At 71.3% G+C, this 114692-nt stretch carries 103 protein-coding genes and 1 tRNA gene (1 of these 104 running past the window's edge); 49 read left to right on the top strand and 55 right to left on the bottom strand.

Annotation, left to right across the window (positions count from 1 at the left end):
- Positions 1 to 466 precede the first annotated feature (466 nt).
- Positions 467 to 1939, bottom strand: coding sequence for an MFS transporter (locus tag F1721_RS28945; RefSeq protein WP_211840678.1), 1473 nt, complete (start codon positions 1937 to 1939; stop codon positions 467 to 469).
- A 219-nt stretch (positions 1940 to 2158) separates the two neighbouring features.
- Here F1721_RS28945 and F1721_RS28950 point away from each other — a divergent pair, with 219 nt between their 5' ends.
- Positions 2159 to 2722 (top strand): TetR/AcrR family transcriptional regulator, encoded by a 564-nt coding sequence (locus F1721_RS28950; RefSeq protein WP_211840679.1) that lies wholly within the window; start codon positions 2159 to 2161, stop codon positions 2720 to 2722.
- 118 nt (positions 2723 to 2840) lie between these two features.
- Here F1721_RS28950 and F1721_RS28955 read toward each other — a convergent pair whose 3' ends face one another.
- The 14 genes from F1721_RS28955 to mftA form a co-directional block, all read right to left on the bottom strand.
- Positions 2841 to 3722, bottom strand: a complete 882-nt coding sequence (locus tag F1721_RS28955) for an LLM class flavin-dependent oxidoreductase (RefSeq protein WP_170301645.1) — start codon at positions 3720 to 3722, stop codon at positions 2841 to 2843.
- A gap of 60 nt (positions 3723 to 3782) precedes the next feature.
- Positions 3783 to 3856, bottom strand: a tRNA-Pro gene (locus tag F1721_RS28960).
- A gap of 54 nt (positions 3857 to 3910) precedes the next feature.
- A complete protein-coding gene (mftE, locus tag F1721_RS28965; protein ID WP_150069994.1) occupies positions 3911 to 4597 on the bottom strand; it encodes a mycofactocin biosynthesis peptidyl-dipeptidase MftE in 687 nt (228 codons plus the stop codon).
- Positions 4594 to 5937, bottom strand: coding sequence for a mycofactocin biosynthesis glycosyltransferase MftF (gene mftF, locus F1721_RS28970; protein WP_150069995.1), 1344 nt, complete (start codon positions 5935 to 5937; stop codon positions 4594 to 4596). The genes mftE and mftF overlap by 4 nt, the downstream gene beginning before the upstream one ends.
- A complete protein-coding gene (locus F1721_RS28975) occupies positions 5934 to 6716 on the bottom strand; it encodes a mycofactocin-coupled SDR family oxidoreductase (protein ID WP_150069996.1) in 783 nt (260 codons plus the stop codon). Before F1721_RS28975 ends, mftF begins: the two co-directional genes overlap by 4 nt.
- A complete protein-coding gene (locus F1721_RS28980; RefSeq protein WP_150069997.1) occupies positions 6713 to 7552 on the bottom strand; it encodes a mycofactocin-associated electron transfer flavoprotein beta subunit in 840 nt (279 codons plus the stop codon). The genes F1721_RS28975 and F1721_RS28980 overlap by 4 nt, the downstream gene beginning before the upstream one ends.
- Position 7553: 1 nt before the next feature.
- Positions 7554 to 7838, bottom strand: a complete 285-nt coding sequence (locus tag F1721_RS28985) for a ferredoxin family protein (protein WP_150069998.1) — start codon at positions 7836 to 7838, stop codon at positions 7554 to 7556.
- A 9-nt stretch (positions 7839 to 7847) separates the two neighbouring features.
- Positions 7848 to 9143 (bottom strand): FAD-dependent oxidoreductase, encoded by a 1296-nt coding sequence (locus F1721_RS28990; RefSeq protein ID WP_150069999.1) that lies wholly within the window; start codon positions 9141 to 9143, stop codon positions 7848 to 7850.
- Positions 9133 to 10074, bottom strand: coding sequence for a mycofactocin-associated electron transfer flavoprotein alpha subunit (locus tag F1721_RS28995; RefSeq protein ID WP_150070000.1), 942 nt, complete (start codon positions 10072 to 10074; stop codon positions 9133 to 9135). Before F1721_RS28995 ends, F1721_RS28990 begins: the two co-directional genes overlap by 11 nt.
- Positions 10071 to 12020, bottom strand: a complete 1950-nt coding sequence (locus tag F1721_RS29000) for a mycofactocin system FadH/OYE family oxidoreductase 2 (RefSeq protein WP_150070001.1) — start codon at positions 12018 to 12020, stop codon at positions 10071 to 10073. Before F1721_RS29000 ends, F1721_RS28995 begins: the two co-directional genes overlap by 4 nt.
- On the bottom strand, positions 12017 to 13924 hold the full coding sequence (locus F1721_RS29005; RefSeq protein WP_150070002.1) for a mycofactocin system FadH/OYE family oxidoreductase 1: 1908 nt from the start codon (positions 13922 to 13924) through the stop codon (positions 12017 to 12019). Before F1721_RS29005 ends, F1721_RS29000 begins: the two co-directional genes overlap by 4 nt.
- Positions 13921 to 15108: a mycofactocin radical SAM maturase gene (gene mftC, locus F1721_RS29010; RefSeq protein WP_150070003.1), complete on the bottom strand. Its 1188-nt coding sequence runs from the start codon at positions 15106 to 15108 to the stop codon at positions 13921 to 13923. Before mftC ends, F1721_RS29005 begins: the two co-directional genes overlap by 4 nt.
- Before the next feature lie 15 nt (positions 15109 to 15123).
- Positions 15124 to 15396, bottom strand: a complete 273-nt coding sequence (mftB, locus tag F1721_RS29015) for a mycofactocin biosynthesis chaperone MftB (RefSeq protein ID WP_150070004.1) — start codon at positions 15394 to 15396, stop codon at positions 15124 to 15126.
- Positions 15396 to 15497 (bottom strand): mycofactocin precursor MftA, encoded by a 102-nt coding sequence (gene mftA / locus F1721_RS29020; protein ID WP_093149417.1) that lies wholly within the window; start codon positions 15495 to 15497, stop codon positions 15396 to 15398. Before mftA ends, mftB begins: the two co-directional genes overlap by 1 nt.
- 85 nt (positions 15498 to 15582) lie before the next feature.
- Here mftA and mftR point away from each other — a divergent pair, with 85 nt between their 5' ends.
- Entirely contained in the window at positions 15583 to 16449 is an 867-nt protein-coding gene (gene mftR, locus F1721_RS29025) for a mycofactocin system transcriptional regulator (protein WP_342782951.1), read from the top strand.
- 47 nt (positions 16450 to 16496) lie between these two features.
- Here the strand turns inward: mftR and F1721_RS29030 are convergent, their stop codons facing one another.
- The 4 genes from F1721_RS29030 to F1721_RS29045 all read right to left on the bottom strand — a co-directional run bounded on the left by F1721_RS29030 (position 16497) and on the right by F1721_RS29045 (position 22015).
- Positions 16497 to 17624 (bottom strand): NDMA-dependent alcohol dehydrogenase, encoded by a 1128-nt coding sequence (locus tag F1721_RS29030; protein ID WP_150070005.1) that lies wholly within the window; start codon positions 17622 to 17624, stop codon positions 16497 to 16499.
- Between the two features lie 652 nt (positions 17625 to 18276).
- A complete protein-coding gene (locus tag F1721_RS29035) occupies positions 18277 to 19173 on the bottom strand; it encodes a universal stress protein (protein WP_150070006.1) in 897 nt (298 codons plus the stop codon).
- A gap of 75 nt (positions 19174 to 19248) precedes the next feature.
- Complete coding sequence (locus tag F1721_RS29040; protein WP_150070007.1) at positions 19249 to 20970, bottom strand: TIGR03767 family metallophosphoesterase; 1722 nt, start codon at positions 20968 to 20970, stop codon at positions 19249 to 19251.
- Between the two features lie 220 nt (positions 20971 to 21190).
- Positions 21191 to 22015, bottom strand: coding sequence for an oxygenase MpaB family protein (locus tag F1721_RS29045; protein WP_246155377.1), 825 nt, complete (start codon positions 22013 to 22015; stop codon positions 21191 to 21193).
- Between the two features lie 91 nt (positions 22016 to 22106).
- On the opposite strand from F1721_RS29045, the gene F1721_RS29050 reads away from it, so the two are divergent.
- A complete protein-coding gene (locus F1721_RS29050) occupies positions 22107 to 22748 on the top strand; it encodes a TetR/AcrR family transcriptional regulator (RefSeq protein ID WP_150070008.1) in 642 nt (213 codons plus the stop codon).
- Here the strand turns inward: F1721_RS29050 and F1721_RS29055 are convergent.
- Complete coding sequence (locus F1721_RS29055) at positions 22745 to 23776, bottom strand: DNA polymerase IV (protein ID WP_170301646.1); 1032 nt, start codon at positions 23774 to 23776, stop codon at positions 22745 to 22747. The two genes, F1721_RS29050 and F1721_RS29055, sit on opposite strands and share 4 nt — an antisense overlap.
- Before the next feature lie 61 nt (positions 23777 to 23837).
- On the opposite strand from F1721_RS29055, the gene F1721_RS29060 reads away from it, so the two are divergent.
- Both F1721_RS29060 and F1721_RS29065 read left to right on the top strand, forming a co-directional pair.
- Positions 23838 to 24317, top strand: a complete 480-nt coding sequence (locus F1721_RS29060) for an NUDIX hydrolase (RefSeq protein ID WP_150070010.1) — start codon at positions 23838 to 23840, stop codon at positions 24315 to 24317.
- 111 nt (positions 24318 to 24428) lie between these two features.
- Positions 24429 to 25589, top strand: coding sequence for a MalY/PatB family protein (locus F1721_RS29065; protein ID WP_150070011.1), 1161 nt, complete (start codon positions 24429 to 24431; stop codon positions 25587 to 25589).
- Here the strand turns inward: F1721_RS29065 and F1721_RS29070 are convergent.
- Positions 25575 to 26912: an MFS transporter gene (locus F1721_RS29070; protein WP_150070012.1), complete on the bottom strand. Its 1338-nt coding sequence runs from the start codon at positions 26910 to 26912 to the stop codon at positions 25575 to 25577. The genes F1721_RS29065 and F1721_RS29070 overlap by 15 nt on opposite strands.
- Positions 26913 to 27236: 324 nt before the next feature.
- On the opposite strand from F1721_RS29070, the gene F1721_RS29075 reads away from it, so the two are divergent.
- Both F1721_RS29075 and F1721_RS29080 read left to right on the top strand, forming a co-directional pair.
- Positions 27237 to 30203 carry a GH116 family glycosyl hydrolase gene (locus tag F1721_RS29075; protein ID WP_150070013.1) on the top strand — a complete coding sequence of 989 codons (2967 nt, stop codon included), beginning with the start codon at positions 27237 to 27239 and terminating at the stop codon, positions 30201 to 30203.
- Positions 30204 to 30284: 81 nt separating this feature from the next.
- A complete protein-coding gene (locus tag F1721_RS29080) occupies positions 30285 to 30773 on the top strand; it encodes a GNAT family N-acetyltransferase (protein ID WP_342782952.1) in 489 nt (162 codons plus the stop codon).
- A gap of 3 nt (positions 30774 to 30776) precedes the next feature.
- On the opposite strand, the gene F1721_RS29085 is transcribed toward F1721_RS29080, so the two are convergent.
- On the bottom strand, positions 30777 to 31595 hold the full coding sequence (locus tag F1721_RS29085) for an alpha/beta fold hydrolase (protein ID WP_150070014.1): 819 nt from the start codon (positions 31593 to 31595) through the stop codon (positions 30777 to 30779).
- Positions 31596 to 31672: 77 nt separating this feature from the next.
- Between F1721_RS29085 and F1721_RS29090 the strand changes: the two genes are divergently transcribed.
- Entirely contained in the window at positions 31673 to 32203 is a 531-nt protein-coding gene (locus F1721_RS29090; protein WP_150070015.1) for a CGNR zinc finger domain-containing protein, read from the top strand.
- Between the two features lie 594 nt (positions 32204 to 32797).
- On the opposite strand, the gene F1721_RS29095 is transcribed toward F1721_RS29090, so the two are convergent.
- On the bottom strand, positions 32798 to 35161 hold the full coding sequence (locus F1721_RS29095) for a xanthine dehydrogenase family protein molybdopterin-binding subunit (protein ID WP_150070016.1): 2364 nt from the start codon (positions 35159 to 35161) through the stop codon (positions 32798 to 32800).
- A 134-nt stretch (positions 35162 to 35295) separates the two neighbouring features.
- Here F1721_RS29095 and F1721_RS29100 point away from each other — a divergent pair, with 134 nt between their 5' ends.
- Complete coding sequence (locus F1721_RS29100) at positions 35296 to 35955, top strand: GntR family transcriptional regulator (RefSeq protein ID WP_150070017.1); 660 nt, start codon at positions 35296 to 35298, stop codon at positions 35953 to 35955.
- Positions 35956 to 35966: 11 nt separating this feature from the next.
- Here the strand turns inward: F1721_RS29100 and F1721_RS29105 are convergent, their stop codons facing one another.
- The 5 genes from F1721_RS29105 to F1721_RS29125 all read right to left on the bottom strand — a co-directional run bounded on the left by F1721_RS29105 (position 35967) and on the right by F1721_RS29125 (position 41239).
- Positions 35967 to 36671, bottom strand: coding sequence for an aspartate/glutamate racemase family protein (locus F1721_RS29105; RefSeq protein WP_150070018.1), 705 nt, complete (start codon positions 36669 to 36671; stop codon positions 35967 to 35969).
- Positions 36672 to 36753: 82 nt separating this feature from the next.
- Positions 36754 to 37773, bottom strand: coding sequence for a DUF6282 family protein (locus F1721_RS29110; RefSeq protein ID WP_150070019.1), 1020 nt, complete (start codon positions 37771 to 37773; stop codon positions 36754 to 36756).
- Between the two features lie 30 nt (positions 37774 to 37803).
- Complete coding sequence (locus F1721_RS29115; RefSeq protein ID WP_211840681.1) at positions 37804 to 39132, bottom strand: MFS transporter; 1329 nt, start codon at positions 39130 to 39132, stop codon at positions 37804 to 37806.
- 230 nt (positions 39133 to 39362) lie between these two features.
- Complete coding sequence (locus tag F1721_RS29120; protein ID WP_150070021.1) at positions 39363 to 40742, bottom strand: hypothetical protein; 1380 nt, start codon at positions 40740 to 40742, stop codon at positions 39363 to 39365.
- A gap of 56 nt (positions 40743 to 40798) precedes the next feature.
- Positions 40799 to 41239, bottom strand: coding sequence for a DUF4383 domain-containing protein (locus F1721_RS29125; RefSeq protein WP_170301647.1), 441 nt, complete (start codon positions 41237 to 41239; stop codon positions 40799 to 40801).
- Positions 41240 to 41403: 164 nt separating this feature from the next.
- Between F1721_RS29125 and F1721_RS29130 the strand changes: the two genes are divergently transcribed.
- The gene (locus F1721_RS29130; protein ID WP_150070023.1) at positions 41404 to 42792 is read left to right on the top strand and encodes an Nramp family divalent metal transporter; all 1389 of its coding nucleotides are present in this window, start codon (positions 41404 to 41406) and stop codon (positions 42790 to 42792) included.
- Between the two features lie 6 nt (positions 42793 to 42798).
- Here the strand turns inward: F1721_RS29130 and F1721_RS29135 are convergent, their stop codons facing one another.
- Entirely contained in the window at positions 42799 to 43056 is a 258-nt protein-coding gene (locus F1721_RS29135) for a hypothetical protein (protein ID WP_150070024.1), read from the bottom strand.
- 168 nt (positions 43057 to 43224) lie between these two features.
- The gene (locus F1721_RS29140; RefSeq protein WP_150070025.1) at positions 43225 to 43989 is read right to left on the bottom strand and encodes an SDR family NAD(P)-dependent oxidoreductase; all 765 of its coding nucleotides are present in this window, start codon (positions 43987 to 43989) and stop codon (positions 43225 to 43227) included.
- A gap of 133 nt (positions 43990 to 44122) precedes the next feature.
- On the opposite strand from F1721_RS29140, the gene F1721_RS29145 reads away from it, so the two are divergent.
- On the top strand, positions 44123 to 44605 hold the full coding sequence (locus F1721_RS29145; RefSeq protein WP_246155378.1) for a GNAT family N-acetyltransferase: 483 nt from the start codon (positions 44123 to 44125) through the stop codon (positions 44603 to 44605).
- Positions 44602 to 45123: a GNAT family N-acetyltransferase gene (locus F1721_RS29150; RefSeq protein ID WP_150070026.1), complete on the top strand. Its 522-nt coding sequence runs from the start codon at positions 44602 to 44604 to the stop codon at positions 45121 to 45123. The genes F1721_RS29145 and F1721_RS29150 overlap by 4 nt, the downstream gene beginning before the upstream one ends.
- A gap of 9 nt (positions 45124 to 45132) precedes the next feature.
- Here F1721_RS29150 and F1721_RS29155 read toward each other — a convergent pair whose 3' ends face one another.
- Positions 45133 to 45525, bottom strand: a complete 393-nt coding sequence (locus tag F1721_RS29155) for a hypothetical protein (protein ID WP_150070027.1) — start codon at positions 45523 to 45525, stop codon at positions 45133 to 45135.
- A gap of 45 nt (positions 45526 to 45570) precedes the next feature.
- Between F1721_RS29155 and F1721_RS29160 the strand changes: the two genes are divergently transcribed.
- Together F1721_RS29160 and F1721_RS29165 are read left to right on the top strand one after the other, a co-directional pair.
- A complete protein-coding gene (locus F1721_RS29160; RefSeq protein WP_150070028.1) occupies positions 45571 to 46182 on the top strand; it encodes a TetR/AcrR family transcriptional regulator in 612 nt (203 codons plus the stop codon).
- Positions 46183 to 46221: 39 nt separating this feature from the next.
- A complete protein-coding gene (locus F1721_RS29165; RefSeq protein ID WP_170301648.1) occupies positions 46222 to 48051 on the top strand; it encodes a P-loop NTPase fold protein in 1830 nt (609 codons plus the stop codon).
- Here F1721_RS29165 and F1721_RS29170 read toward each other — a convergent pair.
- Positions 48042 to 49721 carry an acyl-CoA dehydrogenase family protein gene (locus tag F1721_RS29170; protein WP_150070030.1) on the bottom strand — a complete coding sequence of 560 codons (1680 nt, stop codon included), beginning with the start codon at positions 49719 to 49721 and terminating at the stop codon, positions 48042 to 48044. The two genes, F1721_RS29165 and F1721_RS29170, sit on opposite strands and share 10 nt — an antisense overlap.
- 120 nt (positions 49722 to 49841) lie before the next feature.
- Between F1721_RS29170 and F1721_RS29175 the strand changes: the two genes are divergently transcribed.
- Entirely contained in the window at positions 49842 to 50360 is a 519-nt protein-coding gene (locus F1721_RS29175; protein WP_246155379.1) for a SixA phosphatase family protein, read from the top strand.
- A gap of 64 nt (positions 50361 to 50424) precedes the next feature.
- On the opposite strand, the gene F1721_RS29180 is transcribed toward F1721_RS29175, so the two are convergent.
- Positions 50425 to 51996: an alkaline phosphatase D family protein gene (locus tag F1721_RS29180; RefSeq protein WP_150070031.1), complete on the bottom strand. Its 1572-nt coding sequence runs from the start codon at positions 51994 to 51996 to the stop codon at positions 50425 to 50427.
- Between the two features lie 141 nt (positions 51997 to 52137).
- Entirely contained in the window at positions 52138 to 54633 is a 2496-nt protein-coding gene (locus F1721_RS29185) for a M14 family zinc carboxypeptidase (RefSeq protein ID WP_170301649.1), read from the bottom strand.
- Positions 54634 to 54831: 198 nt separating this feature from the next.
- On the opposite strand from F1721_RS29185, the gene F1721_RS29190 reads away from it, so the two are divergent.
- The 3 genes from F1721_RS29190 to F1721_RS29200 all read left to right on the top strand — a co-directional run bounded on the left by F1721_RS29190 (position 54832) and on the right by F1721_RS29200 (position 57069).
- Positions 54832 to 55647 carry an acyl-CoA thioesterase domain-containing protein gene (locus F1721_RS29190; protein WP_150070033.1) on the top strand — a complete coding sequence of 272 codons (816 nt, stop codon included), beginning with the start codon at positions 54832 to 54834 and terminating at the stop codon, positions 55645 to 55647.
- A gap of 69 nt (positions 55648 to 55716) precedes the next feature.
- Positions 55717 to 56307 carry a cysteine hydrolase family protein gene (locus F1721_RS29195; RefSeq protein ID WP_150070034.1) on the top strand — a complete coding sequence of 197 codons (591 nt, stop codon included), beginning with the start codon at positions 55717 to 55719 and terminating at the stop codon, positions 56305 to 56307.
- Positions 56308 to 56397: 90 nt separating this feature from the next.
- A complete protein-coding gene (locus tag F1721_RS29200) occupies positions 56398 to 57069 on the top strand; it encodes a DNA alkylation repair protein (protein ID WP_150070035.1) in 672 nt (223 codons plus the stop codon).
- Here the strand turns inward: F1721_RS29200 and F1721_RS29205 are convergent, their stop codons facing one another.
- From F1721_RS29205 to F1721_RS29220, 4 genes are all read right to left on the bottom strand, one after another.
- Complete coding sequence (locus F1721_RS29205) at positions 57070 to 57702, bottom strand: IclR family transcriptional regulator (RefSeq protein WP_150070036.1); 633 nt, start codon at positions 57700 to 57702, stop codon at positions 57070 to 57072.
- A gap of 3 nt (positions 57703 to 57705) precedes the next feature.
- Positions 57706 to 58599 carry a hydroxymethylglutaryl-CoA lyase gene (locus F1721_RS29210; protein WP_246155380.1) on the bottom strand — a complete coding sequence of 298 codons (894 nt, stop codon included), beginning with the start codon at positions 58597 to 58599 and terminating at the stop codon, positions 57706 to 57708.
- A gap of 4 nt (positions 58600 to 58603) precedes the next feature.
- Positions 58604 to 59818: a CaiB/BaiF CoA transferase family protein gene (locus F1721_RS29215; protein ID WP_150070038.1), complete on the bottom strand. Its 1215-nt coding sequence runs from the start codon at positions 59816 to 59818 to the stop codon at positions 58604 to 58606.
- Between the two features lie 244 nt (positions 59819 to 60062).
- Complete coding sequence (locus F1721_RS29220) at positions 60063 to 60404, bottom strand: MmcQ/YjbR family DNA-binding protein (RefSeq protein ID WP_150070039.1); 342 nt, start codon at positions 60402 to 60404, stop codon at positions 60063 to 60065.
- Between the two features lie 195 nt (positions 60405 to 60599).
- Here F1721_RS29220 and F1721_RS29225 point away from each other — a divergent pair, with 195 nt between their 5' ends.
- The 4 genes from F1721_RS29225 (at position 60600) to F1721_RS29240 (ending at position 65234) form a co-directional block, all read left to right on the top strand.
- Positions 60600 to 61931, top strand: a complete 1332-nt coding sequence (locus F1721_RS29225; protein ID WP_150070040.1) for a GntP family permease — start codon at positions 60600 to 60602, stop codon at positions 61929 to 61931.
- Positions 61932 to 62036: 105 nt separating this feature from the next.
- On the top strand, positions 62037 to 62945 hold the full coding sequence (locus tag F1721_RS29230; protein ID WP_150070041.1) for a GlxA family transcriptional regulator: 909 nt from the start codon (positions 62037 to 62039) through the stop codon (positions 62943 to 62945).
- A 98-nt stretch (positions 62946 to 63043) separates the two neighbouring features.
- Positions 63044 to 64579, top strand: a complete 1536-nt coding sequence (locus F1721_RS29235) for a UxaA family hydrolase (protein WP_150070155.1) — start codon at positions 63044 to 63046, stop codon at positions 64577 to 64579.
- A gap of 55 nt (positions 64580 to 64634) precedes the next feature.
- Entirely contained in the window at positions 64635 to 65234 is a 600-nt protein-coding gene (locus F1721_RS29240) for a TIGR03086 family metal-binding protein (protein WP_150070042.1), read from the top strand.
- 51 nt (positions 65235 to 65285) lie between these two features.
- Here F1721_RS29240 and F1721_RS29245 read toward each other — a convergent pair whose 3' ends face one another.
- Positions 65286 to 66608 (bottom strand): MFS transporter, encoded by a 1323-nt coding sequence (locus F1721_RS29245; RefSeq protein ID WP_150070043.1) that lies wholly within the window; start codon positions 66606 to 66608, stop codon positions 65286 to 65288.
- A gap of 232 nt (positions 66609 to 66840) precedes the next feature.
- Entirely contained in the window at positions 66841 to 67725 is an 885-nt protein-coding gene (locus tag F1721_RS29250) for a LysR substrate-binding domain-containing protein (protein WP_170301650.1), read from the bottom strand.
- Between the two features lie 270 nt (positions 67726 to 67995).
- On the opposite strand from F1721_RS29250, the gene F1721_RS29255 reads away from it, so the two are divergent.
- From F1721_RS29255 to fabG, 6 genes are all read left to right on the top strand, one after another.
- Positions 67996 to 69300, top strand: coding sequence for an MFS transporter (locus F1721_RS29255; protein WP_150070045.1), 1305 nt, complete (start codon positions 67996 to 67998; stop codon positions 69298 to 69300).
- A gap of 11 nt (positions 69301 to 69311) precedes the next feature.
- Positions 69312 to 70451, top strand: coding sequence for an acyl-CoA dehydrogenase family protein (locus F1721_RS29260; protein WP_150070046.1), 1140 nt, complete (start codon positions 69312 to 69314; stop codon positions 70449 to 70451).
- Between the two features lie 36 nt (positions 70452 to 70487).
- Entirely contained in the window at positions 70488 to 72617 is a 2130-nt protein-coding gene (locus F1721_RS29265) for an acetate--CoA ligase family protein (protein ID WP_150070047.1), read from the top strand.
- A gap of 174 nt (positions 72618 to 72791) precedes the next feature.
- Positions 72792 to 73166 (top strand): Zn-ribbon domain-containing OB-fold protein, encoded by a 375-nt coding sequence (locus F1721_RS29270; RefSeq protein WP_246155391.1) that lies wholly within the window; start codon positions 72792 to 72794, stop codon positions 73164 to 73166.
- A complete protein-coding gene (locus F1721_RS29275; RefSeq protein WP_150070049.1) occupies positions 73163 to 74311 on the top strand; it encodes a thiolase in 1149 nt (382 codons plus the stop codon). The genes F1721_RS29270 and F1721_RS29275 overlap by 4 nt, the downstream gene beginning before the upstream one ends.
- Positions 74312 to 74340: 29 nt before the next feature.
- Positions 74341 to 75069, top strand: coding sequence for a 3-oxoacyl-ACP reductase FabG (gene fabG / locus F1721_RS29280; protein ID WP_246155381.1), 729 nt, complete (start codon positions 74341 to 74343; stop codon positions 75067 to 75069).
- Between the two features lie 54 nt (positions 75070 to 75123).
- On the opposite strand, the gene F1721_RS29285 is transcribed toward fabG, so the two are convergent.
- Positions 75124 to 76278 carry a CaiB/BaiF CoA transferase family protein gene (locus F1721_RS29285; RefSeq protein WP_150070051.1) on the bottom strand — a complete coding sequence of 385 codons (1155 nt, stop codon included), beginning with the start codon at positions 76276 to 76278 and terminating at the stop codon, positions 75124 to 75126.
- Between the two features lie 189 nt (positions 76279 to 76467).
- On the opposite strand from F1721_RS29285, the gene F1721_RS29290 reads away from it, so the two are divergent.
- From F1721_RS29290 to F1721_RS29305, 4 genes are all read left to right on the top strand, one after another.
- Positions 76468 to 77190: a GntR family transcriptional regulator gene (locus F1721_RS29290; protein ID WP_150070052.1), complete on the top strand. Its 723-nt coding sequence runs from the start codon at positions 76468 to 76470 to the stop codon at positions 77188 to 77190.
- Between the two features lie 93 nt (positions 77191 to 77283).
- Positions 77284 to 78420 carry an N-methyl-L-tryptophan oxidase gene (gene solA, locus F1721_RS29295; protein ID WP_150070053.1) on the top strand — a complete coding sequence of 379 codons (1137 nt, stop codon included), beginning with the start codon at positions 77284 to 77286 and terminating at the stop codon, positions 78418 to 78420.
- A 16-nt stretch (positions 78421 to 78436) separates the two neighbouring features.
- Positions 78437 to 79879, top strand: a complete 1443-nt coding sequence (locus F1721_RS29300; RefSeq protein WP_150070054.1) for a sodium:solute symporter family protein — start codon at positions 78437 to 78439, stop codon at positions 79877 to 79879.
- Positions 79876 to 81036 (top strand): NAD(P)/FAD-dependent oxidoreductase, encoded by a 1161-nt coding sequence (locus F1721_RS29305; RefSeq protein ID WP_150070055.1) that lies wholly within the window; start codon positions 79876 to 79878, stop codon positions 81034 to 81036. The genes F1721_RS29300 and F1721_RS29305 overlap by 4 nt, the downstream gene beginning before the upstream one ends.
- Positions 81037 to 81078: 42 nt before the next feature.
- Here F1721_RS29305 and F1721_RS29310 read toward each other — a convergent pair whose 3' ends face one another.
- Complete coding sequence (locus tag F1721_RS29310) at positions 81079 to 81765, bottom strand: dienelactone hydrolase family protein (protein WP_211840682.1); 687 nt, start codon at positions 81763 to 81765, stop codon at positions 81079 to 81081.
- 255 nt (positions 81766 to 82020) lie between these two features.
- Between F1721_RS29310 and F1721_RS29315 the strand changes: the two genes are divergently transcribed.
- The 3 genes from F1721_RS29315 to F1721_RS29325 are packed head-to-tail and all read left to right on the top strand — an operon-like array spanning position 82021 to position 84997.
- Positions 82021 to 83175 carry a DUF418 domain-containing protein gene (locus F1721_RS29315; protein ID WP_150070056.1) on the top strand — a complete coding sequence of 385 codons (1155 nt, stop codon included), beginning with the start codon at positions 82021 to 82023 and terminating at the stop codon, positions 83173 to 83175.
- On the top strand, positions 83172 to 84365 hold the full coding sequence (locus F1721_RS29320) for a sensor histidine kinase (protein WP_150070057.1): 1194 nt from the start codon (positions 83172 to 83174) through the stop codon (positions 84363 to 84365). The genes F1721_RS29315 and F1721_RS29320 overlap by 4 nt, the downstream gene beginning before the upstream one ends.
- Entirely contained in the window at positions 84362 to 84997 is a 636-nt protein-coding gene (locus F1721_RS29325; protein WP_150070058.1) for a response regulator, read from the top strand. The genes F1721_RS29320 and F1721_RS29325 overlap by 4 nt, the downstream gene beginning before the upstream one ends.
- Here the strand turns inward: F1721_RS29325 and F1721_RS29330 are convergent, their stop codons facing one another.
- Together F1721_RS29330 and F1721_RS29335 are read right to left on the bottom strand one after the other, a co-directional pair.
- Complete coding sequence (locus tag F1721_RS29330; RefSeq protein ID WP_150070059.1) at positions 84998 to 86083, bottom strand: J domain-containing protein; 1086 nt, start codon at positions 86081 to 86083, stop codon at positions 84998 to 85000.
- A 57-nt stretch (positions 86084 to 86140) separates the two neighbouring features.
- Entirely contained in the window at positions 86141 to 86395 is a 255-nt protein-coding gene (locus F1721_RS29335) for a biotin/lipoyl-containing protein (RefSeq protein ID WP_150070060.1), read from the bottom strand.
- 541 nt (positions 86396 to 86936) lie between these two features.
- Between F1721_RS29335 and efeU the strand changes: the two genes are divergently transcribed.
- From efeU to F1721_RS29365, 6 genes are all read left to right on the top strand, one after another.
- Positions 86937 to 87782, top strand: coding sequence for an iron uptake transporter permease EfeU (gene efeU / locus F1721_RS29340; protein WP_150070061.1), 846 nt, complete (start codon positions 86937 to 86939; stop codon positions 87780 to 87782).
- Entirely contained in the window at positions 87779 to 88888 is a 1110-nt protein-coding gene (gene efeO, locus F1721_RS29345) for an iron uptake system protein EfeO (protein ID WP_150070062.1), read from the top strand. Before efeU ends, efeO begins: the two co-directional genes overlap by 4 nt.
- Positions 88885 to 90114: an iron uptake transporter deferrochelatase/peroxidase subunit gene (gene efeB, locus F1721_RS29350; RefSeq protein ID WP_150070063.1), complete on the top strand. Its 1230-nt coding sequence runs from the start codon at positions 88885 to 88887 to the stop codon at positions 90112 to 90114. The genes efeO and efeB overlap by 4 nt, the downstream gene beginning before the upstream one ends.
- 280 nt (positions 90115 to 90394) lie before the next feature.
- On the top strand, positions 90395 to 91846 hold the full coding sequence (locus F1721_RS29355) for an amino acid permease (protein ID WP_150070064.1): 1452 nt from the start codon (positions 90395 to 90397) through the stop codon (positions 91844 to 91846).
- A 198-nt stretch (positions 91847 to 92044) separates the two neighbouring features.
- Positions 92045 to 94222, top strand: a complete 2178-nt coding sequence (helR, locus tag F1721_RS29360) for an RNA polymerase recycling motor ATPase HelR (RefSeq protein WP_211840683.1) — start codon at positions 92045 to 92047, stop codon at positions 94220 to 94222.
- Between the two features lie 78 nt (positions 94223 to 94300).
- Positions 94301 to 95014: a Mut7-C RNAse domain-containing protein gene (locus F1721_RS29365; RefSeq protein ID WP_150070065.1), complete on the top strand. Its 714-nt coding sequence runs from the start codon at positions 94301 to 94303 to the stop codon at positions 95012 to 95014.
- Positions 95015 to 95098: 84 nt separating this feature from the next.
- Here F1721_RS29365 and F1721_RS29370 read toward each other — a convergent pair whose 3' ends face one another.
- Complete coding sequence (locus tag F1721_RS29370; protein ID WP_150070066.1) at positions 95099 to 95896, bottom strand: SGNH/GDSL hydrolase family protein; 798 nt, start codon at positions 95894 to 95896, stop codon at positions 95099 to 95101.
- A gap of 204 nt (positions 95897 to 96100) precedes the next feature.
- Positions 96101 to 96568 (bottom strand): Lrp/AsnC family transcriptional regulator, encoded by a 468-nt coding sequence (locus F1721_RS29375; RefSeq protein ID WP_150070067.1) that lies wholly within the window; start codon positions 96566 to 96568, stop codon positions 96101 to 96103.
- 113 nt (positions 96569 to 96681) lie between these two features.
- Between F1721_RS29375 and F1721_RS29380 the strand changes: the two genes are divergently transcribed.
- The gene (locus tag F1721_RS29380) at positions 96682 to 97701 is read left to right on the top strand and encodes a Glu/Leu/Phe/Val dehydrogenase dimerization domain-containing protein (RefSeq protein WP_246155382.1); all 1020 of its coding nucleotides are present in this window, start codon (positions 96682 to 96684) and stop codon (positions 97699 to 97701) included.
- Between the two features lie 66 nt (positions 97702 to 97767).
- On the opposite strand, the gene F1721_RS29385 is transcribed toward F1721_RS29380, so the two are convergent.
- From F1721_RS29385 to F1721_RS29395, 3 genes are read right to left on the bottom strand one after another with little or no spacing between them, the layout of a single operon-like run.
- Positions 97768 to 97941, bottom strand: a complete 174-nt coding sequence (locus F1721_RS29385) for a DUF397 domain-containing protein (protein WP_150070069.1) — start codon at positions 97939 to 97941, stop codon at positions 97768 to 97770.
- A gap of 26 nt (positions 97942 to 97967) precedes the next feature.
- Positions 97968 to 98144: a DUF397 domain-containing protein gene (locus F1721_RS29390; protein WP_150070070.1), complete on the bottom strand. Its 177-nt coding sequence runs from the start codon at positions 98142 to 98144 to the stop codon at positions 97968 to 97970.
- Positions 98141 to 99019: a helix-turn-helix domain-containing protein gene (locus tag F1721_RS29395; protein WP_246155392.1), complete on the bottom strand. Its 879-nt coding sequence runs from the start codon at positions 99017 to 99019 to the stop codon at positions 98141 to 98143. Before F1721_RS29395 ends, F1721_RS29390 begins: the two co-directional genes overlap by 4 nt.
- A gap of 432 nt (positions 99020 to 99451) precedes the next feature.
- Between F1721_RS29395 and F1721_RS29400 the strand changes: the two genes are divergently transcribed.
- Positions 99452 to 99691: a hypothetical protein gene (locus tag F1721_RS29400; RefSeq protein ID WP_150070072.1), complete on the top strand. Its 240-nt coding sequence runs from the start codon at positions 99452 to 99454 to the stop codon at positions 99689 to 99691.
- Positions 99692 to 100165: 474 nt separating this feature from the next.
- Here F1721_RS29400 and F1721_RS29405 read toward each other — a convergent pair whose 3' ends face one another.
- Genes F1721_RS29405 through F1721_RS29415 form a run of 3 tightly spaced genes read right to left on the bottom strand, consistent with a single transcriptional unit; the run spans position 100166 to position 103050 of the window.
- Positions 100166 to 101827 (bottom strand): ABC-F family ATP-binding cassette domain-containing protein, encoded by a 1662-nt coding sequence (locus F1721_RS29405; RefSeq protein WP_150070073.1) that lies wholly within the window; start codon positions 101825 to 101827, stop codon positions 100166 to 100168.
- A gap of 36 nt (positions 101828 to 101863) precedes the next feature.
- A complete protein-coding gene (locus tag F1721_RS29410; protein ID WP_150070074.1) occupies positions 101864 to 102454 on the bottom strand; it encodes a TetR/AcrR family transcriptional regulator in 591 nt (196 codons plus the stop codon).
- A gap of 56 nt (positions 102455 to 102510) precedes the next feature.
- Positions 102511 to 103050, bottom strand: a complete 540-nt coding sequence (locus tag F1721_RS29415) for a GNAT family N-acetyltransferase (RefSeq protein ID WP_150070075.1) — start codon at positions 103048 to 103050, stop codon at positions 102511 to 102513.
- A 243-nt stretch (positions 103051 to 103293) separates the two neighbouring features.
- Between F1721_RS29415 and F1721_RS29420 the strand changes: the two genes are divergently transcribed.
- On the top strand, positions 103294 to 104634 hold the full coding sequence (locus F1721_RS29420) for a cytosine permease (protein WP_150070076.1): 1341 nt from the start codon (positions 103294 to 103296) through the stop codon (positions 104632 to 104634).
- Positions 104631 to 105920 carry a M20/M25/M40 family metallo-hydrolase gene (locus tag F1721_RS29425; RefSeq protein ID WP_150070077.1) on the top strand — a complete coding sequence of 430 codons (1290 nt, stop codon included), beginning with the start codon at positions 104631 to 104633 and terminating at the stop codon, positions 105918 to 105920. The genes F1721_RS29420 and F1721_RS29425 overlap by 4 nt, the downstream gene beginning before the upstream one ends.
- A 56-nt stretch (positions 105921 to 105976) precedes the next feature.
- On the opposite strand, the gene F1721_RS29430 is transcribed toward F1721_RS29425, so the two are convergent.
- On the bottom strand, positions 105977 to 107629 hold the full coding sequence (locus F1721_RS29430; protein ID WP_150070078.1) for an amidohydrolase: 1653 nt from the start codon (positions 107627 to 107629) through the stop codon (positions 105977 to 105979).
- Between the two features lie 6 nt (positions 107630 to 107635).
- A complete protein-coding gene (locus F1721_RS29435) occupies positions 107636 to 108967 on the bottom strand; it encodes an MFS transporter (protein ID WP_150070079.1) in 1332 nt (443 codons plus the stop codon).
- 133 nt (positions 108968 to 109100) lie between these two features.
- Between F1721_RS29435 and F1721_RS29440 the strand changes: the two genes are divergently transcribed.
- The gene (locus tag F1721_RS29440; RefSeq protein WP_150070080.1) at positions 109101 to 110012 is read left to right on the top strand and encodes a LysR family transcriptional regulator; all 912 of its coding nucleotides are present in this window, start codon (positions 109101 to 109103) and stop codon (positions 110010 to 110012) included.
- Positions 110013 to 110045: 33 nt separating this feature from the next.
- Here F1721_RS29440 and F1721_RS29445 read toward each other — a convergent pair whose 3' ends face one another.
- On the bottom strand, positions 110046 to 111029 hold the full coding sequence (locus F1721_RS29445) for a M28 family metallopeptidase (protein ID WP_150070081.1): 984 nt from the start codon (positions 111027 to 111029) through the stop codon (positions 110046 to 110048).
- A 237-nt stretch (positions 111030 to 111266) separates the two neighbouring features.
- Here F1721_RS29445 and F1721_RS29450 point away from each other — a divergent pair, with 237 nt between their 5' ends.
- The 3 genes from F1721_RS29450 to F1721_RS29460 form a co-directional block, all read left to right on the top strand.
- On the top strand, positions 111267 to 112277 hold the full coding sequence (locus F1721_RS29450) for a DUF4073 domain-containing protein (RefSeq protein ID WP_150070082.1): 1011 nt from the start codon (positions 111267 to 111269) through the stop codon (positions 112275 to 112277).
- A gap of 166 nt (positions 112278 to 112443) precedes the next feature.
- The gene (locus F1721_RS29455) at positions 112444 to 113754 is read left to right on the top strand and encodes a NupC/NupG family nucleoside CNT transporter (protein ID WP_246155384.1); all 1311 of its coding nucleotides are present in this window, start codon (positions 112444 to 112446) and stop codon (positions 113752 to 113754) included.
- A gap of 97 nt (positions 113755 to 113851) precedes the next feature.
- On the top strand, positions 113852 to 114692 hold the 5' portion of the coding sequence (locus F1721_RS29460; protein ID WP_150070084.1) for a zinc-binding dehydrogenase. Its footprint extends 146 nt past the window's final position; the window shows 841 of its 987 coding nt (coding positions 1-841); its start codon is at positions 113852 to 113854; its stop codon lies beyond the right edge, outside the window.

A 114692-nucleotide genomic window follows, 5' to 3' on the forward strand; every position in this document is an offset into this window, starting at 1 on the left:
GAACGCGGCTTCGCCACCCTCAAAAACTGGCACGTCCTCGACCGCGTCCGCTGCTGCCCACACCAAGTCAGCACCCTCGCCCAAGCCATCCTCACCCTCCAACACGAAACAAGATGAAAAAGGCTCAGTGAAGTGGTAACGGGTTCGAGCGCCTCTCGGTGACCAACAGAAATTTCCTCCCCAGTATGCGGGCTTCGTTCTTGCCCTGATCGGCTGCTCCTTTCGGGATTCTCATACTACTGTTTCCGGGTGATGCTAGGTTCACATACTGGGACTGCCGGCGGTTTTCGGATCCGGTGGCGGTGAATGGCTGTTGCGGATTCCGCCATCCGGAGGATGCGCGGCCGCGATCTGGTCGAGTTTGCTGATGATACCGAGAAAATGGTTCCGATCGGGTGATCGTGTCACCATTTTCTCGGTATCGAATGAACGGCGTGTTGCGCGCAGTGTTCGGTTCGGGAACGCCTTACGCCCCGGCGGGTTCGCTCGGCTTGGTCCGGATCGTGACGAGCAGTACCACCAGGGCCGCCAACGAGAAGATCGCGCCTGCGGCGAAGGCGGCGTTGGTCCCTGCGGTCTGCACGTGGAGCTGCAGTTGCTCCGTGGCCAGGCCGGCAGGCGGTGCGTCCCGCGTCGCCTGCGCTGCGGCGGCGAAAATCGGGATCAGCACGGCAAGTCCGAGCGACCCGCCGACCTGCTGGAAGGCTTGCAGGGCGCCGGATGCCGCGCCGGTGTCCTCCGCGGGTACCTCGGACATGATGACCATGTTCAGCGGTACCACGGTGAAGCCGACGCCTGCGCCGAACAAGACCATCGGTCCGAACATCGCGGTGAGGTATGCGCTGTCGGGCGAGAGCAGGCTCAGCCAGCCGATCGCGAGCGCCACGGCGCTCATGCCGATCAGAGCGGTGATCTTGGGCCCGAGCGCGGGCAGCACCTTGCTGACCACCTGCGCGGCGATGAACAGCGAGGCCGCCATCGGCAGGAACGCCAGGCCGGACAGCAGCGGACTGAGTCCCTGCACCTGCTGCAGGAACTGGGTGAGGAAGAAGAACATGCCGAACAGCGTCGCGGGTACCAGGAGCATCGCCAGGTAGGAGCCCGTCCGGTTCCTGCTGGCGAACAACCGGAGCGGCATGATCGGCTGCTTCGCCTTGGCCTCGTTGAAGAGGAACACCGCGAGGAGAGCGATGCCGACGGCGAACGAGACCAGCGTGATGGGGTCGGTCCAGCTGTCCGCGGCGCGGATGAAACCGTAGACCAGCCCGGTCATCCCGAGGGTGGAGGTGAGCGCGCCGATGACGTCGAACCGGCCGCTCTGCTTCTCGGACTGCTCGAGGTAGCGCGGCGTGAGCAGGATTACGGCCAGGCCGATGGGGATGTTGACCAGCAGCACCCAGCGCCAGGACGCCGAGGCGGTGAGCACGCCGCCGAGCAGGAGGCCCAGCGCCATGCCGGATCCGGTCACGGTCGAGTAGACCCCCAGGGCGCGGTTGCGGCGAGGGCCCTCTTCGAAGTGGGTGACCAGCAGGGCGAGCGTGCTCGGGCCGGCCAGCGCCGCGCCGACGCCTTGCAGCACGCGGGCGGCGATCAACCACTCCGCCGACTGCGCCACTCCGCCGAGCAGCGATGCGGCGGTGAACACCGCGGTTCCCACCATGAAGGCGGACCGGCGGCCCATGATGTCACCGGCTCGTCCGCCCAGCAGCAGCAGCCCGCCGAAGGCCAGCGCGAAGGCGTTGACGACCCAGGCCAGTCCGGCCTCGGAGAATCCGAGCCCGGTCTTGATGCTGGGCAGGGCCACGTTGAGGATCGTGGTGTCCAGCATCAGCATCAGCTCGCAGGAAACGATGAGCGTCAGCGCGATCCCGAGTCGGCCGGATATGCGCTGTCCTGGTGGTTCCTGGCTGATCGTGTCGGATGTCGACGAGGTCGACATGGGTGCCTCCTGTTAGGCTGCAAGGAGAAGTTCGGGGTGGCGCCGTGGGCGACGGAAAGGCCTCCCCGAATAGTGGACGCGCCGTCCACTATAGGGCAGGGGGCTTCAGCGATGCAACGCGCCCCGTTGTCCTCCCGGGAAAAACGAGGTGAAGCGATGCCCGCGGCGGTGAGCAGAACGACGGACCCAGCCCCCCGCGCGACCCGCAGACGGGGCAAAGTGCTGGAGCAGGCCATTTTCGATGCGGTCCTGGAGCAGCTGCGCACGTCCGGGTACGCCGGCCTGACCCTGGAAGCCGTGGCGGCCGCTGCGCAGACCGGTAAGTCCGCCTTGTACCGGCGGTGGTCCGGCAAGGAAGAGCTGGTGGCCGACGCCCTGCGCGGAATCCTGCCGTCCCCGTGGGATATCGAGCTCACCGACGACCTGCGCGCCGACCTGCTGCGGTTCGTCGAGTTCCTTCGCGACGCCTTCGCCGCTTCCTACGGCACGGCGTTCCAGATCGTCTCCGCCGAGGTCGGCAGCGATTCCAGTCTCGTCCGCACGCTGGTGAACACCGAGGTGATCGACCCGTGCGTCGATCGGATCATGGAGGTCCTGCGGGCCGGGCGCGACCGCGGTGAGGTCCGCCCGGAGGCCGTCACCGATCTCGTCGCCCGCACCGGTGCCGCTCTGGTGACGCACCATTGCGTCACGGGGGGTGAGCCGTCCACTTCGGACGAGTTCCTCGTGGCGATCGTCGACGAGGTCCTGCTGCCGCTGGTCAGGACGAAGACCGCGGAGTGATCGAGGTGCCGGAGTCGTGCGGCGACCCGGACGGACGACCGGTCAGCGCGGGGCTGGCGGGCGAGGCGCGCTACGACGAAGCGGTGAGCGCGCTTCCGGTCCCGCCAGCCCGGCCTGCTCAGCCGGCGTCGACGCGCTCGCGGTCGCCGGAGCTCTGCCTGACCGCCTCGGCCAGCAGCTCGTAAGACCGCACTCGCTCTTCGTGGTCGTGGATCACGGTCAGCGCCATCAACTCGTCGGCGCCGGTGCGGGACACGAGGTCTCCCACCTGGTCGCGGACGGTCTCCGGGCTGCCGACGATCTGCGGGCCGAACTGCGCCTGCACGCGCAGCTCCTGCTCGGCGCTGAGGGAGTGCTTCGCGGCGTCCTCGGGGCTGTGGAACGGTTTCGGGTCCGCCGCGCCTAAGGCGAAGGCGAGCTTCATCGGTCCCAGAAGCCATTCAGCGCGCTCGTCGGTGTCGGCTGCGCTGACGACCGCGGCCACGATCGCGTAAGGCTCGGCCAGGTGCGCCGACGGCTGGAACGATTCCCGGTACGCCTGCAGCGATGCGGCAGTCGCGTCGGGGCGGAGATGATGGGCGAAGGCGAACGGAACACCCATCGCACCGGCCAGGGCCGCTGTGTTCGGGCTGGTGCCCAGCAACCACAGCGGCGGCCAGTTCTCCGGCGCCGGCACGGCGGCGATGTGGCCCGAGCTGTCCCGGTTCATGTAGTGCATGAGCTCGTCGAGCTGGTGCGGGAAGTCGTTCGCCCCGAAGTCCGCGGTCCGGCGCAGCGCCCGGGCCGTGATCGGGTCGGTGCCCGGAGCCCGGCCGATGCCCAGATCGATGCGGCCGGAGTGCAGCGCCCCGAGAGTGCCGAACTGCTCGGCCACCACCAGCGGCGGGTGGTTGGGCAGCATGACCCCACCGGAACCGACGCGGATCGTGGTGGAGGCGCTGGCGAGCCGGTCGATCAGGATCGCGGTCGCACCTCCGGAGTGATCACCGAAGATCCACACCGCAATGCGAAAAGCCCGTTGACCTGCACTTACGTGCTGATCAACGGGCTCTTCGCTCCGTCGGGATGGCGGGATTCGAACCCACGACCCCTTGACCCCCAGTCAAGTGCGCTACCAAGCTGCGCTACATCCCGACTCACCTCTTGGGGTGTGCCGATAGCTTACCGCACCTCTGAACGGGCGATCATCTACCCCCCTCGTTCGGTATTTTCGCAGGTCCAGGCGTCGACGGCCGTCTTCAGGGAGCGGGTCCAGGTCGTCAGGATCCGGTTGCCCTCCTCCGCCGTCGCCCCTCTGGGGTCGCCGAGGACTCCGGTGGGCGTCACCGCCGCCAGGCCTTGTGCTCGGAGGGTCGGCAGGAGGTCCGGCAGCGGGGTCGTGGTGCCCCGTTCGGCCCGGTCGAGGCGGACCGCTGTCGGACGCAGGGCCAGCATCACCGATGTTTCGGTGCGGCCCGCGTGGGTGTCGTCGGGGCTGGCCGACGGGGACCAGGCCAGGACTCGGCGGTTCTCCGCTCGGAGGGTTCGGAGGGCTCGGTTGAGGGGTTCGGCGTTGCCTCCGTGGGCCGAGACCAGGACCACTCCCGCGTATCCGTCCGCTGAGCGGACCAGTTCCAGGAGGAGCAGTTCCACCGCTCGTTGGCCGATCGACAGGGTTCCGGGGAAGTCCGCGTGCTCGCCGCTGGAGCCGTAGGCCACCGGTGGGGCCACCAGGACCGGGCGGTGCTGGGCCAGGCGTTCGCACAGGGCCACCGCGATCTCGGTGTCCACCGTGAAGGGCAGGTGGGGGCCGTGCTGCTCGGTCGCTCCCACCGGCACCGCCAGCACGGCCGGTTCGGCGAGGTCCGGCCAGGTGAGGTCCGCCAGGTTCGTCATGGCCGCTCCCCCGCCGTCGGGACGCTGCTGCGGCCCCCGACGTCGGTCAGGACCGGCAGCAGCGGAGTGGAGGTGCGCGCTCGGAGTGCTCCGCGGAGCACTCCGCAGCCGTAGGCCGCGTCGTCGGCGAGGCGGGCCAGGGTCCAGCGGGCCGGGTCCAGGGGCGGGCGTTCGCGGGCCCAGTCCAGCAGGTGTCTCAGCACCACCGCGGTCAGGATCCGGCGGCCCGTTCGGCTCGCGGCCAGCAAGGGCGCGGCGATCGGGGCCCAGGGGCGGCCGATGGCGTCAGCGAGGTAGCGGCCAGCGCCGAGGGTGCCCAGCGCCGTCAGGCGCACCGACTCCACCGCGGGGACTCCGGTCTTGCCGAGCTTGCGCGCCAGGAGGGCCGCCGCTGCACCGGTGACGGCGAGGGCCGGGCCGGTTCGGCGGGTGCTGATCAGGGCCCACGTGAGCGCGCTCCACAGCGAGGTGCGGAGCGGGGCCACTGCGGTGCCGTGGCGGGTGGCGAGCGGTCCGGCTGATGTTCCGTAGCTGAAGCGCTGGCGGAGCAGGGCGGGCCAGGTTCGGCGCGGCTGGTGGTGCACGGTGGCTGCGGGTTCGTAGCGGACCTGGTGGTTCCGGGCCAGGCGCCAGATCAGGTCGACGTCCTCGCCGAAGCGGAGGTCCTCGTCGAATCCGCCGAGCTCGCGGAGCACCTCGGTCCGGACCACCAGGGCTGCTGTGGGCACGTAGCTGATCCGGCTGCCCGGCTGCACCACGCCGGGTTGCTCGCCGAGGTCCAGCGGGGATCTCGCGCTCTCGTAGCGGGCCAGCGCGGAGTCACCGGGTGTGCTGCGGACACGAGGTGCCACGGCCGCCACGTCGGGGTCCTCGAAGTGGCCGAGCAGCGGTTCGAGCCAGCCTGGTTCGGCGTGGACGTCGGCGTCCAGGAACGCCACCAGCGGTGTGGTGACCAGCTGCAGGCCCGCATTGCGGGCTGCTGCGGGACCGCGGGGGACCTCGTGGCGGACCGCCGCTCCCGGTATCGGGTGCCGGGAGCCGTCGTCGACCACGATCGCCGAGTCCGGCGCGTGGTGGGGGTCGTCGCGCACCGGGAGAACCAGCGTCACGTCCTCGGGACGGAACTGCGACTGCTCGTGGCGCGGGTGCATCATGCCGGTTCGGACCAGGCGCTGCGCGAGCCCCGCGCCGGTGGTCACCGGCTCGCCGTCGAGCCAGCCGTCGACCAGCCGCGCTCCTGCTGCGCTCAGCCGGAGGACGCGGAACGGTGTGCCTCCGGCGAGGGTCCGGCCGTCGGCGAAGCGGCGCAGGCCGGGGTCTGGCTCCAGCCGGAGGGTCATGCGGTGAAACCTCCGTCGGCGTGCACCACGGTGCCGGTGATCGCCGAGGACTTCTCGCCGCACAGCCAGCACACCGCCGCTGCGACCTCCTCGGGTTCCAGGAGTCGTTCGACGAGCTGGTGCTGGCTGAACTCCTCGACGTCGGGCAGGTCGTAGTAGGCCGCGGTGGCGGTGAGCATGTCGGTGCGGGTCGACCCGGGCGAGACCGCGGTTGCGGTGATGCCGGTACCGCGCAGGTCGGTCGCCAGACCGCGGATCAGGCCGACCACTGCGTGCTTGGCGGCGTTGTACCCGGCGAGGTGGTACAGGCCGCGGTGCGCGGCCGACGAGGCCAGCGCGACGAAGCGGCCGGAGCGGGGTTGCGGCCGCTGCAGCATCTTCGGCACGGTGGCGCGGGCCAGGTTCGCCACGCCTCGGACTCCGACGTCGAACAACGCGTTCCACTGCTCGTCGGTGGTCTCCCAGAGCGGTTGGCCACCTGCCATCACCGCGGCCGCCGCGACTGCTGCGTCGACTCCCCCGAACTCGGCTTCGGCCACCTCGACGGCCTGCCGGACAGCAGCGTCGTCGCGGACGTCGGCCACGACGTCGCGCACCGAACCCGGCCACTGATCGGCCAGCTCCCGCAGCTGCTCACGGGCGCCGAGCGAGTACGAGGCACCGGGGAGGTCCGCGCAGACGTCGACTGCGACCACGCGCCAGCCCTCGGTGGCCAGCTGCCGGACCACGGCCGCGCCGATTCCGCGCGCCGCACCGGTGACGATCGCGACCCTGCTCATGACTGCTCCACATTGAGGTAGCCGTGGCGCTGCAGATATCCCAGGAGCGCGTCGGCTGCCTCTGGCGCCGAGAGCGGACCGACGATCGTCGGCGGGGTGCGCTCGACGAGCGCACCGGTGAGCTCCAGGATCCGGCGGTGCGCGGTCGGCGCGACCGGGGGTGGGAGTTCTCGCGGGCGCGGGCGGCGCGGGCGGGCCACGACCATAGGGCCCGGGCGAGTCTCGAACGGTACTGAGCGGATCGGAGTGCGTTGAGCGGCCAGCACGGCCGGGAGGCTCGCTCGGCGCAGACGGGTGCCGCCCTCGACGGAGACAACCGCGGGGGCGGGCAGGCGGAGCACTTCGCGGCTACCGCCGTCCAAGCGCCGGTGGGCCAGGATCGCGCGTCCGTCGGTTTCGAGCTTGACCACGCCGAGCGCCTGCGCGGCACCGAGGCGGGCTGCCAAGAACGCCGGTGTCGCACCGGTTGCGCCGTCGGACGACCGGTCGCCGCACAACACCAGGTCGGGGGTTGTGGTCAGCGCAGTTGTGATCGCCCGAGCGGTTTCGGCGCCGTTGGACGCCAACCAGCGGGCGTCGGGTGGGGTCTCGCGCTCGACTCGGATCGCCTCGTGCGCTCCTGCGGCCAAAGCCGTTCTCAGCACCTCATCCGCTTCTGGCGGCCCAACCGTCACCGCGAGCACACGGCCGTCCAGCTCCTCGGCGAGCCTGAGAGCGTGTTCCAGCGCTGCGAGTTCGGCGGCGTTGACGCCCCGGTGGTCGGCGTCGAGGGCTCCGGTCAGCGGGTCCACCTCGATCCGCTGCCAGGACCAGCTCAGCGCTGCGACGATCTGCATGTCAGCCCTTCCGGAACACGACGCCGTGCCCGCCGTCGGGGTAGGTCCAGGTGATGGCGCCCGCCGAGTTGCAGAGCTGGTAGCAGGTGCCGCACTCGAAGCACTGCTCGTAGTTGAACAGGATTCCGCCATCATCGGTCGGCACGAACAGCTTCGCCGGGCACGCCGGGACGCACGCCCTGGTGGTGCAGGAGCGGCAGACCTCGGTGTCGACCGTGATGTGCGGGCGGTCGCCGACGTCGAACTCGACGGTGGACATCCGGTCCGCGAAGGACATCTCGTGCATGGTCGCTCCTCACCCGAAGGTCCGGAATCCCGCCCAGGCGTCCGCGACGAGTTCGCGCAGGCGGATGCCGTGCCGGGCGGCGGTGCGGCGGAACAGCTTGCGCAACCCCGGTTTCGGCTCCGGGTTGCGGACCGTGAAGACCTCCTGGGCCAGATCGCAGAGCAGCTTCGGGTACTGCCGCTGGACCCGGTCGGAGAGCACCAGGTGGGGCGCGCGCTGCAGGTTCTTGTGGTCGGTCAGGACGAAGTCGTCCTCGAGCCGCTTGCGGTAGCCGGTCAGGTCGCGGCTCCCGGTGGCGATGGCTTCGGCCGCGGCGCGGCCCGCGGCCAGCCCGGAGCCGATGGCGAAGTTGACGCCCTCCAGCCAGATCCCGGCGGCCAGGCACATCGCAGCGGCGTCGCCGGCGATCAGCATGCCGTCGGTGCTCAGCGGCGGCATGCTGCGGTAACCGCCTTCGGGGATCATGTGCGCGGAGTACTCCTTGAGCTCCGCACCGCGCAGGTAGGGGGCGATGGCGGGGTGGGCCTTGAAGTCGGCGAGCACGTCTTCGGGACGGCGGCCCGACTCGGCCAGTCCGGTCAGCGACAGGACCACGCCGACGCTGATCGTGTCCCGGTTGGTGTAGAGGAACCCGCCGCCCGGGATTCCGCCGGTGCAGCCGAGGACTTCGAAGTCCGCGCCTTCGTCGCCGCGCAGCCCGAACCGCTCCTCGATGGCCCGGCGCGGCAGCGCGAGGGTCTCCTTGACGCCGAGGGTGTGGTGCGCGGGGTCGGTCGTGGGCAGCAGCCCGGCCTGCTTGGCGAGGAACGAGTTGACGCCGTCGCAGGCGATGACCACGTCGGCGCGGATGTCGCCGTCCGGGCGGTCGGTGCGGACTCCGACCACCCGCCCGCCTTCGCGCAGCAGCTCGGTGGCCACGGTCGAGGTCACCAGCTGCGCTCCGGCCTCGACCGCCTTGCCCGCCAGCCAGGAGTCGAAGTCGGCGCGGTAGGTCGTCATGCCGTTGTGCGGCGCGCTCCCCCAGTCCTGGGTGCGGAAGTCGACGGTCAGTGCCTGGGTGCCGGTCAGGACCATCGTGCTGCGGCGGGTCACCCAGCGCTGCACCGGCACCTCTTCCCACCAGTTCGGCAGGACCTCGTCGAGGACCCGGCCGTAGACGACCCCGCCGTAGACGTTCTTGGCGCCGGGGAAGGGCCCGCGTTCCAGCAGGACGACGCTGCGCCCCGCGCGGGCCAGCTCCAGCGCGGCCGCTGATCCGGCTGGTCCCGCGCCCACCACCACCGCGTCCACCCGCTCAGCGCTCATCGGTGGCTCCGTTCAGTCGGCGGGCGAGTTCGCGCAGGACCTCGGGGGCGTCGGCGACGATGCCGAGGTCGGCCATCGCCGTCATCGGGCAGGACGGGTCGGTGTTCACGCTGATCACGTGCTCGGGACGGCCGAGTCCGCCGACGTGCTGGGACGCTCCGGAGATGCCGAACGCGACGTAGAGGTCCGGGTCGACGACCACCCCGGTGGTGCCGATCTGGCGGTCGTGGTCGGCCCACCCGGCGTCGGTGATGACCCGGGTCGCCCCGGCCGATGCGCCGAGCGCGGCGGCGACTTCGGTGAGCGTGCGCATCACCGCGGTGCCGTCCTCGCCCGGCCGGACCAGACCCGCGCCCGCACCGAGGATGCGCTCGGCTTCGGTGAGCTCGACGGTTTCCGGGTCGGGGGCCAGGACCTGGACCGTCTCGGCGTCGAGGACGTCATCGGGCAGCGTTGCGACCAGCTCCACCGGTTCCGGGCTCGGCAGCGGTTCGGGCACTCCGCGTGCCCCCGGTTGGAGCGTGACCACGACCGGTCCGTCGAGCTCGACCTCCACCGCCAGCCGATCATCCACTCTGGACAGTTCGACGTGCGTCGAGGTGCACCGGGCGGCTCCGGCGAGAAGCCGCCGATCCGCATCGAAGGCCAGCCTGGCGGCGAGATCGCGGCCGTCCGGGGATGCCGGGAGCAGCACGACCGGAACGCCTTGCAGCACCGGGGCGAGTGCTGCGGCCAACGCGCCCGGGGCGACGCGCGGGACCTCGCAGATCCAGATCTTCCGCGCGGCGGTCAGCTCGTGGGCGGCCGCGCGGGTTCCCGTCCCGACCAGCAGGACCGCTCCCCCGCATTCGGCGGCGGCTTCATCGGCTCCGCTGGGCAGCGCCGCCTCGCGGACGACCACGACGGCCAGCAGGTCGGGCAGCTCGGTCACAAGCTCACCGCCAATCGGTGCCCTTCGACCACCGCGGCGTGCGCGCGACGCGGGGTGATGCAGTCGCCGACGCGGTGGACCGCGAACGCCGAGCCCTTCAGCTCGTGCCACAGCTGGTCCTCGGGGGCTTGGTGAGCTGCGCAGACGACCCAGTCGAAACGCGCTTCGACCGTGTTCCCGGTGGTGTGCTTGAGGACCTGCAGGACAACGCCGTCGGGCTCGGCCGCTGCGGACATCACGACCTCGTCGGTGCGCTGCTCGATGCCCTTCGCGTGCGCGCGGATGTTGAACGTCTCCATGTCCAAGGTCACGCCCAGGTCCTGGCAGACCACCATGCCCGGGGTCGTGATCTGCACCCGGCACCCGCGGTCGGCCAGCAGTTCGGCGACCGAAGCCGCCTGGTGGAAGCCGAGTTCGTCGACCACGAGCACATCGCCTTCGGGCACGGCCCGCCCCTCCAGCACGTCGCGGACGTCCACGACCCGCTCTGCCTCCCCCGCCCAGTGGACCGGCTGCGGGCGAGCGCCGGTGGCCAGCACCACGACGTCGGGGTGCTCGGCGCGCAGCATCTCGGCCGTGGCGGTCACGTTGGTCTTGATGTCCACGCCGAAGCGCTCGCACTCCGCGCGGAGGTTGCGGACCACGTCGAGGAACTCGGCGCGGCTGGGCACGGTGGCGGCGACCGCTACCTGGCCGCCGGTGGCCGGTTCCCGCTCGAACAGGGTCACGTGGTGGCCGCGTTCGGCCGCGGTCGCGGCGGCCTGCAGGCCCGCTGGCCCGCCACCGACCACGAGCACCCGCTTGCGCAGTCGCGGCATGGGCAGCGGGGTGGCCTCGCGCCCGGTGCGCGGGTTCTCGATGCAGCCCAGCCACCGGTTCAGGCCCATCCGCCCGACGCACTCCTGGTTGCAGGACAGGCAGGTCCGAATGTCGCTGCGGTGCCCGGAGCGGGCTTTCGCCGCGAAGTCCGGGTCCGCGATCTGGCCCCGCACCACGCCGACCAGGTCGCAGTGCCCCTCCTCCAGCGCGCGCTCGGCCTGCAGCGGGTCCTTGATCCGGCCGACGCCGACCACCGGCAGGTCCACCGCGCGGCGGATCGCGTTGGAGATGAACAGCGCGTACCCGGGCGGGATCGTCATGGACGCCTCGATCATGTAGAGCGTGGAGGTGGCCACGCCGATCGAGGTGTTGATGTAGTCGACCTTCCCGGTGGACTCGACCATCCGCGCGACCTCGACGGCCTCGTCGATGGTGGTGCCGCCCTCGATCAGCTCGTCCCCGCACAGCCGGACCCCGAGCGCCCGGTCCGGGCCGATCGCCTCGCGGACCACGTCGATGATCTCCAGCAGGATCCGGGCGCGGTTGGCCAGCGGTCCGCCGTAGGCGTCGGTGCGCACGTTCGTCGCCGGGGACAGGAATCCGCGCACGATCGAGGAGTGCGAGCACTGCAGCTCGACGCCGTCGAAGCCGCCTTCCGCGCAGTGCCCGGCCACGGTGCCGTACCCGGCCACGACCTCGGCGATCTCGTGCGCGTCGATCGCCTTGGGCACCTCGCGGAACATCGGGTCGGGCACCGCGGACGGGGCCCACACCGGCAGCCTGGAGTACATCGAGGACGCCTGTCCGCCGTTGTGGTTGAGCTGCGCGAGGATCGGCACGTCGTGGGCGTGGACCGCCTCGGTGATCCGCCGGTACCCGGGCACCGCCTCGGGCCGGAAGCCGTGGATCAGCTTCTCGTAGGGCCAGTCGGTCGGATGGGTTGAGTGCTCCTCTGTGATGATCAGCCCGGCGCCGCCCGCAGCGCGCGCTGCGTAGTATGCGGCGTGCTGGTCGGTCGGGACCCCGTCCTGGGCGTAGTTCGTCAGGTGCGCGGAGAACACGATCCGGTTCCGGACGGTGAGCGGGCCGATCCGCAGCGGCGAGAACAGGTAGCGGTGTTCGCTCATCGCGCGCCCTCCAGTGCGGTGATCCGGTGGGCGGCGCGGCGGCCTTCGAGGATCGCTTCGTGGACCGTCCGGGGCGCCACGCAGTCCCCGGCGCGCAGCATCCCGGCCGGTTCCGGGTTCGGCAAACGGTGTCCGCAGTGGACGACCGCGGCGCAGGGCACGTCGCGGCGCTGGGCGGTGAAGACGTCCTCCAGCACCACGTGGTCGGGGTGTACTTCGCGCAGCAGCGAGCGCTTCTCCAAACGCACCCCTGCGCGCTGCAGGCGCCCGTTGGCATCGGCCAGGTCCCCGGTCAGGGCGAGCTGGGTGCCCACGACCTGGTCCTGGGTGACGATGGCGGTGTCCCGCCCCCGTTCGGCGAGCAGCTCGGCGACCCCGACACCCACCGCGTCGCCGATCGGGTCGAACACCACGACCGGTCCCTCCGGCAGCACGTCGTGCGCCAGCAGATCGGTGACGTCGAGGACGGTGCCGCCGAGGTCGTCGTAGGCGTGCGGACCCGGCACCGAGCCGGTCGCGACCACCGCGTCCCGGCCGATCAGGTCCACGTCGGTGACCTCGGTGCCGAGGGTGACTCGCACCCCGAGCCGACGGACCTCCGCCTCCAGCCAGTCCGCGATCCGCCGCAGCCGCGCACGACCGCCCACCTTCGCGGCCAGCAGCAATGCCCCGCCCAGCCGGTCACCGCGCTCGACGATCTCCACCGCGTGCCCGTCCAGGGCCAACACGCGCGCGGCTTCCATCCCGGCCGGGCCGCCGCCGACGACCAGCACATCCCGCGGAGCGGTGGGCGCACCGACCTCCCCGGTCCCCTCGTGTCCGCTGAACGGCTCGCCGATGCACGAGACGATCGGATTGCGGTTGTCCCGCACCCGGCACTTCTGGTTGCACAGCACGCACGGTCTGACCTGTCCCGGATGCCCGGAGCGCACCAGCTCGACCAGCCGCGGCTCGGCGATCTGCGCCCGCGTCATCTCGACCAGGTCCGCGACGCCGTCGTCCAGAGCCCACTGCGCTTGCCCCGGGTCCACGACGCTGCCCTGCAGCACCACCTGCGGCGGGTGCTCGTCGGCACGCACGGCTTCGCGGATCTGGCGGCAGAGGTCGATGTTGAAGCCCGGCTCGGTGTGCAGGTCCGGGCGGGTCGCCGAGGTCGCCATCGCGGATCCGCGCACCACCACGAGGTAGTCGATCCGCCCCGACACCGCCCGAGCGATCTCGGCGGCCTGCTCCGGCGTGATGCCCGCCCACGGGGCGAGTTCGTCGCAGGACAGCCGCAAGCCCACGACACCGTCCCCGACCGCGTCCCGGACAGCGGCGAGCACCTCGTGCAGCAACCGCACCCGGTCCTCGCCGTAGCTGTCGGCGCGGTGGTTGGTGAGGCCGGAGAGGAACTGCCTCAGCAGCGAGAACTGGCCAGCTTCCAGCTCCACGCCGTGCAATCCCGCGCGCACGGCCGAACGCGCCGCCGTCGCGAAACCGGCCACCAGCTGGCCGATCTGCTCCTGCTCGACCTCCATCGGCAGCTCGCGGCTGACCACGTCCGGCACCCGCGACGGCGCCCACAACGCTTGCTGGGAGAACGCCGAAGATCCCTGCGCCCCGGCGTGGCCGAGCCCGGCGAGGACGATCGTGCCGTGCGGACGGCAGGCCTCCGCGACAGCCGCCCACCCCGGAACGCACTCAGCCGCCAGCGGGGCCCGCTCGTAGGGCCAGTCCGAGGCGTGCACGCTGGCGATCTCGGTGACGATCACGCCTGCTCCACCGGCCGCGCGCGCCCGGTAGTAGGCGACGTGGCGGTCCGAGATGGCCCGCCCACGGCCCAAGTTCGTCTCGTGCGGCCCGAACATCACCCGGGAGGGGGCATCGGCGGACCCGAGCCGCACGCTGTCCGCGAGGTTCATGCACCAGCCGCCAGCGGGCTGGAGTCGCAGGGCTTGGCCGGGACGGCCGGGAGCCCCAGACTCACCTTGCGCCGGGACGACCGGGAGTGGTCCTGCGACGGCTTCGGCAGCCCACCTCGGTCCACAACAGACAGTGCTGTTTCGCCGTGCCCCTTCACGCATTCCGGATCGGGGCCGTCCAGCGGGAGACCGGTGAAGAACTTCGCCGCCATGCAGCCGCCCTGGCAGGCGTCGAACGCCGAGCACGACTGGCAGGCACCGGCCGACTGCGGCTGGCGCAGCTCGGTGAACAGCTCCGACTCCCGCCACACCCGCGCGAACCCGCCCTCGCCGCGGACGTTGCCCGCCTTGAAGACGTCGTGGATCGCGAACGGGCAGGCGTAGACATCACCCACCGGGTCGATCAGGCACACCACCCGGCCCGCACCGCACAGGTTCAGCCCCGGCAGCGGGGTGGACCCCAGCGCGTTGAGGTGGAAGAACGAATCGCCGGTGAGCACGCGGTCGCCGTGCTCGACCAGCCAGGCGTAGATCTCGTGCTGCTGCGCATCGGTCGGGTGCAGCTCGTCCCACACGTCCGCGCCGCGCCCCGACGGCCGCAACCGCGTGATCCGCAGCTGCGCGCCGAACTCCTCGGCGATCGCCAGGAAGTCGTCGAGCTGCGCGACGTTCTGCCTGGTCATCACGACCGAGATCTTGAAGTCCCGCATCCCGGCGTCCGACAGGTTCTGCAGCGCCCGCATCGCCATGTCGAACGAACCGGGCCCGCGGACCGCGTCGTTGACCTCCCGCGTGGCGCCGTCCAGCGAGATCTGCACGTCCACGTAGTCGGTGGCGGCGAGCTGTTCGGCCCGCTCGCGATCGATCCGCAGGCCGTTGGTGGAGAACTTCACGCCCACCTGGTGCTGGACGGCGTAGTCCAGCAGCTCCCAGAAGTCCGGCCGCACCGTCGGCTCGCCACCGCCGACGTTGACGTAGAACACCTGCATCCGCTGCAGCTCGTCGATCACCGCCTTCATCTCGGCGGTGCTCAGCTCCCGCGGATCGCGCCTGCCCGAGGACGACAGGCAGTGCTCGCAGGCCAGGTTGCAGGCGTAGGTCCACTCCCACGTCAGGCAGATCGGGGCGTCCAACCCGCCCTTGAACTGCTCGACCAGGGAGGGCACCGGTTCCACCGCAGTCACGTCGTCTCCACTCCGTCAACGGGGCCGGATCATGTCCGAGGCGGCCAGCGAGGCAAGAGCCCGCCGGAACTGCGGCCGCCGCTCCTGCGGCACGGCCAGCAACGCGTCCTCGACGCTGGCGTGCTCGCCCAACCCGCGCACCAGCTCCACCAGCTCGGGAACCTTCAAGAACGACAACTTCCGGTTGCCGAAGTGGTACGCGAGCGCCCCGAACGGTTCGGGGCGCAGCGCGACCTGCGGATTCAACCGGTAGCCCAGGCTCGTGTCGAACTCCGCCGCGGTGGTCATCAGTAGACCCCGCACATCCCGTCGATCGAGACCTCCTCGACGAGCAGCTCCTCCTCGACGACCGGCTCGGTGGTTCCCGCTTCGACCTGTTCCTCAGCCATGGGATGCTCCTGTCGACGTTGACCGATCCACCGCCGACACCGTATTTGCACTCGGTGCATTTTGGAAGGACTGGGGCAGGAAATCTTGGAGCGCAACACTGTTGGAGCAACCGCGCGAACCGGTGGACGACGGCGCGTGACCAGTGCCGCCGAGCTGGAGCAGGTGGCCTTCGACCTGTTCGACGAGCAGGGGTTCGAGAACACCACCGTCACCGACATCGCGCGCGCCGCAGGCATCGCGCGCCGGACGTTCTTCCACTACTTCCCGTCGAAGAACGACGTCCCGTGGGGCGATTTCGACGCCGAGCTGGTCCGGCTTCGCGCCGACCTGCGCGCCTCCCCCGCCGGAGCCCCGCTGATGGACTGCATCCGGCGCTGCCTGGTCGAGTTCAACCGGGTGCCGCGCGAGCAGGTCCCGGCGCACCGGCGCCGGATGCGGCTGATCCTCGGCATCCCGGCGCTGCAAGCCCACTCGACCCTGCGCTTCCAGGCCTGGCGGCAGGTCATCGCCGAGTTCGTCGGCGAGCGCACCGGACACCCCGCCGACGCCCTCGCGCCCCAGACCATCGCGCATGCGACGCTGGGAGTCGCGCTCGCCGCCTACGAGCGGTGGCTCGACGAACCCGACGCCGAGCTCACCGACCTGCTGGACTCGGCAATGCGCGAACTCGCCGCCGGATTCGCCGACGCGGCGCGATCGGGGCCCGACGACGAGCCCCGGGACGAGTCGAGACGCCGGGTGGCCCGGCCGTCCCCCGACGAATCCGAGTTCACGCCGCGGATCGGCAAGGTCGCCCGCCGCGAGCTGGCTTCCCACGGGTACACCCGGTACGCCCAGCTCGCGGAGGTCACCCCGGCCGACCTGCTGAAGATCCACGGCGTCGGCCCCAAAGCGATCCGGATCCTCGGGGAGGAGCTGGCCGCCACGGGGCGTTCCTTCGCCGACCCGTGAGCCGGAACGGGGCCGGGCACCGCGGCGCGGCACCCGGCCCGGGCCGATCAGTAGTCGGCGTCGTCGTAGATCACCACGCCGCGCAGGTTCTTCCCGTCGCGCATGTCCTGGTAACCGGTGTTGATGTCCTCAAGCCGGTAGGTGGTGGTGACCAGCTCGTCCAGCTTCAGCGTGCCGTGCCGGTAGAGCTCCAGCAGCCGCGGGATCTGGCTGCGCGGGCTGACCCCGCCGAAGATCGCGCCCTGCACCCGCTTCTGCAGCAGGGTCAGCTCGAACAGGTTGAGCTTGGCGTCGATCTGCGTGTGGTGCCCCATGCCCGTGACCACCACCTGGCCGCCCTTGGCGGTCATCGACACCGCCGGTTGCAGGTGCTCCCCGGTCGTGTCGCCGATCGTCAGGATCACCGTGTTGGCGTTCTGCCCCCAGGTCAGCTCCGAGACCGCCCCCGCAGCGTCCTCCATCGAGGCGAAGGCGTGCGTCGCGCCCAGCTCCAGGGCCTTCTCGCGCTTGAACGCCACCGGGTCGACCGCCACCACGTACCGCGCACCCGCCGCCGCAGCGCCCTGCACCGAGTTGATCCCGACGCCGCCGATGCCCACGACGACCACGGTGTCGCCAGCGCGCGTGTCGCCGATCTCGGTCGCCGAGCCCCAGCCGGTGGACACCCCGCAGCCCAGCAGCGCGGCCTTGTCCAGCGGGATGTCGTCCTCGATCTTGACCACCGACGCCTGGTTGACCGTCACGTACGGCGCGAAGGTCCCCAGCAGGCACATCGGCACGACCGGGTTGCCGCGGTGCGTCACCCGGTAGGTACCGTCGGAGATCGCCCGGCCGGTCAGCAGGCCCGCACCCGCGTCGCAGAGGTTCTGCATGCCCCGCGCGCACGGGCGGCAGGTGCCGCAGCCGGGGATGAACGCCAGCACGACGTGGTCGCCCTCCTTGAAGCCCGAGACCTCGGGGCCGACCTTGGTGACCACCCCGGCACCCTCGTGCCCGCCCACGACGGGGTAGAACGCGGCGGGGCTGGCACCGGTGCGCAGGTGCTCGTCGGAGTGGCACAGCCCCGAGGCCGCCAGCCGCACCTGCACCTCTCCGGCAACGGGATCCCCCAGTTCGATCTCATCGACCTCCCAGTCCTTGCCCGGACCGTGCAGCAGTGCGGCCTTGGTCTTCATATCCACTCCTCGTCGAATGGGCGCCGACGTATGGCTTGCCGAGCATGGGAAGTCGCGTGATCACAGTCAAGGGCCTGCCTCGACGAACCTCGCGCCCCGCCACCTGGCCGCCGACGCCCCCGGAACCCCAGACGTGCCACTGTCCACGGAACGCCGGAGAAGCCCGACGAACGGAAGACGTATTTCCCGGTGACGACACGTCCGATGCCGCACTCCTCCGCGGGGGGATCGCCCGCACGCCAGGAAGTCAGTCCGCTCGCGGGCGCGCATTGGCTGGCGGCACAGGAACTTCAGCGGACTTGCCCGCTTCCGATCGCCAAAATCCACTCTACCCAACGGAAAAGTGAACTTCCCTCAAAGTTGATCACCTCATCGAGGGACCGATAATCGCTCGAATCCACGTTCGAGAGCTGGAACACTGGAAGCACGCCAGGAACTCGCGGCGCACTCGGCGACAGTCGACAGTGGATCGTGAAACCAGTTGCCACAGAGCATGAATCCACTGTGTACACATATGTCCGAAACAACCAGCTCGGCTGTCGCAACGCACGAATCAACGCGAAGAACGAGAAGGAGACCAGACATGTTGTCGAAGTACCGGTGGAACACGGTCAACAGCGGAACCGCGACCGCGTTCTCCCCCGCAGGCAGCTCATGCGGGTGCGGAACTGCGGACGATCAGCACCGGACATGGCGAGTGGTGCAGCAGCTTGTGGCTCGTGGAGCCCAAGTGCGCCCCCGCCACCCCGCCGCGGCCACGTGCACCCACCACCGCCAGCTGCGCCTCTCGCGCTCGCGAGAGCAGCTCGGCGGTCGGCGCACCGCGCCCGACGAACCTGTACACCTCGACGTCCGGGTACCGCTCGCCCCAACCGGCGAGGGCTTCCGAGACGAACCTCGCCTCGTCCTCCCCGACCACGTCGGCGGGCAGCCGCGCACGCAACCACTTCAGGTCGATGCCGACCACTTCCCAGGTGTGCACGACGTGCAGCGGGACGCCCCAGTCCGACGCGGCGGCGAAGGCGTGCGCCAGCACGAGTTCGGCGGACCGGTCGTCGTCGACACCGGCGAGGACCGGACCGGTGACCGGGAAGGTGAGCGGATCGCCGGTGTCCGGCACGACGGCGACCGAGCACCGGGCGTGCGCGGCGACCTTCACCGCGACCGCTCCGGCGAGCAGCCCGGTGAACCCGCCGAACCCGCGATCGCCCACGACGACCAGGTCAGCCGTTCCGGACTCGGCGATCAGCACCTGCTCCGGCGAGCCCGCGCAGGCCGCCGTGCTCACCGCGACCTCCGGCGCCTGCTCCCGCGCCGCGGCCGCGGCGACGTCCAGCCAGTGCGCGACCTGCTCGCGCACCTGGTCGCGGTGCTCCTTCGGCCAGTGCAGGCCGGGGAGCTCCGGCAGCACGGGCGTGGTGGTGGGGTCGGCGTAGACGATCCGCAGCCCGGACCGGCGTCGAGCTGCCTCGCGGGCCGCCCAGCGCGCGGCGTTGAGCGCCACGGCGGAGCCGTCGACCCCGGCCACCACGTGCCCGACCTCGCTCATCCCGGTCCTCCCAGCGCTGTGCAGGACACCACCAGGGTGGGCGAGTTCGCCGGACCGTGCTCGTCGGGACGGCCGCTACCGGGTCGGCATGCGGCCGGGGACCAGCAGCTCGGTGTTGCGGTCGCCGAGCTCGCCGAGCTGGGCCAGATCGGTGTGCGGGTTGTTGAAGGACAGCTCCCGGTACAGGGCGGCGAGCGCGGCCGGGGACCGGTCGTCGTAGTCGGCCTGGTAGGGGCTGTCGGCTTCGACCAGCGTGGTGAACAGCGACAGCGTGCCGTCCTCGTTGTCCACCAGTTCGATGATCCGGGCCAGCTGCGGGAAGTCCACGTGGGAGGCGGTGTTGATCTCCCAGAAGCCGCAGGCCGGGTCGTCGGCGTGGTGCGGGGTGATCGTGTTGCGGTGCGTGTGCCCGTTGACCCAGGCCAGCACGTTCGGGAAGCGCTTGAGCAGCCGCACCACCGAGGCGCCGCTCTTGCGGATCTCGCCGGGCCGCCGGAAGTCGGGCAGCAGCGCGGTCATCGTGCCGCTGGTGTGGTGGCTGAACAGCAGGAACAGCTCGTCGGTGACCGACTGCCGCTGCTTGCGCCCGAGCTCGTCGTAGTACTCCGAGCTGCCCGCGGTGAGCACCTTCTCCAGCCAGCGGAACTGGGCCAGGCCGAGCGAGCCCTCGGCGAAGCCCGCCGTGTTGGTGCTGTCCAGGCTGATACCGGTCACGCCGGGGGCGATCCGGAAGGTGTAGTAGGGCTCGTCGTGGTCCGAGCTGAACCCGTGGCCGACCGGGCCGGGCCCGGTGTTGGCCGGGTCCCGGTGCGCCCGGATGAACTCCTCGGTGTCGAACGGCCTGCGCCGCTCGTCCGGGGTGACGGTGCGGATCAGCCCGGTGCGGGTGTCCATGACGCTGGCCGTCCGCTGCTGGCTGCGCCCCTCCATGAGGGCCACGATCTCGCGCTTCTCCCGCTCGTCCCGGCCGATGATCTTGCGCGAGCCGGTGTACCAGTCGGCGAGGCCCGGGATCAGCTGGTCCGGCACCGTTCCGACGACACTGTTGTCGTGGTTGCCGAACACGGCGTACCAGGGCATGCGCAGCCCCGGGCTGTCGAAGGGGCGGAGGGCGTCACCGAGCAATCCCGGCAGCACCGGGTACCCGAGCTCTCGGTACCGGTCCGCGACGCCCCCGTCGGGGTGCCAGTACAGCGGGTCCCCGGAGTCCTGCACGCCTTCGTAGGCGTTCGGGTCACCGGTGTTCGGCGCGACCCGGCCACCGTTGAGCACGCCGAAGTACCAGTCCAGCTCGGCGAGTTCGTGGTTGTCGGTGCTGTCCCCGGTGGTGATCACGAAGTCGATTGGACGCCCGGTCACCGGGGCTCCGGGCAGGGAGTTCACCCGGCGCACCAAGTGGGCCGCGCCGAGCGCGGTGAGCGTTTCCTGCGGTCGGAACGCGCCACCGGCCAGCGGGTGGACGTACTCGAAGCGGGCCGGGCTCTGCGCGTCGACCACGTGCAGGTCGGTGAACTGGGTGAACGCGACCACCGGGACCCGGCGGTCGACGCGGTCCGTCCTGCCCACCACCAGGTCGGTGCGGACCACCTGCGGCCACCCCGGACCGGCCGTGAGCCGCCGGTAGCCCTCACCGGCTTCGGGCTGCGCCGCGGCCTGCAGCGTGGTGCCCGCGCTGTACGCCAGCTGCGGTCGCGTGCCCCGTGCGAACGAAGGTGCCGCGCTCAGCAACCCGCTGCCGAGTACCGCTCCGGTGATGCCCGCAGCTCGGAGAAAGCCGCGCCTGTCGATCCCTGCCATGTCGGTTCCCAGTCCGTGCGCCCTGATCATCGAACTGATCAGAAAATCTTTCATGTTCGATGGGCGCAGTCCACCCCCAGACAGGTGACGAACGTGCGAACAACTGGCGACACCCAGGAACGTCCACAGTGGCCGATGCGATCGGGGATCGGCTCCGACCTCCGGAGCAGGCCGGATCACCCGCCCGCACGAGCCCCGACGACGTCGACCTGCCCGCCGGTCACACCAGCGGACGGCCGGTGCGGATCCGACGGCGGAGGTCCCAGAGGACCAGGTTGAACGGGAAGCGCCGCAGCACCGGCGGCGACCAGCGGACGATCGCGGCGACCACCGCCATCAACCGGTCGAAGCGGCGCTGATCCCGAGCGGTCCAGGGCAACCGCATCTCCGCGCGGAACGGCTCGGGCAGGAACCCGGTGGTGACGAACCGGTTGAACCGGCCGAACAGCAGCGACAGCGGGCGCGGCAGCCAGGCCAGCATCGTCACGTCGAGGAGGTAGTTCCGCACCGTGTCGTCGATGGAGATCCGGTCCAGCGACTCGGTCCAGTAGCGCTCGAACGCGGCGCGGTCGCTCGGCCACGCATCAGGAGGCACTTGCAGGGTCGTGCCCAGAGCCGCGCCGTCGCGGTAGAACGCCTCGGCGGTCTCCGCGTCGGGCTCGCCGAAGAAGAGGAGGTAGAGGTCTTCGAAACCCTTGAACAGGCATGCTGCCACCCACAACTGAAGATCCGGGTCGAAGGCGTTGTAGGCGACCGGGCTGGAGTCGGTCGAGCGCACCTGAGCGTGCGCTCGGTTGACGCCGCGCCGGAACAGCTCTCGCTCGCGCTCCGTGCCCATCGTCGCCACGGCGATGTAGGCGAGCGTCGTGCGGGTCCGCTTGATCGGGTGGCGGAACAGCTGCCCGCTCTCCACCCGGCTCTCCACCACGCCGTAGCCCACCCCGGGCCTGGCCAGCTGCATGATCACGTTCGCATTGCCCGCGAGGAGCCCCGCCCCGGTCACCGCGTTCCGGACCCGGGTGGTCGTGTCCGCCGAAACAGTCACCGTCCGCCGCCCTCCGCACCGAGGCCAATTCTGCACACGGCCGTTTTCAGTTAGGGAACCAGCGGCCTCGCCGATCTGTCAAGATGTGCCCATGAGCACGACTCCACTGCGGGTCTACGGCGGGGTGCGGGGCGATCACCGCCGAGCTGAACGGCGGGCGCAGCTGCTCGAAGCCGGGCTGGACCTGCTCGGTGCCGCCGGTGACGGCCCGGCCCTGACGGTGCGCGGTGCGTGCCAGCAGGCGGGGTTGGCGACGCGCTACTTCTACGAGAGCTTCGCCGACCGCGACGCGCTGGCCGCAGCGGTGTACGACCACGTGGTGGACGACCTGGCGACCACCACGCTGGAGGCGGTGACCACCGCTGGCCCGGACGAGCGGGCGAAGGTCCTCGCCGGGCTGGAGAACATCGTGCGGACGATCGGGCGGGATCCGCGGCGCGGTCGGCTGCTGTTCTCGGTCAGCCTGAGCAGCCCGCTGCTCGCCCAGCGGCGGTTGGACTCCTCACGGCTGTTCGCCGCGCTGCTGGGCGGCCAGGCGCAGGACTTCTACGGCATCACCGAGAGCCCGCACCTGGAGCTGACCACGCACTTCATCGTGGGTGGGCTGGCGCAGACGCTGACCGCCTGGCTCGACGGCACGTTGCGGCTCGACGAGCGCGGCCTCGTCGAGCACTGCACCGAGGTCTTCCTGGCCATCGCAGCCGGGTTCGGGACCGCGGCGGCCGACGGTTAGGCCTTGGTCCGCGGCAGCTCGGCGCGGACGCCGAGCAGCCGGACCGGCCGGTCGAGCGGGAAGCGGTCCAGCGCGGAGCGAGCAGCGCGCTCGATGGCTTCGGCGTCGCGCGTCGGACTCGGCAGCGACACGCCGTGGGTGTGCGTGGCGAAGCTGGAGTTGCGCACCTTGACCACGACGCGGCGGGCCAGCTTGTCCTCCGCGGCGAGGTCGGCGGCCACCACGTGCGACAGGCGCCGCACCTCCGCGCGCATCTCCTCGACGTCGCGGAGATCCCGCTGGAAGGTCACCTCGCGGCCGTGCGAGCGGGCCTCGTAGGGCTCGTCGGTGACCGGTGTCGAGTCGTAGCCGTGCGCGAGCGCGACCAGCCACGGCCCGACGTTGGGACCGAACTCGCCGGCCAGGTCGGCCATCTTCGTGCGGGCCAGGTCGCCGACGGTCGCGATGCCCCGCGCGGCCAGCTTCTTCGCGGTCTTCGCGCCGACGCCCCAGAGCGCATCGGTGGGCAGCTCGGCCATGACCTCGACCCAGTTGGCCATCTCCAGCCGGAACACCCCGGCGGGCTTGGCGAACCCGGAGGCGATCTTCGCGCGGAGCTTGTTGTCGCCGATGCCCACCGAGCACGCCAGCGCGGTGCGCTCCCGAACCTGCTGCTGAACCACGCGCGCGGTCCGCTCGGCGTCTTCGGTGTCGACCAGCATGAACGCCTCGTCCCACCCGGCCACTTCCAGGATGCCGCCCAGGTCGCGCAGCGCGTTCATCACGTCGGCCGAGGCCGCCAGGTATGTCTCGTTGTCGGCGGGCAGGAACACCGCCTCGGGGCAGCGGGCCGCCGCCGTCCTTAGCGGTGTCCCGGAGCGGACCCCGGCCTCGCGGGCTTCGTAGGAGGCTCCGGCCACCACTCCGCGCTGCGTCGGGTCGCCGCTGCCGCCGACGAGCACCGGCCGTCCCCGCAGCTCGGGGTGGCGCAACAGCTCGACGGCCACGATGAACTGGTCGAGATCCACGTGCAGCACGACGCGTTCCACGCTGCCAGCATCGACGGGTTCCGCCGATTCCGCCAGGTCTCGGGTGCGCGACACTGGCGGCATGAGCAAGCGAAGCGCTGGCATCCTGCTGTTCCGACTCGTCGATGGTGCCCCGCAGGTCCTGCTGGTCCATCCGGGCGGGCCGTTCTGGAAGAACAAGGACGCGGGTGCTTGGTCGGTGCCCAAGGGCGAGCACGGCCCCGACGAGGACGCGCAGGCGGCTGCGATCCGGGAGTTCGCCGAGGAGACCGGCACCGCGCTGACCGACCGCGATCTGCTGCCGCTCGGAGAGGTCAAGCAGCGCAACGGCAAGCTCGTCACCGCGTGGGCGGTCGAGGGTGACTTCGATGTGACCTCCTTGCGCAGCAACGAGTTCGAGATGGAGTGGCCGCCGCGCTCGGGTCGCCGCCAGCTGTTCCCGGAGGTCGACCGCGCCCTGTGGTGCGACCCGGCCACCGCGCGCGAGAAGCTCAACCCGGCGCAGACCGCCTTCGTCGACCGCCTTCTCGACGAGCTGCGCGAATCTGGTCGCCTGCCCTGAGAACCCGCCTCGGACGGCGGCGCGGCAAAGCTCGCCTTCCGCCGGGACAACGGCCAACAGAGACTGTTCGGCGCTCGCCGAGCGGCTGGTGTTCGGTCGATACTTCCGGCTATGACGCCTGCTGAGCTGCACGCCGAGTTCGATGCCCTGCGCGCTGAAGATCTGCGACTGCGCAGCTCGCAGAAGTGGTCGCTGGCCGAACCCGACGTGCTCCCGGCGTGGGTCGCCGAGATGGACTTCCCGCTGTGCGAGACGGCGCGGTCGGTGCTGGCCCGGTTGGCCGCCCGGTCGGACTTCGGCTACCCGGTGGTCGACGACTACCTCGCGGCGTTCAGCGAGTGGGCTGCCCGGGAGCAGCGCTGGTCGGTCGACCCGGCGCTGACCGCACCGGTCGCCGACGTCATGCAGGGGCTCGACCACGCGGTGCGCTGCCTGACCGAACCCGGCGACGGGGTAGTCCTGCTCACCCCCGCCTATCCCCCGTTCCTGGTCATGCTCGCCCACCTGGGCCGACCGGTCCGGGAGTGCCCGCTGCTGGACACCGCCGAGGGATGGCGCATCGACTTCGACGCGGTGACCGATGCGCTGGCCGACGGGGCGAAGGCCGTCCTGCTCTGCCATCCGCACAACCCCACCGGCCGGATGTGGTCGCCGGACGAACTGCGCACCATCTCCGAGCTCGCCGACCGATACGGTGCGGCCGTCATCAGCGACGAGGTGCACGCGCCGCTGGTCGCCGGGGGCCAGGCATTCGTCCCGTACGCCGCGAGCAGCGGAGCAACCGCGAACTGCGTGACCGTGACCAGCGTGTCCAAGGCGTGGAACGTCCCGGGGCTGAAGTCGGCGGTGCTGGTGTGCCAGGAATCGACGAAGCACGTGCTGGACGCGATGGCGCCCTACGAGGCGATGCGCGCCTCCGTGCCCGGGATTGCGGTGGCGACCGCGCTGTGGCGCGACGACGGCGGGTGGCTGCCCGCGGTGCGCAGCTACCTGGACCGCACCCGCGATGCGCTACAAGCGTGGGTCGAGCAGCACGAGCAGGTCCGGTGGCACCGCAACGAGGCCGGTTACCTGGCCTGGTTGGACCTCCGCGGGCTGGGTCCGGACCCCGCCGAGGTGCTGCGGCAGGAGGCTCGCGTGCTGGTCAACCCCGGAACGAACTTCGCCCCGCCCGGCTCGGCGGCCGGACGGGGCTTCGTCCGCTTCAACCACGCGACGTCGCTGCCGCTGCTGGCGGAGCTGCTCGCGCGGATCGGCTCAGTCCTCGATTGAGGTCTCCTTGGTCTCCTTGCTGACCAGCAGGGCGAGCAGCGTGATCGCACCCATCGCCGCCAGGTAGACGCCGACCCAGCCGAGTCCGTGGGAGCTGGCCAGCCAGGTCGCGATGTAGGGCGCGACCGAGGCGCCCAGCAGGCTGGCCAGGTTGTAGGACACCGACGCGCCGGTGTAGCGCACCGCGGTGGGGAACAGCTCCGGCAGCACCGCGCCCATCGGCCCGAACGTCATGCCCATCAGGCCGAGTCCGACGATCAGGAACGACAGGGTCGCGACGGTGGAGTCCGCGCCGAACCACGGTCCCAGCAGCAGGCCGAACACGATGATCGCGATGGTGGTGACCATCAGCGTGGGCCGCCGCCCGTAGCGGTCGGCCAGCAGACCCGCCACCGGCACCGTCAGGCCGAAGAACACCACGCCGATCATCAGCATGATCAGGAACGGCGAGCGCTCGTAGCCCAGCCCGGTCTCGGCCGTGCCGTAGGACAGCGAGAACACCGTCATCAGGTAGAACAGCACGTAGGTGGCCAGCATGATGAAGGTGCCCAGCACCAGGGCCTTGAAGTCGCTGCGGAAGACCTGCGCGAAGGGCACCTTGGCCCGCTCGTTGCGCGCCACGACCTTCGAGAACGCCGGGGTCTCGTGCATGCTCAGCCGCACCCACAGGCCGACGACCACCAGCACCGCGGAGACCAGGAACGGCACCCGCCAGCCCCAGGACAGGAACGCCTGGTCGTCCATCAGCTCGGACAGCAGCAGGAACAGGCCGTTGGCGAAGAAGAACCCGATCGGCGCACCCAGCTGCGGGAAGGTGCCGAACAGGGCGCGCTTGCGCGGCGGGGCGTTCTCGGTGGCCAGCAGCGCAGCGCCGCCCCACTCACCGCCGAGGCCCAGCCCCTGCCCGAAGCGGCACAGCGCCAGCAGCAGCGGCGCGATGATGCCGATCTGCTCGTAGCCGGGCAGCAGGCCGATCACCACGGTGGAGATGCCCATGGTCAGCAGCGATGCCACCAGGGTGGACTTGCGGCCGATGCGGTCGCCGAAGTGGCCGAACAGCGCGGAGCCGACCGGCCGGGCCACGAAGGCGATCGCGAAGGTGGCCAGCGACTGCAGGGTCGCGGCGGTGGCGTCCCCGGCCGGGAAGAACAGGTGCGGGAAGACCAGCACCGCCGCGGTCGCGTAGACGTAGAAGTCGTAGAACTCGATCGAGGTGCCTACGAGGCTGGCGATGACCACCTGCCGGGTCGAGTTCCGCGGGGTGGGATCCCCCGATGCTCCGGAGTCCCGCACTCCTGGTGCTGGGACGTGGCCGACAGCCATGGCGCCGCAACCTCCTCGTTAACACGATCGGACTACCGCACTCTAATCCTCGATCGACCACTGACCGAGACAGGGTTCCCGCATCGTGGGCATCCTCACCCGACGCGCACGCTCCGCCGCGAAGCGCGAACTCCCTGTCAGCACGCGGCCCGCGCGCCACCGCCGAACCACGGGCGGACCGGCGATCCCACTCCGTGGGACGCTCGCCCGGATCGTCCGACCGGCTGATCACCGCGCCGAACCCGGACTGCGAGCACAGCGAGTTCCTAGACTGGGCTGCTCTCCGATCTCCGCTCCGCACGTGCCGTGTCGAAGGAGTGCACCGTGCCCGAGGCAGCGAAGCAGGACCTCTCCGCCCGCGGGACGCCGCGCCGCCTGCGCGGCTCCGAGCTGCGGTTCGTCGGGATGCCGATCGGCGGTGTCGGCTGCGGCCAGCTCTACCTCGGGGGTGACGGGCGGCTGTGGCTGTGGGACGTCGACAACCGGACCGCACCGGCCAACATCAACGATCTGCACTTCACCCGCCCGCCGTACCCGAGCTCGCCGTTCCAGCACGGGTTCGCGGTGCGCGTCGACGACGGGGACGCCAGGTGGCTGGACGCACGCGGCTTCCCGGACGTGACCTTCACCGGCCGCCCGCCGCTGGCCGAGGTCGACTACCCGGACCCACGGGTGGGAATCCGGCTGCGCGCCTGGTCCCCGTTCGTCCCGACCGAGATCGAGGACAGCTCCTACCCCGCGGTGTTCCTGGACTACGCGGTCGAGAGCACCGCTGAGTCCACAGTGGAGGTCGAAATCGCCGGGTTCCTGGAGAACCCGGTGTGCGTGGGCAGTCGGCACGCCCGGCCGCTGCGGCTGAACGCTGCCGAGTTCGCCGTCGACGGCGCGGCGGGCGTGCAGTTCGCGGCTGCCGAGGGCAGCGCCGAGAACCCGATGCGGCCCGATCTGCTGCTCGAGGACTGGGAGAAGCCCGATTACGCGGGCTGGGAGGTGACCGGGAACGCCTTCGGCTCCGGTCCGGTCCGCACCCTCGACCGCCCGGCTTATCAGGGCGAGGCGGGGGCGTTCGGGATGCGGATGGTCGACTCGCACGCGAGCGCTCCGGGGGACGACCCCGGCACGCGCGACGGCGCCACCGGGAGGCTGCGCAGCGCGCCCTTCCGGATCGAGCGGAACTACCTGCGGTTCCGGGTGAGCGGCGGCAAATACCCGGGCACCTGCTGCCTCAACGTCGTGGTGGGCGGCGAGGTCGTCGGCTCGGCCACCGGATCGGTCAGCGACCGGCTCGCCGACCGGGTGCTCCACCTGGGGCCGTGGCAGGGCGAGGAGGCCGTGATCGAGATCGTCGACGACGAGACCGGGCCGTGGGGGCACATCGGCGTTGACCAGCTCGTGCTCACCGACCACGCCCCGCAGCAGCCCCCGCTGGCGGAGCTGCCCGACCACGGCACCGCCGCGCTGGCGGCCCTCAGCGGTGACCAGATCCGCACCTGCCCGGCCGCGACGTCCTGGAGCTCACCGACGGACGTGCTCGATCCCGCGCCGGGCCTTCCCGAAGTGGACGGGATCGCGCAGCGCAGCGCGGGCGTCGTGAGCTCGAAGGTGGTGCTGCGGCCGGGCGAGCGAAGGACCATCCGGTTCGCGCTGGCGTGGTTCTTCCCCGTGCCGGACCGGGAAGGCCTGGCCTTCCTGGAGCACAGCCGCGCGCTGCTCCGGCACTACGCGAACCGGTTCGACGACGCGAAAGGGGTCGTGGCGCACCTCGCCAGCGCGCAGGAGCACCTGCTGGACCGGACGTCGACCTGGGTCCGCACCTGGTACGAGGACTCGACGCTGCCGCACTGGCTGCTGGAGCGGGTCGCCACCAACACGACCACTCTCTCCACCTCGACCTGCTACCGGTTCGCCGACGGCCGCTTCTACGGCTGGGAAGGCGCTTACTGCTGCGCGGGCACCTGCACGCACGTCTGGCACTACGCCCACGCTCTCGCGCGGCTGTTCCCCGCCGTGGAGCGCGACACCCGCGAGCGCGTGGACCTCGGCATCGGTTTCCACCCCGCGACCGGGCAGCTGAGCATGCGCGGCGAGGCCGACCGGAGCCCCGCGGTGGACGGCCAGGCCGGGACGATCCTGCGGATCTACCGCGAGCACCAGATGTCGGCGGATCCCGGTTGGCTGCACCGGGTCTGGCCGCGCACCCGGCACGCGGTCGAGTACCTGATCGGCTCGGACGCCGAACCGGACGGGGTGCTCGACGGACCCCAGCCCAACACCCAGGACGCCACCTGGTTCGGCCGCAACAGCTGGCTCTCCGGCCTGTACCTGGCCGCGCTGCGAGCAGCCGCCGCGATGGCGGACGAGGTCGGCGACGACGGTTTCGCGCGACGCTGCCGCGCGCTGGCCGATCGCGGGGCCGAGATCATCGTGCGGGATCTGTTCAACGGCGAGTACTTCGTCCACGAACGCGATCCAGCGCACCCCGGTTCGGTCAACACCAACCGCGGCTGCTTCGCGGACCAGCTGCTCGGCCAGAGCTGGGCAGCGCAGCTCGGGCTGCCGCGCGTCCTGCCAGTAGCCGAGACCCGGTCCGCGCTGCGGAGCATCTGGCGGCACAACTTCGTGCCGCGACCGCTGGAGTACCGGGAGCGCAGCCCGATCGAGGGCGGCCGGATCTTCTACGACGCCGACGTCCCGGCGCTGGTCATGTGCACCTGGCCACGAGGAGGCGGCGACGAGGCGGGCGACAACTGGTCGGTGAGCTACTTCAACGAGGCCTGGCACGGCATCGAGTACCAGGTCGCCGCGTACCTGATCGCCGAGGGCATGCTCGACGAGGGGCTGGCGATCGCCCGCTCGGTGCACGACCGCTACGCCCCGCTGCGCCGCAACCCGTACAACGAGATCGAGTGCAGCGACCACTACGCGCGTTCCATGGCGAGCTTCGGCGTGTACACGAGCCTGCTGGGCTACGAGCACCACGGCCCGCGCGGCCACCTGGGGTTCGCCCCGAAGATCACGCCGCAGAACTTCGCGGCGGCCTTCACAACGGCCGAGGGCTGGGGCCTCTACCGGCAGAAGCGCACGAACGACGAGCGGTCCAGCACGATCGAACTCCGCCACGGCCGCCTGCGCCTGAGAACCCTCGCCCTCGACACCCCCAGCACCGAACCGCACGCATGGCTCGACGGCGCGGAGATCCCGGTGCGCGCGGACAACGCCGAACGCCCCCTGATCGCTTTCCCCCAGCAACTCACGATCACCGCAGGTCAAACGCTCCAGCTCCGGCTCTGAGGGCACCAGCGATGCGCCAACGAGACTCGGCATCGGAGTTCTCCCACTTCGTCCCCCGCCAGAGCATCGACGATCAGCGCGATGTCGTTCCGCTCGGCCATCTTCGAAAGCACCGCAAAGCCCGGGAGCCCGTACCTGTACCGAATTCGGCTTGCGCTGCGCGGCATGATCGTCGGCATGGAGATCGACTACCGCTGGCGCGGGGACGTGTCCGACGACGAGCTGGTCGAGCTGACCTCGTCGCACGGCGGGAATCCGGAATCCGGTTGGTGGGAGCGGGTTCGGCCGCACAGCCTCGGTTGGGTGACCGGTCGGCTCGGCGGGGCGCTGGTCGGGTTCGCCAACGTCGCGTGGGACGGTGGGGACCACGCCTTCCTGCTCGATCCGAAGGTCCGGCCGGAGCAGCAGCGCGGCGGGATCGGGACCGAGCTGGTGCGGCGGGCCGCCGAGGGCGCTGCCCGGGCCGGGTGCACCTGGCTGCACGTGGACTTCGAGCCGCACCTGCGCGGTTTCTACTTCGACGCCTGCGGTTTCCGCCCGACCGATGCCGGGCTCATCGCGCTGCGCTGAGCCTCACCTGGCGAGGAACTCGGTGAGCAGCGCGGTCAGCTGCGCCGGGTTGTCCTCCTGGACGAGGTGGCCGCCCTGCTCGATCCAGGCCAGCTCGGCGTGCGGGATGCGCTCGGCGAGCTGCTGCGCGCGCTCGGTCGGCAGCCACTGGTCCTGGTCGCCCCACGCGATGAGCACCGGGCAGTCGAGTTCGGCGTACCGGTCCTCGACCTCCCGGGTGTAGCGCTCGTCGGCCTGGGCGATCTGGCGGTAGAAGGCCGGTTGCCCGGCTTCCCCGAGCCACGGCGCGACGAGCTCGTCCAGCACGTCGTCGCGCAGTTGGCGGTGGGCTGCGGTGGTGATGTAGCGGCGGACCAGGGCTTCGTGCAGCAGCGGCGGCAGGGCGGCGAAGACCTCGGAGTGGGCGTTGACCTGCCGGAAGAACTCCGATCCCCACGGCCGCACGCTCACCGCGTCGACCAGCACCAGCTTCCGGTAGCGGACCCCGCTGAGCAGCGCTGTCCGCAGCGCCACCGCCCCGCCGAAGTCGTGGGCGACCACCGACGGCTCCCGCAGGCCCCAGTGCTGCAGCAGCTCGGCGAACACCTCCTGCTGAGCGGCCAGCGACACGTCCTGGCCCTCGCGCTTCTCCGACCGCCCGTAGCCCGGCATGTCCCAGACGAACACCTGGTACCGGCTGCTCAGCGCGGTGGCGATGTCCCGCCAGACGTAGGAGGAGAACGGCGTGCCGTGCATCAGCACCACCGGATCCCCCTGCCCGGAGCTCGCCCAGCGAACCGTCCCGTGCGCCGACTCGAACCGCTCCGGCAGCTCCCAACCCATCACGCACCTCCGTTACCGGCTATCTCCCTATGCCAGTAACGTTACCGTCTCTGTCAAGAAGCCGGTAACCTGGACGCATGGCATACGACCGCCCACCCGCGCCGGACCAGCTGCAGCCTGTCGAGGCGTTCGGCAACTCCGCGCGGTTCCTGCACGACGAGGACGCGCTGGTGGACCTCGCGGACGCCCGGACCTGGCTGCGCGAGCACGACCACCCGGACGTGGCCGACGAGCTGGACGAACCGGCGCGGCAAGAGCTGGTCCAGGCGCGCGAGGCGATCCGCGAGCACCTCGCCGGAGCGGGCTCCGAACGGCTCAACGACTACGCGCGCCGCCTGCTCGGGACACCGCAGTGGCAGGACGGGCGGATCGTGATCCCGGCCGGCGGGAGCACCGCGGCGGAGCGGATGATCGGCGAGCTGGTGGTCGCGCTGGTGGTGGCGGACCTGAGCGGGAAGCCCGGACGGCTCAAGGTCTGCCAGGCCGAGGACTGCCGCTGGCTCTACTACGACCGCTCCCCCGGCAACAACAGCATCTGGTGCAGCATGGACATCTGCGGAGCCCGCCACAAGATGCGCGCCTACCGCGCACGCCGCAAGGACGCCTGAGGCTGGACCTGGGGATCGGTGGTGATTCCGGGGTGGGGTTGGTGGGGAGTGGTGCCGTTGGCTTCGGGGCTGGGTTCGGGTTCAAAGCGGTGGGGGTCGGGTTGGGCGTGTTGCAATTTCAATCGAAATTGCGTCGTTCTCGACGGAACCTCCAGTGGCGACGTGGGCAATTTCAATCGAAATTGCAGTCGTCACCACCCCTCCGACGGAGGTGATAGCGATCTACGGGCGGAGCGAGCGTCACGATCGCGCCGCCCGAGCACTGGTGGTGACTGCAGAGATTTCTCTCGAAATCGGCTGCGGTGCCAACCGTAGCCCTCGATGCCAACGGTGCCGATTTCGTGAGAAATCGCGCCCGGCCGGCAACGTCACCACAAGGTGGATCCGCCTCCGCAGAGAACCGAGGCTCCTAAGGTCAAGTCTCGATCACCACCCCACCGCATCCTTCGGCACGTCAGGGTGACCGGTTCCTACCGCCAAAGCACAAGCCCCGCCACCGTCCGACCAAAGGACCTGCCCCAAACCTCCTCCACGCCACCCGACCCGCGCCCTCCAACACATCGGACCCGCCGAAGGCGGTGATACCGCTCGGGGTCAGACGACCGCTTCTTCGGCGTCTTCCGGGGTGGTTTCGTCCCGGACCGGGAGGGTTTCGAACGCCGCTGGGGGTTCCTGCCAGTGCGTCGCCGATGCTCCCCGCTGGATCGCCTGCCAGACCCGCTCCGGTGTCGTCGGCATGTCGATGTGGCGGACTCCGAGGTGTTTCAGCGCGTCCACCACCGCGTTCTGGACCGCCGGGGTTGAGCCGACGGTTGCCGATTCGCCGATTCCCTTGGCGCCCAGCGGGTTCAGCGGGCTCGGGGTTTCCGTGTTGGTCACCTCGAACGACGGGAGGTCCGCCGCCGACGGGATCGTGTAGTCGGCGAGGGTGCCCGTCTCCGGGTTGCCCTCCGCGTCGAAGGTGACCTGCTCCCAGAGCGCTTGGGCGATTCCCTGGGCCGCACCGCCGTGCTGCTGGCCTCGGACCAGGAGCGGGTTGATGATGCGGCCGCAGTCGTCCACCGCGATGTGGCGCAGCGGGCGGACGAAGCCGGTCTCCACGTCCACCTCGACCACCGAGACGTGCGCGCCGAACGGGAACGTCGCACCGCCGGGGGCGAAGTCGACGTTCGCCGCCAGGCGGTCGCCGTTCTCGGCCGCCGCTCGGGCCAGTTCCGGCCAGGCGATGGTCGCGCTGGGCACCCCGGCCACGCCGAGTTCGCCGCCGTCGGTCAGCTCGATGTCGTCGACGGAGGCTTCCAGCCGGGCCGCGGCCAGCTCCTTCGCCTTGCGCAGCACCAGGTCTCCGGCTTCCTGCACCGCGCTCCCGGCGATCTGCAGCGACCGGGACCCGCCGGTGCCGCCCCCGCGCGGGACCTCGGCGGTGTCGGACTGGACGAACTCGACGGACTCCAGCGGGATGCCCAGCGAGTCGGAGACGATCATGGCGAACGAGGTCGCGTGGCCCTGGCCGTGCGCGGAGGTGCCGACCTTGATCCGGGCACCGTGCTCGTGCACCTCGACCTCGGCGTACTCGCCCGCGCCACCACCGGTGATCTCCACGTAGGCGCTCGTCCCGATGCCGAGCAGGACCTTCTCCCCCGCTTCGATGCGGCGGGCCTGCTCGGCGCGCAGCGCTTCATAGTCAGCCAGGCGCAGGGCTTCGTCGAACGGCAGCGCGTAGTCGCCGCTGTCGTAGGTGGCGCCGAGCAGCGTCTTGTGCGGGAACGACTCCGGGACGAGGAAGTTCTTGCGCCGCAACGCGGCCGGGTCGATGTCGAGCTCGGCGGCCGCGAGGTCCATCATCCGCTCCAGCATCGCGGCGGCCTCCGGCCGTCCCGCGCCGCGGAACGCGCCCACCGGGGTCGTGTTGGTCAGCGCCGCCACCCCGTCGTAGCTGATCTTCGGGATGCGGTAGACGCCCTGCGCCATCATCCGCGTCGAGCTCAGCGCAAGGGCACCGCCGAAACCGGCGTAGGCGCCGCAGTCGCCGATCACGCGGCAGCGCAGGCCGGTGATGGTGCCGTCGCGCCGCAGGCCCAGCTCCGCGAACTGCACCTGAGCGCGGCCGTGCGGCATGCCCTGCATGTTCTCCGAGCGGGTCTCCACCCACCGGACCGGGCGGCCCAGGCGCAGCGCGAGCGCGACGGCGACCGCGTGCTCGGACACCGCCCCGGCCTTGCCGCCGAAACCACCGCCGACGTGCGGGGAGATCACCCGCACCCGCTCCGGTTCCCAGCCGAAGGCCTTGGCCAGCCCGTCGCGCAGCCCGTGCGGCATCTGCGTGGAGACGTGCACGGTGACGTCGTAGTCCTGCTCCGGGCCGCCGGGCTGCACCGCGATCGCGTTGCCCTCCAGCGGCACCACCGCGACGCGCTGGTTCTCGATGCGGGCGCGCACCACCACCTCGGCGTCGGCGAGCACGTCAGCACCGGCCGGGTCGCGGAACCCGCCGGCGATGTTCGACCCGAGCTCCGGGAACTGCTGCTCGGCGGCCGGGTCCAGCGCCTGCTCCGGGTCGGCGACGACGGGCAGCGGCTCGTAGTCGACGTCGACCAGTTCGATCGCGTCGGCCACCGCTGCGGCGCTCTCGCCCACGATCACCGCGACGGGCTCGCCGACGAACCGCACCCGGTCGGTGGCCAGCGGGGGACGCGCGCACCGCGGGTTGAACTCCGCGAACGGGGGTGGGATGGGGACGTCCAGGTCGGCCGCGGCGAAGGCGCCGACCACGCCGGGCGCGGCGGCGGCCGCCGCGACGTCGACCCCGCTGATCAGGGCGTGCGCCATCGGCGAGCGGACGAACCCGATGTGCAGGACGCCCTCGATGTCCAGGTTGCCCACGTACGTGCCCCGGCCGCGGAGCAGTTCCGGGTCCTCGACCCGTTGGACCTCGGTCCCCAGCAATGAACCCACCATGTGCCGAACTCTATCCCCCGCGCAGCGGCGAAGCAGCGACGTTTCCACCACCGGGCGGATCACGGCCGGGGCGTCCCACCAGCCGATAAAATGGCCGCACCCGGCGCGGATCCGACGAAGGCAGTGGTGAGGCAGTGGCGACGCCGTCCAGCAAGTTGTACCGGCACCAGAAGCCGCTGCGCGACATCGTCGGCGAGCACATCCGCAACGGGATCTACGACGGGACGCTGGTGCCCGGCACCCGGCTCGTCGAGCGCGACCTCGCCGAGCAGTACTCGGTTTCGCGGCTGCCGGTCCGCGAGGCCCTGCGCATCCTGCAGAACGAAGGGCTGGTCGAGCACCTGCCCACCCGGGGCCTCGTCGTGCGCGAGCTCGACCGGCGCCACGTGGGCGAGCTGTTCGACATCCGCGAGATGCTGGAGCTCCTGGCCGCCCGGCAGGCGGCCGAACGCGTCGCGGCAGGCGCCGAGAACCCGCTGCCCGCGACGATGCGGGCGGTGCGCGAAGCGATCGCCGCCGGTGACGCCCCGGCCGCGCACGCGGCGAACTCCCGGCTGCACGACGAGATCACCGAGCTCTCCGGCAACGAACTGCTGGCCAAGATGCTCGAACCGCTCATGGGGCAGGTCGGCTGGCTGCGCCGCAAGATCGAGGACTTCCCGCTGATCCGCGCCGAGCACGAGGAGCTGTGCGAGGCGATCTCCTCCGGCGACCCGGACCGGGCCGCCGCGGCGGCGAGCAGCCACGTGCGCGCCTCCCGGCAGCGCACCCTGGAGTTCCTCTTCGGCGGCTGAGCCCCGCTGCGTCAGCCCAGCTCGGCGGCCGCCGGACGGCCGGCCACCAGGTCGAGGACCATCCGGCTGGCGCTGGGCAGCGGCTCGACGATCTCGACGAAGCCGAGCTCGGCGAGCTGGCGGGCGGTCCGGCTCAGCGGCCCGCCCGCGACGATGACCGCCTCCGCACCGTCGGCCACGCACGCCCGCGCCGCTTCGGCCAGCTCCGCGTACTGCTGTTCCGGGCGAGCGGCCAGTTCCAGCGGGTCCGTGCTGGTCAGGCGCACACCGGTGAAGGTCTCGGCGCTGCCGTGCGCGCGGACGAGCCCGGTGAGCGAGTCGACCAGCAGCGGGGTGCTGGTGGCCATGCCGAACCGCCGTCCTCGGGCTGCCGCGGCGAGGATCGACGCCTGCCCGATCCCGACGACCGGCACGTCCAGCGCGGCGGCCAGCTCCGCGCGGCCGGGGTCGCCGATCGCCCCCACGATCACCGCGCCGACCCGGTCGCCGGTCGGACCGGCGAGGTGGCGTCGCACCGCGTCCACGACGTGCCCGGCGGCTTCGGCGAGAGCGCCCGGCTCGACGATCATCGAGGGGCCTCGCGCGACGGTGATCCCCTCCACCGCGAGACCGGCCGGTGCCAGGTGCCGCTGGGCGAGATCGACCATCATGGCGGTCGTTTCGCGGTTGGTGTTGGGGTTGACCACGACGACCGTCGGGGCGTCGGTGTGCGGCAACGGGACCGTCCTCTCTAGGCGTGACTGCTGGTGGTCGGCGAACGGCGGCCCGGGCGGGGAGTGCCGGGCCGCCGTTGCGGGGTCACGGTTCCAGGCCGAGCAGCTTCTCCGGGTTCCCCTTGACCAACACGTGGATCTCCTCCGGCGTGAACTCCAGGTCCAGCAGCGTGCTGATCAGCGTGCGCATCCCCTCCAGCGGCGTCGGCCCGGAGCGGATGCCGTAGTCGGTGCCGAGCACGAAGTGCTCGATGCCGATCTCGCGGATCTGCCGCGCCCACGGCACGACCCCGCTGAACTCCGGGGAGTTCGCGATCCCGGCGATCTCATCGGCCCACTCGCGCTCCACGTAGTAGTTCGTCCGCGGCAGACCGCGGTGGAACATCCAGTCGGACACCGCTCCTTCCAGCAGCACTCCCCGGCTCGCCAGCTCCTTCTGCTGCTCGGTGGTCATGCGCCCGCGGCACGGGTGCGCCACGACGATCTTCCGGACACCGGCCTCGACGGCGAGGTCGACCAGGCGGAACGCTTCGGCCACCGACACGTGCCCGGTGTTGAGGTGCACGTCCGGGCGTTCGGCGATGAGCTGCAGGATCTCGGCGAGGTCGTCCGGGACCGGGCCCTCCAGCGGGATCCGGATGGACTTCGCCAGCTCCTGCTCGGCGAACTTCGGGTACTGGTCCTTGAACGGGACCGGTTCGCCGTTTACGTAACTGCCCTCGTGGCTGGCCATGAAGTGCGTGCAGTGCGCGCCGAAGTGCACGAACTTGGCACCCGCGCCGTAGTGCAGCGCGGTCTTGACCGCCCGCGGGTTCAGCCCGCCGAGTGCCGTGGTCAGGATGATCCCGCCGAAGATCTCGATGCCGGGGACCTGGCGGCTGGTGAGCAGCGCCGTCCCGCTGCTCACCCCCAGCGTGTGGTCGTAGAACACCAGCGAGCGCATCCCGGCGGCCTTCGCCTGCTCGGCGATCTGGAACGGGTCCAGGCGTCCCGGGCACGACTTCAGCCAGGGCCCGCTGTGCACGTGCACGTCGCTGGTGCCGCGGACCAGTTCGTCCGGCAGTTCCATCGACCTGTTCTGGAAGGTCTCTCCGGCGATCGTCATCTGCTTCCTTCCCTGTCGCATCGATCGGTTCTAGGCGTTGAGCGGCTCGGTCTTCGGCGCACCGACCGCCGAGTCCTTCTTGATGAAGGCGAGGATCAGCAGCACCGCGATGAACTCGACTCCCGCGATGACGTACAGGCCCAGCGAGTAACCGCCCGCTGCGTCCTTGACGGAGCCGAGGAACTGCGGTGCCGCGTAACCCGCCAGGTTCGCGATCGAGTTGATGAGCGCGACGCCCGCGGCGAGCGCCGTGCCGGACATGAATTGCGGTGGCAGGCTCCAGAAGACCGGGATCGCGCCCATCGTCCCGGCGGCCGAGACGGCCAGCGCGACGATCACGCCGATGCCGCTGCCGAGCTCCAGCGCGATGGCGGCCAGGACCAGCCCGAGGGCGCCCGCTCCCGCGGCGCACGCCGTGTGCCAGCGGGCTTCGGCCATGCGGTCGGACAGCCAGCCGTTGACGATCATCCCGAGCCACCCGAGGACGAAGATCCCCGACATGATCCACCCGAGGGTGGAGAAGTCGACGGTGAGCGTGGCCTCCACGAGGCTGGGCCCGTAGAAGGACAGCGTGGCGTTGCCGGTGATGATGCAGAACAACGTCAGGACGAGGATCCACACCGTTCGGGTGCGCAGCGCCGCGGAGAACTTGTGCTCGCGTCCGCTCAGGTCGGCGGATTCGCTGGCCAGCTCGTGGGCGACGTGCTCGCGCTCCACCGGGCTGAGCCACTTGGCGTTGTCCGGCTTGTCGGTCATCAGGAACACCGCGAGGACGCCGAGCGCGATCGACGGCAGGCCCTCGATGATGAACAGCCACTGCCAGTCCGCAATGCCCAGCACCCCGTCGGTGCAGGTCATGATGTAACCGGCCAGCGGGCTGCCCACCAGCATCGCCAGCGGCGACGCGGACATGAAGATGGCGACGGCCTTGGCCCGCCGGTGCGCCGGCAGCCAGAACGTCAGGTACAGGATGAGCCCGGGGTGCAGCCCGGCCTCGAACGCGCCTTGCAGGAACCGCAGGACGTAGAAGTGCCACGGCTCGGTGATGAAGGCCATGAGCACGGTCGCCGCGCCCCAGCCCAGCGCGATGCGCATGATCGTCTTGGGGGCGCCGATCTTCTGCAGCAGCAGGTTGCTCGGCACCTCGAAGAAGAAGTAGCCCAGGAAGAAGATGCCCGCGCCGGCGCCGTAGACGGCGTCGCTCCACTGCAGGTCGTCGAGCGTCGTCAGCTTCGCGAACCCGACGTTCGCCCGGTCGATCCAGGCGATGACGTACACCAGCGTCGCGAACGGGACGATGCGCAGGACGACGCGCCGGAACGTCCGGTCGCGCTCCTCGACGGTCGATGTCGTCGTCAACGGCGCAGAATCAGGGTGGACCATCGTTGCTCCAATGTCCTGCGGTGCGGTGAAGGGGCCTCGACGAGGGCTTCGCTGCCTCGTCCGGCGTGACGGCGCGTGAACCTCGGACGCCGCTGCGATGTGCTTCCAGCGCGCTGATCGGATGAACGGGCGACACCTTTTGGGATCCCGAGCAACGTGCCGCCACTGCGAGCCACGCGTCAACAGTCGGGATCCCAAGTTCACGCTCACCGCTCGATGCGGATCCGGTCCCCCAGCATTGCGTCCACATCGGACAGGGTCAGCGGCGGCGGCAGCTGCCAGCACGGCCGCACCCGGCTCAGCTCGCGGTGCGCGCGGACCAGACCGGCGAAATCCCTCGGGAACGCGCGCGGATCCACCCCGAGCAGCTCCCCGCAGATCCCGGCGCGGTCCACCAGCTGCTGCCAGTCGTCGATGCCCGCCAGCCCGATCGACTCGGTGCCGTGCGAGAAGAGCATCAGCCGGATCTCCTCGAAGTCCCGGGTGTCGAGGAAGTCGCGCAGGGCTCGGTGCGATCCCTCGGTGTTGAACGCCATCCAGAACGGCACCGACCCGGTGCGCAGGGCCCACCAGGGCTCCAGCAGCAGGAACGACTCCACCAGCAGCCGGTCGACGGGCAGACCGCGCTGCACGTACCAGGTGCGGTGCAGGTCGGCGACCACCGGGCTCAACCGCTCGGGGTGGTCGAACCGCATGCGCCGCAACGAGAACCGGTGCTGGTGCGCGGCCTCGCGCAGGTCGGTCAGCAGCTCCGGTTCGAAGCCCCACTCTGCTTCCGGGGCCTGCTCGTCGGGTTCCGGCGGGCGCCAGGTGCTGCGGCGAGCTCCGTAGCGGTGCAGCAGGTCGGCCACCCGCGGACCGCCGGAGTGGTACTCGGCCGCGGACGCGCCGCCCAGCGCACCGAACTGGAACACGTGCCGCGGCCCGACCCGGGTCACCGGCCACGGCAGGTCGCACTCGACCGTCACCACCGCACCACCGGCGGTCAGGTGGTCGCGCAGGAACCGGCGGTAGGCCTCCGGCAACCGCCGCCACTTGACGCGGAAGTACGACATCCCGGCGATCATCAGCCGGTCCTGGTTGGGGTCGTGCATGTGGTGCAGCACCAGGTCGGGGTTGGCCGCCAGCAGCCGCGCGGCCGGTGCCTTCCCGGCTTCCAGCTCGCCCCGCGGATCGTCCCGGTCCACCCCGCGCCGCCGCACTGGGACCAGCAGGGTCTGCGGCAGCCACGGCGCGCCCAGCGCCGCCGCCAGGTGCACGAGGGCACCGTTGGAGGAACCGATGAACACCACGGGGTACCGGCGCTTCGGGTAGTGGTCGACGATCCAGGCGGCGAGCCGGTCGGAGTCGACCTCGTCCAGGCGGCCGGGCGGCAGCGCCTCGCTCACCCCGCTGATCGCGTAGAGCCGGTCCGCCCAGCGCGCGGGCAACCGGTTGACTCCCGCCAGCGCGGCTCCGAGCACCGGTTCGAGCGCTCTCGGCGCTTGGCCGATCGCGGGGATGTCCTGCCCGGCGAGGAAGCGCGACAGCGCCCGGAGCATCCCGGTCGCCGAGTCGAAGGAAGCGGCTGCGCGTGCTGGTCGCACTTGTCCACCTCGCCGTGCGTGGGGTCGTGAGTGCGCAACAGTTGCGCACTCACGACCTAGTGCCTGGGGACCATGCGGCGCGGGCGGGTCGGCCGGGGTACCGACTCCAGCCCGCAGAGGATCACGAAGCCCACCACCGCGAGTCCGGCGTGCAGGAAGTTCTCCGCCGGGCCGAGCAGGAAGGGCGTTCGTCCACTGTCGAGCGTGCTCTCCGCGGTGCCGTAGACGAAGAGCATCAGTCCGCCGACCATCTGCACCGTCGCGCACAGAACCGCGGTGCGACGCCACGGGGCCGCCAGCACCTCGACCGCGCCGAAGGCGAGCAGCAGCAGGCTGTGCGCGGTGTTGAGCTGGAAGACGACGAGCACCGCGACGTCACCGGACGCCCGCCAGCCGCCGTTGGCCAGCCCCAGCAGGCCGAGCACGACCAGCAGCAGACCTTGCGCGGCGAGCAGCAGCTGCCAGCCCGCCGTCGGCGACCACCGTCGAGGATCCATCGGCACCTCCGGAGCGCGGGGTCGTGCTCCCGAGATGCCCGTTGTGGACCGATCGAAAACCTGCCGCGCCGCCCGTTGACCGACCCTGTTCGCGACTGTAGCTTTCACGTCCACTGCAGTCCCTTCACGCATGTGAAATGCCCTGCTGCACAAAGGAGTGCCCGATGGGTGCACCCAACGCGACCAGCGACGACCCGTACCTGCTCACCGCGGACGGCGTCAAAGAACCACCTCGCGGCTGGCGGGCCAGCCTGCGCTACCTCGGCCCCGGCCTGATCGTCAGCGCCTCCATCGTCGGCTCGGGCGAGCTGATCGCCACCACCGCGCTCGGCGCCGAGGTCGGTTTCGCCCTGCTGTGGATGGTGATCCTGTCCACCGCGGTGAAGGTGGCGGTGCAGGCCGAGCTCGCCCGCTGGACGATCATCACCGGCAAGCCCGCGCTGACCGGTTTCAACGAGGTCCCGCCGAAGATCGGCCGGCTCGGCTGGATCAACGTGCTGTGGATGCTGATGGCGCTGTCCAAGCTGCTGCAGGTCGGCGGGATCGTCGGCGGCACGGCGGTGGCGCTGAGCATGCTGGTCCCGGTCGGCGGCGATCCGCTCGGCTTCACCTCGCTGGCGGTGTGGACGACCATCGTGGTCGTCGGCAGCATCGCGCTGCTGTACTCCAACAGCTACTCCCTGATCGAGCGCGGTGCCTTCGCACTGGTCGCGGTCTTCTCGGTGGCGACGGTGGTGATCGCCCTCGGCCTGCCGTTCACGCCGTTCGGCTACAGCGGCGGTGATCTGCTCTCCGGGCTGACGTTCACCATCCCGGCCGGCGCGATCGGCGCGGCGGTGGCGATGTTCGGCATCACCGGCGTCGGCGCCGACGAGATCACCTTCTACACCTACTGGTGCGTGGAGAAGGGCTACGCCCGCTGGGTCGGGCCGAACGACGGCAGCGAGGAGTGGCAGCAGCGCGCCCGGGGCTGGATCCGCGTGATGTACAAGGACGTCTTCCTGTCCTGGGTGATCTACACGTTCAGCACGCTGGCGTTCTTCGTGATGGGCGCGGCGGTGCTCAACCCGCAAGGCCTGGTGCTCGAGGGCAACGAGATGATCACCACGCTGTCCCAGATGTACACCGACGTGATCGGCGAGTGGGCGGCGATCGGGTTCCTGGTCGGCGCGATCGCGGTGCTGGGCTCGACCCTGTGGGCGGCGATCCCGAGCTGGTCCCGGATGTACGTCAACGTGCTGGCGACCCTGGGCGTGCTGGACTGGTCGGACGCGCGCTCCCGCCAGAGGTGGGTGCGCGGCTTCACGGTCGCGCTGCCGATCGTGTGGGGCGCGACCTACCTGTTCATCAACTCGCCGGTGGTCATGGTGCAGATCGGCGGCATCATGACCGGGATCTTCCTGCCGGCGGTGGTGGTGGCGACCTGGTACCTGCGCAACACCCAGGTCGATCGGCGCCTGCACGGTTCGCGGGCCTTCAACACCCTCCTGGTGGTGAGCAGCATCGCGATCAGCCTCTTGGGCGTCTACAGCCTCGTGAACGTCTTCAGCTGAGCCCGGTCAGTGGTGGTGCTCGTTGTGGTGCCGGTTGTGCTCGGCCAAGTGCTCGTTGTGCTGTGAGGCGTGCTCGTTCCGGTGGTGGGCTTGGAGGTCACCGGTGCGGTCGTGGTGCCCGTGGCCCAGGCACTCCGGGTACTGCGCCGGGTCCTGCACCGTGGAGCAGTCGACCGGGGTCTGCGCCGAAGCCAGCGCGGGTGCGCCGAGCAGCAGCGCGATCGCCAGCACTGATCCGGCCAGGCCGCGCGAAGGAGGAAGCATGTCGCACCGCCTCGAGGGGATCGGCGGGCGCCACCGCGGCGACGCCCGCCCGATGGGAACTACCAGTCCACAGTACAAACCGGGCACATCACCCGAGAACCCCTGGAGCCGTGATTCTTCCGGCACCGGCCGGACCGGGATGCGGGACGAAATCCCCTGGACACGGGCTCAGCGGGGTGCCATCCGGATCGCGCCGTCGAGCCGGATCGTCTCGCCGTTGAGGTAGGGGTTCTCGATGATGTTGCAGGCCAGGGCGCCGAATTCGGCCGGGTCCCCGAGGCGCTTGGGGCTGGGCACCGAGTCCTCCAGGGACTTGCGGACGTCCTCGCGGAGGCGGCCCAGCAGCGGGGTGTCCATGATGCCCGGGGCGATGGTGTTCACCCGGATCGCCTTGCTCGCCAGGTCGCGCGCCGCGCACAGCGTCATGCCGACGATGCCCGCCTTCGACGCGGTGTAGGCGATCTGCCCGATCTGGCCCTCGAACGCCGCCACCGACGCGGTCATGACGATCGCGCCGCGCTCGTCGTCGACGGTGTCGTGCTTGGCCATCCGCGCGGCGCCGAGCCGCAGCGCGTTGTAGGAGCCGATCAGGTTCAGCTGGATGACGTCCTCGAAGGGTTCGAGCGCGCCCGGTTCGCCGTCCTTCTCCACCAGGCGGATGCGGGCGCCGCGACCGGCGCAGTGCACCACCGCGCGCAGCGGTCCGGCCTCGTCGGCGGCGTCCAGCGCGGCGGCGAACTGGTCCACGTCGGTGATGTCGGCGGCCGCGAACCGGACGGACTCGCCGAGCTCGGCCGCCACGTCGGCCCCCGCCGAGGTGGGCAGGTCGATGATGGTGACCGCCGCCCCCGCCTTGACCAACTTCCGCGCGGTCGCCAACCCCAGACCGGACGCGCCGCCGGTCACCGCCGCCGAAATGCCTTCCAGACGCATGCGCTGATCCTCTCCACACCGGTGTGCTCGGCCCCATTCAAGGCACCCCGCGCGACGGCGGTCAAAGTCCGGATCGCGAACGGAACCGAAGGCCCGGCCTATATCCGGTGGACAGCAGGGCGAGAATCGGCCCGTGAGCACCTGGAGCATCGAACCCACCGCGGTGGACCAGCCCGTCGTCGTCCGCCTGCTCCGCGAGTACACCGGCGAGATGGCCAGCCGGTACTACGGCCGCCCCGCGACCGACGCCGAGGTGGACGAGGCGATCGCCGAAGATCCGAACGAGGGGCTGCACCCGCCCACCGGTGTGTTCCTGGTGGTCCGCGACGGCGCCGAACCCGTTGGCTGCGTCGGCATCCGCGAGCTCGAACCCGGCATCGCCGAGCTGAAGCGCATGTACGTCAAACCCCAGGTGCGCGGGCGCGGGGCGGGCGTTCGGCTGCTGTCCGAGGCGGAGCAGCACGCGCAGCGGCTGGGCTACCGGGCGATCCGCCTGGACACCCGCAACGACCTGGTGGAGGCCCGCGGCCTCTACGCCAAGCAGGGCTACCGGGAGATCCCGGCCTACAACGACGGCCCGTACGCCGAGCACTGGTTCGAGAAGGTCCTGGGATGACCGGGCGGGTCGGAGCGCGGCCGATCCGGACCGACCGGCTCGACCTGGAACCGCTGCGCGCCGACCACGCCGACGAGATGTCCGAGGTGCTCGGCTCCCCCGAGCTCTACGAGTTCATCGGCGGGGTCCCGCTCACCGCGCCGGAGCTGCGCACCCGCTACGAGCGGGTGCTGGCGGGCTCGCCGGACCCCGCGATCTCCTGGTGCAACTGGGTGGTCCGGCTGCGCGAGGAGGACCGCCTCGTCGGCGCGGTGCAGGCGACGATCAGCCCCGGTTTTCCGGGCCCCGCCGCGCAGATCGCCTGGATGGTGGGCGTCGAGTGGCAGAAGCGCGGCATCGCGAAGGAGGCCGCCCGCGCCCTGGTCGACTGGCTCCGGCGGGTCCCGGTGCGCGGCGTCCTCGCCCACATCCACCCGGACCACCAGGCCTCTGCCGCCGTCGCCGCGGCCGTCGGCCTGAAGCCGACCGCGGACAGCCACGACGGCGAAACCATCTGGCGCCTGTCCTTCGACGCCTGACGAACGGCCTCAGCGCTCGGGTTCCGCGGCGAGCAGCAACGCGGCGAAAACCGCGGAAGCGACCGCCTGGTACCCGATCCACACCTCGCCGCCCGCGCCGCTGCCCGACCACGCCAGCAGCAGGCCGGCGAGCGTCGCCAGCACCCAGCCGCTGTCGTAGGCGACCATGAGCCGCAGGTAGGTGCGATTCGCGCGACGGCGGACGTACCTGATCTCCACCGCGCCGCACATGAGCAGGACCGCGCCGGAGACGACCACCAGCCAGACCGGCACTCCGAGCAGCTGGCCGAGCGGTGCAGCACCGAGAGCGCAGGCAGCGCCGAACAGCGCCTTGACGGAGCCGTCGGCGACGATCCCCGCCCTCGTCTTCCCCGCCGGTGCCGCGAGCTGCGCCTGATCCACGAGCACCCTCCTTTTTCGTAATCCGATTACGAGTATCATCAGATTATGAGAAAGACGAGGGCGGAGTCCAGGGAGAACAACCGCCGCGCCCTGCTGGACGCCGCGTTCCAGGTCGTGACCCGGGACGGCTACCGGGCCAAGCTCGAGGACATCGCCGAGCGGGCCGGGCTGACCACCGGTGCCGTCTACTCGCTGTTCGGCAGCAAGAACGGCCTGGTGGTCGCGCTGGTCACCGACTACCTGCAGCCGCACTACGCGCAGTTCGAGGAGGCGGTTCCCGCCGAGCTGGACCTGGTCGCGGCGGTCGACGCCTTCGCCCGGCACTACCGGCGCACCTGCGACGCCCCCGAGGCGCTCTCCGCGCTGTCGCTCCAGATGACCCTGCAGGAGATGTCGCTGCACGACCCGAAGCTGGGCGCCCAGCTCGCCGAGTCCGTGCGGGAGCAGGAGAACCACCTGATCGCGCTGTTCACCGGTCGGGACCACAACGGGAGCGTTGTCACGCGGCACCAAGCCGAGCGCCTGACGACCGCGCTCCGGGCGCTGCTGGTCGGGCTGAGCCAGGGCGTCGTCCTCGGGCTGGCAGCCGGTGCCGACGAGCAGTACTTCGCCGACGTGGCCTGCGCTCTGGTGTCCGACGCGAGCCTAGTCGGCTGACCGAACCGCCATCGGGACCGGACTGCCATAATCCGCGCTGTGACAGGGGAAACGTCAAGCGGTCCGGGTCGGTTCGTGGTGCTCAACGACCAGCCGGTCGAGATCGCCGAGGACGACCTGCTCGGGGCTTCGGAGACCGCGCGCGGCCTGGTCGACCTGATCACCGACTCGCACGTCTCCACCCCGTTCACCATCGCCATCGACGCCGGGTGGGGCATGGGCAAGAGCAGCCTGATGCGGTTGATGCGCACAGAGCTGGAGCAGCGGGGCACGCCGACCGCGTGGTTCAACGCCTGGACCTCCGGTCCCGACGCGCTCGAAGTGCTCATCAAGACGGTGCTGCTGACCTTCGACCGCAACATCGTCCGGCGCGCCTACCACCGGCTCATGAAGCGGCGCCGCGTCGTCGGTGCGCTCCGGGTGGTGATCAGCGTCCTCGCCGGGGTGACCCGATCGGTGCCCGTGGTGGACCGGATCTGGCAGGCGCTGTCGGTGGACGCCAAGGCGCGCAACGAGATCCGCGAGGTCGTGCGCGAGATGGCCGAGGACTGGGTGAACGACGGATCCACCGGCGGTCGGCAGCTCGTGGTGTTCGTCGACGACCTCGACCGGTGCTCCGGCGAGGTCGCGCTGACCGTCTGCGAGGCGATCAAGCTCTACCTGGACGTGCCGGGGCTGGTGTTCGTGATCGGCTGCGACCAGGCGGTGCTGGACGCCAAGGTGCGGGAATCCGGCGGTTCGGCGGCGCAGGCGCGGGACCTGCTGGAGAAGATCGTGCAGGTCAACTACCGAACCCCGGTTCCGGACGAGGAGCTGCTGCGGCACCTGGTCGACGGATTCGCGGCCCGCTCCGGCATCAGGCACCTCCTCGGCACCACCGAGCCGGGGCTGATCGCCCAGCGCACCAGCCGGAACCCGCGCCGGATCAAGCGGCTGATCAACAGCTTCGTGCTGGAGTACAACCTGAGCCCGCAGTGGCAGCGGTTCGGCGCGTCAGCGCTGGTCCGGGTGGTGCTGCTGCAGCACTTCTACCCCGGCTTCTACCGGAGCCTCACCAACCCGGCCAGCGGCGACCTCGTGCAGGAGTTCCTCACCTACCACCGCATCCGCGCCGCGTGCCGGGCCGGGCAGCGCCCGGAACCCGCGGAGTTCTTCACCCAGCACGAGGTCACGCCGCCGGTCCCGACCGCCGACCGGGAGGAGCTGCTGAACTCGCTGCACCTGCTCGAGCAGGAGCTCCCGGTGTCGTTCCCCGAACTGGTGCTGGACTCGGACTTCGTGTCGCTGCTGGGCCAGCTGGCTGAGGAGGAGCACTTCGGCTCCCTCCTGGATCACCTCCAGCACGGCTGGCGCACCCCGCTCGCGGGCACCGCCGAGCCGCCGCAGGGCTGGGCCGGGGCCCTCCAGCCCGGGGCCGGTGGCGGTCCCGAACAGCAGCCACCGCCCGCGCAGCAGTGGTTCCCGCGAACCGGGCGCCAGGTGCTCTGGATCGACCAGGACGTCCTGATCCGCCCCGATGCCGCGAACGAGAAGCTGCTCCAATCCATCGAGGGGATCGCGCACCTCGAAGTCGTCCCGGACCTGGCGAGCGCCCGGCAGCTGTTGCAGGTGTCGAAGCCCGATCTGCTGATCTCCGACATCAGGCGCGACGGTGACCCGTACGCGAGGATGAACGCGTTGGCCGCGCTGCGCGCCGACGGGACCTACGACGGTCCGGTGATCATCTACACCAGCCGGGTCACGCCGTCCCGCATCAAGCTCGCCGAGCAGATCGGGGCCATGGCGATCACCTCTGACCCGGAGGTGCTCCAGGACTGGATCCAGCGCCTGCCGTTCCCTCCCGGCACGTCTCCCACCGCTCAGTCCTGAACGGCCGCCTCGGCCGGTACCGGTCCCCCGTCGGCGAGTTCGTCCAGCCAGCGCAGGGCTTCCGGAACCGGGTCGGTGGCGCGCACCAGGTGGTGGAGGTAGGTGTTGGCCACCATCAGCTTCCGGTACCCGAGGCCGGTGCGGGCCTCGTGGTCGGCCTGCTCGAACAGCAGCGCCGCCATCGTGGTCTGCGCCGCGATATCGGTGAACTCCCCGCACAACGCCTGGGCGTACTCCTCGCTCTCGGTCAGCAACGACTTCCCGAGGGACCGCACCCTGTCCACTTCGGACATGAGCTGCTCGGCACCGGCGGCCACATCGGGGTCGGCGATGCGCTCCAAGCGGCGCTGGGCGGCGTCGGCGAGCAGTTCGTGGGCGTTGTCCTTTCGGATGCAGCGCAGGACGTCCAGGGCGATCACGTTGCTGGAGCCCTCCCAGATCGAGCCCAGGTGCGCGTCGCGCAGGAGTCGCGGGTTGATCCAGTCCTCGATGTAGCCGTTGCCGCCGCGGACCTCCATCGCCTCCCCGGTCACCACGCGGGCCCGCTTGCACAGGTGGTACTTGCCCAGCGGCGTCAGGACGCGGATCAACCGGCCCGCTTCGGCGTCCCCGGCGTCGGCGCGGTCGAGGGTCGCGGCGGCTTCCAGCACGAACCCGAGACCGGCTTCGGCGTGCAGCAGCATCGGCAGCAGGGTCTTGCGCATCAGCGGCTGGTCGAACAGCGGTTTGCCGAAGGCGATCCGCTGGCGGGTGTGCGCGACCGACTCGTTCAGCGCGCGCCGCATCAGCGCAGCCGCGCGCATGGCGTTGGACAGCCGAGACACGTTGACCATCTCGGCCATCTGCAGGAAACCGCGGGAGAGGTCGCCGACGGGCAGCGCGTAGCAGTCCTCCAGCGTCACCTCGCCGCTGGCCATCGAGCGGCTGCCGAGCTTGTCCTTCAGCCGGTCGATCCGGTAGGTGTTGCGGCTGCCGTCCGGCCGCAACCTCGGCACCATGAACATCCCGAGCCCCTTGGTGCCCTCCGGACCGCCGGGGACCCGCGCGAGGGTGAGGATCACGTCGGCGGACACGTTGGAGGCGAACCACTTCTGGCCCCGCAGCGTCCAATGTGAACCGCTCGGGGTGGCCTCGGTGGCGGTGCGGCCGACGTCGCTGCCGCCCTGCTTCTCGGTCATGAACATCGCGCCGGTCAGCAGCGAGTCGAAGTGCGGCGAGCTCAACCCGTCGATCTCGCGCTCGAACAGCGAGCGGTCGCCGAACCGGCGCAGCACCCGGGCGGCCGAGTCGGTCATCGAAACCGGGCAGAACAGCCCGAACTCGGCCTGCACGAACACGTGGGACAGGCCGTACTTGACCACGTGCGGCACCGCGGTGGGCCAGCCGTGCACGCCCGGCCGGTGCGACATCGCGGCGAACCCGAACCGTTCGAACGCCAGCCGCGACATCTCGGTGTAGGCCGGGTGGTAGACCACCTCGTCCACCCGTTCGCCGGTGGCGTCGTACTGCCGCAGCTGCGGCGGGTTGACCTCGGCGACCGCGGCCAGCTCGTCCAGCCGCCCCGCCGCCACCTCGCCGACGTCGCGCAGCACCGGCTCCAGCCGGTCCATCGCGTCGACGTGCCGGGTGAGCAGGGGGCGCAGCGCGGGATCGAGATCGGCGAAGTTCATGCCCAGCACGTTTCCACCGCCCCGGCGGGGCTGTCCAATACCGAATCGGCCCCGCGCTGAGACTCCTGCCGACTCAATCGGCGGGAACGAGCACCGGCCCGGACCGCCCTCTACCGTGTGGTGGGAAGCAGCGACGAGCGGGAGCACGACATGGTGGACGCGCAGCGGAAGCTGGTGCTGATCCGGCACGCGAAATCGGCCTGGCCGGACGACGTCGACGACTTCGACCGACCGCTGGCCGACCGCGGCCGCCGCGACGCACCGGCCCTCGGCCGCTGGCTGCGCAAGCACGCGGCGGCGATCGAGCTGGTCCTGTGCTCCCCTGCCGTGCGCGCCCGGCACACCTGGGAGCTGGCGGGCCCCGAGATCCCGGCCGAGCCGGTGCTGAAGCACGACCACCGGATCTACGCGGCCTCGGCCCGCGAACTCCTGTCGGTCGTCCACGAGATCCCGCCCGCGGTGATGACCGCCGCCATGATCGGCCACAACCCCGGCCTGGAAGACCTGATCAACCTGCTCACCGGAGAACCAGCGGTCCTCAAGACCGCATCGGTCGCCGTGCTCAGCACCCCGGCCCCGTGGCCCGACCTCGGCGAGGACCGCGCCACCGCGGTGGAGTTCGCCAAACCACGGGGCTGAGCGCCGCCGGGCACCCTGCGCGCCCGGTGACCCGGGCCCGCAGGGTGCCCGGCGGCAGCTCCGGTCAGGCGGGTTGGACGCCCGGGCGGCCGTTCTCGACGACGTAGGTGGCGCGGGTCGAGACCGGGGCGCCCGGCTTGTCGATGTACGGGACCACGCGGTAGTCGCTGGTCCAGAGGTCCGGGGTCAGGGTGCAGCGGACGTAGCCGCGCTGGGCGTTGAAGAACTTCATGTGCGGGTTGGCCGCGAGCATCGTGCGGCCCTCGTCGGTCATGTCGGCGCCGTTGCCGCCGCTGCTGATCGAGGTGCCGACGAACTCAACGGCCACCGTCGGGGAGTCCGGGTCCTCGAAGTCGCCCTTGAGGTCCCAGGCGTAGTTCTGGTGCCGGTCGCCGGTGATCACCACCAGGTTGCCGACCCCGCGCTCGGCCGCGCCCGCCAGCACCGCGTCGCGCTCCGCCACGTAGCCGTCCCACGGGTCCATGAACAGCTTCTTCGCCGGGCCCGCGTCGAGGTCGGTCTCGCCCATCGGGGCCTGGTTGCCGAGGACCTGCCACCGCCCCCGGTCCTGCGCGAAGCCGTCCAGCAGCCACTGCCGCTGCTGCTCGCCGAGGATCGTGCGGTTCGGGTCCAGCCGTTCGGCGCAGTCGTACTTCGAGCCGTCGCCGCAGGGCTGGTCGTCGCGGTACTGCCGGGTGTCGATCATGGTGAGGTCGGCCAGGTCGCCGAACCGGAGCCGCCGGTGCAGGCGCACGTTCGGGCCGTCCGGCAGCGCGGTGCGGCGCAGCGGCAGGTTCTCGTACATCGCCTGGAACGCCGCGGCCCGCCGCTTCAGGAACACCGCCGGATCGTCGCCGTCCTGGGAGATCTCACCGGCCCAGTTGTTGTCCACCTCGTGGTCGTCCATCGTGATGATCCACGGGAACGCCGCGTGCGCGGCCTGCAGGTGCGGGTCGGTCTTGAACAGCGAGTACTGCAGCCGGTAGCGGTCGAGGGTCCGGGTCTCGGACTTGAACTCCGAACCCAGCCCGACGCCCCGCTTGTTGTCGGTCTGGTCGTACTCGTAGACGTAGTCGCCGAGGTGCACCACGAAGTCGAGGTCTTCGGCGGCCATGTGCTCGTAGGCGGTGAAGAAGCCGTCCTTCCAGTGCTGGCAGGAGGCGAAGGCGAAGGACAGCGACGCCAGCGCGGCCGCGTGGGCGGGCGCGGTCCTGGTGCGGCCGACGGGGCTCAGCTCACCGGCGGCGCGGAAGCGGTAGAAGTAGTCGCGGCCCGGCTGCAGACCGGCGATCTCGACGTGCACCGAGTGCCCGAGCTCCGGGGTCGCGGTGGCCGAACCCCGCTGCACCACGTCGCGGAACTGGTCGTCGGTGGCCACTTCGTACTGCACCGGCACCCGTCTCGCGGGCATGCCGCCGGAACCGTCGGCGGCCAGCGGCTCCGGGGCCAACCGGGTCCAGAGCACCACGCCGTCGGGCAGCGGGTCACCGGAGGCCACGCCCAGCGAGAACGGGTACCCGCCGCGCAACCGCACATCCGCCGCCGCGCTGCTCCACGCTCCCGTGCCGAGCAGGACCGCGGCCGCGCTCGCACCCCCGATTCCCAGCACCTTGCGACGATTCAGCTTGCCTGGCATGCGCTCGCTCCTCTTTCGCGGGCAGGACAACGGGCCATTCTGCGGATCGCGGGCGTCCAGCAGACCGCGATCACCCGTCGCGGAGGTGAACGCCGGGCGAGCCGGCGGCCGGAGTTGACCGCCAGCCCGCCCGGTCCCCCGCTACGGCAGGCTGATCGCCACCACGTCGCGGCCGAACCCGGCGACCCGGTCGGCCAGCCGACGCGCCCACGGGTGCTCGTCGGGGCTCATCCCGCCGAGGTCGACCTTGAAGCGCACCACGTCCGGACCGCGCACCACCTCGGCGTTCGCGCCGTGCTCGGCCAGCAGCTGCTGCACCCGGTCAGCGACGGCCGGTCGCACCGAGAGGATCATCCGGCCGGGCGTGGCCGCGGTGTGCTGCGCGCGGTCCACCGCGACGGCCTGGGGCGCGTTCGCCGGGCGCGGGCCGGTCATGGCGTTGCGCAGCAGCTTCGCCGTGCCGTTGGTGAAGGCGCGGTAGTTCGGGTCGAAGCCGAACAGCACCACCCGGCCGCTGCCCGCGGCCTCGTCCACGACCGCGGTCCTGCCGTGCAGCTGCTCGGCGCCTTCGGCGAACCCGGAGACGTACCAGTCCGGATCGCCCGCGGCCGGGAAGCTCGCCGCCGACGACTCCGCCGGGGCCGACCACACCGCCTCGTACTCGTACATCGCCCACGCGGTCGGCCCCACGCCCTCGGCCAGCGGGCTGTCCTGGTCGACCTGCACGCGGATGAGCGCGCCGGGGACGTCCGAGGTCGGCTCGGCGTAGGTCGCGGAGGTCAGGCCGAGGCGCGCCGCCAGCCGCGAGGCGTCCCGCAGCGCGATCAGCGTCCCGCCGCTGCGGACCCATTCGGTCAGCGCGGCCCGGCCCCGCTCGCCGAGCGCGTCGAAGGCCTCCTGGTCCGAGCCGTTCGGGATGACCAGCACGTCGCGGTCGGCGAGCGCGCCGGACGCGATCTGGTCGGCGGTGACGTCGCCGAAGTCCATCCCCTGGTCGTCCAGCCACCAGCGCAGCCAGCCCGCCGATTCGGTCGCCGCGCTGCCGCCCGAGATCTGCCAGACCGCCGTGCTCGGCGCGTCGACGACCGGCCGCGCGGCGGGTTCGGGCAGCTCCGGCAGCGGCATCGCGCGCGGGTTCAGGTCCGCACCGGACCGGCCGCCGCTGATGTTCTCCGCCAGCGGACCGCTCCAGGCCGTCACGTCGTAGAAGTACGGGAACGGGACGTAGCTGTTCTCGTTGAGCATCGCCTGCACCCAGTGCTTCTGGCCCTGCGCCATCGGGATCCACAACGTCCCGGCGGGCAGCGTCGTGGACTGCTCGGCGCGCCCGTACTCGGTGTAGTCCGGGACCTGCAGCGGGGTGGTCAGCCGGTAGACGTCGACGTCCATCCGCTGGAGCCGCCGCGCCAGGCGCTGCACCTCGGCGGACTTCGCCGGGTCGTCGGTGCGCAGGAAGTAGTGCTTGACCGCGATGTCGGGCACCGGGTTGGTGATCTCGCCGTCGTTCCAGTAGAGCTGGTTCGGCTCCAGCTCCCCGGCCGCGCCCTGCCGCTGCGCCTCCAGGTGCTCGCCGCGCCACTCGGCCAGCAGCTGCCGGTCCTGCGCCCCGGCGGCCATCAACGTCGCCCAGATCGCGGTGTACTGCTCCCCGACCCGCTCGGGAACGGGATCGCCGGAGTTCTTCTCGAAGGTCATCCCGGCCGCGTTGAACCCGGTCAGCGGCACGGTGTCGCCGTAGCCGAGGTACATCAGGTCGTAGGACTCGCCGTTGAAGTACGGGATGCCGAAGCGGCCGAACGCCTGCTGCATCGCCGGGCCGTACACGTTGTAGACCCAGTTCAGCGGGGTTTCCCCGATGTCGTGGTAGACCGGGTCGGCGTTGGGCGGGAAGAAGTAGTCCGGACTGCCCATCTCGTGGGCGTCGATGAACATCTGCGGCGGGAGCTCGCGCAGCTTCTCCAGCTTGCCCTCGGTCTCGGGCTGGGTGCGGGCGAACCAGTCGCGGTTGATGTCGAACCCGTAGGCGTTGCGGCGGGTGTCGGCTTCTCGCCCGTCGGGGTTCTGCGTCGGCAGCACCACGACGATCGCGTTGTCGAGGATCGTTTGCGCCGTGCAGTCGGTGCGGGCGGTCAGCTCGTAGAGCACGCGCAGCGCCGCGTCCGCACCGCTCTCCTCGTCGCCGTGGACGTTCCCGGCCACCCACAGCACCGCGGGGGTGTTGCGGATGATCTGCTGCGCGACGGGTTCCGGGGTGTTCGGGTCGCGCAGCCGGTTGAGCTGCTCGCCGATGCCGCGCAGCGCGCCCGGCCGCACCCACTTCTCCTGGCCGACCACCGCGTAGCGCAGCGGGCGTCCTTCCACCGAGGTGGCCAGCACCCCGTCGACGACGTTCGGGCTCGCGTCGGCCAATGCCCGCAGGTAGGTGTCGGACTCCTCGGTGGTGACCTCCCGCTCACCGAGGTCAACGCCCAGGACCTCGCGCGCCGTCGGCACCGATTCGTCGACCGCTGGCGGGGTGAACGGGTCGCAGGCCGGAGCCGCGGCCGCCGTCGGCACCGCGAGCAGCGGTAGGGACACGACCAGCGCGACGGCGCCGGTCAACCACTTCGAGCGCCCTGATCCGGGGAACATCGCCATGTGACCACCCATTCGGTCGGGTGCGGAATCGACCAGCGAGTCGATCACGCCGTCCATCCGGCCGCAAGCGCCGGACGGACGCGCAGCGGAAACTGTCGCTCACCCCGATCGGACGAAGTTCGGCTCGTCACGACCGGGCTCCGGTGCCCGTCCGGTGCCGTAGGGTGCGCGGGACGCACCAGCAGCGGAGGAGGACCGATGGCCGAAACCACCGGCGGCGAACCGTTCTTCACCCCGGACGGGGACCAGCTCGTCCCGGCCCGGCACGCGGACAGCCCGTGGTCGTCGGACATGATGCACGGGCGGTTGTTCGGCGGTCTGCTGGCCCGCGCGCTGGAGCGCGAGCAGTCCGATCCGGACCTGCAGTTCAGCCGGTTGACCGTGGACCTGTTCCGCAGCGCCAAACTCGTTCCGGTGCGGGTGGAGACCCGCCGCGTCCGCGACGGCCGCCGCATCCGGGTCGCCGACGCGACCGTGTACGCCGGGGACGAGCCGGTCGCGCGGGCGAGCGCGGTCCTGCTGCGCCGCGGCGAACAGCCCGCGGGCACCGTTCCCGCGACGTCGGCTTGGGACGCGCCGAAGCCGGACGAGCTCGGCGCGCCGCGCGCCGACCCTAGCGGCTGGGTGCCGCCGTTCGACGTCTGGCTGGTGGACGCCGACGGCAAGCCCACCGAGGACTGGCGGGCCAGCGGTCCGCGCCGCGCGTGGGTGCGGGACCGGTGCGACCTGGTGGCGGGCGAGCCGACCTCGCCGTTCGTGCGCGTCGCGCTGGCGGGCGACTTCGCCAGCCCGCTGGTGAACTTCGGCCAGGACGGGGTGCTGGAGTTCATCAACGCCGACTACACGCTCACCCTCAGCCGGTTGCCGCGCGGCGAGATCATCGGCATCGAGGCGACGGGGCAGGTCAGCGCGGACGGCATCGCGGCGGGCAGCTGCACGTTCCACGACACCGAGGGCCCGATCGGGTTCAGCGCGCTGACCGCGGTGGCCAACCCCGCCACCGCAAAGCGCTGACCGGATCGTTCCGGTCCGAGCCGCGATCGTGCCTTCTCGTTCGCGGCGCGGCCGGGAAGACTTCCCGGTGTGAACAGAGCACTTCTCGTCGTCGACGTCCAGGAATCGTTCCGGCAGCGCCCGCTGTGGCAGGCCATCTCCAACCCCGACATCGCCACCCCGGTCAACCAGCTGGTCGACCTCGCCCGCGCCGAGGGGGACCTGGTGGTCTGGGTGCTGCACAGCGAACCCGGCACCGGTGGCGTGTTCGACCCGGTCAACGGGCACAACCGGCTGCTGGACGGGCTCGTGCCCGCCGACGGCGAGCCGATGCTGACCAAGACCTCGCACAACGCCTTCACCACCTCGAACCTGCACCAGCTGCTGACCCGGCGCGGCATCCGCGAGCTGAGCGTGTGCGGCATCCGCACCGAGCAGTGCTGCGAGACCACGACCCGCGTCGCCTCGGACCTCGGCTACGACGTCACCTTCGTCACCGACGCGACGGCGACCAACCCGATCCCGCACCGCGACGCACCGGCCGACCAGACGGTGGCCGAGCTGCTGGCCGACCCGCGGACCCTGCACAGCGCGGAGATCATCGCCCGCACCGAGTACGCCCTGTCCGGCCGCTTCGCCACCATCCGCACCGTCGCGGAGCTCACCGGCACCCCGGCGTGACCGGATCGTGCTGACCGGCGCTCGGTCGGCACTGCGGCCACCGTGGTCTCCCGTAGGCTGGACCTCCCACGCGACGGACAGGGGGCTGAGGTGGCGGAGACGACGGTGGCCGCGGTGCTGGCCGAGCTGGCGGCGCTGGAGGACCCGAAGATGCGCGCGGTCAACGAGAAGCACGGCGACGACCACGGCGTGAACCTCACCAAGCTGCGCGCGCTGGCGAAGCAGCTCAAGACGCAGCAGGACCTCGCGCGCGAGCTGTGGGCGACCGGCGACTCCGCGGCGCGGCTGCTGGCGACCCTGATCTGCCGCCCGAAGGCCTTCGAGCGCGACGAGCTGGACTCGATGCTGCGCGAGGCGCGCACCCCCAAGGTGCACGACTGGCTGGTCAACTACGTGGTCAAGAAGAGCCCGCACGCCGAGGAGCTGCGGCTGGCCTGGTCCGCCGACCCGGACCCGGTGGTCGCCAGCGCCGGTTGGGCGCTGACCACCGAGCGCGTCGCCAAGAAGCCCGACGGCCTCGACCTGCCCGGGCTGCTCGACGTCATCGAGGCGGAGATGAAGGACGCCCCGGACCGCCTGCAGTGGGAGATGAACAGCTGCCTGGCCCAGATCGGCATCGACCACGCCGAGCACCGCGCCCGCGCGCTCGACATCGGCGAGCGCCTGGAGGTCCTCAAGGACTACCCGACCCCGCCGAACTGCACGTCGCCGTACGCGCCGATCTGGATCAACGAGATGGTGCGCCGCAAGGCCGCGAAGTAGTCAGCTCTTCAACGCGGCTTCGATGCGGGCCGCGGCGGCGACCACCTCGGCTCCGAAGCGCTGGCCGGGGCTGGGTTGCAGGCGTTGCGTCGGGGCCGACAGGCACACCGCTGCGACCGTGTCGCCGTGCAGGCGGACCGGGGCGCTGACCGATCCGACGCCCGGGGCGCGGGCTTCCACGCTCTCCACCCAGCCGTGCCCGCCCGGGTTCTGCTCGCCGAGCAGGACCTGCGCCGCCGATCCGCGGGGCAGCGGCAGCAGGCTGCCCACGGGCTGGCTGGCGCGCAGCTCCTCCGCCGATTCAATGCTCACCACGCATAGCCGGTGGTCCGCGCGGCGCACCCACAGCTGCACGGATTCCCCTGCTGCTGCGCACAATTCCGCCAGCACCGGGCGCGCGGTCTCGGCCAGCTCCGAGGTCGCGAACCGCGGGCCCAGGTGGAAGCAGCCCGCGCTGTCGCGCCGCAGCAGGCCGTGCGCGACGAGCGCGGTGGCCAGGCGGTGCGCGGTGGACACGGTCAGCCCGAGGGCCCGGGCCAGCTCGCTGGTGCCCATCGGGTTGCTCTCGACGCAGTCCAGGATCGCCACGGAGCGGTCCAGGACCCCGACGCCGGTGGTGAACGGTTCGGCCATCGGCTAGCGCCGCACCTCGGCCGGGACCGCGGGCACCTTCGCCAGCGCCGACGGCAGCGCGTGCCCGACCAGCCCGGCGAGGTGCTCGCGCAGCTCGCCGAGCTTCGAGACGTCGATGCCGGTGTCGACGCCCTCCCGGTGGAACAGGTGGATCAGGTCGTCGGCGGCGATGTTGCCGGTGGCCCCGGGCGCGAACGGGCAGCCGCCGAGCCCGCCGAGCGCGGCGTCGAAGCGCCGGATGCCGCAGCGGTAGGCCTCCCAGGCGTTGGCGTCGGCCATGCCGTAGGTGCTGTGCAGGTGCAGCCCGACCCGCTCGATCGGGAACACGTCGCGCACGGCGGTGACCGCCCGGGTGATGTCGCTGGGCGAGGCGGCGCCGATGGTGTCGGCGAGGTGCAGCACGTCGACGCCGATCCGCTCGTAGTGCCGGGCGACCCGGACCACCCGCTCGACCGGGGTGTCCCCGTCGAACGGGCACACGAACGCCGTCGCGATGCAGCCCTCGGTGCGGACGCCCGCGTCGTGCAGGATCTCGGCTGCGCGGGCCAGCCGCTGCATCGCTTCCGCCGTGCTGACACCGGAGTTCGACTCGCTGTGGCCTTCGCTGGCCGACATCACCAGCCGTGCGTGCTTGGCCCCGGCCTCGACCGCGCGCTGCGCGCCGCGCTCGTTGAGCACGAGGGTGTGGAACGTCGCGGGCCGGTCGGCGAGCCCGGCGACCACCTCGGCGGTGTCGGCCATCGTCGGCACCCGCTTCGGGCTGACGAACGAGCCGATCTCCAGGTGCCGGAACCCGGCGTCGACCAGCAGCTCGCCGAACCGGATCTTGTCCGCGGTGGGCACGACCACCGGTTCGATCTGCAGCCCGTCGCGCAGCGAGACCTCGGTGATGAGCACCAATTCAGATCACTCCTCCGGTCCGCAGTTCGGCCGCCTGCTCGGGCGAGATGCCCAGCTCGGCGAGGACTTCGCCGGTGTGCGCGCCCAGCTCCGGGCCGAGCCAGCGGGTGCGGCCGGGTTCTTCGGAGAGCTTGGGCACGATGCCGGGGAACAGGACCTCGCGGGTCTCGTCCTGCTCGATGCGCACCTCGTGGCGCTCGTGCATGCCGCGCGCCGCGTAGTGCGGATCGGCCACGATGTCGGGCACGGCATAGATCGGTCCACTGGGGACGGACGCGGTGGCGAGCAGCTCCAGGATCCGCGGGCTGTCCGCGGTCGCGGTCCAGGAGCCGATCGCGGCGTCGATCTCGTCGCTGCGCTCGACGCGGCCCACGTTGGTCCGCAGCTGCGGGTCCTCGGCCAGGTCGGGGCGGCCGATCAACCGCATGAGCCGGTCGAAGATGGCGTTGTTGTTGCCGCCGACGACCACGTACTTGCCGTCCGCGCACTGGTAGGTGTTGGACGGGACGACGCCGGGGATCGTCGGCCCGGTGGCCTCCCGGGTGACGCCGAAGGCGTCGAAGTCCGGCACCGAGGACTCCATGAGCGAGTAGATCGCCTCGTAGAGCGCCACGTCGACGATCTCCCCCGGCTGCCCGGCGCGGCGCCGGAGCAGCCCCATCAGCGCGCCGATCACCGCGTAGAGCCCGGCCACCGAGTCGGCCAGGCTGATCCCGGTGCGCACCGGCGGCAGGCCCGGGTAGCCGGTCAGGTGCCGCACCCCGCCGAAGGCCTCGGCGACACCGCCGAAGCCCGGGCGCTCCCGGTACGGGCCGGTCTGGCCGAACCCGGAGATCCGCACCAGCACCGCCTCGGGGTTGACCGCGCGGATCTCCTCCGGGCCCAGGCCCCACTTCTCCAGGGTGCCCGGCCGGAAGTTCTCCAGCACGATGTCGGCGTCGGCGATCAGCCGCCGCGCGATGTCCTGCCCGCGGTCGGACCGCAGGTCCAGGGTGATCGAGCGCTTGTTGCGCGCCATGGCGCGGAAGAGCAGCGACACGTCACCGCCGTGCAGCCGCCAGGTGCGCAGCTCGTCCCCGGTGCGCGGCCGCTCGACCTTGATCACGTCGGCGCCGAACTCGGCCAGGATCCGGCCAGCCGTCGGCGCGGCGATGAAGTTGCCCAGCTCGACGACCCGGACCCCGGTCAGCGGGCCGTGCCCCGTGGACGTCGTCATCGGGTCCTCTCCTGTTGTCACGTGCGATCGGCGGAGGGCGATGTGCGCGCCCGTGGGCCACGAGGTGTCCGCCTCCGCAAGCCCCGTTTTCCAATATTTGGGAAGTATTTCCCAAAACTGATCGCAGCGAACGTAGCCGCCCGAATCCGCCCGCACAAGGCCCACTTCACGGCTCGGAGCGGGAAATCCCGGTTCCGCTACCGGGAGGTCCGGTGCGATCACGCACCGCAGCAGGAGCGCGCGCTCAGCGCAGCGGGTTGGCCTCGACGAGGTACTCGGGCGCGGACAGGCGCCACGCCTCGTAGACCAGCTCCTCCAGCTCGTCGGCGTCGATCTTCGGCAGGTGCACCACGACCCAGCCGAACCCGCCCGCGGTGAACTGCACCTCGAACACCTCGGGCCGCTCCGAGACGAGTGCGATCTGCTCGGACAGGGTCTGCTTCAGACCGACGGTCTTCGTGCGCGGCCAGTAGTAGCCGAAGCCCTTGCCGTGCACGCTGAAGGACGTGTAGTCCCGCCCCTCGCCCTCCTCGACGTCGGCGAGCCCCTCGACCATCCGCAAGAACCGACTGCTGGCCACACCCATGCCCGGCATCATCGCGCACCCCACCGACAGCCGCCGCCCGCAGCGGCCTTGATCGCCCCGCGGCCGTGTGTATGCTGTGCCGGTCCGTCTCCGTGCCCGCCGGTCGAGCACAACTCGTCCCCGGTGGAAAGAGCCCCGTCCGCGGCAAAACTGGAGTCGGCCGCGCGCCGGCCCCGACGAATCGGACGCCTCGAAATGTCGGACATCGCTGTCTTCGCCAACACCGCGATCACCATCGTCGGTGTCGTGGTGCTCATCCTCCGGGTCAAGATCAGCCCGGCGATCGCGCTGGTGCTCGGGGCGATCTACCTGGGCCTGGTGTCGGGCCTGGGCCCGGAGCAGACGATCAAGTCCATCACCACCGGTTTCGGCGACCTGATGGCCGAGGTGGGGCTGCTCATCGCCTTCGGCGTGCTGCTGGGGTCGCTGATGGCCTCGCTGGGCGCGATCGAGCAGCTGGTGGACCGCCTGGTGCGCCTCTTCGGCCCGAAGACGCTGCCCTACGCCTTCGGCTCCACGGTCGGCACCGTGCTGCAGTCGATCTTCGCCGACGTGCTGCTGGTGATCACCGCGCCGCTGGCCAGCCGGTTGTCCCGGCAGATCGGCCCGCACGGGGCGGCGCGGATGTGCGCGGCGATGGCGCTGGGCATCGAGGTCGGCCTGGTGTTCGTGGTGCCCGGCGTGGGCGCGGTGGCGCTGGCCGGGGTGCTGAACCTGCCGTTCGGCAAGATGTTCCTCTTCGGCGTCGTCACCGCCGTGTTCACCATCATCACCACGCTGGCGCTGTTCACCGCGCTGGCCAAGCGCGGCCTGTGGAACCCGGAGCTGGACGAGACCGAGGAGCTGCCGGTCGCCGAGGTCGAGCCCGCGTCGGACCGCCGCTTCCCGCCGCTGGCGCTGTCGCTGTCCCCGCTGCTGCTGGCGCTGCTGCTGATCGCGTTCGGGGCGATCGCGGAGATGCTGGGCGTCAGCTCGCCGGTGGTCGACTTCCTCGGCGACCCGGTCATCGCGCTGCTGATCGGACTGGTCGGCGCGCTGGCCATCGCCCGCTGGAAGCTGCCCAAGGAGCAGACCGAGGCCGCGTTCAAGCGCGGCTTCCACGAGAGCGGGCAGATCCTGATCCTCACCGGCGTCGGCGGTTCGCTGGCGCAGACGGTCAAGGACGTCGGTCTCGGCGAGCTGCTGAAGGACTACTTCACCACCAACACGCTCGTCCCGCTGCTGCTGGTGTGGGCGGTGGCGGCGGTGCTGCACATCGCGGTCGGCTCGGTGGTGCTCGCCTCGATCACCGCGGCGGGCGTCCTCGGCCCGGTGATGCCGATGCTGGGCATCGACCCGGTCTTCGTCGCCCTGGCGGCGGGCGCGGGTTCGCTGTTCGTCATCCACGCCACCAGCAACACCTTCTGGCTCCTGCAGACCCTGCTGCCCCAGACCACCCGCGGCGCCCTGAAGTCGGTGACCCTGACCGTCTCGGCGGCCTCGATCATCGCCATGATCCCCATCCAGGTCATGGCGTTCCTGTTCTGAGCGGATGCTTCGGCCGTCGGCGGCCCGTGAGCACTTTGCGGGGTTATAGCCCCGCAAAGTGCTCACGGACCCTGGCCTGCACCGGTGGCGTAGGCTGGGCGGATCGTGCGACGCATCGTGTTCCTGCTGCTGCCCCGGTTGCACCTGCTCGACCTCGCCGGACCCGCGCAGGTGTTCTCCACCGCGGCCAACCTCGGCCACGACTACGAGCTGTCCTACGTCGCGCAGGACGAGAACGTGCTGAGCGCGCAAGGACTTCCGCTGCGCGCGCGCACCGAGTGGCCCGCGCTGGCCGAGCAGGACCTGGTCCTGGTGCCCGGTTCGCGGGTGCCCGAACCGCCGCGCTGGCCGCGGCTGCACGCCGCGTCCGCCGAGCGGCTCCGCGCGCACCACGCGGCGGGTGGCTCGGTCGCCAGCGTGTGCTCGGGGGCCGACGTGCTGGGGCAGGCCGGGCTGCTGCACGGGCGGCGCTGCACCACCCACCACGACCTGCAGGACGAGCTCGCGCGCCGCTACCCGACGGCGACCGTGGTGCGCGACGTGCTGTTCGTCGAGGATGGCCGGATCACCACCTCGGCCGGGATCGCCAGCGGCATCGACCTGGCGCTGCACCTGGTCGCCAACGACCACGGCCCGGGAGCCGCGGCCCGGGTGGCCCGCGACATGGTCGTCTACGCCCGCCGCAACGGCGACGACCAGCAGGCCAGCGCGATGCTGCGCCACCGCGCCCACCTCAACGACGCGGTGCACCGCGTCCAGGACCTCATCGACGCCCGCTTCGCGGACCCGCTGCCGCTCGCCGAGCTCGCCGCTGCCGCGGGCTGCAGCGAGCGCACGCTGACGCGCTCCTTCGTCCGCGCCACGGGGCTGACGCCCCTGCGCTACCAGCAGGCGCTGCGCTTCGAGCGCGCCGAGCACCTGCTCGCGCAGGGCGCGACCTCCGACGCGGCTGCGCGGGCGGTCGGCTTCGCCGACGCGCGCATGCTCCGCCGCCTGCGCGCCCGGGAGCGCTGAACACCGGATCGGCGTATCGGTTCGCCGTGACATCCGGTGGTCGGCTGTTTAGCATCGGGTTCACCAGTGGGAAGTATCTTCATAATCATGAAGTGAGGGTGGTCCGGTTGCCGTCGCTGGATGAGTTGGGATTCCGCCTGCACGCCGATGATTCGGTCCTCATCGCCCGCACCGACGTGGCCCCGGGCACCTACTCCGGGGTGCGGGTGCCCGACGAGGTCCCGCGCGGCCACAAACTGGCCACTGTGGACATCGCGCGGGGCGCGCCGGTCCGCAAGTACGGCCAGATCATCGGTTTCGCCTCCCGCCCCATCACCGCGGGCGAGCACGTGCACACGCACAACGTGGACTACCAGGAGTTCCACCGGGAGCACGCGTTCGGCGCCGACGTGGTGCCCACCGAGTACGTGCCGAGCGCGCAGCGCGCCACCTTCCGGGGCTTCGTGCGGCCCGACGGCCGGGTCGGCACCCGCAACTACCTCGCCGTGCTGACCTCGGTGAACTGCTCGGCGACCGCGGCGAAGATGATCGCCCGCCGGATCGAGGCCTCCGGTGTGCTGGACGACTACCCGAACGTCGACGGCGTCTGCCCGCTGACCCACACGCTGGGCTGCGGGCACAGCGGGCAGGGCAACGAGGGCTTCGAGGTGCTGCGGCGCGCGCTGCGCGGCTACGCCGGGCACCCCAACATCGCCGGGCTGCTGGTGATCGGGCTGGGCTGCGAGGTCAACCAGGTCAAGAGCCTCACCGAGGACCTGCGGCTGCCGCCCGGCATGCCCGTGCACGCGATGACCATCCAGGAGCTCGGCGGCACCAAGAAGACGGTCGCCGAGGGCGTGCGGCGGATCGAGGAGATGCTGCCGGTCGCCAACGCCTACCAGCGGCAGACCGTCTCCGCCGACAAGCTGGTGCTGGCCATGGAGTGCGGCGGCTCCGACGCCTACTCCGGGATCACCGCCAACCCGGCGCTGGGCGCGGCGGCCGACCTGCTGATCCGGCACGGCGGCACGGCGGTGTTCGGCGAGACCACCGAGATCTACGGGGCCGAGCACCTGCTCACCCGGCGCGCGGTCAGCCGCGAGGTCGGCGAGAAGCTGGTGGACCGGATCGCCTGGTGGGAGAAGCACGTCCAGATCGACGGCAGCTCGATCAACAACAACCCCTCCCCCGGCAACAAGGCGGGCGGGCTGACCACGATCCTGGAGAAGTCGCTGGGCGCGGCGGCCAAGGGCGGCACCACCAACCTCGTCGACGTCCTGCAGTACGCCGAGCCGATCACCGGCAAGGGCCTGATGTTCATGGACACCCCCGGCTACGACCCGGTCAACGCCACCGGGCTGATCGCCGGCGGCGCCCAGCTGCTGTGCTTCACCACCGGCCGGGGCTCGGCCTTCGGCTGCAAGCCCGCGCCGAGCATCAAGCTGGCCACCAACACCCCGCTCTACGAGCGGATGAGCGACGACATGGACATCAACTGCGGGGTGATCGCCGACGGCGAGCTCACCGTGGCCGAGATGGGCGAGCAGATCTTCGAGCACATCCTCCGGGTGGCTTCCGGCGAGCAGACCAAGAGCGAGGAGCTCGGCTACGGCGAGGAGGAGTTCGTCCCCTGGCACCTGTCCACAGTGCTCTGATCGCGGCGGCCGATTTCCGCCGGACACCGGTCCGCGCGCGCACCACGATCGTCCCATGCGCAATGCCGATGACGTGCTGTTCGACCACCTCCGCCGGACGAACGAGGACTTCGCCGCCCTGGTGGGATCGGTCGGGCCGGAGCGGTGGACCGCCCCGACACCGTGCCCGGACTGGGACGTGCGGGCCCTGGTGGGCCACCTGGTGCAGGCCAACGTGATCTACCGCATGCTCCTGCGCGGCGGCAGCAGCGACCAGTTCCTGATCGTCCGCGAGCAGAACGCCCTCGGCGACGATCCGGTCGGGTCGTTCCGCTCCGCCGCGGAGGAGTGCCTGGCCGCCTTCGCCGAACCCGGATCGCTGGACCGGGACGTGGACTACCCCTTCGGCCCGGCCGACGGCCGCAAGCTGCTCGGCCTGCTCATCGCCGACACGGTGGTCCACACCTGGGACCTGGCCCGGGCCACCGGAGCACCCGATGAGCTCGACCCGCAGCTCGTCGACTGGGTCGACGACAACTTCGAGCAGCTCTACACCGGGGTGGCCGAAGGTCCGCTCGACCCGAGCACCACGCGCCACTTCGCCGCTCCCGCACCTGGGGTGCCGGGAGAGACCCGCCAGGACCGGATGCTCCGCCTGGTGGGCCGCACGCCCTGACGCGCGGGGGGCACGGTGACCGCTGCGCCGGTCACCGTGCCCCCGGTCCGGTCAGGCGGCGACCGGTTGGCGCGGGGTCCGCAGGTCCCAGCGGTGGCGGGTGAGCACCACCGGGACCCCTTCGCCGCGCGCTTCCGCCGCGAAGACCTCCGCGCGGGCGCGACGCCACCACACCACCGTGCGGGACGCGCCGAACAGCAGCAGCGCCACCAGGGCCAGCATCGCGACCCGGTACTCCGAGCCGCCCGGCATGCCCTGCGCCACGTCCAGGACCAGGCCCACGCACAGCACGCCCAGCGCCGTCGCGGAGTGGCCGCCCGCGTTGGCCACGCCGGTCGCGGTGCCGACCTGCTGCACCGAGTTGTAGTCGCGCACCAGGGCGAAGGCCACCGACGAGACCGGGCCGCCCAGCGCGAAGACCAGGAACGCCGCCGCGATCACCGCCACCGGCGGCCGCCCCTGCGGCCAGGCCAGCAGCACCACCCAGGACAGCGCGTTGACCGCCAGGTAGCCCAGCACGATCCACATCCGCCACTCCGGTCGGCTGCCGATCAGCGCGCCCACCACCGGGCCGCCGACGACCTGACCGACGATCAGCAGGCTGAGCAGCACGCTCGCCGTCGGCGCGGGCACCCCGAGGCCGTTCACCAGGTACGGGAAGCCCCACAGCAGCGTCAGCGCGCCCGAGGCGAACATCGTGCAGAAGTGCGTCCAGAACGCCAGCCGGGTGCCCGGCACCGACCACGCGTTGCGCACCTGCTGGAACACCGCCCCGCCGCGGCGCGGCTGCGCACCACCCGGCGCGACGTCCCGCACGACCGTGCCGGTCACCGCCGCGTACCCCAGCGTCAGCGCGCCCACCAGCAGGAACGTCGCGGTCCACCCCAGGTTCTGCAACGCCATCGCGAGCGGGAACGTGGCCGCGACACCACCCAGCGCCCCCAGCGCGCTGGACACCGTCGCCACCAGCGCGTAGCGGCGGGCCGAGAAGTGCGACGCCACCAGCCGGAGGATGCTCACCCACATCAGCGCGTCGCCCAGGCCCAGCACCGCGCGGGCCACCAGGCCCGCCGAGTACGAGTCGGCGACGGCGAAAAGCACTTGACCGGTCCCGAGGAGCACCACCGCCACGGTGATCACCCGGCGGGAACCGAAGCGGTCCACCAGCAATCCGGTGGGAATCTGCATACCGGCGTAGATGCCGACCTGCAGGACCGTGAACGCGCTCAGCGCGGCCGGACCGACGTCGAAGCGGTCCAGCGCCTGCGTTCCGGCGACCCCCAAGCTGCCCCTGTGAAAAACCGCGGCGAGATAGGCGATCACCGCCGCGCTCCAGATCCACCAAGCCCGACGCTCCGGTCGGTCGGCAGCCACCAAAGACCTCCTTGTTCAGATGTGCGGACCGGTCAGCGTCGACCGGTTGTCCACCGTGCATGTCGGCGCCCGGCGCGCCGGAGTTACGCCGGACGCGAGTGGACTGCACCACACTCCGCGATTTCCCGCAGAACGAAGGGAAAACTCGCCGGTAACTCCACAGTGGACTTCGTTGCCGAGGTCGTGAGCGCGAAAACCGGCTGGAGGCGGTTTTCGCACTCACGACCGGCTGTCAGAGCTCGGCGGCGACCTCGTCCAGGAGCCCGACCAGTCCGGCCAGCGCCGGGTTCGGGTCGTCCTCGCGCCACACCAGCGCCAGCGGGACCGGCGGCGCGTCGTGCACCGGCACCAGCACCACGCCCGGCACCTTCAGGTGCCCCGCGGTCGCCGGGACCAGCCCGATGCCGGAGCCCGCGCCCACCAGGGACAGGATGGTGTGGGTGTCGGGCGCCTCCTGCACGAAGCGCGGGCTGAAGCCGTGGCGCAGGCAGGCGGCCTGCACCAGCTGGTTGACCACCGATCCGCGGTTGGTCGGGTAGCTGATCACCGGCTCGCCGCGCAGGTCGGCCACCCCGACGCTGCGACCGGCCAGGCGGTGGTGCTCCGGCAGGGCCACCGCCAGCGGGTGCTGCTCCAGCTCCCGCACCCGCAGGCCCTCGGTCGGCACCGGCAGCCGCAGCAGCCCGGCGTCGATCTCCTGCTGGTGCAGCCGTTCCACCAGTTCCCCGCCGTAGAGCGGGCTGACGATGTCGAGCCGCACGTCCGGGTAGCGCTCCCGGAACTTGCGCACGATCAGCAGCATCACCTGGTACGAGGTCTGCCCGCTGAACCCGAGCCGCACCACCCCGATCTCCCCGGCCGCGGCCTGCCGGGCCAGCCGCGGGGCGGCCTCGGCCGACTCCAGCGTCTTGCGCGCCTCGCGCAGGAACGCCTCCCCCGCCGCGGTGAGCGAGACCTGCCGCGTGGTGCGCCGCAGCAGCGGCACGCCGACCTCGTGCTCCAAGCGCTTGATCTGCTGCGAGAGCGGCGGTTGGGACATGTGCAGCCGGACCGCCGCGCGCCGGAAGTTGAGCTCCTCGGCGACGGCGACGAACGCCTGCAGGTGGCGCAGCTCCACACCCACCTCCCGACCGCGAGCGGCTTTGCCCAGGTCAACGCGCATTGTGTCGCGCAGCCGAATCAAACCTAGCCGATTTTGGTGTTAGACGGAACACAACCGGTGACCTAGCTTCGGGGCACCGGGATCGCGGTGCGGCGCTCGCGGGCCCCGACCGCCGCGGTGGTGAATCCAACGGTGTGCCAACGGGTTTCGCCTGCCATCGCAGCGGGCGCCCGCATTCGGTGGGACGGAGCCAGTGCGATGAGACGTCTTTCGGAACAGGAGAGGATGGGCCGCAGAGCGGGCATCGCCTCGTTCGTCGGCACCAGCATCGAGTGGTACGACTTCTACATCTACGGCACCGCCTCCGCGCTGGTGTTCGGCAAGCTGTTCTTCCCGGTGGTCACCCCCGCGATCGGCGTGCTGGTGTCGTTCGCGACGTTCTGGGTCGGCTTCCTGGCCCGCCCGCTGGGCGGCATCATCTTCGGCCACCTCGGCGACCGGGTGGGCCGCAAGAAGGCGCTGATCACGACGCTGCTGCTGATGGGCATCACCACCGTGGCCATCGGCCTGCTGCCCACCTACGCCACGATCGGCATCGCCGCGCCGATCCTGCTGGTGCTGCTGCGCGTCGTGCAGGGCCTGGCCGTCGGCGGCGAGTGGGGCGGCGCGGTGCTCATCGCCACCGAGCACGCCCCGAAGGGCCGCAGCATCATCTCCGGTTCCTGGGCCCAGCAGGGCTCGCCGTCCGGCCAGATCCTGTCCTCGCTGGCCTTCACCCTCGTCTCGCAGCTGCCCGACGACGCCTTCTACAGCTGGGGCTGGCGCATCCCGTTCCTGGCCTCGGCGGTGCTGGTGGTGCTGGGGCTGGTGATCCGGCTGAGCATCTCGGAGTCGCCGCAGCTGACCCGGCTCAAGGAGACCGGGCAGGTCGCGAAGTTCCCGCTGCTGGACACCTTCCGCCACCACACCGGTCTCGTGGTGCTCGGCGTGTTCGCCTGCGCCATCGTGTTCTCCGCGTCGTACTTCAAGAACACCTTCGCGGTGTCGTGGGCGACCAACGAGCTCGGGTTCGAGCGCGAGACGTTCATGACCGTGGTGCTCATCGCCAGCATCACCCAGTTCTTCGTGCAGCCCTTCGGCGCGGTGCTGGCCAGCAAGTTCGGCGTGCGCAAGATCGTCACGATCCTGCTGGTCGCCGAGCTGCCGGTGATGCCGCTGATGTTCCTGCTGATCAGCACCGGCAGCTTCGCCTGGTCGGTGGTCGGCATGGTGGCCGCGACGCTGCCGCACGTGATGTTCTACTCGATCCTCGCCGGTGTGCTGGCCGACGCCTTCCCGGCGCGCGTGCGCTACACGGCGATCTCGCTGTCCTACGGCCTGGCCGGGACGCTGCTCGGCGGCACCACCCCGATGATCGGCCAGCTGCTGCTGACCGCCTCCGGCTCGATCCTGCCGGTGATCGGCTGGGCGGTGGTCACCGTGCTGATGTCGCTGGTCGGCGTCCGAGTCCTGCTGACCCGCTCCGCGCACCAGGCGGCCGCGGAGTCCCCGGAAACCGCAACCTCCGGCGTCAAAGCCGGTGACGAGTGATTGGTGGCTCGATGGATCCGAACGTGTTCGACGACGTGCTGCGCACGGTGCGCGATTTCGTCCGCGACGAGGTGGTGCCCGCCGAGGACGAGATCGAGCGGACCGACGCGATCCCGGAGCGGCTGCGCGCCACCGCGGCGGACATGGGGCTGTTCGGCTTCGCGCTGCCGGAGGAGCACGGCGGGCTCGGCCTGTCGATGAGCGAGGACGTGCGGCTGGCGATGGAACTGGGCCACACCGTCCCGGCGTTCCGGTCGATGTTCGGCACCAACAACGGCATCGCCGGGCAGGTGATCGTCAAGTACGGCACCGAGGAGCAGAAGCAGCGGTGGTTGCCGCGGCTGGCCGCCGGGGAGGCGATCGCCTCCTTCGCGCTCACCGAGGACGGCGCGGGTTCGGACCCGAGCTCGGTGCGCACCAAGGCGGTCCGCGACGGCGAGCACTACGTGCTGTCCGGCGCGAAGCGGTTCATCACCAACGCCCCGCACGCCGACGTGCTGGTGGTCTTCGCGCGGACCGGGGAGGACGTGCACGGGGGCATCTCGGTGTTCCTGGTCGAGACCGGGCTGGACGGGGTCCGGATCGGGCCGCCGAACGCGAAGATGGGCCAGGCCGGGGCGCACACCGCCGAGGTGTTCTTCGACGACGTGCGGGTACCCGCCTCGGCGCTGGTCGGCGGGCAGGAGGGCACCGGGTTCACCGCCGCGATGTCCTCGCTGACCCGCGGTCGGCTGCACATCGCGGCGATCTGCGTGGGGCTGGCCGGGCGGATCGTCGAGGAATCGGTGCGCTTCGCCGCCGAGGCCGAGCAGGGCGGCAAGCCGATCAGCCGGTTCCAGCTGGTGCAGGCGCTGCTGGCCGAGTCGCAGGCGGAGTACTACGCGGGCCGGTCGATGGTGCTGGAAGCGGCGCGCGAGTACGACTCCGGTGCGGACACCCGGCTGGCGCCCTCGTGCGCGAAGTTGTTCTGCAGCGAGATGGTCTCCCGGGTGGCCGACCGCGCGGTGCAGGTGCACGGCGGGTCCGGGTACATGCGCGGGGTCCCGGTGGAGCGCTTCTACCGCGATTCCCGGGTGTTCCGCATCTACGAGGGCACCAGCGAGATCCAGAAGCTGATCATCGCCAAGCAGCTCCTGCGCCAGTTCGCCTGACCGGTCCCGACCCCACCCACCGCGAGGAGGATTTCCGTGGCCGCTGCCGCCAACTCCGCGATCCAGCGCTTGCTGCACCCCCGGTCGATCGCCGTCCTGGGCGCCTCGGACAACCCGATCAAGTTGTCCGGGCGGCCGATCGAGCTGATGAAGCGGTTCGGCTACACCGGTCGGCTGCTGCCGATCAACGCCCGGCGCGCCGAGGTCCAGGGCCTGCCCGCCTACCGCGGGCTGGACGAGGTCGACGGCGAGATCGACCTGGCCATGGTGATGCTGCCCGCGGACAAGGTCGTCGACGGGCTGCGCGCCTGCGCCGCCCGCGGCATCCCGGCGGCGATCGTCGGCGCGTCCGGCTTCGCCGAGATCGGTCCGCGCGGCGAGCACCTGCAGCGGCAGCTGGCGGAGGTCATCGCCGAGACCGGCATCCGGGTGCTCGGGCCGAACTGCCTGGGCATGTTCAACCTGCGCGACCGCGCGATGCCGACCTTCACCTCCGCGATGGACGACACCTCGGAGCTGGTCGACGGGCCGGTGGCCTTCGTCAGCCAGAGCGGCGCCTTCGGCACCTTCATCTTCAGCGCGGCGCAGAACGCCGGGCTGGGCATCTCGCACTTCCTCAACACCGGCAACGAGGCCGACCTGTCGGTGGCCGAGGTGCTGGGCGGGCTGGTGGAGACCGACGGGGTCGACGTGCTGATGGCCTACCTGGAAGGCGTGCACCGGGGCCGGGAGCTGCTGGCGGTGGCGCGCCGGGCGGACGAGCTGGACAAGCCGATCCTGCTGGTCAAGGTCGGCAGCTCCGAGGCAGGGGCCCGCGCCGCCCAGTCGCACACCGCCTCGCTGGCCGGGGAGGACGCCGTGTTCGACGGCGCGGCCCGCCAGCACGGCATCGTCCGGCTGGCCGGGCAGGAGCAGCTGCTGGACACCGCGCAGGTCTTCGCCAACGGGCGGCGCGCCCGCGGTCGGCGGCTGAGCACGCTGTCGCTGTCCGGCGGCGCCGGTGTGCTGATGGCCGACGTGGCCAGCGACAACGGCCTGCTGGTGCAGCCGTGGGACGAGGCGTGGCAGCAGCGGATGGCCGAGGTGATCCCGGCGTACGGGTCGCCGCGCAACCCGATCGACCTGACCGCGACGCTGATCAGCGACCCAGACCTGCTGCGCCGCGGCCTCGACGTCGCGGTCCAGCACCCGGGCACGGACATGATCGCGGTGCTGCTGGGCAACGCCGACAACGCCTCCGAGCAGCTGATCGACGCCATCGAGCAGGCCCACCGGGCCACCGACCGCCCGCTGGTGGTGGTGTGGACCGGGGGCAGCGGACGTCCCCGGCGACGGCTGCAGGAGCTGGGCATCCCGTGCTTCACCGACCCCGGCCGGGCCGCCGCCGCGCTGGGCAAGCTGGCCGACTTCTCCCTGCGCCCGCCACTTCCCTCGCCGGAGCGGCCGGACGACATCGACGACCAGGTGGTCCGCGCGATCGTCCAGGACGCCCGGGACCAGGGCCGCGCCCAGCTCGACGAGCACGAGTCGAGCCGCCTGATCGCCGCCTACGGCATCCCGTGCGCGGGCGCGTTCCCCGCCGCGACACCGGATGCGGCGGTCGCCGCCGCGCACGACCTCGGCGGCCCGGTGGCGGTCAAGCTGCTGTCCGACCGCATCGGGCACAAGTCCGACGTCGGCGGGGTGCGGCTGGGCCTGACCGACGACGCGGAGATCCGCGCGGCAGCCGGGGAACTGCTCGACATCGCCCGCGGTGCCGGGGATCCCGGGGCGCGGCTGCTGGTGCAGCGGATGGCCGGTGGCGGCACCGAGCTCATCGCGGGCATCAAGCACGACCCGGCGTTCGGGCCGGTCGTGGTGGTCGGGTTCGGCGGGGTGCTGGTGGACGTGCTCGCCGACAGCCAGGTCGGCGTCGCACCGCTGGACGCCGCTGCCGCCGAGCGCCTGCTGCTCTCGCTGCGCGGCAGCCGCCTGTTCGGCGAGGTGCGCGGCAAACCGGCGCGGGATCTCGCCGCCGCGGCCGACGCGGTGGCGCGCCTGTCCTGGCTGGCCCACGACCTGGCCGACGACATCGCCGAGCTCGACGTCAACCCGCTGCTGCTCGACGAGGCGGGCAAGGGCGTCGTCGCGGTGGACTGCCTGGCGGTCCTGAACCCCGCCGAATGACCGAACCCGACCGGCGTCCTCACGTCCGCGGCACCGGGAAACCGCAGTTTCAATTGAAACTGTGATCCGTCGTGGGTGGAGATCGCAGTTTCAGTTGAAACTGCGGATCCTCCGGTGGGCCGCGGGAGGGGTGTCCGGTCTGATCCGAAGGAAGGTGTGGAGGAATTGAGCGAAGTGAGGTCTCCGGCCGGGGCTGCGCCCGAGGCCGTGTTCCGGGACGGGCTGGCCGCCGGCGAGCTGCGGTTCCAGCGCTGCCGGGCGTGCTCGGCGGCGGTGTTCCAGCCGCGCGTGCTGTGCCCGGGGTGCGGCAGCGACGACCTGGCCTGGCAGCGCAGCAGCGGGCGCGGGGCCGTCTACTCCACGACCGCGGTGCGGGGCCGCGAGGGCGTGCACAACGTCGCGCTGATCGACCTCGACGAGGGCTTCCGCATGATGTCGCGGGTCGAGGGCGTCGACGCCGACCGGGTGCTGATCGGCACCCGGGTCGGGCTGGCCGTGGTCGAGCAGGACGGGGAACCGGTCGCGGTGTTCCGGGAGGAGATCTCATGACCTTGCGCGGCACCACGGCGGTGGTCGGCGTGGCCGAATCGGATCTCGGGCAGGTCGCGCCGGGGTTGACCCCGCTGGACCTGGCCGGGCAGGCGACGGTGCGCGCGCTGGCCGACGCCGGGCTGAAGAAGTCCGATGTGGACGGTCTGTTCACCGCCTCCTCCTACTACCCGATGTCGGGCATGGACACCGCCGAGTACCTGGGCATCCGGCCGAAGTACGTGGACGGCTCGACCATCGGCGGCAGCTCGTTCGTCTCGCACCTGCTGCACGCCGCGGCGGCGATCGACGCCGGGCTGATCAGCACGGCGCTGATCGTCTACGGCAGCACCCAGCGCTCCGACGGCGGACGCCTCGTCTCGCCGTCCAAGCCCAACCCGTACGAAGCGCCCTACCGGGCCCGCCACCCGATCAGCATGTACGCGATGGCGACCGCCCGGCACATGCACCAGTACGGCACCACCCGCGAGCAGCTGGCCGACGTGGCGGTGGCCGCCCGGCGGTGGGCGCAGCTCAACCCGGTGGCGTTCGCGCGCGATCCGCTGACCCGCGAGGACGTGCTGGCAGCGCGGATGATCAGCGACCCGCTGACCAAGCTGGACTGCTGCCTGGTCACCGACGGCGGCGGCGCGGTGGTGCTGACCAGCGCCGAGCGCGCCCGCGACCGGCCCGGCCAGCCGGTGTTCCTGCTCGGCGCGGGCGAGGCCACCTCGCACCGCAGCATCTCGGCGATGCCGGACCTTACGGTCACCGCGGCGGCCGAGTCCGGCGGCCGGGCGTTCGCGATGGCCGGGCTCGGGCCGCAGGACGTCGACGTGGTGGAGCTCTACGACGCCTTCACCATCAACCCGGTGCTGTTCCTGGAGGACCTCGGGTTCTGCGCGAAGGGCGAGGGCGGCGAGTTCGTCTCCGAGGGCCGCATCGCGCCGGGCGGCGAGCTCCCGGTGAACACCAACGGCGGCGGCCTGTCCTACTGCCACCCCGGCATGTACGGGATCTTCACCATCATCGAGGCGGTACGGCAGCTGCGCGGCGAGTGCGGCGCGCGGCAGGTCCAGGACGCGGACGTGGCGCTCGCGCACGGCAACGGCGGTGTGCTGTCCAGCCAGGTCACCGCGATCTTCGGCACGGAAAGCGCGCTGTGAGGGCGCCCGAGCACTGTGGAGGTTTGCTGATGCTGCAGGACAAGGTCGCGGTGATCACCGGCGGCGCCAAGGGAATCGGGTACGCGATCGCGGAGAACTTCGTGTCCCAGGGCGCGAAGGTGGTGCTCGCCGACATCGACGGGGACCGCGCGAAGCAGTCCGCGGAGGCGCTGGACGGCACCGCGCTCGGCGTGGCCTGCGACGTGACCGACCCGGACGCGGTGCAGGCGGCGGTCGAGGCGGCCACCGGCGAGTTCGGCTCGCTGGACGTGATGGTCAACAACGCGGGCATCACCCGCGACGCCACGATGCGCAAGATGACCCTGGACGACTTCGAGGCGGTGCTGGACGTGCACGTCAAGGGCGCCTGGCTGGGCACCCGAGCCGCGGCGGCGGTGATGCGCGAGCAGGGCAGCGGCGCGATCGTGAACATCTCGTCGATCTCCGGCAAGGTCGGCATGATCGGCCAGACCAACTACAGCGCGGCCAAGGCGGGCATCGTCGGCCTGACCAAGGCGGCGGCCAAGGAGGTCGCGCACAAGGGCGTGCGGGTCAACGCGGTGCAGCCGGGCCTGATCCGCACCGACATGACCGCGGCGCTGCGCGAGGACGTCTGGAACGCCAAGCTCCAGGAGATCCCGATGCAGCGCGCGGGCGAGCCCGCCGAGGTGGCCAACGTGGTGCTGTTCCTGGCCTCCGACCTGTCGTCCTACATGACGGGCTGCGTCCTGGAGATCACCGGCGGCCGCCACCTCTGACGCCGGACGAGGAGGCGCCGTCCGCCGGGCGGCGCCTCCCGCTGGCGGACCGCCTCAGTCGCGGGGCGGTTCGGCGTGCCCGTCGAGCTCGGCGAGGATGGCGTGGGTGTGCTCGCCGACCTCCGGGATCGGGTCCATGCGCGGTTCCCGCCCCGGCACCGTCACCGGGGGCAGCAGGGTGCGCAGCGGACCGGCCGGGGAGTCGACCTCGCGCCAGCGGTCGCGCGCCGCCAGCTGCGGGTGGTCGGCGAACTCCGCCACGGTGCGCATCCGGGCGTTGGCGATGCCGACCCGCTCCAGCCGCTGCTCGATCTCCGCGCTGCTCAGCGCCGCGAACACCGCCTCGACCGCGACCTGCAGCTCGAAGACGTTGGCCACCCGCTTCGGGTTGGCGTCGAACCGCGGATCGGTGGCCAGCTCCGGCTGCTCCAGCACCTGCTCGCAGAACTTCACCCATTCCCGCTCGTTCTGCACGCCGAGGAAGACCTGTCCCCCGTCGCCGGCGGCGAACGGCCCGTAGGGCGCGATGGCGGCGTGCCGCGCCCCGGCCCGCACAGGAGCCGTGCCGCCGTAATAGCCGTAGTAGTACGGGAAACCCATCCACTCGCCCAGCGCGTCGAACAGCGACACCTCGAAGGCCGTGCCGCGCCCGGTGCGCTCGCGCTCGTACAGCGCGGTGAGCACTCCGGTGTAGGCGTACATGCCACCGGCGATGTCGGCGGTGGAGATGCCGGTCTTGGCCGGTTCCTCCGGGGTCCCGGTGATGGAGACCAGCCCGGTCTCGCACTGGATCAGCAGGTCGTAGGCCTTCTTGTCGCGGTACGGCCCGGAGCTGCCGTAGCCGGAGAGGTCGCAGACGATCAGCCGCGGGTCCTTCTCCCGCAGCTCCGCGGCCCCCAGCCCGAGCCGGGCCGCCGCGCCCGGCGCGAGGTTCTGCACGAACACGTCCGCGCGGGCCAGCAGCTTGTCCATCACCTCGCGGTCGGCCGCCGCCTTGAGGTCCAGGACGATGCTCTCCTTGTTGCGGTTGAGCCAGACGAAGTGGCTGGACAGCCCCTTCACCGAGGTGTCGTAGCCGCGGGCGAAGTCCCCGGTCGGGCGCTCCACCTTGATCACCCGCGCGCCGAGATCGGCCAGCTGCCGAGTGGCGAACGGGGCGGCGACCGCCTGCTCCAGGGACACCACGGTCACGCCTTCCAGCGGAAGCATCGACCCGCTCTCCTTCCCGCCGCGCGGATTTGTACGGCCAATCGCAGGTCAGCATTGCCCGGCCACTCCCGACGTGTCAATGCCGTCCCGCACCGTCCGGACAACTATGGCCGTACATATTCTCGCCGGTCATTGACCGTGCAAAACAACTATTGACCGGTCAATTGGCGGCAAGCTAGATTCCACCTCGTGGCAACCCCGGCGTACCTGCGCATCCGCACCGAACTGGAGCAGCGGATCCGCTCCGGCGCGCTGCCGCCCGGCAGCCGGTTGCCCACCGAGGCCGAGCTTCAGCAGCAGCACTCGGTCAGCCGCGCGACCGCGCAACGGGTCCTGACCGAGCTGGCGCAGGCCGGGCTGGTGGAGCGCCACCGGCGGCGCGGCACCTTCGTCGCCGAAGGGGCGCGGCAGGAGAACCTGCTGCGCGTGGTGAACCCGACGTTGCGGGGCCCGGAGATCCCGGGCCGGCACGCCGTGGACTCGGCGTCGGTGATCCCGGCGCGCGATGCCGACGTCGAACTGCCCGGCGTGCCCGACGACGCGCCGGTGAACCAGCTGCGGCGGCTGAAGTTCGACGTGGACGACAACCCGATCGCCGTGGAGCTCTCCGCCGTCCCGTTCTCGCTGGCACCACGAATGCTGGACGAGGACCTGGCCCACCTGACCGTGCACGACTACTTCGCCCGCACCGGCGTCCCGGCCGCCAAGTCCCGGGTCTACATCGACCCGGTCCTGCTCGACGAGGCCACCGCCACCCGGTTGCGCCTGGCGCCGGGCGGAGCGGTGATCCGGCTCCGCCGGTTGACCTGGCTGACCGACGGCAAGCTCGCCGAGGCCATGTGGCACATCATCCGCCCGGACCTCGTCGAGTTCTTCATCGAGCAGACCGTTCTGTCCACACCGGACTCCTGACGCACCCGGTCGGTTTCCCCGGAAACCGGCGATTCACCCGCACCACGCTCCCTCGGTGCCCCCTGCCCGAAAAACCCTGTTCCTGGAGCGACCATGAGCCGACCTCGTGTCGCAGTGATCGGCACCGGAGTCATCGGTGCCACGACCACCTGGCAGCTGGCCCGGCGCGGCGCCGACGTGCTGGCCTTCGACACCTACTCCCCCGGCCACGACCGCGGCGCCTCCGCCGGGGAATCGCGCATCTTCCGCACCGCCTACAAGGAGGGCTCGAACTACGTCCCGCTGCTCCGACGGGCCGGACAGCTGTGGCGCGAGCTCGAAACGACCGCGAGCGCCGAGCTGCTGACGATGTGCGGCGGTCTGACCATCGGACCGGCCGACCACCCCGACGTCCAGGCCGTGCAGCAGTGCGCCGAAGAGCACGACCTCGACCACGAGGTGCTCGACGCCGACCTGGCCCGAAAGCGCTTCCCGCAGCACCGGATCGACGACGACGAGGTCATGGTGCTCGACCCGGCCGCGGGCGTGCTCCGCCCCGAACCCGCGGTGCAGGCCGCGCTGCGCGCCGCGGCGGAGGCAGGCGCGAAGATCCTCCCCTACCATCAGATCACCGAGGTCGCCGAGACCGCGCAAGGTTGGCGAATCACCAGCGCGGGCAAGGACTTCGACGTCGACCACGTGGTGTTCGCGCCCGGCCCGTGGGCGCACCGCCTGGAACCGCTGCGCTCGCTGCCGATCGAGGTCCGGCGGATCACCGCCTGCTGGTTCGCCGCGCACGACCCCGCCGCGCACCGGCCGGACCGGCTGCCGATCGCGATCCGCCGCCACCGGGAAGCCGGGTTCTCCTGCTTCCCGCTGCTGGACGGGGTTTCCATCAAGATCGTGCCGCACCACCTGGGCTGGCCCGCCCTGCCGGACCCGGACGAGCTGCCCCGCAGCGCCGAGCCGGAGTTCGCCCGCGCGGCGTCGGCCGCCGCGCAGCGGCTGCTGCCCGGCGTCACGCCCCACCCGGTGCGCATCGGCACCTTCGCCGAGGGGTTCACCCCGGACGAGCACGCCCTGCTGGGCCCGCTGCCCGGCCACCGCAACGCCACCGTCATGACCGGGTTCTCCGGCCACGGCTTCAAGCTCGCCCCGGTCTTCGGCGAGATCGGTGCCGACCTCGCGCTGCGCGGGAGCACCGAGCACGACATCACCCAGCTGGCCCCCCACCGCTTCGCGCGCGCGTGACCACCGGAGGCGAACCATGCCCACAGGATCCACCGGACAGATCATCGGGATCATCGTCGCCAGCCTGCTGGTGATCGGCTTCGGCATCGGCATGTCCGTCTACTTCGGACGGAAGGCGAAGAACTCGCAGGACTGGCTGTCGGCGGGCGAGTCGCTGCCGCTGATCGTGGTGATCATCACCCAGTTCGCCACCGCCACCGGCGGCGGGGTGCTGATCGCGCACGTCGGCATCGGCTACAAGTCCGGCTGGTCGGTGTTCATCTACGAGGGCTGCGTGCTGATCGGCTTCCTCGTGCTGATGCTGATCGCGAAGTGGTTGCGGCAGCAGCGCTTCACCACCGTGCCGGACATCATCACCAGGCTGTTCGGGCAGCACAAGCTGGTCACCGCGATCGCCGCGATCGCCGCCCTGGTGGTGCCGTTCGGCTGGCTGGCCACCCAGTTCGTCGCCTTCGCGCAGCTCTTCGGCCAGCTCACCGGGGTCTCGCCGACCGCGCTGATCCTGCTGATCATGGTGGCGTCGCTGCTGTTCGTGCTGCCGGGCGGGCTGACCTCGGTGGCCTGGACCGACTTCGTGTTCGGCATCTTCATGATCGCAATGTCGCTGGGCGTGGCGGCCTACGCCGTCCACCTGGCCGGTGGCTGGGGCCAGATCACCGCGACCGTGCCGCAGCGGTTGTGGGGCTGGGAGGGCTTCACCGCCGTCGGCTGGGAGCAGATCTGGCTGTGGATCGCCGCGATCCTGCCCGGCACGCTCACCAACCAGCTCTACTACCAGCGCGTCTTCGCCACCAAGAAGGTCTCCGACGCGCGCCGCGGCCTCGGCCTGTCCGGCCTGACCATGCTCATCGGCGGCATCTACGCCGGGTGCATCGGACTGGCCGTGCACTCGATGAACCCGGGCCTGACCAACGAGGAGGACGCCGCGGGCTGGCTGCTGACCCAGCTGCCGACCTGGCTGGTGATCGTCTTCGGCGCTTTCCTGGTGTCGACGATCGTGTCCACCACCGGCGCCGCGCTGCAGTCCGTGGTGGCCAACCTGACCCGCGACGTGTACCAGAACATCGTCGGCAAGGAGCAGGGCGAGCGGCAGACGGTCTCGCTGTCCCGGATGATCACCGTCGGGGTGTCGGTCCTGGCCGCGGTGCTGGCGATCCTGTTCCCCAAGGCGCTGACCTGGCTGGTCGCCACCTACGCCTACTCGGCGGCCGCGCTGGCCGCACCCATCTTCCTCGGCTACGCGCTGCACAAGCGCCGCCGCCTCACCCCGGCCGCCGCGATCGCCAGCATGCTCACCGGCATCGTCGGCTGCGCCGTGGCGCAGGTGCTCGACACCACCGTCCCGTACGCGGTGTACGGCATCGGCGCGTCGACGGTGGTGCTGCTGGTGATCGCGCTCGCCACGCCGGGGAAGCCCAGTGCAGATGTCCGCAGCGAACTCGTGAGGGAAGAAGCATGAAGATCGCCGTGATCGGCCTCGGTGTGCTCGGGGCCAGCACCGCGCGCGCGTTGGCGCTGGCCGGGGCGGAGGTGACGGTCTTCGAACGAACCGCACCGCTGGCCGGGACCACCGGGACGTCGTTCGCCTGGACCAACTCGCACAGCAAGAACCCGCGCTCCTACCACGACCTCAACGTCGCGGGCATGGCCGAGCACGCCGAGCTGGCGGCCGAGCCCGGGGCGAACTGGTTGGTGCGCAACGGGAATCTGGAGTGGGCCCAGGACGCGGCGGGCGCGGAGCGCCTGGCCGCCTCGGTCGCCGAGCTGACCGGGCGGGACTACCCGGTGGACTGGATCACCCCGGAGCAGGCCCGCGAGCTGGTGCCCGACCTGCGGGTCCCGGACGGGGTCCGCGACATCGCCCACTACCCCACCGAGGGCCACGTGTTCCCGGCGCTGCTGGTGGCACGCCTGTGGGGCGAGGCGCGGGAGCGCGGCGCCGAGCTCCGCTGCCCCGCCGAGGCGCTCGGCGTGTCCGAAGTGGACGGCATGGCGCGGGTCGAGTTGTCCGGCGGGACAGCCGATTTCGACGCGGTGGTGCTCGCGACCGGTCGCTGGACCGAAGCGCTGACCGCCTCGGCCGGGTACCGGGTTCCGATGGCGGACCCGGACGCGGCGGGCTCGGCCGCGGTCGGCCTGCTCGGCTACACCCGGCCGGTCGCCACCCGGCTGGACCGGGTCCTGACCACGCCGCACCTCAACGTCCGCCCGGACGGCGCGGGACGGCTGATCGTGCAGGGCCTGGACCTCGACGCGCACGCGGACCCGGCCAACCCGCCGTCCCCGGACGGCGACCACGCCCGGACCCTGTGCCGCCGCCTGAACGACCTGCTGGCGGGTACCGAGGGCGCGAGCCTGGAATCCCTGCGGGTCGGCCAGCGCTCGATGCCCGCCGACGGCCTCACCGTCGCCGGGTTCCTCGGCGACAGCGGCAAGATCTACACCCTCGCCACCCACAGCGGCATCACCCTGGGCCCGCTCCTCGGCCGTCTGGCCGCCCGGGAGCTGCTCACCGGCGACCAGGAGGATTCGCTGGCCGACTTCCGCCCCCAGCGGCTGATCGGCCAGTCCGACCTCCCGCCCCTGGAACCGGCCCGCTTCGCCGGTCAGCAGTGACCCGCGGGGTCGCGATCGCGAGATCGCGGCCCCTCCGGCGGGTCAGGCGAGGTGGCGGCGGAGGAAGTCGAGGGTGCGCGGCCAGGCCGTGCGGGCCGAGTCCTCGTGGTACGAGGCCGGGTTCTGGTCGTTGAAGAACGCGTGACCGGCCGGGTAGAAGTAGATCTGCGGGCGGACCGGGGACTGCTGCTGGATCTTGTCCCGCAGCTCGCCGACCGCGTCCACGCTGATCGTCCGGTCGTACTCGCCGAAGTGGCACAGCACCGGCGCGGTGAGCCCGGAGAAGTCGGTCTCGGCCACCGAGGGCAGGCCGTAGAACGGCACCACCGCCCCGACGCGGTCGCCCTGCTGCGCGCCCAGCACGATCGCGAACTTCCCGCCCATGCAGAACCCGACCACGCCGACCGAGGAGCTGGTCACCTGCTCGTGCTTGAGCAGGAAGTCGACCGCGCCCGCGAGGTCGCGGGCCGCCCGGTCAACCGGCAGCTCCTGCATCAGCCGCGCGGCCTCCTTGCCGTCGTGCGTGGTGCGCCCGCCGTAGAGGTCCGGGGCCAGCGCGACGAACCCCTCCGCCGCCAGCCGGTCCGCCACGTCCGCGACGTGGTCGGTCAGCCCCCACCACTCCTGGATCACCACGACGCCCGGACCGCTGCCGGACGGCGTCGCCAGGTATCCGTGCGCGGTGCGCCCGTTGCTGGGGAAGCTGACGTTCTGGTGCGGATTCGTCACCGTGGCACTCCTCTGACCGGACCTCTGAGCCGACCGGCACATGGTCGCGCCGGGCCAGGCTGATCGCACGTGCTCAGGTCCGGGGCGTCCCAGCCCCGGCCAAGATCAACACGGTATCGACCCCCGGCCCGCCTGCCAAGCCCCGCCTCCCGCCGCATCGACCAGGTGGTGGATGCGGTGGATCCCGGGGTGGACACCGGGAACCGACCGGCCCGCCGATGCCGGGCCGCCGCCCGGACCAGCATCGTCGAACGCATGTCCTCCCTCCCGACCGGCACCGGCCCGGTCCGCCTCCAGGAACGCGCCCTCGCCCCGGACCTGGCCCGCGGCGCGATGCTCGCGCTGATCGCGCTGGTCAACTCGACGATCTACCTCCATGCCCGCCCGTACGGCCTGAAGCAGCACATCGTCGAGGACGGGCTGCTCGACCGGATCACCAGCGCGCTGGTCGTGGTGTTCGCCGACGGGCGCGCCTACCCGATGTTCGCCGCGCTGTTCGCCGCCGGAGCCGTGCAGGTGCTGCAGCGCTCCGGGCCCCGGGTCCTGCGCCGCCGCTGCTGGTGGATGCTGGCGTTCGGGCTGGTCCACGCGGTGCTGCTGTTCCCCGGTGACGTGCTGGGTCTTTACGGCGTGGTGGGTTTCGCGATCGCCGCCTCGACGCGGATCCGGGAGCGCACCCTGCTGATCGCCGCCGCGTGCTGGCTGGTGGTCGTGGCGGTGGTCCAGGGAGCCGTCAACGCGATGCCACCGGCCGGGGATCACCGGTCCTACTTCTGGTCCTTCGCCGTCGAGTCCCCGCTGGAGGCCTTCGCCCTCCGACCGCTGGAATGGCTGATGACGCCGTTCGGGATGCTCGGCGTGGTGAGCGCAGCGCTCGTCGGCATCTGCATCGGCCGGCGCGGGCTGCTGACCGATCCGGCGCGGTACCGCACCGCGCTGGTCCGCACCGCGGTCGGCGGGCTCTCCGCCGCGGTGCTCGGCGGCCTGCCGATGGGGCTCGCCGTGGGCGGGTTCTGGGCACCGCCGAACCTCGCCGTCACGTGGGCGGCCTCAGCCGTGCACGTGGTGACCGGCGTTGCCGGTGGGCTCGGCTACGCGGCGCTGATCGGCCTGCTGGCGATCCGGCTGGACGACCGGCGCGGTCCGGTGGTGCGGGCGATCAGCGCCTGCGGGCAGCGATCGCTGAGCTGCTACCTGTTCCAGTCCGCCGTCTTCGTGGCGCTGCTGATGCCGTTCACGCTGGGCCTGGGCGCGACGCTGGGTTCGGCCGAGGTCGCGCTGCTGGCGCTGGGCACCTGGCTGGTCTCGGTGCTGCTCGCCGAAATCCTGCGGCGCGCGGGCAAACCCGGTCCGGCGGAGACCTTGCTGCGCCACCTGACCCGCCGGAATCTGCCAGACTCGGCAGCGTGACCTTGGTCGAGGAACAGCGCGTCGTCCAGCACCAGCGGACCTGGGACAGGATCTGGACGCTGGCGCCGTACGGGCTGCTCGGCGTGGCGTGCGCGGTGTCGCTGCTCAACGCGACCGGTTGGCAGCACCAGTCGGTCACGCTGGTCATCGCGGCAGGTCTGGGGCTGTGGCACTGGTGGTTCGTGGTGGCGCACCCGGACTGGTGCGAGCGCCGAACCTGGCTCATGGCCCTGTACTTTCTCGGCCTGCTGGCGCTGACCACGCTGCTGGTGATGCGCAGCAGCAGTTTCCAGCTCTTCGTCCCGGCCTGCTACGTGCTCGCCTTCGTCACGCTTCCCGGCTGGTACGCCTACGCCGGTGCCGTGCTCGCGGGCGCGCCCTGGCTGGTGGTGCCGGAGACGAACGTTCCGCTGACCCTGCTCAACCTCGCGACCGTCACCCCGCTGGCGGCGCTGATCGGCTGGGCGATCCGGGCGATGGAGCGCGAGGCGGACCGGCGGCACGAGGTCAACACCCGGCTGGCCGCGGCGCTGGCCGAGAACGCCCGGCTGCACGAAGTGCTGGTCGAACGGGCGAAAGCCGCGGCCGCGGCCGAAGAGCGCGCCCGGCTGGCCCGCGAGATCCACGACACCGCGGCCCAGGGGCTGACCGGCATCGTCACCCAGCTCGAAGCCGCTGAGGAGCTGTCCCCGGCCGAACCGGTCCGCGATCGGCTGGGCAAGGCCCGGCAGCTCGCGCGCACCAGCTTGACCGAGGTCCGCCGCTCGATCGAAGCGCTGCGCCCCGGCCCGCTGGAGAACACCCGGCTGGCCGAAGCGGTCTCGAACACCGCGACCGCGTGGCACGAGCAGCACGGCGTCCCGACCGAGTTCACCCTGACCGGGACGCCGCGCCCCGCACCGGCGGAGACCGAGGTGGTCGTGCTGCGCGCCGCGCAGGAAGCCCTGTCCAACATCGGCAAGCACGCCCGGGCGGGACGGGTGGACGTCACGCTGTCCTACATGGACGATCTGCTGGTGCTGGACGTGCGCGACGACGGAACGGGTTTCGACGTCAACGCCGCGTCCGGGTTCGGGCTGACCGCGCTGCGCGAGCGGGTGGGGCAGCTCGCCGGTTCCGCGGAGATCGAGTCCGCGCCGGGCGCCGGAACCGCGCTCAGCGTCGCCGTTCCGCTGGGAGGCACCCGATGAACCGGTTGAAGCTCGTCGTCGTCGACGACCACCCCGTGGTGCGCGACGGGTTGCGCGCGATGCTCGGCACCCAACCCGATTTCGAGGTGGTCGGCGAAGCGGCGAGCGGCGCCGAAGCGCTGGCCGTGGTCGCCGCGGCGGAACCCGACGTGGTGCTGACCGATCTGCGGATGCCGGACCCGAGCGGCGCCGAGCTGATCCGGCTGCTGCGGGCGCGGTTCGCCGCAGCGCGGGTCCTGGTGCTGACCACGCACGACACCGATTCCGACGTGCTGCCCGCGATCGAGGCGGGCGCCATCGGCTACCTGCTCAAGGACACCCCGCGCGAGGAGCTGTTCCGAGCGGTGCGCGCTGCGGTGCGGGACGAGTCCGTCCTCTCGCCGCCGGTCGCCGCCAAGCTGCTCAGCAGGATCCGCCCGGCGCCCGCGAACACCGAGCTCAGCGCCCGGGAACGCGAGATCGTCGGGCTCGTCGCGCGCGGCCGGACCAACCGGGAGGTGGCGGCCGACCTGCACATCAGCGTGGCGACGGTGAAGACCCACCTGCTGCACGTCTACGCCAAGCTCGGCGTGCCGGACCGCGCCGCCGCGGTGGCCGCCGCCTACGACCGGGGGCTGCTCGACCCGCGGTGATCAGTCGGCGATGACCTGGTCGAGCACGGCGGTGAACGCCTCGCGGTCCACCGTCGCCGGGTCCTGGGCCAGCCAGCTGCCGATCTCGCGGACGAACTGCCCCGGGGTCATCGGCGAGACCTGCCCGTCCTGCTCGACGGTGGTCACCTCACCGGAGCGGCTCGGGTAGATCAGCACCGCCCCGCGCACCTCGACGCCCGGCAGCAGCTCCTCGAACGCCTCGACGCCCTCGGCCAGCCGGGTCGCACCGCCGCGGAAGGGGTGGCCGTTGCGCCACAGCGTGCCCTCCTCGTCGGCCGTGTAGTGGCCGGGCAGCCAGGTCTTGGACTCCACCAGCACGAGCCGCCGCCCGCACAGCACCGCGTGGTCGATGTCCTCGAAGACCGAGCCGGGCCAGGCCAGGCCGTGGAACACCCGCACCCCGGGCAGCCGGGTCAGGTACTTGGCGCACAGCTCGGCGGTCAGCTGCTGCGCCCGGTTCTCCGGATCGCCGGTGCCGCGCAGCCCGAAGATCCGGCTGCTGTCGAACTCCGCGGCGAACATCCGGTCGGCCCGGTGCGCCCGGATGTGCCTGCGCAGCAGCACCACGATCACCGCGCCGGAGGCCACCAGCAGCCCGAGCCAAGCGGCCAGCAGCGCTGCGGACAGCTCCACGGCCAGCCCGGCGAGCAGCAGCAGCGACCAGCCGCCCACCAGCGCGAGGGTGGGGGCGCGCTCCGGCCCGGTCACCGGCAGGTAGCGGATGCGCGCGTCCGGGTCGACGCCGTCCCACCACGCGATGTCGTCCAGGCGCAGCCGGGGCAACCGCGGCACGTAGTTCGGGTCGTCGCCGAAGGTCCGCCGGGGACGGCGGGCGGTCCGCTGCGGCCGGGGCTTCTCCGCCCGGTCGGCGCCGCCGTCGTAGCTCGCGCGGCGCACCGGGTCGTTGAGGGTCTCGTACGCCTCCTGCAGCAGGCGGAACGTGCCCGCGGTGCCGCCGACGTCGGGGTGCATGCTGCGGGCCAGCGTCCGGTACGCGGACTTGATCTCCGAGGCGGTCGCATCGCGCTTCACGCCGAGCAGCTCGTAATAGTCGACCCCGCGCACGGCCCTCCTGCCTCCCACGACTGCGCGGTCATGATAGGGCTTGCGCCGAAGGCAAGATCAACCGCGGTCGGCTGTTTCGTCGGCGAGTTCGGCGATCTCCTGCCCCCGGGTGACCTCGGCGCCGTCGGCGAGCAGGAACCGCGTCACCGTGCCCGGGTTGTCGACCTTGACCGGGTTGTAGGTCTTGACCGCCTCGATCACGGCGATGGTCTGGCCCGCGTCGACGTGCCCGCCCTCGCGCACGTACGGGTCGGCCTCCGGAGCGGGTCGCCGGTAGAAGACGCCCGGCTGCTGCGCCTTGACTGTGGACATGCTGGTTACGGTGCCCGCAACGGGCCCCGATCGCACCCCGAACGCGAAAAAACCCGCTGACCTTCGGGTCAGCGGGCTCTTCCACGCGGGCGGCCGAGACGGCAGCGCCGTCCCTCCCTTTTGACCACCCGGAACAGCCGGGCCCGGTCCTCGGTGGCGCCTCGAACCGGCTCGGCTAGCTCCAGCGGTGCACCGCCGGGTCCGCGAACCGGAGCGGGAGGGAACTCCGGCCGACTCGCCCGACACCGCCAAGTCCGTCGTCGGCGGGCGCAACGCCCACCGGTGCCGCGCACCACCCTAACCGATGAGCTGGGGCGCGTGGGGCGCGACGTGACGAACAGCTCCCCCGCCGCACCGCCCGACCGGACCCCGCGAACACCGCCACCCCCATCTCGAACAAGCAGGTCAAAGCGGGTAAAGCGGCGTTCGATCGCAAAATTTCGGGCTCCGGAGTCGCGGTGTTCACACTTGTTTGACACCAAGGTGAGCCTTACCTAGTTTTCTCGGTCACCCGCGGTCGCACGGAAAAGGGAAAACGTGAATGTTGCTCAGTAATGCCTTGATCGGTCTGCGGGAAGGCTTGGAAGCCGTCCTGGTGGTCAGCATCCTGGTCGCCTTCCTGGTCCGCACCGAGCGCCGCCGCGCGCTGCCGCTGGTGTGGATCGGCGTCGCGGTGGCGGTCGTGCTGTCGGTGGGCCTCGGCGCCGTGCTGACCTACACCGCGGCCTCGCTGAGCTTCGAAGCCCAGGAGGCCTTCGGCGGGATCGCCTCGATCATCGCGGTGGTGTTCGTGACCGGGATGATCTTCTGGATGCGCCGCGCGGGCCGCACCCTGGCCGCCCAGCTGCGCGACCGGCTCGACGACGCGCTCCAGCTCGGCCCAGGCGCGGTGATCGCGGTGGCGTTCCTCGCGGTCGCCCGCGAGGGCATGGAGACCGCCGTGTTCTTCTTCTCCAGCGTGCAGTCGGCGGGCGGTGGCACCGTGCTGCCGCTGGTCGGCTTCGTCATCGGCATCGCGCTGTCGGTCCTGCTCGGGTTCCTGCTCTACGCCGGGGCCGTCCGGATCGACCTGTCGAAGTTCTTCACCGCCACCGGCGTCCTGCTGGTGTTCGTGGCCGCCGGGGTGCTCGCCTACGGCCTGCACGACCTGCAGGAGGCCGGGCTGCTGCCGGGCCTGCACACCCTCGCCTTCGACGCCAGCGCCTACGTGCCGCCCACCTCCTGGTACGGCGCCCTGCTCAAGGGCATCTTCAACTTCTCCCCGCAGACCACCGTGCTCGAAGCCATCGCCTGGCTCGGCTACGCCCTGGTCGTGCTCCCGCTGTTCCTCCGCCCGCACCGCCGTGCGGTCCGGCCCGCCCCGATCTCCTCGGAAGTGACCGAATGAACCCCACCGCCCGCGCCCTGGTCCCCGCTGCGCTCTGCACCGCCCTGCTCGCCGGATGCGGCTCCCAGGACGTCCCCGACGGCGCGATCACCGTGCAGGCCGCCGACGACGCGTGCACGCTCTCCGCCACGTCGGCCCCGGCCGGAACCGTCCGGTTCCAGGTGACCAACACCGGCAGCCAGGTCACCGAGTTCTACCTGTACGGCGCCGGGGACCGGATCATCAGCGAGGTCGAGAACATCGGCCCCGGCCTGACCCGGCAGCTCGTCGCCGAGGTCCCGCAGGGCGGCCGGTACACCGCCGCGTGCAAGCCGGGCATGCGCGGCGACGGGATCCGCACCGAGTTCACCGTGACCGGTTCGGCCACCGCCCAGGACGGCGCCGCGGCGCAGGCCGTCGCCGACTACCGGGCCTACGTCGACCAGCAGGCCACCGAGCTGGAGCAGCGCACCGCGCGCTTCGCCGACGCGGTCAAGGCCGGAGACGTCGAGCTGGCCAAGCAGCTCTACGCCCCGGCGCGCGAACCGTGGGAGCGCATCGAGCCGGTGGCCGAGAGCTTCGGCGACCTGGACCCGAAGATCGACGGCCGCGAGGCGGACCTGGAGCCGGGGCAGGCGTTCACCGGGTTCCACCGGCTGGAGAAGGACCTGTGGACCACCGGCCTGCAGCCGGACGCCGCGGCCATCGCCGACCAGCTCGTGGCCGACGTCGGCCAGGTGGTGGCGCAGTCCCGGACCGCGGAGCTGACCCCGACCGGCGTCGCCAACGGCGCCAAGGAGCTGCTCGACGAGGTCGCCACCGGCAAGGTCACCGGCGAGGAGGAGGCCTTCTCGCACACCGACCTGTCGGACTTCCAGGCCAATGTGGACGGTGCAGCTCAGGTGATCACCGCGCTGCGGCCGGTGCTGACCGCCGCGGACCCGCAGCTGCTGGCGACGCTGGACGAGAAGTTCGGCGCGGTGAACGGGCTCCTGGCGCGCTACCGGGACGGCGAGGGCTTCAAGCCCTACACCGACCTCGCCCCCGACCAGGTGCGGGAGCTGGCGGCGGCGGTGGACGCGCTCGGCGAACCGCTGAGCCGGACCGCGAGCGCGGTGGCGCGATGACCGGGGTGTCGCGCCGACGGCTGTTCGGCCTGACCGGCGCGGGCATCGCGCTCGCCGGTGCGGGCGCCGGGGCCGGGTACCTCGCGGGCGACCGCGACGACGCCGCGGGCACGGTGGCCTTCCACGGCCCGCACCAGGCGGGCATCACCACGCCCGCGCAGGACCGGATGCACTTCGTGGCCTTCGACGTGACCACCTCCGACCGCGCCGAGCTGGCCGACCTGCTGCGCGAGTGGACCCGCGCGGCCGAGCGGATGACGGCCGGTCTCGAAGCCGTCGAGCACGGCGCGGTCGGCGGCCCGGCCGAAGCGCCACCGGCCGACACCGGCGAGGCGCTGGACCTGCCCGCCTCGGCGCTGACGCTCACGGTGGGCTTCGGGCCGTCGCTGTTCGACGGGCGGTTCGGGCTCGCCGACCGCCGCCCGCCCGGGCTGGTCGACCTGCCGCACTTCCCCGGCGACAACCTCGACCCGGCGCGCAGCGGGGGCGACCTGTGCGTGCAGGCCTGCGCCAACGACCCGCAGGTGGCGGTGCACGCGGTGCGCAACCTGGCCCGCATCGGCTTCGGCCGGGTTGCGGTGCGCTGGTCCCAGCTCGGCTTCGGCCGCACCTCCACCACCTCCCGCGCGCAGAGCACGCCGCGCAACCTCTTCGGCTTCAAGGACGGCACGAACAACCTCAAGGCCGAGGACACCGCCGAGCTGGACCGGCACGTCTGGGTCCAGCCGGGCGACGGCCCGGGGTGGATGACCGGCGGCAGCTACCTGGTGGCCCGCCGCATCCGGATGCACGTCGAGACCTGGGACCGCACGTCGCTCTCCGAGCAGGAGGCCGTCGTCGGCCGCACCAAGGGCACCGGAGCACCGCTCGGCGCGGCCGACGAGTTCGACCCGGTCGACCTGCGGGCGCAGGGCCCGGACGGCGCACCGCTGGTCGCCGAGGACGCTCACATCCGCCTCGCCGCGCCGGAGCGGCACGGTGGGGCGCGCATGCTGCGCCGCGGCTACAACTTCACCGACGGCTCCGACGGCCTCGGCCGCCTGGACGCGGGCCTGTTCTTCATCTGCTTCAACCGCGACCCCCGCACGCAGTTCATCCCGGTCCAGCGCCTGCTGTCCAAGGAGGACGCGATGGCGGAGTACCTGGAGCACAACGGCTCGGCGATCTTCGCCTGCCCGCCCGGGGTCGGCCCCGGCGAGCACTGGGGCCAAGCCCTGCTCGCCTGAACGGGCACCTGGGCGACAACGAGAACAACCGCGCAAGCGGGTCAATTCGACCGTGCTGTGCGACACAATCGGGCGGTCCGGAAATGAGCGGGTGCGACTTTACGACAGGAGAAGAATTTGCCGCGCTCGGACTCGTTGACGACGATATTTCTCGTCCCTAGAGTTCGGCTCCAACGCGAACGGCCATTCGACGGCCCCGGTGCCCGGACGTCGAATCCGGTGCTTCACCATCTTTCCCGCTGCGAAACAACGATCGTCGGAAATCCACAGGGGAGCATGCATGTCCGGTTCCGCGCCCACCGCCGAACCCGCCACCGGCTGGGGCCGGGTGATGCGGCGCAAACCGATCAGCGTGCTCAACGCCGAGAGCGGCACCGACACCGGCGGTGGTGAGCTGCGGCGGTCGCTGGGCGTGGCCCGGCTGACCATGATCGGCGTCGGTTCCACGGTCGGCACCGGGATCTTCATCGTGCTCAACGAGGCGGTGCCCAAGGCCGGGCCCGCGGTGGTCATCTCGTTCGTGCTGGCCGCGATCACCGCGGCGCTCACCGCGCTCTGCTACGCCGAGCTCGCCTCCACGATCCCGGTCGCCGGTGCCTCCTACACCTACGCCTACGCCACGATGGGCGAGCTGATCGCCTTCGTCGTCGGCGCGTGCCTCCTGCTCGAGTACGGGGTGGCCGCCTCGGCGGTGGCCGTCGGCTGGGGCGAGTACCTCAACGCGCTGCTGGGCGACGTCGTCGGCTGGCAGATCCCCGCCGAGTTCAGCGCCCCGCCCGGTGAGGGCGGGATCCTGAACCTGCCCGCCGCCGTGCTGGTCAGCGCCTGCTGCCTGCTGCTGGTGCGCGGCGCCAAGGAGTCCGCGACGATCAACGCGATCACGGTGTGCATCAAGCTCGCGGTGCTGCTGCTGTTCGTCGCGGTCGCGTTCACCGCGTTCAACGCCGAGAACGCCCAGCCCTTCGCCCCCTTCGGCGCGGCGGGCGTCGGCGCCGCCGCCTCGATGGTGTTCTTCTCCTACATCGGCATGGACACCGTCTCCACCGCGGGCGAGGAGGTGCGCAACCCGCGCCGGACGATGCCGCTGGCGCTGTTCTGGTGCGTCGTGATCGTCACGAGCATCTACCTGCTGGTCGCGATCGCCGGGATCGGCGCCCAGCCGTGGCAGGACTTCGAGGGCCAGGACGCGGGCCTGGCCGCGATCCTGGGCAACCTCACCGGTTCGGGCTGGCCCGCGATCGTGCTCGCCGCCGGTGGTGTCATCTCGATCTTCGGTGTCACCCTGACCACGATCTACGGCCAGACCCGGATCCTGTTCTCGATGGGCCGTGACGGGATGATCCCGAAGGTCTTCCACACCGTCCACCCGCGCCGCCGCACCCCGGTGCGCAACACGCTGATCGTCTCGCTGTTCGTCGGCCTGCTGGCGGCGGCGGTGCCGCTGAACACGCTGGCGAACCTGACCAGCATGGGCACCCTGGTGGCGTTCACGGTCGTCTCCACCGGCGTGGTGATCCTCCGCCGCACCCGCCCGGACCTGGAGCGCGGCTTCCGCGTCCCGGGCTACCCGGTGGTGCCCGCGCTGAGCATCGCCGCCTGCCTCTACCTGATCTCCCAGCTGCCCTGGACCACGTACCTGATGTTCGCGATCTGGCTGGGCCTGGCCCTCACCCTGTACTTCACCTACAGCGTCAAGCACAGCCGCCTGGCCACCGCCGACCTCGACGCGTAGCAGCGCGGGCCGGGCGGCATGCCGCCCGGCCCGAAAACCCCGGTGCGGCGGCACATCTCGCGCAGCCCCGATCAGCCCGAGCGCAGCGCGCGGCGAACGGACTTGACACGAGGGGGAAAATGGAAATTCGGCGTGTCCACCACCATCCAATGGGGACTCCGCCGAACCTGGTGTCAGGATAGCCGCTGTGAGGGGCAAGTGTCAAATCAGGGGTACGAGGGCGAACTGCGGTCCGAGCGGGAGTACGTCGCCGAGCTGTACGCGCGGCTCGACGCCGAACGCGCGCGGGTGAGGGGCGAGTACCGGACGGCGCTGCGGGACCACGGCGGAACCGCCGTGGAGCGGGATGTCGAGGTGCGCGCGCTGGCACGGGAGGCGAAGCGGCTGGAGGTGGCGGACAACGGGCTGTGCTTCGGCCGGTTGGACGGCGTCTCGGGCGAGCGCTCCTACATCGGCCGGATCGGCATCTTCGACGAGGACGACGACTACGAGCCGCTGCTGCTCGACTGGCGGGCCCCGGCCGCCCGCCCGTTCTACACCGCCACCGGCGCGAACCCGGAGAACATGCGGCGGCGCAGGCAGTTCCACACCCGCGGCCGCGAGATCACCGACTTCACCGACGAGGTGCTCGGCCGCCCCGGTGGCGACGCGCAGGGCGACGCGGCCCTGCTCGCGGCGGTCAACGCACCGCGCGGCGAGGGGATGCGCGACATCGTGGCCACCATCCAGGCCGAGCAGGACGAGATCATCCGGCTCGACCACCCCGGCGTGCTGGTCATCGAGGGCGGCCCGGGCACCGGCAAGACCGTGGTGGCCCTGCACCGCGTGGCCTACCTGCTCTACACCCAGCGGGAGCGCATGGAGCGCCACGGCGTGCTCGTGGTCGGCCCGAACCCGGCGTTCCTGAACCACATCGGCCGCGTCCTGCCGTCGCTGGGCGAGTCCGACGTGGTGTTCATGACCACCGGCGACCTGGTGCCCGGCCTGCACGTCACCGCGGAGGACCCGCCGGAGGCCGCGCGGATCAAGGGATCGCTGAAGATCCTGGACGTGCTGGCGGCGGCGATCGCCGACCGGCAGCGGCTGCCGGAGCACCCGCTGCCGATCGAGCTGCAGGACGTCACGGTGCGCATCGACGCCGAGACCGCGGAGTGGGCGCGGGAGGAGGCGCGCGACAGCGGCCTGCCGCACAACGAGGCCCGCGCGGTGTTCACCGAGATCGTGACCTACGTGCTCACCGAGCGGGCGATCTCCCGGATCGGCCGGGGCTGGCTGACCCGGGACGACAAGGAGGCCTGGGAGCAGCTGCGGGAGGACCTGATCGGGGAGCTGGCGGAGAACGAGGCGTTCACCGCCGCGCTCGACGAGCTCTGGCCCGTGCTGACGCCCGAAACGCTGCTGGCGCCGCTGTACAGCTCCCCCGAGCGGCTGCGCGCGGCAGGTGCCGATCAAGCGCTGTTCCGCGCCGAGGGAGATGCCTGGACGGTGTCGGACGTGCCGCTGCTCGACGAGCTGGTCGACATGCTGGGCCGCGACAAGGCGGCCGACCAGGACGCCGAGCGGGAGCGGCGGCGGGAGGCCGAGTACGCCGAGGGCGTCATGGAGATCCTGCAGGTGGAGCGGCACGACCTGATGGACGACGAGGACCACCTGCTCGCCCAGGACCTGGTCGACGCCGAGGAGCTGGCGGACCGCTTCGTCGAGCGCGACACCCGCGACCTCGCCGAGCGCGCCGCCGCGGACCGGGACTGGACCTACCGGCACGTCGTGGTCGACGAGGCCCAGGAGCTGTCCGAAATGGACTGGCGGGTGCTGATGCGGCGCTGCCCGAACCGGTCGTTCACGGTGGTCGGCGACCTCGCCCAGCGCCGCTCGGCGGCCGGGGCGAGGTCCTGGGGCGCGATGCTGGAGCCGTACGTGCCGGGCCGCTGGGTGTACCGGTCGCTGACCGTGAACTACCGCACCCCGGCCGAGATCATGACCGTCGCAGGTGCGGTGCTCGCCGAGTTCGCGCCCGAGGTCGAACCGCCGGAATCGGTCCGCGCGTGCGGGGTCCGGCCGTGGTCCCGGCTGGTCACCGAGGACGAGCTGACCGCCGCGATCGAGGAGTTCGAGCGCGAGGAAGCCGACCGCGAGGGCACCAGCGCGGTGATCGGTCCCCCGGACGTGCCGGGCGCGGTGCCCGCGTCGGAGACCAAGGGGCTGGAGTACGACGCGGTCCTGGTGGTGGAACCGGAGCGCATCCTCGCCGACGGCCCGCGCGGCGCGGCGGAGCTCTACGTCGCCCTGACCCGCGCCACGCAGCGCCTCGGCGTCCTGCACCGGGCGCCGCTGCCGCAGGCCCTGACCGGGCTCGCCGAGGTCGAGCGCGTGTAGCCGGTCGCGCGGTCGGCCCTGGTCCGGGGCCGACCGGCCGGATTCGCACGAACCGGACTGCCGGTCGACCATGTGGGCATGGCGCCGACGCTGCACGTGCGCATCGCCCCGGAGCTGCGGTTCTTCGCCGCTCCGCGCAACCGGGGCGGCGTTGCCGAGGTGCCCTTCGACGGGACGTCGACGCTCGGGCACATCGCCGAGTCGCTGGGCGTGCCGCTGACCGAGGTCGGGGCGCTGCTGGTCGACGGCGTGCCGCACGACCGGTCGTACCGGCCCCGCGCCGGGGAGATCGTCGAGATCCGACCGGTCGAGCGGCCGCAGCAGGCCCCACCGCGGTTCCTGCTCGACGTGCACCTGGGCAAGCTGGCCCGCCGCCTGCGGCTGGTGGGCGTGGACGCGGCGTACCGCAACGACGCCGACGACGACGAGCTGATCGCCGAGGCCGAGCGCGAGCACCGCGTGCTGCTCACCCAGGACCGCGGGCTGCTGCAGCGGCGGGCCCTGTGGGCAGGTGCCTACGTGCGGGGGTCCGACCCGGCCCAGCAGCTGGTGGACGTCATCGAGCGGTTCGCACCGCCGCTCGCCCCGTGGACGCGCTGCACCGCGTGCAACGGACCGCTGGCCCCGGTGTCCAAAGAGGACGTTCAGGAGGAGATCGAGCCGGGGACCCGGCGCCACTACGACGAGTACGCCCGGTGCCGCGACTGCGACCGGGTGTACTGGCGCGGCGCGCACTCCAGGCGGATCAACGCGATCGTCCGCTCCGCGCTGGAGGCCCACCCCGGCGGTTGAGGCGATTTCGCGCGGAACTGGCGGCTCTCACGCGAGCGGGGTGGCGATTTCGCGCGAAATCGCCACCCCGCTGTTCCGGGACCGTCAGCCGGTGATGGACTCCAGCACCGGGAGGTAGCCCTTGGCGTAGCCGTCGACGTTCGGGTGGAAGGACTCCACCAGCGGGTTGCTCGGGCCGTTGATCCACTCCTCGCCGGAGCAGACGCCGTGCCCGGCGAACGCGTCGCGGGCGTCGGCGTAGGTGAACCCGGCCGCCTCCGCGCGCTCGGAGATCACCCCGGCCAGCACGTCGGACCCGTCGTTGATCCGCTGCCGCTTGGCGTCGGAGAAGAACGGGATGCCGCAGTCGCCGAGCTCGGTCAGCCGCGGGTAGCCGAGCACCACGACCTTGGCGTTGGGGGCGGCCTCGCGGATGTTGGCGTAGGTGGTGTCGAGCTTGGCGGGCAGCTCGTTGCGGGCCTTGTCCTCACCGGCGCTGACCGCGGAATCGCACTTCTCGTCCGTGCCCAGCAGGCAGTCCTGGATGACGCTGGAGAAGCCGACGTCGTTGCCGCCGATGGAGATGGTGACCAGCGTGGTGTCGGCGCTGAGCCCGCCGAGCTGGTTGGCGTTGACGTCGTCGGTCACCGCGCCCGAGCAGGCGGCGAAGTTGAAGTTCGCGACGTCGTGGGAATCTGCCCACAGCTGCGCGTAGGCCTTGGGGCTGCGCAGGCAGTCCCCGCTGTCCTCGAAGTAGTCCCGGGAGCCGACTCCGGAGGCGTAGGAGTCGCCCAGCGCTGCGTAGTTCTCGGCGGCGGATGTCGCGAACGCCGGTGCGGCCAGCATGGTGCTCGCCGTCGCCACCACCGCCGCGGCACCGACGACGTGCCGTAAGTGACGCATTCTTCCTCCGATCGGAGATCGAAAACGTCACCATTCAAGGAGAAACCGCCCGGAAACAGGCAGAATTGGCGAATACCCGCCAGTAACGGGACTGGCGGCACGGGACGCGGCCGGACGCCAGCCGCCGATCGGGTGCACTCGTTCCCAGAACCCGAACCCGTGAATGTTCCTGCTGTTCACCAGAACCCGGTTCGGACGGGACGACTAGTCCTCCCGCGCGGGCAGGGCGTCGAGAACCGGGTTGGTGAGATGTTGGTAGATGATCGAGGTCCGGAAGCTGACGATCTCGCGGCGGTTGGTGAACTGGTCCAGCAGGAACGCGTGCAGGTGGTCGATGTCCTGCGCCGTGACGTGGACGAGGAAGTCGTCGCTGCCCGCCATCGTGTAGACGGAGACGACCTCGGGCAGCTGGGTCACCGACTGCTCGAAGGCGGCGACGACGTCCCGGCGCAGCGGCCGGACCTGGGTGAACACCATCGCCTGGACCGAGCGGTTGAGCGCGCGCAGCGACACCTCGGCCCGGTACCCGCGGATGATGCCGCGCTTGTGCAGCAGCCGGGTGCGTTCGAGGCAGGTGGACGGCGCGATGCCGAGCTTCTCGGCGAGCGCCCGGTTGGACTGCCGACCATCCGCCTGCAGATGCCGCACGATCGCCGAATCAAGTTCATCCACGACTACCCCCAGGGCCTCGGTCGCTGAATTTCGTTCGGCGCGGAGCCGAATGGTCCGCGCATCACTCTAGCTTCAGAGCCATGCGCCGAGCATTTGCACACGAAGAGGTCGTCGTGCGACGCGGCAGCCGCTCCGGACTGCCCCTGATCGTCGCCGTCCACTCCCGGGAACTGGGACCGGCAGCAGGCGGGTGCCGCCTGCGCCGCTACGACACCTGGCAGGACGGGCTGGCCGACGCGCTGCGCCTGTCGGAGGCCATGACGTACAAGGCGGCGGTCGCCGGACTGGACTTCGGCGGTGGCAAGAGCGTGATCGCCCTCGACCGGGACACCGAACTCACCGCGGACCTGCGCGAAGCCGCGCTCGCGGACCTGGGCGAGCTGATCGCCTCCCTCCAGGGTGCGTACCGGGCGGGCCCCGACATCGGCACCGGACCGGAGGACATGGCGGTGCTGCGGCGCTTCTCGCCGCACGCGTACTGCGCGCCCGAGGAGCTCGGCGGCGTCGGCAGTTCCGGCGGCCCCACCGCCACCGGAGTCCTGGCCGCCCTGCGCGCCGGTGCCCAACACGTCTTCGGCTCCGCCTCCTGCACCGGCCGCACGGTGGTCATCAGCGGATTCGGATCGGTCGGCAGCGGTATCGCGGCAGGCTTGGCCGCCGAAGGTGCGCACGTCGTGGTGTCGGACGTGGACCAGTCCCGCAAAGACGTCGCGCTGGCTCGCGGCTACGAATGGGTCGAACCCGACCAGGCCCTCTCCGCACCGGCCGACATCCTGGTCCCGGCGGCCATCGGCGGCGTGCTCAGCGAGTCAACCGTCCCCCGGCTCACCGCTCCCCTGGTCGTCGGCCCGGCGAACAACCAGCTCACCGAAGATTCGGTCGCAGATGCGCTGGCGGAGCGGGGAATCGTCTGGATCCCCGACTACGTGGCCAGCGCGGGCGGAGTCGTCTACGTGCTCAGCCGCGAAGCGGAGGGCTACAGCCACGAAGCCGCCGACAAGCGAGTGCAGACCATCGCCGAAACCGTGACCCACATCCTCGACCTGGCGAGCACGACCGGTGCCACGCCGTTCCGAACCGCCCAGCAGATCGCCGAACACCGCCTCGCGGCTGCTCGCTCCCGCGTCGCCTGAAGGCCGTCGTGGGTCGTGAGTGCGAACCAGTGCTCCAACCCCGATTCGCACTCACGACCCCACGCCTCACCGCTCGAACCGCCCGGCCTTGACAGCACGCAGGAAACCGGCGACGTCAACAGCGAGACGCGGCCCACCGGGGTCCTTCGAGTCCCGGATCAGGCCACAGGAGCTCGACAGCTCCACGCAGTTGCCATTCAAGTTGGAGTGGCTGGATTTCTGCCAGCGACGCTCGGACATGTCTCCTCCGAAGGCAGACAGCTGGTTCAGCTCTCGAAGCGGCCGGACTTGATCGCGCGCAGGAAGGTCGCGACGTCGACGGCCAGCACCGGACCGCCCGGGTCTTTCGAATCCCGGATCAGACCGCGCGGGTCGGATAACTCCACGCAGTGGGTCTCCTGGCCGCTGTAGCTGCTCTTGCGCCACTGAACAGGGGTGTTCATTTCTCCTCCAACTGTCCGATCACATCGAGGATGAACCCAGATGACTCCTCCGGGCTGATCGCATTGCGGCGAATCGATGCCGACGCACGTCGGTAGGCGACCACGTCGTCGTCCTCGTACAGGAAAACCGACGATTTGTGGTTCTCGATGGCGACGATCGCAGGTGACTCCTTGAACCCGTAGATCACGAACGGCCCCATCAACCCGGGGTGCCATCCGCCGCCAGTGGGCACGACCTGGATCGTCGTCCCCCTCTTCCCGTTCAGCTCGACCAAGCGGTGGAGCTGCTCGACGAGCACGTCCTTACCCCCGATGCACTGACGGAGCGCGGGCTCACCGATGAAGACCGTGTGATCTACCGGTTGACCGTCGCGTTGATCGAGCTGGTTCCGCCGGTCAAGCCTGAGCGCCACGCGCTTGTCGATCTCTTGCGGCGCTAGCGCGTCGTTGTCTCCGATGATCGCCCGCGCGTACGCCTCGGTTTGCAGAAGACCGGAAATGACGAGCGGACACCAGTCGACGATCTCGATCGCGGTCCGCTCGCATTCGATGATCCCCGCGAGCTGCTCCGAAACGCCACCGGCAAGCCAGTTTGAATCGCGTGCGTTGCGCGCCAGGTCAAGGACCTGCCGCCGTCGCTTGCCGGTCACACCGAGCACCGCCAGGAACGCGGACACGTCGTCGGTGGTCGGCACCCGCTTGCCGGTTTGCCACTGCGAGATCGTGCTGTGGGACTTGTCGAGCAGACGACCGACCTGCCGCGCAGTCAGCCCAGAATCATCGAGCGCGCTCCGCAATGCGGCTGCGAGAGCGCGAGTACGCGGCGTACCAGCGGTGTCACCCACGTTCCACAGCTTACGGCCATCTTGAGTCATGTTGGACACCACCCAAAAGGTTGAAGGAGACGGGCTTGTGGTCTCAGCCCGTGACCAGGAACAAATTGACTCGAGTGGTTTGTGACCGGTCGCCGTCCGTCACAAACCACGGTAGTCCGAATCCTTGGAGGTGCGCATGTTCGGTGTTGGGGTTTGGCCCAGGTGGTTGCCTTCGCCGGGGTTGCGGTCGTTGGAGACGCACTTCGTCGATCGGCCTGGCGGCAGCGGGGCTTGTGGGGCCGTCGTCATGTGGGCCGCTGTTGGGCATCCGACCACCACTCGGCCTCGGTGTTGGGTCTGCTCGCGGATCGCCGCTTCGCGGACCGCTGCGCCTGCTCGTAGTGCTCGGCGCGGGCCTGCGCACCTGACCCGCCAGGAGTGCGTCAAGCGCGCTCGTCGTTGAGGATCCACTTCGGACGGATGGAGGTTTTCGTGTTCTGGCTCCAGCTCGGCACGCTCGTCGCGATCAACGTCATCATCTTCGCGATGCTGCTCCTACCGTCCTCCCACCGGCAGCACGGGAACGCCGGGGAGGGGGCCTACGACGTGTGGCGGCTCATCGGCGATGTCGAGGCCGAGCGGGCCACCGAGTACACCGGTCGCCATCGGCTGCGCGAGCGGCCCGACCGCCCTCCTCCGGCTGAATCCGAGGAATCGCCGAGAACTCCCTGACCGGATCGGCGCGTCGCGCCCTCCCCGACACCGCGCCGGTCCTCCCGGTAGCCGGGCACTGCCCCCGACCCGGCCCGGCTACCGGGCCCGTCCTCGACGTCTGCGTGCCGACGGGTTCTCTCAGAACTTCGGCGTTTTCGGGGCCAGACGTGGATTGAGGGCCTCCGCGTCGCGGAGGCCCTCAATCCGGGATGTCCGCTCGAGTTCAACGAGCGTCTTTCGTACTTCTGAGCTCCGCCCTGCTCCCAAGGACTGGCGGGTCTCAGGACTGCGAACGTCCTCGCGTTGGACGATGCATCCCGTTCGGGGCCATTTCAACAGCCCCCCGGCTGACCGAGCTCTCAATCGTTCAACCGCACCTCCAGTAGACACCCGCTCGACCCGCGCGTCAATGGAAATGCGGCCTCTGAGCTGCACAAATCCAAGTTTCTCCGGGGGAATCGGCGCACGCGCCCGGCGTTCTACCCCATGCGCCTACCGGGCCTCCTCCTGCCACACCGGCTCCGCCGACTCGCAGACGTGGCCGTCGGCGTGGAAGACCAGGTAGCGGTCGAAGGAGCGGGCGAACCAGCGGTCGTGGGTCACCGCGACCACCGTTCCGTCGAACTCCTCCAGCCCGGCCTGGAGCGCGTCCGCCGAGACCAGGTCGAGGTTGTCCGTGGGCTCGTCGAGCAGCAGGAGGTTCGCGCCCTCCAGCTCCAGCAGCAGGATCTGGAACCTGGCCTGCTGACCGCCGGAGAGCGTGTCGAACGGGCGCTGCGCCGCCTGCACGATGTCGTAGCGGGCGAGCAGGCGGCTGGCCTCCTCGCGCGTCATGCCCGAGCGGCGTTCTCCCCCGCCCATCAGCAGTTCCAGCAGCGTGCGCCCGGCGAACTCCGGGTGCTCGTGGGTCTGCGCGAACATGCCCGGCACCACGCGCGCGCCCAGGCGCGCGAGGCCGGTGTGCGCCACCGGGGTCAGCGCTTCCTGGTCCGGAACCGGGGCGTCGTCGCTGCCGCCTCGGGCCAGCAGCCGCAGGAAGTGCGACTTGCCGGTGCCGTTGGCGCCCAGGACCGCGATGCGCTCGCCGTAGCGGAACTCGCTGGTGAACGACTTGGTCAGCCCGTCCAGCGCCAAGTCCTCGCAGACCACCGCGCGCTTGCCGGTGCGCCCGCCCGCCAGCTTCACCTGCACGCGCTGCTTGCGCGGCACCGCCTCCGGCGGTCCGGCCTCGTCGAACTTGCGCAAGCGGGTCCGGGCCGCCTGGTAGCGGGCGGACATGGTGTCGTTGTACGACGCCTTCTGCTTGAGCATCTGGACCAGCCGGACCAGCTTCGCGCGGTCCTCGTCCCAGCGGCGCCGCAGTTCGTCCAATCTGGACATCCGGTCCTCGCGGGCCTGGTCGTAGGTGGCGAAACCGCCGCCGTGGACCCAGGTCCGGTTGCCCGCGCCGCCCAGCTCGACCGTCACGATCCGGTTCGCGGTGCGGTGCAGCAGCTCGCGGTCGTGGGTCACGAACAGCACGCTCTTCGACGTCTCGCGGATCTGCTCCTCCAGCCACTGCTTGCCCGGCACGTCGAGGTAGTTGTCCGGCTCGTCGAGCAGCAGCACCTGGTCCGGGCCGCGCAGCAGCGCCTCCAGCGCGAGCCGCTTCTGCTGGCCGCCGGAGAGCTTGCGCAGCTCGCGGAAGCGGGCCCGGTCGTAGGGCAGCCCGATCGCGGCGGTGCAGCAGACGTCCCAGAGCACCTCCGCGTCGTAGCCACCGGCATCGGTGTACTCCGCGATCGCCTCGGCGTAGGCCAGCTGGGTGGCGTCGTCGTCCTGCTCGATGAGCCGGTTCTCGGTCTGCTCCAGCTTCTCCGCCGCGGCGCGGAGTCTCGGCGCGGCCAGCGAGACCAGCAGGTCGCGCACCGTCGAATCGTCGCGGGCGTGGCCGATGAACTGGCGCATCACGCCGAGCCCACCGGAGCGGACGATGCTGCCCTCCGTCGGCGCGAGGTCACCGGACACCAGGCGCAGCAGCGTCGTCTTGCCCGCGCCGTTCGGGCCCACCAGCGCGGCCTTCGCGCCGTCGCCCACCCGGAACGAGACGTCGTCGAGCAGCACCCGCCCGTCCGGGAGGACGTAGTGCACCTTCTGCAGTTCAACGTGCCCCACGGCAGTTGACACCCCCAAGCGCGGAAGTTCGTCGGTTCAGTCCGGGACCAGTGCGGTGATGTGGCGGCGCAGCACCTCGGAAGTCACCGTCACGTCGTGCGGCCCGTGCGGGTAGACTAGGTCGAAGGTCAGCCCGCCGACCAGCGCGGTCAGCCGCTCCGCCTCCAGCTCGGCGTCCGGCACCCGCGCGACCGCCAGCACCTCCCGGAACACCGCCCGCAGGTCCGCCCCCATCCGCATGGACAGCGACCGGAACTCCGGGTGCAGCCGGGCCGCGGTGATCAGCTCGACCAGGACGATCAGCTCCGTCCGGCCGCTGCTGTCGAGCGGCAGCACCGCGCGGCACGCCGCCTCCACCAGCTCGCGCCGCCCGGCCGCGTCCAGCTCGGCGTCGGCCGCTGGCAGCGCGGCGTTGAGCCGCCGCTCCATGCGCGAGCCGACCTCCTCGGCAGCGGCGACCATGAGCCCCTCGTGGTTGCCGAAGTAGTGCCGCACCGATCCGATGTTGATCCCGGACTCGTCGGCGACCTTGCGCAGCGAAGCCTCGGCCACCCCGCCCCGGGCGACGAGCCGGAACACGGCGTCCACGATCCGCTCCCGCGGCGAAATGGCAGCTGACGAGCTCATGCCGGGAAGCTATCACGGCTGTGATAGCGACGGCGAACCCTTTTTCGAGCGCCCGGCTACCAGGCGTCGCCGCTGCGGAGGTCGCAGGTGATCTCCCCGGTGAGGTCCAGCGGCACCTCCACCGGCAGGACGAAGATCCCGCCGTCGTCGTCCGGGGTGCGCTCGACACCCGCTGTGGTGAGCGCGGAGGTCGGGCCCTGCCAGCGCTGCCAGCCGCGGCTCGCGTAGAGCAGGGCGCCCTCCTCGCCCGCGCTCAGCGCGCCGAGGTCGTAGGCGCCGCGGATGACGCGCTCGACCTCCGCCATCAGCAGGCCGCCGATCCCCCGGCGCCGGTGGTCCGCGCGGACCGCGACCGCTTCGACGTATCCCGCCCGGAGGACCCGACCGCCGTGCAGCAGCTGCCGCTGGACCACCGACGCGTGCCCGATCAGGTCATCGCCCTCCCGGGCCAGCGCGTGGATCCCGCCCATGCAGTGGTCGAGGTCCTGCTCGAGCATCCCCTCGAAGACCTCGACGAGCAGCGCCCGGACCGCCTTGGTCGCGCCGGGGTCCAGGTCGGCGGTGTGCACAGCGGACGTTTCGATCACACCGGACATCGTGGCAGCGCCCGACCTGGCCCGCGACCGAATTCCCGCGCTGGCCGCGGCACCTCCGGTTTTGCGGATAGCGGGATTTCCTTGCCCGGCGGGCCGGTGGTGGCGCAGGGTGTCTGCCACGGCGATCGCCGGAGATCCCGCCACAAGCGACTCCGGCGAACGCCTCCCCAACGATCCGGCCGCCTGCGCGGGCGGCTTGCCCTGCCCGCGTTCGCGACGTGCGCCTCCCGCCGAGGAGATTTCATGGCCGTCGAGCACTCCGCCGAGGCCGCGCCGAGCAAGCAGATCGGCAACGACGACTACTCGCTGCGCCGCGTCCCGCGGGAAGCGCGCTACGGGTTCTGGTCCATGCTGCTGCAGTGGCTCGGGCAGTCCGGCTCCCTGTCCCAGTTCGTGCTGGGCGCTTCCCTGGGCATCGCGATGGGTTTTCGGGACGCCTTCTGGGCGTTCACCCTCGGTGCGGTGCTGCTGGAGGTGGTGATCTTCCTGGTCGGGCTGGCCGGTCAGCGCGAGGGCCTGGCGATGACCATGCTCACCCGCTTCGCCGGGTTCGGCCGCAACGGGTCGGCGCTGGTCAGCCTGGTCATCGCGATCAGCATGGTGGGCTGGTTCGGGGTGCAGAACGGCATCTTCGGCCAGAGCATGGTGTCGCTGGTCGGCGGCCCGGCGTGGCTGTGGTGCGCGATCTCCGGCCTGGTGCTGACCGCGCTGGTGATCTACGGCTTCCGGTACATGATGTGGCTGGCCAGGATCGCGGTCCCGCTGTTCTTCGCGCTGGTGGCCTGGAGCGTGATCAGCACGCTGTCGCAGCACTCGATCGGCGAGCTGATCTCCCGCGAGCCGACCGCCGCCGCGCTGTCCATCCCGGCGGCGGCGACCATCGTGGCCGGTGGGTTCATGTCGGGCGCGGTCGTCGCCCCGGACATGACCCGCTACAACCGCAAGGGCTGGCACGTCCTGCTGCAGAGCTCGTGCTCGATGATCCTCAGCGAGTACATCGTCGGCATGACCGGCGTGCTGCTCGGGCAGCTGGTCGGCAGCAAGGACGTGACGTCCATCGTGCTGTCCACCTCCGGCGCGGTCGGGCTGATCATCGTGGTGCTGTCGACCGCCAAGATCAACGACTGGAACCTGTACGCGTCCTCGCTGGGCGTGGTGAACTTCGTCGACACCGTGTTCGGCAAGCGCCTGCACCGCGCCTCGGTCACGCTGGTGATCGGCCTCGCCGGGACCGTGCTCTCGGCGGTGGGGTTCCTGGAGCACTTCACCGACTTCCTGAAGGTGCTGGGCGTGGCGATCCCGCCGATCGGCGGCATCATCGTCGCCGAGTACTGGGTGGCCCGCCGGATGCGCGGCGACCTCGACCGCACCCGCCCGACCGGGACGCTGCCCGGCACGGTCGCCACCTGGGTCCCGGCCACGCTGGTGGTGTGGGCCGCGGGCTTCGCCGTCGGCTACTTCGTGGACGCGGGTATCCCGGCGCTGAACTCTCTGCTCACCGGATTCGTGCTCTACACCGCGCTGTCCTGGGCCGGGCTGGTGCGCCCGGTCGGGACCTCGACGCTGGAAGGACCGAAGTCATGACCGCTGCCGAGGACGAGGTCGTCGAGCTGTGCCGCGACCTGATCCGCATCGACACCTCCAACCCGACCAGCGACGAGCGCGCGGCGGCCGAGTACGTCGCGGCGAAGCTGGCCGAGGTGGGGATCGAGTCCACGCTGGTCGAGAGCGCGCCCGGCCGGGCCAGCGTGATCGCCCGGGTCGAGGGGGCCGACCCGTCGCGCGGCGCGCTGCTGATGCACGGCCACCTCGACGTGGTGCCCGCCGACGCCTCCGAGTGGACCTTCGACCCGTTCGGCGGGGAGATCCGCGACGGCTGCCTGTGGGGCCGGGGCGCGATCGACATGAAGGACTTCGACGCGGTGATCCTCGCGGTGGCCCGCGAATTCGGCCGCACCGGCCGGAATCCGCCGCGCGATATCGTGTTCGGCTTCCTGGCCGACGAGGAGGCGGGCGGCAGGTTCGGCTCGCACTGGCTCGTGCAGAACCGCCGCGACCTGTTCGACGGCGTCACCGAGGCGATCACCGAGGGCGGCGGGGTCTCCTTCGACCTCGGCAACGGCCAGCGGCTCTACCCGATCGAGAACGCCCAGCGCGGCCAGGCGTGGCTGCGGCTGATCGCCACCGGCCGGGCCGGTCACGGCTCCTCCCCCAACGACGAGAACGCCGTCACCGACCTGGCCGAGTCGCTGGCCCGCATCGGTCGGCACCGCTTCCCGGTGCGGCTGATCGAACCGGTGCGCGGGCTGCTGGAGCGGGCCGCCGAGCTGCTCGGCGTCGAGTTCGACCCGTCCGATGTGGACGCCAGCCTGGCGAAGATGGGCCCGGTGGCCGAGCTGGTGGACGTGATCCTGCGGAACTCGGCGAACCCGACCATGATCGAGGGCGGCTACCAGACCAACGTCATCCCCGGCCGGGCCACCGCCGCGGTGGACGGCCGCTTCCTGCCCGGCCACGAGCAGGAGCTGCTGGACACCGTCGACTCCCTGCTGCTGCCGTCGGTGCGCCGCGAGTTCATCCACCACGACGTGGCGATGCAGACCGAGTTCGCGGGCACCCTGGTGGACGCGATGTGCGCGGCGATCCGCGCCGAGGACCCGGACGGCCACCCGACCCCGTACTGCAACGCGGGCGGCACGGACAACAAGGCGTTCGCGACCATCGGCATCAACGGGTTCGGGTTCAAGGCCCTCCGCGTGCCGCCGGACCTGCCGTACGCGCGGATGTTCCACGGCGTGGACGAGCGGATCCCGCTGGAGTCGCTGCGCTTCTCGACCCGCGTGATGCGGCGCCTGCTCGAAACCTGCTGATCGGTCTCGTGAGCGGCGGTGGTCGCCGTTGCGACCATCGCCGCTCACGAGCTGTGTCAGGTGACCTCCAGCGCACCGGTGTCGTGCGCGATGTGCCCTCCGACGATCGTCGCGCCCACCGTCAGCTCACCGATGCGGTCCGGGGCGACGCTGAGCAGGTCGTCGCTGAGGACCGTGAAGTCGGCGAGCATGCCTCGCGCGAGAGTTCCCTTGACGTGCTCCTCGTGCACCGCGTGGGCCGAGCCGATCGTGTAGGCCCGGAGCGCTTCCTCCGGGGTCACTGCTTCGTGCAGGCCGATCGGTGCGCCCGAGGCGGTGCGCCGGTTGACCATGTCGTGGATGCTCAGCAGCGGGTCCTGGGCGACCACCGGGGCGTCGGTGGAGCCCGGCAGCACCACACCGGCGTCGAGGAACGACCGCATCCGGTACGCCAGCTGGCTGCGCTCCGGGCCGAGGGCCGTCAGCAGGCCGTCGCCGATCTCCGACAGGAACCGGCCCTGCGGCACCGGGATCAGGCCCAGCGCGGCGATCCGGGCGACCTGCTGCTCGCTGGTCACCGCCGCGTGCTCGATGCGGTGGCGCACGTCGGTGCGCGGGTGCAGGCGCTGCGCCTCCTCGTAGGAGTCCAGCACGACGTCCAGGGCCGCGTCGCCGATGGCGTGCGTGGCGACCTGCCAGCCGCACCGGTGCGCTTCGAGGATGAAGCGGCGGATCTGCTCGCGCTCGAACTGGAGCAGGCCGCTGTTGCCGGGGGTGTCGTGGTAGTCGCAGCACATCGCGGCGGACCGGCCGATCAGCGACCCGTCCGAGAGGATCTTCGTCGGGCCGATGCGCAGCCGCTCGTCGCCGAAACCGGTGCGCAGGCCGAGGTCCAGGCCGTACCAGGTGTTTCCCGGTTCGAGCGCGCCCACCTCGCGCAGCGCGGTGATGTAGGGCATCAGCGTCATCCGGACGCCCAGCAGCCCGCGCTCCCGCGCCTGCATGAACGCGTCCAGGTCGGCGGGGCCGTTGCCGATGCCGTCGACGACGCCGATGCCCGGTTCGGTCACGCTGGTCAGCCCGACCGACAGCGCCGCCCGCGACGCCGCTTCGATGTTGGCGATCCACTCCGCCGCGGGCTCGGGGCGCAGCACGCGCTCGACCAGCTGCATCGCGGTCTCCTGCAGCAGCCCCTCCGCCCGGCCGCCCGCATCGCGCACGACGCACCCGCCGGGCACGTCGGGCAGGTCGGCGAGGTCGGTGAAACCGGCACGCGCGAAGGCCTCGGTGTTGGCCACGGCCATGTGGTGCGAGGTGTGCACCAGCCAGACCGGTCGCCCACCGGCTACCCGGTCCAGCGCTTCGGCCGTCGGGTGGCCGCCGATCTTGTTCTGGTCGTAGCCCGAGCCGACCACCCAGGCATCGGCCGGGAGCGAGGCGGCCCGCTGCGCCACCGCCTCGTACAGCGCGTCGAGGCTCGGTGCGGCCGCGTGGGAGACGTCGAGCTCGCGAAGTGCCTTGCCCGCCAGGCTCAAGTGGTGGTGCGCGTCGTTGAAGCCGGGCACCGCGGGCGCGCCGCCGAGGTCGACGACGATGTCCGCGCCGCACCCGTCCAGCTCCTCGTCCAGACCGGCGATGCGCCCGTTGAGCACCCCGATCCGGCTCGCCGCGGGGCGTTCCCGGTCGAGGGTGCGGAATCGTCCATTGTGGAAGATCGCGTCGAGGCGCAAGGTTCGTCAACTCCTCTTCGAAAGGACCCGGGGCGCGTGCTCCCGGCGGGCGGTGACCGCGGCGAGCGCCGCGACGCACCCGGTGGTGATCAGCAGCAGGACCGCGTAGAACCCGACCACCGGCCAGATCGAACCGCTGGCGGTCAGCAGGAACTGGGCCACCAGCGGCGTCGTCCCGCCGATGAGCGTCGAGCACAGCTGGTAGGACAGCGAGATCCCGGTGTAGCGGACGCGGGAGCTGAACGCGCGGGCGAGGAACCCGGCCAGCACCGCGTAGTACCCGGACCCCGAGATGGTGGCCAGCGCGACGCCGAGGAAGACCAGGATCGGCCGCGTGGTGCTGATCAGCAGGAACATCGGCACGGCGACGGCGACCTGGACCAGCAGCGAGCACACCATGAACCGGGTCTCGCCGACCCGCTCGGAGATCAGCGCCGCGATCGGCTGCCAGGCGAACTGCACCGCGGAGATCCCGAGCAGGACGTAGAGCATCGTCTGCCGGTCCATGCCCAGCTCGTTGGTGGTCCAGGACAGCACGAACGTGTTGGTGAAGTACGCGGCCGAGATGCCCATGATCGAGGCCCCGATGCCCAGCAGCACGCTGCGCCAGGCGGTGCGCAGCACCTCCGCGATCGGCAGCCGCACCACGTCACCGCTGTCCTTGACCTCCTCGAACTCGCCGGACTCCTCGACCTTCATGCGGATCACCAGGCCGACCACGACGAGCAGCCCGGACAGCAGGAACGGCACCCGCCAGCCCCACGCGGCGAACGCGGCGTCGTCCAGGGAGCCCGCGGCGAGGAAGACCAGCGTGGCCAGGATCGCCCCGGCCGGGGAACCCTGCTGCACCAGCATCGCGAAGAACGACGCCCGCCCCTTCGGGGCGCTCTCCGCGGCCATCAGCACCGCGCCGCCCCACTCCCCGCCGACGGCGATGCCCTGCACCGCGCGCAGCAGCGCCAGCAGGAACGGCGCGGCGACGCCGATCTGCGCGTGGGTGGGCAGCACCCCGATGAGGAAGGTGGCCACGCCCATCATCAGCAGCGTGGTGATCAGCGTGCCCTTGCGGCCCAGGCGGTCGCCGAAGTGGCCGAACACGATGCCGCCGAGCGGCCGGGCGAGGAAGCCCACCCAGAACGTCGCGAAGGAGGCGAGGACCCCGGCGGCGGGCGAGGCGTCGGGGAAGAACAGCTTCCCGAAGACCAGCGCGGACGCCGTTCCGTAGATGTAGAAGTCGTACCACTCGATGGTGGTGCCGACGAAGGACGCGACACCCGCGCGGCGGGCTCGGCGCGGTGCGCTGCGGAACCCGGTTCGGGCGGAGCTGGGGACGGTCATGGAGCCTCCGGGGGCTTGCGGGCCGGGCCCGATCGGACAGGCACAGTGTGTGTTCCGGCTCCGATGCCGTCTAATACTTGATTCCTGGGTTCGCGATGCCTCGGAGGCATCGCCCGTGCTAGGGAGGTCCGCCGTGGAGCTGCGGGTGCTGCGCTACTTCCTCGCCGTGGCCGAGGCCGAGTCGGTCACCGCGGCGGCCCGCCAGGTGCACGTCGCCCAGCCCTCCATCTCGCGGCAGCTGAAAGCCCTGGAGAAGGACCTCGGCGTCGCGCTGTTCACCCGCCGCGCGGGATCGCTGGCGCTGAACGCCGCCGGTCGCCGCTTCCTGCCCATCGCGCGGGACCTGGTGCGCCGCGCCGAGCAGGCCGCCGAGACGATGGGCGCCGTCGGCCGGGGCGAGGAGGCCGCGCTCACCGTGGTCGCCCCGCCCTCGACGGTCGCCTACCTGCTGGCCCCGCTGATGGCCAGCGGCGGCACCGCCCCGTTCCGCGACGCCATCCAGGAGCAGCCCAGCAAGGTCTTCGACACGCTGCTGGCCAGCGACGCCGACCTCGGCATCTCCACCAACCCGGCCCCGCCGCCGCTGGAGTCGGCGTTCCTCGGCCGCACCCCGGTCATCGCCCAGCTGCCCGCCGAGCACCCCTGGGCCGATCGCCGCACGATCGCGCTCGCCGAGCTGGTCACCGCACCGCTGATCGTCATGACCCGCGCCAACGCGGCGCGGCTGGTCGTCGACGACGCCATCAGCCGCGCGGGCCTCACCACCGCCGAACTCGCCGAAACCGGCTCCTCGGCCTTCGCCCAGGCGCTGGCCGCCGCCGGACGCGGGGTCTGCCTGGTCACCGACGATGCGCGCTTCGGCCTCCACGAGCTGATCGTGGCGGCACCCGACGGCCCGCTGACCGTTCCGCTGTACGCGGGGTGGGACCCCACCCACTACGCCCGCTCCACCATCCAGGTCCTGGTCGAGGCACTGCGGACGCACTGCCGCCAGCACGCTCGGCGATTACCGGCGCTGCGCGCGGAAGCGGGCGACCTCCGGTGAGATCGCCCGCCTCTCAACACCAACCGTTGCGCGTTACGGCTGGGGGAACTGCTCCGCGTAGGTCGTCACCGCGGTGTTGATCGCCTGGAGGTTGCGGTCCAGGGCCTGGGTGTCCACGTTGTCGATCGTGTCGCACGCCTGGTGGTAGCAGGGGTCGAACGCCTCCCCCGCCTGGCCGCCCCACTTCTGGGCCTGCTCCGGGGACTTGGTCTGCTCCGCACCGGTGAAGGTGCCGCCCGCGGGGATGCCCACCTCGATGAACGGGCCGTAGTCCGAGCGGCCGTCGAAGTCGGTGCCCTCGGTCTCCACCCCGGCCTGGGCCAGCGAGTCGTTGAGCAGCTTCTCGATCTGCGCCGAGCCCTCCGGGCCCGGTCCGGCGCCCTCGCCGTCGGAGTCGTCGCCGTCGTAGGTGAAGTAGCCCGCGTTCGGCGAGCCGACCATGTCGAAGTTCAGGTACGCGGCGATCTGGTCCCGCTCGGCCTGCGACAGCGAGTCCACGTAGTGCTGGGAGCCGACCAGGCCCTGCTCCTCGGCGCCCCAGAAGGCGAAGCGCAGCTTGTTCTTCGGGGTCGCGCCGCTGCCCGCGTAGTCCAGCGCGGCCTGCAGGATCGCCGCCGAGCCGGTGCCGTTGTCGTTGATGCCCGGGCCGCGGCTGACGCTGTCCAGGTGGGCGCCGAACATCACCACGTTGTTGGCGTCGCCGCCGGGCGTCTCGGCCAGCAGGTTGTAGGTGGTGCCGCCGATGGCGTTGAACTCCTGGACGGTGGTGGTGAAACCGGCGCCGTCCAGCTGCGCCTTGATGTAGTCCAGCGACGCCTTGTAGCCGGGTTGGCCCGCCGCGCGGTTGCCGCCGTTGGCCTCCGCGATGCCCTGCAGCTCCTTCAGGTGGTCCTGCACCGCGGCGACCCCGGTCAGCGGTGCGACCTCGGCCGGTGCGCTCGCCGCGGTGGCCGGCAGCGCCAGGGCCGACACCGCGGCCAGCGCGGTCGCGGTCGCCAGTACTGGTCGTTTCGGCATGCCACATCCCTTCTTCCGGGCCAGGCCGGTTCGGGCGGAACGTATCCACCGGACGGCGGGCCGCGGCGGGTTTGACGGGAAGTCGCCGCCGGGCGCGAATTTCCCGGATTCACCGTTGAGCTCGCCGGAGAGTTCGGCCGGAATCCACCGGGGCGACGCGGCGAATCCACCGGCCCGGCGCACCGGCCGATTACCGTCCCGGCCGCCCAGTGCCGCAGCAGAGGAGGACGAAACCAGATGGACCGTCGGTCATTCCTGGTCGCAGCGGGTGGAACGGTGGCGGCCACGGCCGCGCTGAGCCCCTCGGCGCAGGCCGCACCACCGCCCTCGGCGGGCGACCGGGTGCGGTTCAACCTGATCAGCGACATCCAGGGCGACCTCGCCGACTTCGGCCGGGCGCTGGACGACCTGGCCGCCACCAACCCGGACAGCGCCGGGCTCGGCATCGTCGGGGACATCACCCCGCGCGGCTACGACTTCGAGTACGACGCGGTCCGGTCCACTTTGGACAAGCACCCGCACCCGGCGGAGCTGGCCTGGGTGATCGGCAACCACGAGTTCTACGTGCCGAAGTGGCGCGACCCGGACACCCTGGCGCAGGACACCTGGCCCAACGGCACCACCGAGGAGTCGCTGTTCGCCAGCTTCTACCGCTTCACCGGGCGCAACGCGGTGTACACCGAGACGTCCTTCGGCGGCGTTCCGGTGCTGTGCCTGGGAACCGAGCGCTACTCGCACTACCACGACCCGCAGCTGTGGGACGAGGTGTGGATGAGCGACGAGCAGTTCGGCTGGCTGGAGGACCGGCTCGCGCACTGGGCGCAGCGGCGCACCCCGGTGATGGTGCTGACCCACCACCCGCTGCCCAACACCGTCTCCGGCACGCAGCGGCAGAGCTACGCCAACGAGTACCTGCAGGCCGAGCGGCTGCTCACCGCGCTCGGCAAGTACCCGGACGTGTTCGTGTTCACCGGGCACACCCACTACCACCTGGAACTTCCCGACTGGACGGTGCGGCGGGTGGTGCCGGGCAGCGGCAACCTCGAGGGCTTCACCGTGGTCAACACCGGGGCGATCGAGACCGGCTGGCGCGACGACGGCAAGGGCGGCGAGGAGACCACCACCCGGGCGCTCAACCAGGGCCTGCAGATCGAGGTCGGCGCCCGCGACGTGGTGATCAAGGCGCGCGACTTCGCCACCGGCACCTGGCTGAAGCAGCTCACCGTCCCGCTGCACAACGCGGCGTGACCCGGTGATCACCCCGGGTGCCGGTGCGCGCCCGGGGTGAGCGGCGCCGCCGAGAGATGCCAGTCACAAATGACAGTCCCCTGTGCACGCCCCCTGACCTGCATGCGAGCATGCCCGAGTTCCACGTCACGTCGCCGTCGCGCGGCGTTCACCGGAAAGAAGGCTGATGCAGGTGCAGGTCTTGTGGGGTATCGGCGGCATGCTCGTGGTGCTGCTGCTGGCGTTCGCGATGTCGACCAACCGGCGCGCGATCAATCCCCGCACCGTGCTGGGGGCGCTGGCGATCCAGATCCTGTTCGCGGTCGTCGTGCTGCGCTGGGACCTGGGCAAGCAGGCGCTGTCCGCGGTGAGCAGCGCGGTGCAGAAGGTGCTCGACTCCTCCAAGGAGGGCATCGAGTTCATGGTCGGGCCGATCCTGCCCACCGAGGGCACCGTGGTGGCCTTCCAGGTGCTGCCGATCATCATCTTCATCTCGGCGCTGACCGCGGTGCTCTACCACTGGAACATCCTGCAGTGGGTGGTCCGCATCCTCGGCGGCGCGCTGGCCAAGGTCCTCGGCACCTCGCGCCCGGAGTCGCTGAACGCCACCGCGAACATCTTCCTCGGCATGACCGAGGCGCCGCTGATGGTCCGCCCGTACCTGCCGAGGATGACCCGCTCGGAGTTCTTCGCGGTGATGGGCGGCGGCCTGGCGACCGTGGCGGGCACCGTGATGGTCGGCTACGCGATGCTGGGCGCGAGCCTGGACCACCTGATCGCGGCCAGCTTCATGGCGGCACCGGCCGGTCTGCTGATGTCCAAGATCATCGTTCCGGAGACCGAGAAGCAGACGTCCTCGACGGCGGTGACCGGTTCGACCGCGAAGGACGCGCCCGAAGCGACCACCGCCGAAGACGCCGACGGCGCTGAGACCCGGGCGGTGGCGACCCGGACCGAGGTCGCCGAAGCCGTCGAGGACAAGCCGCGCAACGTCATCGACGCCGCCGCCACCGGCGCTTCCGACGGCCTGAAGCTCGCGCTGAACGTCGGCGCGATGCTGTTCGCGTTCGTCTCGCTGATCGCGCTGGCCAACCTGATCATCGGCGGTGTCGGCGGGCTGTTCGGGCTGGCCGACCTGACCCTGCAGCAGATCCTCGGCTACGTGTTCTCCCCGCTGATGTGGGTGATCGGCGTGCCGTGGCACGAGGCGGTGGCCGCGGGCGGCTTCGTCGGCGAGAAGATCGTGCTCAACGAGTTCGTCGCGTTCGCCGACTTCGGCCCGCAGATCGACCAGTTCAGCGAGAAGAGCGCCACCATCATCACCTTCGCGCTCACCGGCTTCGCCAACCTCGGCTCGCTGGGCATCCTGCTCGGCGGCCTGGGCGGCATGGTCCCGTCCAAGCGCAGCTGGATCGCCCGCGACGGGTTCCGCGCGATCATCGCAGGCACCCTGGCGAACCTGCTCAGCGCCACCATCGCGGGCATCCTGGTCGCCTGATCCGAGATCCGGCCTTGATCTCCAGTTAAGTAGAGCTCCTAGCGTCGTGGGTGCGAGCGCGAACCGCGCTCGCACCCACTTCGACGAGGAGCACGACATGCGAGCGATCCGGCAGCACGAGTTCGGTCCGGCGGAGGTCCTCCGCTGCGAGGAGGTGCCCGATCCGCACCCGGGCGCCGGGCAGGTCCGCATCGCGGTCGCCGCGGCGGGCGTCCACGTGATCGACACCGTCATCCGGCAGGGCGTGACGGGCGGTCCGTTCCCCCTGCCCGAGCTGCCGATGACGCCCGGCCGCGAGGTCGCCGGGGTCGTCGACGAGATCGGTGACGGGGTGGCCGCGGAGTGGCTCGGCCGCGCGGTCGTGGCCCACCTCGGGCAGGCCAGCGGCGGCTACGCCGAGTTCGCGGTGCGCGAGGTGGAGGCGGTGCAGGTGCTCCCGGAGGGCACCGACCCCACCGCGGCGGTGGCGATGATCGGCACCGGGCGCACCGCGATGTCCATCCTGCGCACCGCGCGCCCGAGCGCCGACGACGTCGTCCTGGTCACCTCGGCGGCCGGTGGCATCGGGTCGCTGGCGGTCCAGCACGCCCGCAACGTCGGCGCGACCGTGGTGGGCGCGGCCGGTGGCCCGACCAAGGTCGGCAAGGTCCGGGAGCTGGGTGCCGACCTGGCCGTGGACTACACCGAGGACGGCTGGGCGGACCGGGTGCGCGAGGAGCTCGACCGGCCGGTGAGCCTGGTGCTCGACGGCGCCGGCGGCGCCTACGGGCGGGCGGCGTTCGACCTGCTCGGCGCGGGCGGCCGGATCGTCCTGTACGGGCGGGAGCTCGGCGAGCACCGGTTCACCTCCGACGACCTGCTCGCCCGCGCGCTGACCGCCTCGGTCGCCCTCGGCCCGAACCTGCTGAAGGTGCCCGGCGGGATGCGCGCCCTGGAGG

The sequence above is a fragment of the Saccharopolyspora hirsuta genome (genome assembly GCF_008630535.1).
Taxonomy (GTDB): domain Bacteria; phylum Actinomycetota; class Actinomycetes; order Mycobacteriales; family Pseudonocardiaceae; genus Saccharopolyspora; species Saccharopolyspora hirsuta.

Coding starts and splice junctions, on each gene's coding strand:
- F1721_RS28945 (WP_211840678.1), bottom strand. CDS start 1,939: ATGTCGACCTCGTCGACATCCGACACGATCAGCCAGGAACCACCAGGA.
- mftE (WP_150069994.1), bottom strand. CDS start 4,597: ATGACGAACCTGGCGGACCTCACCTGGCCGGACCTCGCCGAACCGGCC.
- mftF (WP_150069995.1), bottom strand. CDS start 5,937: ATGACCCTCCGGCTGGAGCCAGACCCCGGCCTGCGCCGCTTCGCCGAC.
- F1721_RS28975 (WP_150069996.1), bottom strand. CDS start 6,716: ATGAGCAGGGTCGCGATCGTCACCGGTGCGGCGCGCGGAATCGGCGCG.
- F1721_RS28980 (WP_150069997.1), bottom strand. CDS start 7,552: ATGCAGATCGTCGCAGCGCTGAGCTGGTCCTGGCAGCGGATCGAGGTG.
- F1721_RS28985 (WP_150069998.1), bottom strand. CDS start 7,838: ATGCACGAGATGTCCTTCGCGGACCGGATGTCCACCGTCGAGTTCGAC.
- F1721_RS28990 (WP_150069999.1), bottom strand. CDS start 9,143: ATGAGCGCTGAGCGGGTGGACGCGGTGGTGGTGGGCGCGGGACCAGCC.
- F1721_RS29000 (WP_150070001.1), bottom strand. CDS start 12,020: ATGAGCGAACACCGCTACCTGTTCTCGCCGCTGCGGATCGGCCCGCTC.
- F1721_RS29005 (WP_150070002.1), bottom strand. CDS start 13,924: ATGAACCTCGCGGACAGCGTGCGGCTCGGGTCCGCCGATGCCCCCTCC.
- mftB (WP_150070004.1), bottom strand. CDS start 15,396: ATGACCACCGCGGCGGAGTTCGACACGAGCCTGGGCTACCGGTTGAAT.
- mftA (WP_093149417.1), bottom strand. CDS start 15,497: ATGGCTGAGGAACAGGTCGAAGCGGGAACCACCGAGCCGGTCGTCGAG.
- F1721_RS29030 (WP_150070005.1), bottom strand. CDS start 17,624: ATGAAGACCAAGGCCGCACTGCTGCACGGTCCGGGCAAGGACTGGGAG.
- F1721_RS29035 (WP_150070006.1), bottom strand. CDS start 19,173: ATGAGCGAGGTCGGGCACGTGGTGGCCGGGGTCGACGGCTCCGCCGTG.
- F1721_RS29040 (WP_150070007.1), bottom strand. CDS start 20,970: ATGGCAGGGATCGACAGGCGCGGCTTTCTCCGAGCTGCGGGCATCACC.
- F1721_RS29050 (WP_150070008.1), top strand. CDS start 22,107: ATGAGCACGACTCCACTGCGGGTCTACGGCGGGGTGCGGGGCGATCAC.
- F1721_RS29060 (WP_150070010.1), top strand. CDS start 23,838: ATGAGCAAGCGAAGCGCTGGCATCCTGCTGTTCCGACTCGTCGATGGT.
- F1721_RS29065 (WP_150070011.1), top strand. CDS start 24,429: ATGACGCCTGCTGAGCTGCACGCCGAGTTCGATGCCCTGCGCGCTGAA.
- F1721_RS29070 (WP_150070012.1), bottom strand. CDS start 26,912: ATGGCTGTCGGCCACGTCCCAGCACCAGGAGTGCGGGACTCCGGAGCA.
- F1721_RS29080 (WP_342782952.1), top strand. CDS start 30,285: ATGTCGTTCCGCTCGGCCATCTTCGAAAGCACCGCAAAGCCCGGGAGC.
- F1721_RS29085 (WP_150070014.1), bottom strand. CDS start 31,595: ATGGGTTGGGAGCTGCCGGAGCGGTTCGAGTCGGCGCACGGGACGGTT.
- F1721_RS29090 (WP_150070015.1), top strand. CDS start 31,673: ATGGCATACGACCGCCCACCCGCGCCGGACCAGCTGCAGCCTGTCGAG.
- F1721_RS29095 (WP_150070016.1), bottom strand. CDS start 35,161: ATGGTGGGTTCATTGCTGGGGACCGAGGTCCAACGGGTCGAGGACCCG.
- F1721_RS29110 (WP_150070019.1), bottom strand. CDS start 37,773: ATGACGATCGCCGGAGAGACCTTCCAGAACAGGTCGATGGAACTGCCG.
- F1721_RS29125 (WP_170301647.1), bottom strand. CDS start 41,239: ATGGATCCTCGACGGTGGTCGCCGACGGCGGGCTGGCAGCTGCTGCTC.
- F1721_RS29130 (WP_150070023.1), top strand. CDS start 41,404: ATGGGTGCACCCAACGCGACCAGCGACGACCCGTACCTGCTCACCGCG.
- F1721_RS29135 (WP_150070024.1), bottom strand. CDS start 43,056: ATGCTTCCTCCTTCGCGCGGCCTGGCCGGATCAGTGCTGGCGATCGCG.
- F1721_RS29140 (WP_150070025.1), bottom strand. CDS start 43,989: ATGCGTCTGGAAGGCATTTCGGCGGCGGTGACCGGCGGCGCGTCCGGT.
- F1721_RS29150 (WP_150070026.1), top strand. CDS start 44,602: ATGACCGGGCGGGTCGGAGCGCGGCCGATCCGGACCGACCGGCTCGAC.
- F1721_RS29160 (WP_150070028.1), top strand. CDS start 45,571: ATGAGAAAGACGAGGGCGGAGTCCAGGGAGAACAACCGCCGCGCCCTG.
- F1721_RS29170 (WP_150070030.1), bottom strand. CDS start 49,721: ATGAACTTCGCCGATCTCGATCCCGCGCTGCGCCCCCTGCTCACCCGG.
- F1721_RS29180 (WP_150070031.1), bottom strand. CDS start 51,996: ATGCCAGGCAAGCTGAATCGTCGCAAGGTGCTGGGAATCGGGGGTGCG.
- F1721_RS29185 (WP_170301649.1), bottom strand. CDS start 54,633: ATGGCGATGTTCCCCGGATCAGGGCGCTCGAAGTGGTTGACCGGCGCC.
- F1721_RS29190 (WP_150070033.1), top strand. CDS start 54,832: ATGGCCGAAACCACCGGCGGCGAACCGTTCTTCACCCCGGACGGGGAC.
- F1721_RS29205 (WP_150070036.1), bottom strand. CDS start 57,702: ATGGCCGAACCGTTCACCACCGGCGTCGGGGTCCTGGACCGCTCCGTG.
- F1721_RS29215 (WP_150070038.1), bottom strand. CDS start 59,818: ATGACGACGTCCACGGGGCACGGCCCGCTGACCGGGGTCCGGGTCGTC.
- F1721_RS29220 (WP_150070039.1), bottom strand. CDS start 60,404: ATGGGTGTGGCCAGCAGTCGGTTCTTGCGGATGGTCGAGGGGCTCGCC.
- F1721_RS29225 (WP_150070040.1), top strand. CDS start 60,600: ATGTCGGACATCGCTGTCTTCGCCAACACCGCGATCACCATCGTCGGT.
- F1721_RS29240 (WP_150070042.1), top strand. CDS start 64,635: ATGCGCAATGCCGATGACGTGCTGTTCGACCACCTCCGCCGGACGAAC.
- F1721_RS29255 (WP_150070045.1), top strand. CDS start 67,996: ATGGGCCGCAGAGCGGGCATCGCCTCGTTCGTCGGCACCAGCATCGAG.
- F1721_RS29260 (WP_150070046.1), top strand. CDS start 69,312: ATGGATCCGAACGTGTTCGACGACGTGCTGCGCACGGTGCGCGATTTC.
- F1721_RS29275 (WP_150070049.1), top strand. CDS start 73,163: ATGACCTTGCGCGGCACCACGGCGGTGGTCGGCGTGGCCGAATCGGAT.
- fabG (WP_246155381.1), top strand. CDS start 74,341: ATGCTGCAGGACAAGGTCGCGGTGATCACCGGCGGCGCCAAGGGAATC.
- F1721_RS29285 (WP_150070051.1), bottom strand. CDS start 76,278: ATGCTTCCGCTGGAAGGCGTGACCGTGGTGTCCCTGGAGCAGGCGGTC.
- solA (WP_150070053.1), top strand. CDS start 77,284: ATGAGCCGACCTCGTGTCGCAGTGATCGGCACCGGAGTCATCGGTGCC.
- F1721_RS29300 (WP_150070054.1), top strand. CDS start 78,437: ATGCCCACAGGATCCACCGGACAGATCATCGGGATCATCGTCGCCAGC.
- F1721_RS29305 (WP_150070055.1), top strand. CDS start 79,876: ATGAAGATCGCCGTGATCGGCCTCGGTGTGCTCGGGGCCAGCACCGCG.
- F1721_RS29315 (WP_150070056.1), top strand. CDS start 82,021: ATGTCCTCCCTCCCGACCGGCACCGGCCCGGTCCGCCTCCAGGAACGC.
- F1721_RS29325 (WP_150070058.1), top strand. CDS start 84,362: ATGAACCGGTTGAAGCTCGTCGTCGTCGACGACCACCCCGTGGTGCGC.
- F1721_RS29335 (WP_150070060.1), bottom strand. CDS start 86,395: ATGTCCACAGTCAAGGCGCAGCAGCCGGGCGTCTTCTACCGGCGACCC.
- efeU (WP_150070061.1), top strand. CDS start 86,937: ATGTTGCTCAGTAATGCCTTGATCGGTCTGCGGGAAGGCTTGGAAGCC.
- efeO (WP_150070062.1), top strand. CDS start 87,779: ATGAACCCCACCGCCCGCGCCCTGGTCCCCGCTGCGCTCTGCACCGCC.
- efeB (WP_150070063.1), top strand. CDS start 88,885: ATGACCGGGGTGTCGCGCCGACGGCTGTTCGGCCTGACCGGCGCGGGC.
- F1721_RS29355 (WP_150070064.1), top strand. CDS start 90,395: ATGTCCGGTTCCGCGCCCACCGCCGAACCCGCCACCGGCTGGGGCCGG.
- F1721_RS29365 (WP_150070065.1), top strand. CDS start 94,301: ATGGCGCCGACGCTGCACGTGCGCATCGCCCCGGAGCTGCGGTTCTTC.
- F1721_RS29370 (WP_150070066.1), bottom strand. CDS start 95,896: ATGCGTCACTTACGGCACGTCGTCGGTGCCGCGGCGGTGGTGGCGACG.
- F1721_RS29385 (WP_150070069.1), bottom strand. CDS start 97,941: ATGTCCGAGCGTCGCTGGCAGAAATCCAGCCACTCCAACTTGAATGGC.
- F1721_RS29390 (WP_150070070.1), bottom strand. CDS start 98,144: ATGAACACCCCTGTTCAGTGGCGCAAGAGCAGCTACAGCGGCCAGGAG.
- F1721_RS29395 (WP_246155392.1), bottom strand. CDS start 99,019: ATGACTCAAGATGGCCGTAAGCTGTGGAACGTGGGTGACACCGCTGGT.
- F1721_RS29410 (WP_150070074.1), bottom strand. CDS start 102,454: ATGAGCTCGTCAGCTGCCATTTCGCCGCGGGAGCGGATCGTGGACGCC.
- F1721_RS29415 (WP_150070075.1), bottom strand. CDS start 103,050: ATGTCCGGTGTGATCGAAACGTCCGCTGTGCACACCGCCGACCTGGAC.
- F1721_RS29420 (WP_150070076.1), top strand. CDS start 103,294: ATGGCCGTCGAGCACTCCGCCGAGGCCGCGCCGAGCAAGCAGATCGGC.
- F1721_RS29425 (WP_150070077.1), top strand. CDS start 104,631: ATGACCGCTGCCGAGGACGAGGTCGTCGAGCTGTGCCGCGACCTGATC.
- F1721_RS29435 (WP_150070079.1), bottom strand. CDS start 108,967: ATGACCGTCCCCAGCTCCGCCCGAACCGGGTTCCGCAGCGCACCGCGC.
- F1721_RS29445 (WP_150070081.1), bottom strand. CDS start 111,029: ATGCCGAAACGACCAGTACTGGCGACCGCGACCGCGCTGGCCGCGGTG.
- F1721_RS29450 (WP_150070082.1), top strand. CDS start 111,267: ATGGACCGTCGGTCATTCCTGGTCGCAGCGGGTGGAACGGTGGCGGCC.
- F1721_RS29455 (WP_246155384.1), top strand. CDS start 112,444: ATGCAGGTGCAGGTCTTGTGGGGTATCGGCGGCATGCTCGTGGTGCTG.